82 protein-coding genes, 1 tRNA gene and 2 riboswitches (1 of these 85 cut by a window edge) are annotated in these 87,268 nt (G+C 59.7%); of the genes, 48 read left to right on the top strand and 35 right to left on the bottom strand.

The features are described 5' to 3' along the window. Window positions 1–323 precede the first annotated feature (323 nt). The 7 genes from ASG35_RS26635 to ASG35_RS26605 all read right to left on the bottom strand — a co-directional run bounded on the left by ASG35_RS26635 (window position 324) and on the right by ASG35_RS26605 (window position 9,600). The gene (locus ASG35_RS26635) at window positions 324–1,712 is read right to left on the bottom strand and encodes an L-serine ammonia-lyase (RefSeq protein ID WP_056364598.1); all 1,389 of its coding nucleotides are present in this window, start codon (window positions 1,710–1,712) and stop codon (window positions 324–326) included. Window positions 1,713–1,741: 29 nt separating this feature from the next. Then, complete coding sequence (locus ASG35_RS26630) at window positions 1,742–2,854, bottom strand: alginate lyase family protein (protein WP_056364597.1); 1,113 nt, start codon at window positions 2,852–2,854, stop codon at window positions 1,742–1,744. Between the two features lie 118 nt (window positions 2,855–2,972). Beyond that, window positions 2,973–5,900 carry an aminomethyl-transferring glycine dehydrogenase gene (gene gcvP, locus ASG35_RS26625; RefSeq protein ID WP_056364596.1) on the bottom strand — a complete coding sequence of 976 codons (2,928 nt, stop codon included), beginning with the start codon at window positions 5,898–5,900 and terminating at the stop codon, window positions 2,973–2,975. Between the two features lie 66 nt (window positions 5,901–5,966). Beyond that, window positions 5,967–6,347, bottom strand: coding sequence for a glycine cleavage system protein GcvH (gcvH, locus tag ASG35_RS26620; RefSeq protein ID WP_056364595.1), 381 nt, complete (start codon window positions 6,345–6,347; stop codon window positions 5,967–5,969). A 67-nt stretch (window positions 6,348–6,414) separates the two neighbouring features. Then, the gene (gene gcvT / locus ASG35_RS26615) at window positions 6,415–7,539 is read right to left on the bottom strand and encodes a glycine cleavage system aminomethyltransferase GcvT (RefSeq protein ID WP_056364751.1); all 1,125 of its coding nucleotides are present in this window, start codon (window positions 7,537–7,539) and stop codon (window positions 6,415–6,417) included. Window positions 7,540–7,645: 106 nt separating this feature from the next. Beyond that, window positions 7,646–7,789: riboswitch (glycine riboswitch) on the bottom strand. Between the two features lie 27 nt (window positions 7,790–7,816). Then, window positions 7,817–7,928, bottom strand: a riboswitch (glycine riboswitch). Between the two features lie 108 nt (window positions 7,929–8,036). Beyond that, window positions 8,037–8,414, bottom strand: a complete 378-nt coding sequence (locus ASG35_RS26610; RefSeq protein ID WP_056364594.1) for a hypothetical protein — start codon at window positions 8,412–8,414, stop codon at window positions 8,037–8,039. 139 nt (window positions 8,415–8,553) lie between these two features. Beyond that, window positions 8,554–9,600 (bottom strand): oxidoreductase, encoded by a 1,047-nt coding sequence (locus ASG35_RS26605; RefSeq protein ID WP_056364747.1) that lies wholly within the window; start codon window positions 9,598–9,600, stop codon window positions 8,554–8,556. Window positions 9,601–9,864: 264 nt separating this feature from the next. On the opposite strand from ASG35_RS26605, the gene ASG35_RS26600 reads away from it, so the two are divergent. Beyond that, a complete protein-coding gene (locus ASG35_RS26600) occupies window positions 9,865–11,961 on the top strand; it encodes a UvrD-helicase domain-containing protein (protein WP_056364593.1) in 2,097 nt (698 codons plus the stop codon). A gap of 73 nt (window positions 11,962–12,034) precedes the next feature. Here the strand turns inward: ASG35_RS26600 and ASG35_RS26595 are convergent, their stop codons facing one another. Then, entirely contained in the window at window positions 12,035–12,940 is a 906-nt protein-coding gene (locus ASG35_RS26595; protein ID WP_056364592.1) for a c-type cytochrome, read from the bottom strand. A gap of 323 nt (window positions 12,941–13,263) precedes the next feature. On the opposite strand from ASG35_RS26595, the gene ASG35_RS26590 reads away from it, so the two are divergent. Beyond that, a tRNA-Arg gene (locus ASG35_RS26590) sits at window positions 13,264–13,339 on the top strand. Window positions 13,340–13,366: 27 nt separating this feature from the next. Here ASG35_RS26590 and ASG35_RS26585 read toward each other — a convergent pair. The 3 genes from ASG35_RS26585 to ASG35_RS26580 all read right to left on the bottom strand — a co-directional run bounded on the left by ASG35_RS26585 (window position 13,367) and on the right by ASG35_RS26580 (window position 15,348). Beyond that, complete coding sequence (locus ASG35_RS26585; RefSeq protein WP_056364744.1) at window positions 13,367–13,789, bottom strand: type II toxin-antitoxin system HicB family antitoxin; 423 nt, start codon at window positions 13,787–13,789, stop codon at window positions 13,367–13,369. A 46-nt stretch (window positions 13,790–13,835) separates the two neighbouring features. After that, window positions 13,836–13,988 (bottom strand): type II toxin-antitoxin system HicA family toxin, encoded by a 153-nt coding sequence (locus ASG35_RS32335; RefSeq protein ID WP_327019667.1) that lies wholly within the window; start codon window positions 13,986–13,988, stop codon window positions 13,836–13,838. A gap of 136 nt (window positions 13,989–14,124) precedes the next feature. Continuing rightward, window positions 14,125–15,348, bottom strand: coding sequence for a nuclease-related domain-containing protein (locus ASG35_RS26580; protein WP_056364591.1), 1,224 nt, complete (start codon window positions 15,346–15,348; stop codon window positions 14,125–14,127). Between the two features lie 505 nt (window positions 15,349–15,853). On the opposite strand from ASG35_RS26580, the gene ASG35_RS26575 reads away from it, so the two are divergent. Further along, a complete protein-coding gene (locus tag ASG35_RS26575) occupies window positions 15,854–16,948 on the top strand; it encodes a GGDEF domain-containing protein (RefSeq protein ID WP_056364590.1) in 1,095 nt (364 codons plus the stop codon). Between the two features lie 30 nt (window positions 16,949–16,978). Here ASG35_RS26575 and ASG35_RS26570 read toward each other — a convergent pair whose 3' ends face one another. From ASG35_RS26570 to flhF, 3 genes are read right to left on the bottom strand one after another with little or no spacing between them, the layout of a single operon-like run. Then, window positions 16,979–17,710 (bottom strand): RNA polymerase sigma factor FliA, encoded by a 732-nt coding sequence (locus tag ASG35_RS26570; protein ID WP_056364589.1) that lies wholly within the window; start codon window positions 17,708–17,710, stop codon window positions 16,979–16,981. Window positions 17,711–17,740: 30 nt separating this feature from the next. Continuing rightward, window positions 17,741–18,676 carry a MinD/ParA family ATP-binding protein gene (locus ASG35_RS26565; protein ID WP_235527731.1) on the bottom strand — a complete coding sequence of 312 codons (936 nt, stop codon included), beginning with the start codon at window positions 18,674–18,676 and terminating at the stop codon, window positions 17,741–17,743. Next, window positions 18,669–20,393, bottom strand: a complete 1,725-nt coding sequence (gene flhF / locus ASG35_RS26560; protein WP_056364588.1) for a flagellar biosynthesis protein FlhF — start codon at window positions 20,391–20,393, stop codon at window positions 18,669–18,671. The genes ASG35_RS26565 and flhF overlap by 8 nt, the downstream gene beginning before the upstream one ends. A 533-nt stretch (window positions 20,394–20,926) precedes the next feature. Between flhF and ASG35_RS26555 the strand changes: the two genes are divergently transcribed. The 7 genes from ASG35_RS26555 to ASG35_RS26525 all read left to right on the top strand — a co-directional run bounded on the left by ASG35_RS26555 (window position 20,927) and on the right by ASG35_RS26525 (window position 28,308). Then, on the top strand, window positions 20,927–21,595 hold the full coding sequence (locus ASG35_RS26555) for a cysteine hydrolase family protein (protein WP_056364586.1): 669 nt from the start codon (window positions 20,927–20,929) through the stop codon (window positions 21,593–21,595). A 41-nt stretch (window positions 21,596–21,636) separates the two neighbouring features. After that, on the top strand, window positions 21,637–22,524 hold the full coding sequence (locus ASG35_RS26550; RefSeq protein ID WP_056364584.1) for a DUF2877 domain-containing protein: 888 nt from the start codon (window positions 21,637–21,639) through the stop codon (window positions 22,522–22,524). A gap of 124 nt (window positions 22,525–22,648) precedes the next feature. Next, the gene (gene fdrA, locus ASG35_RS26545; protein WP_056364582.1) at window positions 22,649–24,205 is read left to right on the top strand and encodes an acyl-CoA synthetase FdrA; all 1,557 of its coding nucleotides are present in this window, start codon (window positions 22,649–22,651) and stop codon (window positions 24,203–24,205) included. Between the two features lie 10 nt (window positions 24,206–24,215). Then, complete coding sequence (locus ASG35_RS26540; RefSeq protein WP_056364742.1) at window positions 24,216–25,619, top strand: DUF1116 domain-containing protein; 1,404 nt, start codon at window positions 24,216–24,218, stop codon at window positions 25,617–25,619. Between the two features lie 18 nt (window positions 25,620–25,637). Beyond that, window positions 25,638–26,597 carry a carbamate kinase gene (gene arcC, locus ASG35_RS26535; protein WP_056364580.1) on the top strand — a complete coding sequence of 320 codons (960 nt, stop codon included), beginning with the start codon at window positions 25,638–25,640 and terminating at the stop codon, window positions 26,595–26,597. 67 nt (window positions 26,598–26,664) lie between these two features. Next, window positions 26,665–27,054: an allophanate hydrolase-related protein gene (locus ASG35_RS26530; protein ID WP_056364578.1), complete on the top strand. Its 390-nt coding sequence runs from the start codon at window positions 26,665–26,667 to the stop codon at window positions 27,052–27,054. 27 nt (window positions 27,055–27,081) lie between these two features. Continuing rightward, complete coding sequence (locus ASG35_RS26525) at window positions 27,082–28,308, top strand: cytosine permease (protein WP_056364576.1); 1,227 nt, start codon at window positions 27,082–27,084, stop codon at window positions 28,306–28,308. Window positions 28,309–28,596: 288 nt separating this feature from the next. Here the strand turns inward: ASG35_RS26525 and ASG35_RS26520 are convergent, their stop codons facing one another. Next, window positions 28,597–29,163 carry a 5-formyltetrahydrofolate cyclo-ligase gene (locus ASG35_RS26520; RefSeq protein ID WP_156393360.1) on the bottom strand — a complete coding sequence of 189 codons (567 nt, stop codon included), beginning with the start codon at window positions 29,161–29,163 and terminating at the stop codon, window positions 28,597–28,599. 50 nt (window positions 29,164–29,213) lie between these two features. Between ASG35_RS26520 and ASG35_RS26515 the strand changes: the two genes are divergently transcribed. The 4 genes from ASG35_RS26515 (at window position 29,214) to ASG35_RS26500 (ending at window position 34,120) form a co-directional block, all read left to right on the top strand. Then, window positions 29,214–31,181 carry a lytic transglycosylase domain-containing protein gene (locus tag ASG35_RS26515; protein WP_056364574.1) on the top strand — a complete coding sequence of 656 codons (1,968 nt, stop codon included), beginning with the start codon at window positions 29,214–29,216 and terminating at the stop codon, window positions 31,179–31,181. 101 nt (window positions 31,182–31,282) lie between these two features. Further along, a complete protein-coding gene (locus ASG35_RS26510) occupies window positions 31,283–32,236 on the top strand; it encodes a complex I NDUFA9 subunit family protein (protein ID WP_056364734.1) in 954 nt (317 codons plus the stop codon). Between the two features lie 28 nt (window positions 32,237–32,264). Then, window positions 32,265–32,885: a glutathione S-transferase family protein gene (locus ASG35_RS26505; RefSeq protein ID WP_056364572.1), complete on the top strand. Its 621-nt coding sequence runs from the start codon at window positions 32,265–32,267 to the stop codon at window positions 32,883–32,885. Beyond that, on the top strand, window positions 32,882–34,120 hold the full coding sequence (locus ASG35_RS26500) for a multifunctional CCA addition/repair protein (RefSeq protein WP_056364570.1): 1,239 nt from the start codon (window positions 32,882–32,884) through the stop codon (window positions 34,118–34,120). Before ASG35_RS26505 ends, ASG35_RS26500 begins: the two co-directional genes overlap by 4 nt. Here the strand turns inward: ASG35_RS26500 and ASG35_RS26495 are convergent. Continuing rightward, on the bottom strand, window positions 34,117–34,311 hold the full coding sequence (locus ASG35_RS26495; protein WP_056364565.1) for a DUF2905 domain-containing protein: 195 nt from the start codon (window positions 34,309–34,311) through the stop codon (window positions 34,117–34,119). The two genes, ASG35_RS26500 and ASG35_RS26495, sit on opposite strands and share 4 nt — an antisense overlap. A gap of 4 nt (window positions 34,312–34,315) precedes the next feature. Next, complete coding sequence (locus tag ASG35_RS26490) at window positions 34,316–35,530, bottom strand: class I SAM-dependent methyltransferase (RefSeq protein ID WP_056364732.1); 1,215 nt, start codon at window positions 35,528–35,530, stop codon at window positions 34,316–34,318. A gap of 13 nt (window positions 35,531–35,543) precedes the next feature. Between ASG35_RS26490 and ASG35_RS26485 the strand changes: the two genes are divergently transcribed. The 7 genes from ASG35_RS26485 to ASG35_RS26455 all read left to right on the top strand — a co-directional run bounded on the left by ASG35_RS26485 (window position 35,544) and on the right by ASG35_RS26455 (window position 43,289). Next, complete coding sequence (locus ASG35_RS26485; protein ID WP_056364563.1) at window positions 35,544–36,371, top strand: SDR family oxidoreductase; 828 nt, start codon at window positions 35,544–35,546, stop codon at window positions 36,369–36,371. 27 nt (window positions 36,372–36,398) lie between these two features. Continuing rightward, the gene (locus ASG35_RS26480) at window positions 36,399–36,800 is read left to right on the top strand and encodes a dihydroneopterin aldolase (RefSeq protein WP_056364561.1); all 402 of its coding nucleotides are present in this window, start codon (window positions 36,399–36,401) and stop codon (window positions 36,798–36,800) included. Then, entirely contained in the window at window positions 36,797–37,741 is a 945-nt protein-coding gene (gene ttcA / locus ASG35_RS26475) for a tRNA 2-thiocytidine(32) synthetase TtcA (protein WP_056364559.1), read from the top strand. Before ASG35_RS26480 ends, ttcA begins: the two co-directional genes overlap by 4 nt. A 164-nt stretch (window positions 37,742–37,905) precedes the next feature. Further along, window positions 37,906–39,213, top strand: a complete 1,308-nt coding sequence (locus tag ASG35_RS26470) for a retroviral-like aspartic protease family protein (RefSeq protein WP_056364557.1) — start codon at window positions 37,906–37,908, stop codon at window positions 39,211–39,213. 146 nt (window positions 39,214–39,359) lie between these two features. Continuing rightward, complete coding sequence (gene glmU / locus ASG35_RS26465; protein ID WP_056364730.1) at window positions 39,360–40,721, top strand: bifunctional UDP-N-acetylglucosamine diphosphorylase/glucosamine-1-phosphate N-acetyltransferase GlmU; 1,362 nt, start codon at window positions 39,360–39,362, stop codon at window positions 40,719–40,721. A gap of 64 nt (window positions 40,722–40,785) precedes the next feature. After that, window positions 40,786–42,603, top strand: a complete 1,818-nt coding sequence (gene glmS / locus ASG35_RS26460; RefSeq protein ID WP_056364555.1) for a glutamine--fructose-6-phosphate transaminase (isomerizing) — start codon at window positions 40,786–40,788, stop codon at window positions 42,601–42,603. Between the two features lie 227 nt (window positions 42,604–42,830). Then, window positions 42,831–43,289 carry a DUF488 domain-containing protein gene (locus ASG35_RS26455; protein ID WP_056364553.1) on the top strand — a complete coding sequence of 153 codons (459 nt, stop codon included), beginning with the start codon at window positions 42,831–42,833 and terminating at the stop codon, window positions 43,287–43,289. Between the two features lie 320 nt (window positions 43,290–43,609). Here ASG35_RS26455 and ASG35_RS26450 read toward each other — a convergent pair whose 3' ends face one another. The 4 genes from ASG35_RS26450 to ASG35_RS26435 all read right to left on the bottom strand — a co-directional run bounded on the left by ASG35_RS26450 (window position 43,610) and on the right by ASG35_RS26435 (window position 44,958). Further along, window positions 43,610–43,858 (bottom strand): hypothetical protein, encoded by a 249-nt coding sequence (locus tag ASG35_RS26450; protein WP_056364551.1) that lies wholly within the window; start codon window positions 43,856–43,858, stop codon window positions 43,610–43,612. Window positions 43,859–43,885: 27 nt separating this feature from the next. Then, window positions 43,886–44,128, bottom strand: coding sequence for a hypothetical protein (locus ASG35_RS26445; protein ID WP_056364548.1), 243 nt, complete (start codon window positions 44,126–44,128; stop codon window positions 43,886–43,888). 114 nt (window positions 44,129–44,242) lie between these two features. Next, window positions 44,243–44,515, bottom strand: coding sequence for a hypothetical protein (locus tag ASG35_RS26440; RefSeq protein WP_056364545.1), 273 nt, complete (start codon window positions 44,513–44,515; stop codon window positions 44,243–44,245). 164 nt (window positions 44,516–44,679) lie between these two features. Beyond that, window positions 44,680–44,958: a GlsB/YeaQ/YmgE family stress response membrane protein gene (locus ASG35_RS26435; RefSeq protein WP_056364542.1), complete on the bottom strand. Its 279-nt coding sequence runs from the start codon at window positions 44,956–44,958 to the stop codon at window positions 44,680–44,682. 274 nt (window positions 44,959–45,232) lie between these two features. Between ASG35_RS26435 and ASG35_RS26430 the strand changes: the two genes are divergently transcribed. Both ASG35_RS26430 and ASG35_RS26425 read left to right on the top strand, forming a co-directional pair. After that, window positions 45,233–46,615 (top strand): sigma-54 dependent transcriptional regulator, encoded by a 1,383-nt coding sequence (locus tag ASG35_RS26430; protein WP_056364540.1) that lies wholly within the window; start codon window positions 45,233–45,235, stop codon window positions 46,613–46,615. 40 nt (window positions 46,616–46,655) lie between these two features. After that, the gene (locus ASG35_RS26425; RefSeq protein WP_156393359.1) at window positions 46,656–47,435 is read left to right on the top strand and encodes a hypothetical protein; all 780 of its coding nucleotides are present in this window, start codon (window positions 46,656–46,658) and stop codon (window positions 47,433–47,435) included. Window positions 47,436–47,448: 13 nt separating this feature from the next. On the opposite strand, the gene ASG35_RS26420 is transcribed toward ASG35_RS26425, so the two are convergent. Next, window positions 47,449–47,700 (bottom strand): hypothetical protein, encoded by a 252-nt coding sequence (locus ASG35_RS26420; protein ID WP_156393358.1) that lies wholly within the window; start codon window positions 47,698–47,700, stop codon window positions 47,449–47,451. Between the two features lie 270 nt (window positions 47,701–47,970). Between ASG35_RS26420 and ASG35_RS26415 the strand changes: the two genes are divergently transcribed. Further along, window positions 47,971–48,330, top strand: a complete 360-nt coding sequence (locus ASG35_RS26415) for a hypothetical protein (RefSeq protein ID WP_235527720.1) — start codon at window positions 47,971–47,973, stop codon at window positions 48,328–48,330. Window positions 48,331–48,345: 15 nt separating this feature from the next. Here ASG35_RS26415 and ASG35_RS26410 read toward each other — a convergent pair whose 3' ends face one another. Next, window positions 48,346–49,239, bottom strand: a complete 894-nt coding sequence (locus tag ASG35_RS26410; protein WP_056364534.1) for a LysR family transcriptional regulator ArgP — start codon at window positions 49,237–49,239, stop codon at window positions 48,346–48,348. A 108-nt stretch (window positions 49,240–49,347) separates the two neighbouring features. Here ASG35_RS26410 and ASG35_RS26405 point away from each other — a divergent pair, with 108 nt between their 5' ends. Both ASG35_RS26405 and ASG35_RS26400 read left to right on the top strand, forming a co-directional pair. Continuing rightward, the gene (locus ASG35_RS26405) at window positions 49,348–50,463 is read left to right on the top strand and encodes an aminotransferase class I/II-fold pyridoxal phosphate-dependent enzyme (protein ID WP_056364532.1); all 1,116 of its coding nucleotides are present in this window, start codon (window positions 49,348–49,350) and stop codon (window positions 50,461–50,463) included. A gap of 70 nt (window positions 50,464–50,533) precedes the next feature. Further along, a complete protein-coding gene (locus tag ASG35_RS26400; RefSeq protein WP_056364531.1) occupies window positions 50,534–50,818 on the top strand; it encodes a DUF6440 family protein in 285 nt (94 codons plus the stop codon). A gap of 12 nt (window positions 50,819–50,830) precedes the next feature. On the opposite strand, the gene ASG35_RS26395 is transcribed toward ASG35_RS26400, so the two are convergent. Further along, window positions 50,831–54,256, bottom strand: a complete 3,426-nt coding sequence (locus ASG35_RS26395; RefSeq protein WP_056364529.1) for an autotransporter outer membrane beta-barrel domain-containing protein — start codon at window positions 54,254–54,256, stop codon at window positions 50,831–50,833. A gap of 278 nt (window positions 54,257–54,534) precedes the next feature. On the opposite strand from ASG35_RS26395, the gene ASG35_RS26390 reads away from it, so the two are divergent. Continuing rightward, window positions 54,535–54,738, top strand: a complete 204-nt coding sequence (locus tag ASG35_RS26390) for a cold-shock protein (RefSeq protein WP_056364527.1) — start codon at window positions 54,535–54,537, stop codon at window positions 54,736–54,738. A gap of 94 nt (window positions 54,739–54,832) precedes the next feature. Here ASG35_RS26390 and aqpZ read toward each other — a convergent pair whose 3' ends face one another. The 4 genes from aqpZ to ASG35_RS26370 form a co-directional block, all read right to left on the bottom strand. After that, window positions 54,833–55,576, bottom strand: a complete 744-nt coding sequence (gene aqpZ, locus ASG35_RS26385; protein ID WP_056364525.1) for an aquaporin Z — start codon at window positions 55,574–55,576, stop codon at window positions 54,833–54,835. A 176-nt stretch (window positions 55,577–55,752) separates the two neighbouring features. After that, window positions 55,753–57,165 carry a DUF2252 domain-containing protein gene (locus ASG35_RS26380; RefSeq protein WP_056364523.1) on the bottom strand — a complete coding sequence of 471 codons (1,413 nt, stop codon included), beginning with the start codon at window positions 57,163–57,165 and terminating at the stop codon, window positions 55,753–55,755. A 31-nt stretch (window positions 57,166–57,196) separates the two neighbouring features. Further along, window positions 57,197–57,805: a hypothetical protein gene (locus ASG35_RS26375; RefSeq protein WP_056364521.1), complete on the bottom strand. Its 609-nt coding sequence runs from the start codon at window positions 57,803–57,805 to the stop codon at window positions 57,197–57,199. 38 nt (window positions 57,806–57,843) lie between these two features. Next, on the bottom strand, window positions 57,844–58,248 hold the full coding sequence (locus ASG35_RS26370) for a helix-turn-helix domain-containing protein (protein ID WP_056364519.1): 405 nt from the start codon (window positions 58,246–58,248) through the stop codon (window positions 57,844–57,846). Between the two features lie 715 nt (window positions 58,249–58,963). On the opposite strand from ASG35_RS26370, the gene ASG35_RS31675 reads away from it, so the two are divergent. The 5 genes from ASG35_RS31675 to ASG35_RS26350 all read left to right on the top strand — a co-directional run bounded on the left by ASG35_RS31675 (window position 58,964) and on the right by ASG35_RS26350 (window position 62,048). After that, window positions 58,964–59,299: a hypothetical protein gene (locus ASG35_RS31675; protein WP_156393357.1), complete on the top strand. Its 336-nt coding sequence runs from the start codon at window positions 58,964–58,966 to the stop codon at window positions 59,297–59,299. A 100-nt stretch (window positions 59,300–59,399) separates the two neighbouring features. Next, complete coding sequence (locus tag ASG35_RS26365; RefSeq protein WP_056364517.1) at window positions 59,400–59,858, top strand: glycine zipper domain-containing protein; 459 nt, start codon at window positions 59,400–59,402, stop codon at window positions 59,856–59,858. Window positions 59,859–59,980: 122 nt separating this feature from the next. Then, window positions 59,981–60,799 carry a DUF2092 domain-containing protein gene (locus ASG35_RS26360; protein WP_156393356.1) on the top strand — a complete coding sequence of 273 codons (819 nt, stop codon included), beginning with the start codon at window positions 59,981–59,983 and terminating at the stop codon, window positions 60,797–60,799. Beyond that, complete coding sequence (locus ASG35_RS31670; RefSeq protein WP_156393355.1) at window positions 60,796–61,536, top strand: hypothetical protein; 741 nt, start codon at window positions 60,796–60,798, stop codon at window positions 61,534–61,536. The genes ASG35_RS26360 and ASG35_RS31670 overlap by 4 nt, the downstream gene beginning before the upstream one ends. 107 nt (window positions 61,537–61,643) lie before the next feature. After that, window positions 61,644–62,048, top strand: a complete 405-nt coding sequence (locus ASG35_RS26350; protein WP_056364724.1) for a hypothetical protein — start codon at window positions 61,644–61,646, stop codon at window positions 62,046–62,048. A 36-nt stretch (window positions 62,049–62,084) separates the two neighbouring features. Here ASG35_RS26350 and ASG35_RS26345 read toward each other — a convergent pair whose 3' ends face one another. The 4 genes from ASG35_RS26345 to ASG35_RS26330 all read right to left on the bottom strand — a co-directional run bounded on the left by ASG35_RS26345 (window position 62,085) and on the right by ASG35_RS26330 (window position 68,861). Then, window positions 62,085–64,694, bottom strand: coding sequence for a fused MFS/spermidine synthase (locus ASG35_RS26345; RefSeq protein ID WP_156393354.1), 2,610 nt, complete (start codon window positions 64,692–64,694; stop codon window positions 62,085–62,087). Between the two features lie 87 nt (window positions 64,695–64,781). Then, the gene (locus ASG35_RS26340; RefSeq protein WP_082508621.1) at window positions 64,782–66,476 is read right to left on the bottom strand and encodes an arylsulfatase; all 1,695 of its coding nucleotides are present in this window, start codon (window positions 66,474–66,476) and stop codon (window positions 64,782–64,784) included. Between the two features lie 38 nt (window positions 66,477–66,514). Then, window positions 66,515–67,594: an HAD family hydrolase gene (locus ASG35_RS26335; protein ID WP_056364511.1), complete on the bottom strand. Its 1,080-nt coding sequence runs from the start codon at window positions 67,592–67,594 to the stop codon at window positions 66,515–66,517. Window positions 67,595–67,622: 28 nt separating this feature from the next. Further along, the gene (locus ASG35_RS26330; RefSeq protein ID WP_082508620.1) at window positions 67,623–68,861 is read right to left on the bottom strand and encodes a formylglycine-generating enzyme family protein; all 1,239 of its coding nucleotides are present in this window, start codon (window positions 68,859–68,861) and stop codon (window positions 67,623–67,625) included. Between the two features lie 483 nt (window positions 68,862–69,344). Here ASG35_RS26330 and ASG35_RS26325 point away from each other — a divergent pair, with 483 nt between their 5' ends. The 8 genes from ASG35_RS26325 (at window position 69,345) to ASG35_RS26290 (ending at window position 76,622) form a co-directional block, all read left to right on the top strand. After that, complete coding sequence (locus ASG35_RS26325; RefSeq protein ID WP_056364508.1) at window positions 69,345–70,304, top strand: AAA family ATPase; 960 nt, start codon at window positions 69,345–69,347, stop codon at window positions 70,302–70,304. 17 nt (window positions 70,305–70,321) lie between these two features. Further along, window positions 70,322–71,284: a DUF58 domain-containing protein gene (locus ASG35_RS26320; protein WP_056364506.1), complete on the top strand. Its 963-nt coding sequence runs from the start codon at window positions 70,322–70,324 to the stop codon at window positions 71,282–71,284. Beyond that, window positions 71,281–71,808, top strand: coding sequence for a DUF4381 domain-containing protein (locus tag ASG35_RS26315; protein WP_056364504.1), 528 nt, complete (start codon window positions 71,281–71,283; stop codon window positions 71,806–71,808). Before ASG35_RS26320 ends, ASG35_RS26315 begins: the two co-directional genes overlap by 4 nt. Beyond that, window positions 71,795–72,817, top strand: a complete 1,023-nt coding sequence (locus ASG35_RS26310; RefSeq protein WP_056364502.1) for a vWA domain-containing protein — start codon at window positions 71,795–71,797, stop codon at window positions 72,815–72,817. Before ASG35_RS26315 ends, ASG35_RS26310 begins: the two co-directional genes overlap by 14 nt. Then, the gene (locus ASG35_RS26305; protein WP_056364712.1) at window positions 72,807–74,396 is read left to right on the top strand and encodes a vWA domain-containing protein; all 1,590 of its coding nucleotides are present in this window, start codon (window positions 72,807–72,809) and stop codon (window positions 74,394–74,396) included. Before ASG35_RS26310 ends, ASG35_RS26305 begins: the two co-directional genes overlap by 11 nt. Then, entirely contained in the window at window positions 74,393–75,733 is a 1,341-nt protein-coding gene (locus tag ASG35_RS26300) for a BatD family protein (protein ID WP_082508619.1), read from the top strand. The genes ASG35_RS26305 and ASG35_RS26300 overlap by 4 nt, the downstream gene beginning before the upstream one ends. A gap of 158 nt (window positions 75,734–75,891) precedes the next feature. Next, window positions 75,892–76,176 carry a hypothetical protein gene (locus ASG35_RS26295; RefSeq protein WP_082508618.1) on the top strand — a complete coding sequence of 95 codons (285 nt, stop codon included), beginning with the start codon at window positions 75,892–75,894 and terminating at the stop codon, window positions 76,174–76,176. Window positions 76,177–76,295: 119 nt separating this feature from the next. Beyond that, entirely contained in the window at window positions 76,296–76,622 is a 327-nt protein-coding gene (locus ASG35_RS26290) for a hypothetical protein (protein WP_056364497.1), read from the top strand. Between the two features lie 92 nt (window positions 76,623–76,714). Here ASG35_RS26290 and ASG35_RS26285 read toward each other — a convergent pair whose 3' ends face one another. Further along, window positions 76,715–77,086: an H-NS histone family protein gene (locus ASG35_RS26285; RefSeq protein WP_442854866.1), complete on the bottom strand. Its 372-nt coding sequence runs from the start codon at window positions 77,084–77,086 to the stop codon at window positions 76,715–76,717. A gap of 430 nt (window positions 77,087–77,516) precedes the next feature. Between ASG35_RS26285 and ASG35_RS26280 the strand changes: the two genes are divergently transcribed. Next, window positions 77,517–77,726, top strand: a complete 210-nt coding sequence (locus ASG35_RS26280) for a hypothetical protein (RefSeq protein WP_056364494.1) — start codon at window positions 77,517–77,519, stop codon at window positions 77,724–77,726. Window positions 77,727–77,786: 60 nt separating this feature from the next. Here ASG35_RS26280 and ASG35_RS26275 read toward each other — a convergent pair whose 3' ends face one another. Beyond that, window positions 77,787–78,248: a DUF2934 domain-containing protein gene (locus ASG35_RS26275; RefSeq protein WP_056364492.1), complete on the bottom strand. Its 462-nt coding sequence runs from the start codon at window positions 78,246–78,248 to the stop codon at window positions 77,787–77,789. Between the two features lie 235 nt (window positions 78,249–78,483). Between ASG35_RS26275 and ASG35_RS26270 the strand changes: the two genes are divergently transcribed. After that, entirely contained in the window at window positions 78,484–80,496 is a 2,013-nt protein-coding gene (locus ASG35_RS26270; protein WP_056364490.1) for a bifunctional DedA family/phosphatase PAP2 family protein, read from the top strand. Window positions 80,497–80,546: 50 nt separating this feature from the next. Beyond that, the gene (locus ASG35_RS26265) at window positions 80,547–81,521 is read left to right on the top strand and encodes a VTT domain-containing protein (protein ID WP_056364487.1); all 975 of its coding nucleotides are present in this window, start codon (window positions 80,547–80,549) and stop codon (window positions 81,519–81,521) included. 257 nt (window positions 81,522–81,778) lie between these two features. Here the strand turns inward: ASG35_RS26265 and ASG35_RS26260 are convergent, their stop codons facing one another. Beyond that, window positions 81,779–82,570, bottom strand: coding sequence for an IclR family transcriptional regulator (locus ASG35_RS26260; protein WP_056364709.1), 792 nt, complete (start codon window positions 82,568–82,570; stop codon window positions 81,779–81,781). A gap of 218 nt (window positions 82,571–82,788) precedes the next feature. Between ASG35_RS26260 and ASG35_RS26255 the strand changes: the two genes are divergently transcribed. The 5 genes in view from ASG35_RS26255 to ASG35_RS26235 are tightly spaced (at most 36 nt apart) and all read left to right on the top strand, a layout consistent with a single transcriptional unit that may run on beyond the window. Continuing rightward, the gene (locus ASG35_RS26255; RefSeq protein WP_056364706.1) at window positions 82,789–83,853 is read left to right on the top strand and encodes an ABC transporter ATP-binding protein; all 1,065 of its coding nucleotides are present in this window, start codon (window positions 82,789–82,791) and stop codon (window positions 83,851–83,853) included. Between the two features lie 36 nt (window positions 83,854–83,889). Beyond that, window positions 83,890–85,221, top strand: coding sequence for an ABC transporter substrate-binding protein (locus tag ASG35_RS26250; RefSeq protein WP_056364485.1), 1,332 nt, complete (start codon window positions 83,890–83,892; stop codon window positions 85,219–85,221). A 28-nt stretch (window positions 85,222–85,249) separates the two neighbouring features. Next, window positions 85,250–86,191: a carbohydrate ABC transporter permease gene (locus tag ASG35_RS26245; RefSeq protein WP_056364483.1), complete on the top strand. Its 942-nt coding sequence runs from the start codon at window positions 85,250–85,252 to the stop codon at window positions 86,189–86,191. A gap of 13 nt (window positions 86,192–86,204) precedes the next feature. Next, window positions 86,205–87,056, top strand: a complete 852-nt coding sequence (locus ASG35_RS26240) for a carbohydrate ABC transporter permease (RefSeq protein ID WP_442854869.1) — start codon at window positions 86,205–86,207, stop codon at window positions 87,054–87,056. 36 nt (window positions 87,057–87,092) lie between these two features. Then, on the top strand, window positions 87,093–87,268 hold the 5' end (the start) of the coding sequence (locus ASG35_RS26235; protein WP_056364479.1) for a mandelate racemase/muconate lactonizing enzyme family protein. Its footprint extends 943 nt past the window's final position; only the first 176 of its 1,119 coding nucleotides appear in the window; the start codon lies at window positions 87,093–87,095; the stop codon falls past the right edge of the window.

The raw sequence follows: 87,268 nt of genomic DNA, 5'->3' as shown, positions 1-87,268 counted from the left end.
CACTATGAAAATGTGTCAGCTATGTCCCCGTACAAGTGTCAACCATGTCTCCGGTCTAAACAGCCGTTGGAAAAAGAAATGAAGTCCCGCCACGGACAGTGGCTAACAGTGATAAAGAGGTCAGCTAAGACAGAACCCGCGAAAGCCTAAGCAGCAGCAACCCGGCATCAACCCCGACCGCTACAAACAACGTCCGAGCGCCAGCGTCAAACCTCGTGAAATGAAGTCCCGCCACGGACAGTGGCTAACAGTGATGAAGAAGTCAGCTGAGACAGAACTCGCGAAGGCCTAAGCAGCAACAACCCTGCCATTGTCCCGAGCAATCAACACTCAACAATATTCACCGCCAACCCGCCCCGCGACGTCTCCTTGTACTTCGTTTTCATATCGGCGCCGGTCTGCATCATCGTTTTAATCACCGAATCGAGCGAAACATAATGGCTACCGTCCCCGCGCATCGCCATGCGCGCGGCATTGACGGCTTTCATCGAACCCATCGCATTCCGTTCGATGCACGGAATCTGCACCATCCCGCCAACCGGGTCGCATGTCAGCCCCAAGTTGTGCTCCATCCCGATTTCCGCCGCGTTCTCAACCTGCTCCGGCGTTCCACCCATGACCGCCGCCAACCCCGCCGCGGCCATCGAACAGGCCACGCCAACTTCGCCCTGACATCCAACCTCGGCGCCGGATATCGACGCATTCATCTTGTACAAGATCCCGATGGCCGCCGCCGTCAGCAAAAAGTCGATCACGCCCTGCGGACTCGCGCCCGGCATGAACCGGTCGTAGTAATGCAGCACGGCAGGGATAATTCCGGCGGCGCCGTTGGTCGGCGCCGTCACCACGCGCCCGCCCACGGCGTTTTCCTCGTTCACCGCAATGGCGTAGAGATTGATCCAGTCGATCATGGAAAGCGGATCGCGCAACGCCTGCTCAGGCTTGCCAATCAACGCCCGATACAAAACCGGCGCGCGCCGCTTGACCTGAAACGGACCGGGAAGACAACCGTCGGCATCGGGATTATCGATACCGCAACCGCGCTTCACGCACGACTGCATCACGTCCCAGATGCGCAGCAAGCCCGATCGGATTTCGTCGTCGCTGCGCCAGACGCGCTCGTTGTCCCACATCAGCTGCGCGACGGATTTGCCGGTATCGCGGCAAAGCGCGAGCAGTTCGTCGCCGGACTGGAACGCGTACGGCAATTGTTCTATGGCAGTGAGCACCTTCGCATTCGATGCCCCCGCCGTCACCACGAACCCGCCGCCCACCGATAAATACGTGGCATCGCGCAACGATGCGCCATTGGCATCGAAGGCGTGGAGTTTCATGCCGTTCGGATGCTCAGCCAGCGCTTGCCGCAAGAACGTGATGTGTTCCTTCTGCACGAACGGAATCTCGCGGCGGCCGAGCAACGACAACTTTTTGGTCGCGCGCACGGTTTCGAGACGCGGGGTGATCGTGCTGGCATCGACGGTATCAGGCGCGTCGCCCATCAAGCCGAGCATCACGCCGCGATCCGTGCCGTGACCTTTGCCCGTTGCGCCCAGCGAACCGTACAACTCGCATTTCACCGAAGCCGTGGCGTCAAGCAGACCATCGCGTTCGAGCCCTTGCACGAACATCAAGGCCGCTCGCATAGGCCCAACGGTATGCGAACTCGACGGACCGATGCCGATTTTGAAAAGGTCGAAAACGCTGACTGCCATGACTGCTCCTGCAAAGTGCCGCTAGAAAATCATCGCGCCGGCAACGGTAGACAAACCGCAAGCCAGGCGGGTGGAGTAGGTGCCAGACGCAACGCAATTGGCGTGTAGCGTCCGTCCAGTCGCGCCGAAAGATGAAACAGTTCCGCAGCGTTTTTCGGATCCCATTGCCCCGAAAATCCAGGCAGGCCAGCTTCGCGACGGGAGGCATCGAAAGGAACTTTCGAATTCACGAATTCTTCGTGCGTGCGCGTGCCGAGCGCATAAGGCGTGAGCCAGTTCAACGCGCCGGCCAGCGTCGCGCCGGATTGCGCGCGTTCGGCGAGCCAGTTGCGGTTGTGACGTCGCGCGGCGAGCGCGGCCGTGACCAAAGGCTGCAGGTCGTACGTCACGTAATGCAGCGCGTCGCGCTCGGCGAAATCGACGGTGGAACCATCCGGCGCGATGTTGTCGCCAATATGTTCCACGTACAAACGCTGCGCCGCATTGATCAGTTTGCGGTCATCGATGGTGAATGCGCCCATCGATATCAACTTGATCCGGTGACTCTGCCAGTTGTTCCGATACGTGCCGGTAAGCGGCCGTTTCTGTTTATCGATATCCGCTATGTAGCCCGTCACCATTTTCGTGATGAACGCATTCGCGGCGTTGCGCGTCTTCACGGGCAACGCGCTCGCGGTCAGGTCGTAGGCAAGAATCAGCGACTCGAAATTCGTTTCATCGATAGGATTGAAACTCGGCTGATATGTTGTCGCCCAAGCAAACAAAAACCGGTCGACAAGACGCAAATACGCTTCGTTTCCGGTCGCGCGCCAGGCGAGCGCGGCGTCGCGCATCAACGCGAGATCCTTTTCCGCTTCCTCGCTTTCGTCACGAATCCCCTGATGCGGCAACGTGCCTTCCGTATGTAACGTTGCGCGGGCTTTCGGCTGCTCGTTCAAATGCGCCTGAACCATTTTCACGAGCGCCTTCACGCCTGGATCGGCATTCGTGCGCTCGCTGTTTTGCATCGCGGGCGCGGCGCAAAAATTCATTGCAGCCGACGCGTTTTGCGCGTTCAACGCCGTTGCTGCAAGCGCCGCGATCATCGCCGGAACACGCCACGTCTTATTTAACATTCGCACCATTCGCACCTGTCGCGCCATGCAAAACTCCCTGATTGGCTTCGTTCGGGTGAGATGGTAGCTGGTGTTGCGCGAATCCGGCAAAACCGTGCGGCTTTGGGGAAAGCCGCACGGTTGAAACTATCGCGGATCTGATGCTTTATTCGCCGTACTCCGACAACGGAATGCACGAGCAGAAGAGGTTCCGGTCGCCATACGCGTTGTCCGCGCGGCCAACCGGCGGCCAATACTTGCGCGTCACCAAGGATTCGACCGGATACGCCGCCGTCTCGCGCGAATACTTGTGCGTCCATTCGTCCGCGACAACCACCGCCGCCGTGTGCGGCGCGTGCTTCAGCGGATTGTCTTCGCGATCCGACTTGCCTTCTTCGACCGCACGGATTTCGTCGCGAATAGCGATCATTGCATCGATAAACCGATCCAGCTCTTCCTTCGACTCGGATTCGGTCGGCTCGACCATCAGCGTGCCCGGAACCGGGAAACTCATGGTCGGCGCGTGGAAACCGTAGTCGATCAAACGCTTCGCCACGTCTTCCACCGAAATGCCGCTCGTCTCTTTCAGCGGCCGCAAATCGAGAATGCATTCGTGCGCGACGAGACCGCCGGCGCCGCTGTACAGCACCGGATAATGCGGCGCGAGGCGCTTGGCCACGTAGTTCGCGGCGAGAATCGCGCTTTCGGTCGCGGCCGTGAGGCCTTCCGCGCCCATCATGGCAATGTACATCCACGAGATCGGCAAGATCGCGGCCGATCCATAAGGCGCCGACGATACCGCGCCAATGCCCGAAGCATCGCGTTGATAACCGGTCGATTGCTGATTCGGCAGGAATTTCGCCAAATGCGCGCCGACCGCGACCGGACCCACGCCCGGTCCGCCGCCGCCGTGCGGAATGCAGAATGTCTTGTGCAGGTTCAAATGCGAGACGTCGCCGCCGAACTGGCCCGGCGCGGTGAGGCCGACCATTGCGTTCATGTTCGCGCCATCCACATAAACCTGGCCGCCGTGCGCATGCACGATCTCACAGATTTCGCGCACGTTCGCTTCGAACACGCCATGCGTAGACGGATACGTGATCATGATCGCGGCGAGATTGGACGCGTGCTTTTCGGCCTTCGTTTTCAGGTCGGCGATATCGACGTTGCCTTGTTCATCGCAGGCAACGACCACGACTTGCATGCCGGCCATTTGCGCCGACGCCGGATTGGTTCCATGCGCCGACGAAGGAATCAAGCAAATGTTCCGATGCCCTTCGCCGCGCGACGCGTGATACGCGTGGATGATCAGCAAGCCGGCGTATTCGCCCTGCGAGCCGGCATTCGGTTGCAGCGATACCGCCGCATAACCCGTGCACGCGACCAGCATTTGCTCGAGCTGATCGATCATGGTCCGGTAACCGACGGTTTGCTCGGCTGGCGCGAACGGATGAATCTGCGCGAATTCCGGCCACGTCACCGGCAGCATTTCCGATGTCGCGTTCAGCTTCATGGTGCAGGAACCGAGCGGGATCATGGTGCGATCGAGCGCGAGGTCTTTGTCGGCGAGACTGCGCAAATAGCGCAGCATTTCGTGCTCGGAATGATGGCGGTTGAAGACCGGATGCGTGAGGTATTCGCTCGTACGTTCCAATGCTTTCGGCAGCGACGATTTCGCGTCCGAATCCAGCGCGTCGATATCGAACGTTTCCGTCTTGCCGGCCACTTCCGCGAACAGCGCGAAGAGCTTGAGCAGATCGTCGCGCGAAGTGGTTTCGTCGACGGACACGCCTACGCGGGTTGCGTCGATGTGGCGCAAGTTCACGCGCAACGCAGATGCCGCCTGATGCAGCGCCGTGGTATTCGCGCCGCTGACGATGGTGACGGTATCGAAGAACGTCTCGTTTGCGAGCGTGTAGCCGAGCTTTTGCACGCCGGCCGCGAAGATCGTCGCCACGCGATTCACGCGCAACGCAATCGTCTTCAAACCTTGCGGCCCGTGGTACACGGCGTACATGCTCGCCATGATCGCGAGCAACGCCTGCGCGGTACATACATTCGATGTCGCCTTTTCGCGGCGAATATGCTGTTCACGTGTTTGCAGCGCGAGACGCAGCGCGTGCTTGCCTTGAGCGTCGACGGTAACGCCTACGAGACGACCCGGCATCTGGCGCTTGAAGTCATCGCGCACGGCCATGTACGCCGCGTGCGGACCGCCGAAACCAACCGGCACGCCGAAGCGCTGCGTATTGCCGATCGCCACGTCCGCGCCCCATTCGCCCGGCGGCGTGAGCAGCGTGAGCGCGAGCAGATCGGCCGCCGCGATCACAAAACCGCCGGCTGCGTGCACGGCTTCCGCCAACGCGCGGTAATCGCGCACATCGCCATTCGCGCCTGGATATTGCAGCAACACGCCGAACGCGTTGGCCGTGGCGGCGTCGGCCGCGGGCCCTACTTTCACTTCGATGCCAGCCGGTTTCGCACGCGTCTGCACGACTTCGATGGTCTGCGGCAACACGTCGTCGGCGATATAAAACAGGTTCGACTTCGGCTTGCCCACGCGCTGCAAAAGCGTCATGGCTTCGGCGGCGGCGGTGGCTTCATCGAGCAAGGACGCGTTCGACATGGCGAGACCCGTCAGGTCGATCACCATTTGCTGGAAATTCAGCAGCGCTTCCAGACGGCCTTGCGAAATTTCCGGCTGATACGGCGTGTATGCCGTGTACCACGCCGGATTTTCGAGCACGTTGCGCAGGATCACGGCCGGCGTGTGCGTGCCGTAATAACCCTGACCAATATAGTTTCGGAACACCAGGTTCTGATCCGCCAGCTTTCTCAGCGACGCCAGCGCTTCCGCCTCGCTTTTCGGCTGCGTGAACGCGCCGAGCGGCAGCGTTTCGTGGCGCCGGATAGCTTCGGGAATCACCGCGTCGATGAACGCCGCGCGCGACGCGAAACCGAGCGCGTCGAGCATGGCGTGCTGGTCGGCCGCATCCGGGCCAATGTGCCGCTGGGCGAACGCATCGTGGCATTCGAGCGCGGCGAGGGACAAGGATGAGCGGTTCATCAGACGATCCGGGTGTTCGAGCTTCATGAGAATTCCTGCAGGTGCGGCGTGTTTGTGGTGTCGCTAGGCACGCCGCACGGTCGTTGAAAAGTGTTACTCGCCGATCGACGTGCCGTAGGCGCCGGCGTCGATCAATCGGTCCGTGTTGGCGTCGGCGGCGGGCTTGATCTTGAAGAGCCAGCTTTCGTACGGCGTGCCGTTGATCTGATCGGGCGAGCCGGTCAACGCATCGTTCGCGCCGACGATTTCGCCCGAAACAGGCGCGTAGATATCGGACGCGGCTTTAACCGATTCGATCACCGCAATCGCGTCGCCCGCAGCAACGGTCTTGCCGATCGGCGGCAATTCGACGAACACCACGTCGCCGAGCGCTTCCTGCGCGTGATCCGTGATGCCGACGGTGAAGGTGCCGTCTGATTCGGTGCGCACCCATTCGTGCGATTCGGTGTATTTGAGGTCGGCCGGGATGCTCATTCGGATGCTCCAGTTTGTCTTTGAGGGTGGGACGTGCGTGGCTTTTTGCCGAGCATTCGAAAGCGGCTTAAAGCGCCGCCAGAACCTTGCCGTTGCGCACGAACGGCAGTTTTACCACGCTTGCCGGCAGTTGTTTGTCGCGGATGACGACGTGCACCAGATCGCCCGGTTTCACGCTCGCCGGCACCCGTGCGAACGCGATGGATTCCTGCATTGAAGGCGAAAAAGTGCCGCTCGTGATCTCGCCCTCGCCGTCGGCCGTGACGACCTTTTGATGAGCACGAAGTACGCCACCGGCGCGGCCGTTTTCCTTCTGCAGAATCAAGCCGACAAAGCGCGCCTTCGATCCATTTGCCTCGAGCGCCGCACGTCCAACGAACGCGCGGTTTGCATCGTTCAGATCGACGGTCCACGAAAGACCGGCGTCGAGCGGCGAGACGCTGTCGTCCATGTCCTGGCCATACAGGTTCATACCGGCTTCAAGGCGCAACGTGTCGCGCGCGCCAAGGCCCGCCGGTTTCACGCCTTGTGCGACCAGCGCATTCCAGAATTTTTCAACTTGGGTGGCCGGGACCACGATTTCGAAGCCGTCCTCGCCCGTGTAGCCGGTGCGCGCGAGCATCACGTCGCCGAATGACGAATTGGGGAATTGCACGGCGTTGAAGGGTTTGAGTTCGGCGGTCGCTTCACGCGTTTCCGGCAGCACTTGCCAGACTTTTTCGCGCGCATTCGGACCTTGCACGGCGACGATGGCGAAGTCGCGGCGCGGCGTGATCGTCAGGCCAAAACCGCCTTCCGCATTCAGATGGCCGAACCACGCGATGTCTTTTTCGGCCGTGCCCGCGTTCACGACGACGCGGAAATTGTCATCGGCAAAGTAATAGACGATCAGGTCGTCGATCACGCCGCCTTCCGGGTTCAGCAAGCACGAATAAAGCGCCTTGCCGGGAACCGTCAGCTTGTCGACGTTATTCGCAATCGCGTACTTGAAGAATTCGCGCGCTTTGTCGCCGGTGAAATCCACGACGCGCATGTGGGACACGTCGAACATGCCGGCATTGGTGCGCACCGCATGGTGTTCGTCGATCTGCGAACCGTAGTTGACGGGCATGTCCCAGCCGCCGAAATCGACCATGCGCGCATTGAGCGCGAGGTGCGTGGCGTGCAAGGGCGTGTGTTGAAGATCAGACATGGAGCGGGCCTCGGGCGTGCGCGAAAACGAAAAAAGGCCATGCGACGAACCCGCTCGGAGCCGGGCTTTTGCAAACGCAAAGCCCAAACCGCGTAGCGATCCGGTACATGACCCCTCTGTCCTCGGTACCTGAGAGATTGCACGTTGTTCAGCCGATGTTCGACTTCTTCGACTTCCAACGCGCGCCCCTTCGGTGGGCAACTGGCTGCTACTTCTTGATCAGCCGATGCCGCTCTCCAGAGTGCGATTTTCCATTCGATGTTACTCAAACGGAATTTCGACGCAGCCGGTCCTTTTGCCTGAGAGTTTGTGGGTGTGCCCCTTCGGCGGCGCTCAATTGTTGTTTCAGATGCAACAAAACAATCAGCGCTCTCTCCCGACGCGTGCGGCGAATTTACGCGACCGATATACGAATGTCAAACGAGGTTTGCTGATAGCGCCATGAGAAAGACTGATGGCTGGCGGACACCGGGAACCGTCCGCCAGCGCGATCGAATTTACTGGATTGCGTGTTGAACGCCGTCCAACTCGCCATTCAACGTGCGCTGTTCTTCGCCCGACAAACCGCCGCCGTGCTGTGAAGCCATGTCCCGCGACTCCTGCCGGATCACATCCAGACGATGATGAAACGCATCACCCTGCGGCGGCGGATAGAACCCTTGATTCACACGTTGATCGACGTGACGCCAGAGCGAGTTGATGCGCCCGTTCACCTGATCCATCCGATGCACCGCTTCCGCGTGCGGATCGGGGCGCGCGGGCGCTTCACGAACGACATCGACTTGCCGGGTTGGCTCGACAACGCACGCTGCGAGCGAGCCCGCGAGCGTCACGCCAATCAGCGCACGTGCGCAACTTTGCTTGAGCGTCAGCATTTTAGAATTTTCCCCTTCCTGGTTTTTGAGATATGACCTGAACGACCGGAGAAGAACGGTTCGCGGCCAGCGCCGGCTGACGCTGGCGCGGCCCGCAAATGTAACGCTGTGTGTTTGAAAGTCCGGCGTGGGGCGTTTGTTATGGCCGCGGCGTGAAATCCAGACGGCGTCCTTCGGCGTTGCTCTGAATGGCGGTATCGATGATCGTCATGACGTCGACTGCATCTTGCGCCGTGACGGGAAACGGCTTGCCATCGAGCACGGACGCAGCGAGCGATCGATAAAACTCCGCATAAGCGCCATCGCGCGTGGCGAATTCCTGGCGCAGGTCGTGGTCGCCGTCGACTTCGCGGAGAAGCCCGGGCGGATTCTTGCCGAATTCCGCGTTGCCCGGGCGCAAACCGGCTTTCAGCTGGTCTTCTTGTACATCAAGTCCCGTCTTTACATAACTGCCGCGCGTGCCGTGAATAGCGAAGCGCGGCGGTTCGAGCGCGGCGAGCGCGGTTGCGTGCAGCACGATTTCCTTGTCCGGATAGCCGAGCAGCAAATGGACGTAATCCGGCGCGCTGGCGTGATCGCGATGCGCCTTGACGCTCGCGAACACGGTCTGCGGCGTGCCGAAAAGCGCCAGCGCCTGATCGATGAGATGCGGCCCCAGATCGAATAATAAACCGCCTCCGCGCGATGCTTCCTCGCGCCATCGCTGCGGCACTTTCGGGCGAAACCGGTCGAAATGCGACTCGAAATGCGTCACGCGACCCAAACGGCCGCTTTCGATCAGCGCGCGCACGGTCATAAAATCGCCGTCCCATCGGCGATTGTGGAACGGCGCGAACAGCAGGCCGCGGGATTTGGCGAGGTCGGCGAGCGTTCTGGCGTCCGCGCCGGAGAGCGTGACGGGTTTATCGACGACGATGTTCTTGCCCGCTTCGAGCGCCTTTTTCGCCATGTCGAAGTGCGTGTCGTTCGGCGTCGCGATCACGATGCAATCGATGTCGTCGAGCGCAAGCAGCGCGTCGAAATCCTCGACGATTTGCGCGTTGGGATAATCGGCTTGCGCGCGCTCGGGCTTGCCGGTTGCGATGGCGGCGACCGTCGCGCGGCCGCAATGCTCGATCACCGGCGCGTGAAAAGTCTCGCCGGCAAAGCCATAGCCCATCAGGCCTACTTTAAGAAGTGCTGTCATGCAGGCATCCTGTTTGTATTGGCGACGCCGGTATTGTGGCACGCGGCAGTTTCGACCCGGAACGCCATCGGACGCGCTCATTTATCAAAGGGAAAGGGTCAGAACCAATGCCTTCGATCGACAGTTTCTTCCGTGTTAACATCGCGCTCTCGAAATCGCGCGGTCCACTCGACCGCACGAATTTCCTCGCTTCCTTGCTCACCAACGCGTAGCGCCGGCGGCTGAAACGTCCGCCCGATTTACGCATCTCAAAGTGTCCGAACGATGTCCGCAGCAGGCATGAACGCCGCGCAATCCGAAGCGGTGCGCTATCTCGATGGTCCGTGTCTCGTGCTCGCCGGCGCCGGCAGCGGCAAGACGCGCGTGATCACGCAGAAAATCGCGCATTTGATCGAAGGGAAAGGGTTCGAGCCCAAGCACATTGCCGCATTGACCTTCACGAACAAGGCCGCGCTCGAAATGCGCGAACGCACCGCCAAGCTGCTCGAAGGGAAGACGCTGACCACGCCGGGCAAGGAAGGCCGCCGCGTGCCGGTGAACCAGCTGACCATCTCGACGTTTCACTCGCTCGGCGTCCAGATCATGCGGCAGGAAGCGGAGCACGTCGGACTAAAACCGCAGTTTTCGATCATGGATTCCAGCGATTGTTTCGGCATGGTCCAGGAACAGCTTGGAACCACGGATAAAGGCTTGATCCGCAAGGTCCAGTCGATCATTTCGCTGTGGAAAAACGGCATGGTGTCGCCGGATCAGGCTTCGGCGATGGCATCGAATGAGGACGAGATGCAGGCCGCCATTGTGTTTCGGAGCTATGTGGCGACGTTGCACGCGTATCAGGCGCTGGATTTCGATGACCTGATTCTCAAGCCCGCGCAGCTTTTTGCGGAGAACGAACAGGTTCGCGAAAAGTGGCAGAACCGGCTGCGTTACTTGTTGATCGATGAATATCAGGACACGAACGCTTGCCAGTACGAGTTGCTGAAGTTGCTGGCCGGTCCGCGCGCGGCGTTCACGGCGGTGGGCGACGACGATCAGGCCATTTACGGCTGGCGCGGCGCCACGCTGGAAAATCTCGCGCAATTGGGCAAGGATTTTCCGAAGCTGCATGTGGTGAAGCTCGAACAGAATTATCGATCGACGGTTCGCATTCTGACCGCCGCGAACAACGTGATCGCGAACAATCCCAAGTTGTTCGAGAAGAAGCTCTGGTCCGAGCACGGCATGGGCGATTCCATCACCGTGACTGCATGCAACGACGAAGAACACGAGGCCGAATCAGTCGTGTTCCGGTTATCGGCGCATAAATTCGAGCGGCGCTCGTCGTTTCGCGATTACGCGATTTTGTATCGCGGGAATTTCCAGGCGCGGATTTTCGAGCAAGTCTTGCGGCGCGAGCGGATTCCGTACGTGCTTTCCGGCGGCCAATCCTTTTTCGATAAAGCCGAGATCAAGGACATCGTCGCGTATCTGCGGCTGATCGCGAATCCCGACGACGATCCCGCGTTCATCCGCGCGATCACCACGCCGCGGCGCGGTGTCGGCAATACCACGCTGGAGGCGCTCGGCGCGTTTGCGGGTCAGGCAAAGGTTTCGTTGTTCGAGGCCGTGTTCATGGGCGGGATCGAAGCCCGTTTGTCGGCGCGGCAGGTCGAGCCGTTGCGCGCGTTTTGCGACTGGATGCAGCGTTTGTCGGACCGGGCGGGGCGTGATCCGGCCACCGAAGTGCTCAACGACATGATGGAAGCCATTCACTACGAGGCGTATCTCTACGATGCCCACGACGAGCGGCAAGCCCAGTCTAAATGGCAGAACGTCCTCGAATTCTGCGAGTGGCTGAAGAAGAAGGGCACGAAGCCGGAAGTGGCGGGCGCGGAGGCAACGGGTTATGACAACGCCGACGGTTTCGGCGATGAAGGCAAGAATCTGCTCGGCCTGATCCAGACGGTCGCCTTGATGTCCATGCTCGAAGGCAAGGACGAGAATCCCGATGCGGTGCGGTTATCGACGGTGCACGCGTCGAAGGGACTCGAATATCCGCACGTGTTTCTGGTCGGCGTGGAAGAGGGAATCATGCCGCATCGTGGCAATCCGGACGCCGATGCCGACGCGCCCGTGGACACGGGGCGCATAGAGGAAGAGCGGCGGCTGATGTACGTCGCGATCACGCGTGCGCAGCGCAGTTTGCATCTGAACTGGTGCAAGAAGCGCAAGCGGGCGCGCGAGACGGTGGTGTGCGAGGCGTCGCGGTTCATCCCGGAAATGCTTCTCGACGACGCGCCGCCGCCCACTGAAGACGAAGCGCCGATGTCGCCGAAAGACCGCATGGCGAGGCTGAAAGAGTTGCTGCAGAAGCCGGCGTGATTTTGTCGCTGCATTAAAAAACCCTGCGTGTTGCGATGCGCAGGGTTTTTCGTTTTATCGAAGGGAAATCGGCCTATTTCGATGCCGCAACCATGTAATCGACGGCGGCTTTTACATCGGCATCAGATGCATTCGATCCGCCTTTTGGCGGCATCGCGCCCTTGCCGTGCAGCGCGTAACCGTAGACGGTGTCCATCGGCTCTTTCAGGCGCGCGGCCCAGGCTTCCTTATCGCCGAATTTAGGCGCTCCGAGCACGCCGGCCGCGTGACACGCCTGGCAAACCTGCGTGTATAGCGCCTTTCCGGCTTGCGATGCGTCCGCGCTTTGCGCACCTGCGGCCGGGGCCGAGCTTGCCTGCGGGACGTTCGCCAAAGCGGCGACCGCAGCTGCGGCCTGGGCATTGTCGGTCGCTCCAGCCGCTGCGCCGCTTGCCGGAACTGCCGCCGCAGCCGATGCACCCGCTGCCGCGCCCGGCGCCGGTTGCGCGGGTTCGGCGAATTTTGCGCCGCCATCGTTGGCCATATAGACGACTGCCCGGGCGATTTCGAAGTCGCTATAGTCGTCGGGACTCGTGCCGCCGCGTGCCGGCATGCCGCCTTTGCCGTTGAGCGCGTTGTGCAGCAGCGTGTCGTAGCCTTCCGCTATGCGCGGCGCCCAATCGCCTGCGTTGCCGAACTTCGGTGCGCCGGCTACGCCCGCCGTGTGACACGTCGTGCAGACCGCCTTGAAGACTTCTTCGCCGGTTTTGTAGACACGCGGGGCGTTGGCGTCGCGAATATCGACTTGCGCGACCGGGGCGATGCGCTGCGCGACGGCCTCGTCCGACAGGGAGTCGGTGCCGGCGCCGGTGCGGGTCGTGTTATTGACGTAGACGGCCAGCAGGACGATCACGACGATAGGAATGGCGAACCCGGCGACGATTGCCGCGATGAGTTGGCCGGGCGTTTTGATCGGGACTCCGTGGGGTGCTTCACTCATGCTCGTCTCGTCTCCCTTTTTATTTGTGAGTCGGTCCAGCGACAGCGTGACAGCAGGGGCAGATCTCTCGAAAGCTTTTAAACGGTTTCGCCAGCACGGTCGATTATAGACGGAACGTTTACGTGGCGGCGCACCCGCAAAGGCTTGTCGCAGCGCGTGTTAACCCGAATTTTTGGGGTTTTTGCGGAGGTTTTGGAGAGGGTAGCATTTGGCTTTAAAGGCCTTGCGATGGACGAATCAGCCGAAAACAGGTATTGTTTCGGACTCGCAGCGGTCCTGCCTCCATGATTTTGTATATGGAACGCGGAGCCCCTCGCTCATATGCGCCCGTAGCTCAATGGATAGAGTACTGCCCTCCGAAGGCAGGGGTTGCTGGTTCGATCCCAGCCGGGCGCACCAAGAATTAGCAAAAATCAAATTGCCCGGTCAGGCCGGAATCACATTCAACTCCAAACGCATGCCGAGTGCTGCCAGCGCGGACGCGATGGTGTCGATCTTCGTTGCGTGCCCGAGGTCAATTACACGGTTCACCTCCTGAGGGCGCGTGTGCATCCGTCGAGCCAGTTCGGCGGGCGTGACATGCTGCGCAAGCATCGCATTTAGCAACAGCACTTTAGCTGCGACGCTGGCGCGAAGCTCGATCAGCATCTCCCCGCGCTTTGCGTCGGAAGGCATGGGAACCGGGCGTTTGTCTTCAAAATAGAAATCCATAGCGGTTGCGAGTGCATCCGTTGCCATCGCGACCGCCTCGTCGCGAGTCGCGCCGGCCGTAATGGCTTCGGGGATGTCGCGGAACGTCACTGTGAAACCGGCTTCGTCGGCCTTGAGTCGGGCGGGGTAGCGGAACATTATGTTTTCCTGTTTTGGCACGGCGCAAAGCATGCAGGGCTTACGATCAAAAAATGCTTAGTTGTTTAAGGATCGCCTTTCGGAGCGGTTCCGATATTTCTTGGCTCGGATGCCTTGGTAGCGTGGTTTGTCGTCCGTTCAAGTAAACCTTTATGTGCCGAGTGCCATCTATAAAGTTGCGCCTTGTTTGGACAGCCATCGCTTGAACTTACTCTGCTTCACTGACTCTCCGGTCGACGTCGAACCGTCATAATAAACAAAAATGTTTATTTCTACAACACACTATCGGTGAATCTCGGTTCCACCCAGCAACAAGAGCCATCTATGTCATTCCGCTACCGCCCTGCCAAGATGCACGTTTCGCCACTCACGATAAACCCGGTAGGACAAACAGGAGCGCTCATCACGCCGACACGGCCGTTGCAGCCTAGACGATCAACGCCTGGCGGGCACGTGATCTGAGCCGGTGGAGCGGGCGCCGATAATGCCGTACTGCGTGCACTGGATGTCGCCGGTACAGAAAGCATATTTTCGGCTGACTTGCGTTGCGACTCGCGTGCTTCCGCTTTCGGGCGACGTTTAACGGGGCCTTTCGGCAAAACTTTTTGCGCTGATAGCGGCGCAGCGGTCGATACATCGGCCTTGCTAGATTTGCCCTTCGACATCCAAACGTAAGCGTAGCGGGCTGCGCAGACAGCCATGAGTGCGATCAGCATCACGCCAGCGATACGTCGCACTCGCCGCTTCCTGTATCTAACAGGATTGATAGCGTTGAAATCGACATCTACATACGGAGGCGCTGCGCGAGCGCCAAAATGCGTCGTAGCGGACAAACTCGTCGCGAAGGCGGCCTTTTCCTGGTGCGCGGCCTTCCGAACTTGCGATGCCGCCGACGGCAATCCACTTGCTTCCTCAGATCGATGGCTGGCGGCGGCAGCGTGAAATGTTGCAGCTTCTTCTTGCGCCTCCACGATTGACAGCACCCTGGCTCGCTCCCCCGCGCGTGGACCTCGGTTCGGCGTAAGGCGCAATGCCGTGGCGAGTTCTCTTAGCGACTGCAAAGACCATGGATGCTGACTTCTGTGCGCCAGCAGTTCGGTCAGCCGTTCAATGCCGCAAATGACGACACGGTCGTCGACTGGCGTAAAAAGATCGGAGCCTTCAGGAATGCCGCCTTCAAAAACGACAGCGGCTTTTGGGTACGACACGTTCACTACGCTGCCGCTCAGCAATTCCATTTGCCTCTTGATCGCGCGATACGCTTCTATGACCTGCTCGTAGCCGTTGGTATGAAGCTTGGTTTGTCCTCTTGCGTTGGTGCTGATCCATTTTCCATTTTCGCGTCCCGATACTGGATTTCGATATCCCTTGACCTCAATCACCAGCGTTGTGTTCGGAGTACCAACCAGGATATCGATCTCATTCCAGTTGATTTTTACGTTGGTATAGATGACAGCGGGGATATGGTGCAGCGAAAGCCATTCGATAATGCGCGCCAAGACGATCTTCTCTGACGAGAGGAGTTTTCTGCTGCCGTAATACAGTTCGATGTTTTGCATGCGTCGGGGGAAGTGCAGTACTGCCAAGTGCAGCGCGGTTTATTTGTATGACTAATCACAAGTATATAGTGCCGCATCACGCACTTCTATCTCGCCTTGCTGCCGAACGACGCAAAGCCAATCTGCTCATAGGGCAGCTTCAATACCAACCTCTGAATCTCGATTCGGCTATCGACATCGAAAGCAAAAACCGCTCGGCGCATCGGTTCGAGGAAAACGTGCGTAGTTAAATGGACGCGAACTCCGGGCGAACCAAAACTCGCCTCTGCGCATCGATAACGAAAGTTGCCAACTACCCTCAACCTCCGAACCCGGCCGATCCAGAAGCCACCTCCGCCATTGACCCTTTCACGCCGCCCCGATTCCCAGCCGCACCCACCATCCGCGCCCCAATTTTCCCTTTACTTACAGCGTTCTCCAACGCAGTAGGATTGCGGTTGCGCACTACGCAGGCACTGCAGAAAACGCGGATTCAAACCACCACGTCAGGAAAAGGGGACACAGAATGGGGCAGACGAACGACCCCGTGCGGCGAGCGCGCGGTTACGTGTGGTCGCCACATCGCGATCCGGAAAAGGAGCAGGCAACGCTCAGGGTCGTGCTCGGCGGACCTACGGCCGTGGCGTACGGCGCGCTGGCGTGGTTCGATCCGTCTCCGGCGGCCGCGGCCTGCTTTCATGTGATGGTGTTGTACATGGCGTATGGCATCGCGAGCCGGCTGATCATCGGATGGATGCCGCATCATTCCGATGTGCGCCTCGCCATCACCACAATCGCGGATCAAGCGCTTCTAGCGCTATTACTTGCTGCCGGCGGCGCGCTCGCGTTGCCGATGCTCTGGGCCATCTTTCTTTTCCTGATCGGCGCAGGCGGACGATACGGCAAAAGAACGCTGGCTTTGTCGGGCGTCACGGCGCTCATCGGCATAACGGCTTTATCCGTGCTGCAGCCATGGTGGAAGCTCAACTGGCCCGCAGCGCTCGGGATCGCGCTGAGCGTGCTTGCGGCATCGATTTATCTGGGCGTTCTAGTTGGACGGCTCGGCAACGCAAATCGCGATCTGGCGCTGCGAGCGGGAACCGATCCGCTCACCGGCCTCTATAACCGATACGCGCTGGAACAGACTATCGGACGGGCGGTGACGGCGGTATCGACGGGACAGGAAAACGCGACGGCTCTGCTGCTGATCGATCTCGATGGTTTCAAGGAAGTGAACGATACCTACGGTCACGAAGTCGGCGACGTCGTGCTGCGAACCTTCGCGGATTCGCTGATACGCCGCGTGCGGACCACCGATACAGTCGCGCGACTCGGCGGCGATGAATTCGTGGTCCTTGCGCGTCACGTGACGGGCAGCCACGCTGTGCACACGGTCGCGAACGGGATTCACGCGGTGCTGGCGGAAATGACGTCGGTGCAGGACCGGATGGTGAATGTATCGGCGAGCATTGGCGCATGCCTGATTTCGCCGGACCTGAAATCCATTTACACCGATAACGCCGCACTCATGCGCGCGGCGGATCGTGCAATGTATCGCGCTAAAGCGCTCGGCAAAGGCCGGACGGTCTTTGCCGAAGGCGCTGATTTTGAAGCAACCTGAAGCAACCTGAAGCGCCTGAAATCTAAAACCTCAAGCCTCCACGCCCGACCATGCCTGTTCCCGCAACTTCGCCCGCAAGCGCGCAACGGCCTGGCTGTGCAACTGGCATACGCGCGATTCGCTGACTTCCATCACCGCGCCAATTTCACGCAGGTTCAAGCCCTTCTCGTAATAAAGGCTCATCAGCAGTTTCTCGCGCTCGGGCAGTTTATCGATGGCTTCGACGAGCGCCGAACGCAAGCTGCCATCGAGCAAAGCGGAAAGCGGATCGGCTTTATCGACGCAATAACGATCGAGGAACGGCTCGTCGTCCGATGACCGGTCGAAGTCTTCGTAATAGATCAGCTGGCTGCCGTGCAAATCCTGCAGCATGGTCTGGTATTCGTCGAGCGGCATCTTGAGATGCTCGGCGACTTCCTGTTCGCTTGCCGACCGGCCAAGGTTCTGTTCGACCTTGTGCACCGCCGATTCCACCTCGCGCGAAGTCTTGCGCATGCTGCGCGGCAACCAGTCGTTGGCACGCAACTCGTCGAGCATCGCGCCACGAATCCGCTGGCTGGCGTAGGTCTCGAACTGCGCGCCCTGATCTTCCTTGTAGCGGCTGGCGGCATCGAGCAAACCAATCATGCCGGCCTGAATCAGATCGTCGAGATCCACGCTGGCCGGCATCTTGGCGACCAGTTGCAGACCCAGCCGGCGCACGAGCGGCGCGTAGCGGGTCAGGACCTCGGCTTGTGACAGTTTTCCCTGGGCGTTATACATCGCATTCACCTTTGTTCCTTCTTTGCTTCGTCACACCGACGCCGGGCTGCGCATTGCGAACTCCGGCAACGTTGTTTCGGTGCGGCGCGAGGTCGCTCCCGGGTTGATCGAACGCTCGATACTGCGTGGCGTTTCCATATGGACGGCTTGTACCGGCCATTCGAAGTGCGAACTTTCTGGCATCGGCCAATACTGCAAATCGGCCGCGATGTGACGGTAATCGCGCGCGGCGGCGGTCGTCGGAAATGCTTCGACCGCGCAGCGCGACAGTTCATGCGCCTTCGCCACACGCGGATCTTCAGCCACGCAACCGGCCGGCATCAGCTGCACGGCAAGGTAGCGGCTGGCGACGCCGGCGAGGTTATCGAAGGCGATTTGCGCATCGGCGGCGTTCTTCACGTGGTTGACCACGATCCGGAAGCGCGAGATGGCGTGCGCGTAATGCAGACGCTTGATGCAGGCATATGCCTCGGTGATCGCGGCTGGCGCCACGCGCGTCACGATCACGAAGTCATGCGCTTGTGCGGCGAGCGTGGACAGCGCGCCGCTGCGATCCGGCTGGGTATCGATGAGAACGATATCAGCGGGGCCATCGAGCAAAATACGGCAATGGGCGGCGTCGTGGCTGATGCGTTCGTCGCGCGGCGCTGCGATCATCGAAAAGCCGAACGGCGTGCGGGTGACCGCGTCCTGCAGGAAGCGCTTGCCGGTGAGCACGGCGCCGAGCGCACCCGTGGACGGCACTTTCGCCAGCCTGCTCGCCGACATCGCGTTCTGCCTTTCATCGATAACCAGAACGTCCTTGCCTTGCGCCGCGAGCGCGGCGGCGAGGTTGACGACCGTCGAAGTGTTGCCGGTTCCCGGCACTCCGCCCGGCGGCGCCCCGCACACGGCAACCACGCGCGAACTGTTGCGCGTCAGCAGACGGCGCAAGCCTTCAGCCTGATCGGACACGAACTTATCCAAAGTGAACCTCATGCAGTTCGGTGGAAGCGCGCGCGGAAAGCGCGGACAGGAGCGGCGGCACGTCGTCGTCTTGCGGCACGAACGGCGAGCCGTCGCGCGGAATGCAGAACGCGCTTTTAATCAGGAAGCGCTTGGTCGCGACGTACAGGTTTTCCGGCACTTTCTGTCCCGTCGATACGTAATGCACCGGCAATTTGTAGCGAATCACGGTATCGATCACGCCGCCCAGGTTCGTGGCTTCGTCGAGCTTGGTCAGGATGCAGCCCGCGAGCGGCGGCTGGTCCGGCGAGCTTTGATACGCCTGCACGACTTCATTCAGCGTGTCGCCGTGGCTGGTTGCGTTGAGCAGCAAGAGGCGCTGCACCGGACGGCCGGCGCCGCACAGCATGGAGATGTGATCGGCAACGGTGCGGTCGCGCTGGCTCATGCCGATGGTATCGATCAGCACGATGTGCTTGTTGCGCAGCTCGGAAAGCGCGAGTTGCAGGTCGGCTGCGTCCTTCACCGCATGCACCGATACCCCGAGGATCTTGCCGAAAATGCGCAGTTGCTCGTGCGCGCCGATCCGGTAGCTGTCGGTCGTCAAGAGCGCGACCTTGCTGGCGCCGAAGCGCATCACGCAACGCGCGGCGAGTTTTGCGGTGGTCGTCGTCTTGCCGACGCCCGTCGGGCCCATCAGCGCAAAAACGCCGCCGCGGTTCATCATCGATTCTTCGCTGTCCATGACGGGCAGGTTGTTCTCGAGGACTTGCTGGACCCATTGCATCGATGCTTCCGCGTGTTCGATCTCCGGCATGTTGTCGATCATCATGCGCACGAGCTGCGCCGAGAAACCGGCGGCGAACAGGCGCTTGGTGAGCGCGGCGTGATTCGGGCTGCGGCGCTGGCGGTCGCTCCACAACAAGCCGGCGAAGTGCTCTTCCATCATGCCGCGCATGGACGAGAGTTCGTGCATGACGGTGTCGTTGACGACCTGCTCCATGCGTGCACGGATGGCTTCAGTCACGGCAGCCGCAGCCGATGCCGGCAGACCCGCGAACGCACTTTCCTGCGTCATGCTGGCGGCGGGCGCCTGGGTTTGCGCCGGCATTGGCATTTCGGCGGCCTGGCGCTGGGCGAGCTTGTTCTCGGCGCGGCGGGCGGCGAGCTGGGCGGCTTCGCGCGTCCATTCGGGGGCATCGGCCTTGTCATGCGTGTCTTGCGGCACGACGGTAACGGGACTTCCTAGTCCCTTTGCAATTGCCGCCGATGCACTCAGCGAACGCTGTGGCGCGCCTTCAGTGACCGATTGCGCAACGCGGCGCGCGTGTTCGATCAGCCAGGGATTCGACTCGGCCATCGTGCGCGATGATTCCTGCATCTCCGGTGCGTGCGGGCGACGAACTTCGGGTTCGATATCGTCGAGCGGTTCCGGATTTGCGCCAAAGACAGACGAGAACACGTCGCCGCTTGCGTACGGATTAGCGGCCGGATTGGCTGCCAGATGAGCGGCGGGAGCGCTCGTGCTCACCGGCGTTTCTCTGAGCTTCAGTTCGCGCTGCTGCGCGGCCGCTTTCGGGGAAATTTTCGCGAGATCGCCGTCGGCCACGGCCACGATCTCGACGCTGCCGTCGTCCGTTACCCTGTTCGACAGGACTACCGCATCAGGACCCAGTGCCTCGCGCACGAGACGAAACGCGTCGCGACTCGTAGCACCGATGAATTTGCGGATGTTCATTTGACCCCCGTTGAGCTCGCGCCCACGCTGTTTTATTGCGGTTGAACGGTCGCGGTTGCTTGGGGTCTTGCGCCCGAGTGACGTGCCGTTATCCAGTGAATGAATTATTGCGTGGGCGGCTGCAACGCCATCGGGTGATAAGAGCCGGGAAAGCGGGGTAATTCGAAGGTTCGGAAGAGCGCACGTTCATGGAACGGATGCCAGCCATAAACATCAGACGAATGACCGTGAGCTGGTGAACTGCCGGTTCAATTTCGGCGTGCCATCGTATGTTTTCATGCATGCTCCGCGCCATTATGCCGCTCGCGGATTTATCCAGGCGCAATAAGAACGCTATGCATTTGTGTTAATGATTTTATTAAATTCAGGAAACGAATGGAATTAAGCTTGAAATAAAATGAATAATCTTTAAATCGATCAAAATTCATTCGTGCGGCAGAAAAAACTCCATATAATCATTCGACGGCTTATTTACATCGCAAATACTATTCGACACAAAATTTCAAACCCTGACTTAATCAAGGAAAATTGAGATGCCACAAAAACAGTTTCAAGCTGAGCCATTTCCATTACCGTTCAACGCGGAGTCGACTGCTTTGGTAATGATCGACATGCAGCGCGACTTCGTAGAGCCGGGCGGGTTCGGCGAAGCACTGGGCAACGACGTTTCATTCGTGCGCAGCGCTATTGAACCGTGCAGGAAACTGCTGAAGGCCGCGCGTGACGCCAGGCTGCTGATCATTCATACGCGCGAGGGACATCGGGCGGATCTGGCCGATTGTCCGCCAGCCAAGCTGACTCGCGGCGGCAAGCGTTTCATTGGCGAGGACGGCCCAATGGGACGCATCCTGGTGCGCGGCGAAGCGGGCCACGACATCATTCCGGAACTGTATCCGGCGCTCGGCGAGCCGATCATCGACAAACCCGGCAAGGGCGCGTTCTATCAGACCGACCTGCAGCTAATCCTGCAAAACCACGGCATCAAGACGCTTATTGTGTGCGGCGTGACCACCGAAGTCTGCGTGACGACTACCGTTCGCGAAGCCAATGACCGTGGTTATGAATGCATTATCCCGGCGGATTGCGTGGGTTCGTATTTCCCGGAATTCCAGAAATCGGCGCTTGAAATGATCAAGGCGCAGGGCGGGATTTTCGGATGGGTGAGCAACGCGGCAGAGGTCATCGACGGATTGCGCAGCTAAATAGATAGCTGACCATACAGCTGACTTCAGGCTCAGAACCCATGGCGCTCCTCACGTTCGAGGTGGCTTCGGTCGGTTATCTCGCCGAGCACGGCCCGCGCGAGGCGCTCCGATTCTGGGTGCACAGTCACTTTCAGCACGCGCTGAATCTGTCGTCCGCGAGCGGGGAATTGCTGACGTTGCTGAGTCCGCGTTATCAGAACTTGCCAACGGCCATCAGGATCGTCACGCCGCCCGGCTGGGACTGGCGCCACCAGTCGCGTCCGCGTGAGCCGGTGGCGCTCGAGGGCAATGTGTTGCGCGCGGCTCGCTGGCGCGCGGATCTGAGCGGGGCGCCGTGCTGGCGGCCCAGCGCGGAAAAAGCGCGGGAAACCTGCTCGCTCGACGCGTTCCTCGGCGTCTATCCGGCGCTTTCCAGCCAACTGATTGCGTATTGCAGGCAGCGCGAAGTACGGAGCAATTTGCAGTTGTTGCCCGGCTGGCCTCTCGACGGACGCGCACCGCTGCTGAATGTTGCCGATGAAAAGTCGGCGCTGGACGCGGCCGTGGCTGAGTTGATCGGCTTCGGTGCAGGACTTACACCCGATGGCGACGATTATCTTTTAGGTTATCTCGCGGCATTACAAGCTTGGCAACATATTGAAGTAATCGCGGCGCATTTGAAACTATTGCGTCCGGCAATAAAAGGTCAGTTGCACCGAACTACGAGTATTAGCCGGCATTATCTGGCTCTCGGGCTTCGGGGGCATTTTTCAGAACCGGTCGACCATTTGATCAGCATTTTAATTCGCGGTTCGCCGGTTCTCGATATTGCACTCGCCGCGAATAAAGTCATGGAATTCGGCGCATCTTCTGGCGTGGATTGTCTTGGAGGGTTTTTGCATGGAATCAGGTCACTTCAAACGGTAGCGCAAGAAGAAAGCCGCTGAGGCACAAATTCAGCGACCAACTGTTCATCAGTTCGATGGCATCCGGCACGGACAGCGCCGGATTCGCCAGGCCCGCATTCGGGCGCTTTTGAAGCATCGGATGTAACGATCATCGGAATTGGAAATGAGCATAAGAACGAAAGTTTTCAAAAACATGTATCAGGACTCCGTCTCCCTGATGCAGATCTCGGCCCGCATCAGCGCGTTGCCGGATATCGAGCAGGCGTCGGTGGCAATGGGCACCGAGACTAACCTGGCGCAATTGCGCGACGCGAATCTCGACGACGGCGTCAACGCTGGTCCAAACGATCTGGTCATCGCCGTTCGTGGTGGCGACGCTGCTTGCGACGCCGCGCTTGCACTGGCCGAAGAAGCGCTGAGCGCAAAGCCGCAGGAACCCGGCGGCGACGGCGTGCGCCCGCCGCCGCTGGTGAGTCTGGAAATGGCGGCGGAACTAGAGAGCGCGTCGAATCTCGCGCTGATTTCCGTGCCCGGCGACTACGCCGCGGCCGAGGCGACCAAGGCGTTGCATCTGGGTATGTCGGTCATGCTTTTCAGCGACAACGTCAGCCTCGAGCAAGAACGCGCGATCAAAACCCTCGCCCGCGATAAAAACCTGCTGGTCATGGGTCCGGATTGCGGCACGGCGATCATCAACGGCATGCCGCTCGGGTTCGCGAACGTGGTGCGGCGCGGGGGGATCGGCGTGGTCGCCGCTTCCGGGACCGGACTGCAGGAGGTGACGAGCCGTATCGATCAGTTGGGCGCGGGGATTTCTCAGGCGCTAGGAACCGGCGGTCACGACTTGCACGAAGAGATTGGCGGCATCTCCATGTTGTACGGCCTCGACGCGCTCGCGCAGGACCCGGACACAAAGGTGATCGTGCTGATTTCAAAGCCGCCGGCGCCTGCCGTCGCGGAGAAAATCCTGGCGCGCGCCCGGGCGGCGGGCAAGCCGGTTGTCGTCAATTTCCTCGGCGCGAGTGCCAGCGAAATGAATGTGCCTGGCATCACGCCGGCGCACACTTTGGCCGATGCCGCAGGCTTCGCAGTCGCGTTGCTGGCCGGCACGGCGCTACCGGAATCCGTGGCGGTCGTGGCCGCGCCGGACGCAAAGCGTCTCGATGAATACAGCCGCACCATGCCGCCCATTCGCCGTTTCGTTCGCGGCGTATTTGCAGGTGGCACGTTCTGTTACGAAAGCCAGTTGCTGCTGCGCGAACGCGGGTTTTCGGCTTCATCGAATACGCCGGTTGCACGAAACATCAAGCTCGAGGACATCTGGCACAGCTCGGGCCACACGCTCGTAGACATGGGCGACGACGATTTCACGCGCGGCCGTCCGCATCCAATGATCGATCCGACGCTGCGCAACCAGCGCGTCCTTTCCGAACTGAACGACCCACAAACCGCCGTTGTCCTGTTCGACGTCGTGCTCGGCTACGGCGCGTCGATGGACCCCGCCACCGAGTTGCTCGCGCTCATTGAGCAAGCGCGTTTGCAGGCGGCCGGCCGCGATCTTCCGGTGCTGATCTCGCACGTATGCGGCACGCAGGCCGATCCGCAAGTGCGAAGCCGCCAGGTCGATATCCTGCGCGAAGCCCGCGTGCTGGTCGCAGGTTGCAACGCGCAGGCGGCGCTCTGGGCGTGCCACGTCGCTCAAATCCAGGCGCAAAAATAACGGAACCATGATGAATACGCTATTCCAACAGCCACTGCATGTGGTCAACGCGGGGCTTGCCAGTTTCGCCGATAACCTCGCCCTCGCCGGCGGCGACGTGATCAACCTGAGCTGGCAGCCGCCCGCGCTTGGGAACGTCGAGGCAGGACTTGCGCTCGCTTCGCTGATCCGTCATCCGCTCGTCGAGCAGGCCAATGAGCAGGCGTTCCATCAATACCTCGTGGCGCAACCTGTGCTCGTGGACGTGATGACCGCGTCGAGCGCAATCAGCGCCATGTCGCAGAGCAAGCTGATCCTGCACGCGGGTCCGCCTATCGACTGGCCGAATATGTGCGGGCCGGTGAAGGGCGCGATTATCGGCGCGATCCTGTTCGAAGGATGGGCCGCGACCCATGAAGCCGCCGAAAAAATGGCGCAGGACGGCGCGATCCGCTTCGAGCCGTGTCACCACTTCGGCGCAGTCGGTCCGATGGCCGGCATCATCAGCCCGTCCATGCCGCTTTGGGTGATCGAGAACAAGACCAACGGCCGCCGCACGTTCAGCAATTTCAACGAAGGACTCGGCAAAGTGCTGCGTTTCGGCGCGAACAACGGCGAAGTGCTCGACCGTCTTCACTGGATGAAAGATGAGCTCGCGCCCGCATTGAAGGCCGCGTTGAAGGTGCTCGGCGAAGTCGAGCTCAAGCCGATAATGGCGCAAGCGCTGCACATGGGCGACGAAGTCCACAACCGCAACGCCGCCGCAACGGGCTTGCTCATCAAGCGCCTGATTCCGGCATTGCTATCGAGCGGTCTGCCAATCGACACCATTCAGCGCGTGACGGCGTTCATCGTGGGGAATGATCACTTCTTCCTGAACCTCTCCATGGCCGCGTGCAAAGCGATGATGGACGCGGCCCACAATGTTCCGTTCAGCTCCATGATCACCGTCATGGCGCGCAACGGCGTCAATTTCGGCATTCAGATGTCGGGCACGGGCGACCGATGGTTCCAGGCGCCGGCCAATCCGGTAGAAGGCCTGTTCTTCCCGGGATACGGCGTGGACGACGCGGCAGCCGACCTCGGCGACAGCGCCATTACCGAAACAGCGGGCGTGGGCGGATTCGCGATGGCGTCATCGCCGGCCATTGTCAAGTTCGTGGGAGGAACGCCCGCCGATGCCACGAACAACAGCCGTCGCATGCAGGCGATCACCCTTGGCGGAAATCCCGCGTTCACGTTGCCGGCGCTGAATTTTGCGCCGACGGCAGCGGGTATCGATGCACGCAAGGTCGTCGATCGCGGCATCTTGCCGATCATCAACACGGGCATTGCGCACAAGCAGGCGGGCGTCGGACAGATCGGCGCGGGGATAACGACAGCGCCGATGCCGGGGTTTATCGATGCAATTCGCGCGCTGGCCGAATACGTTTAATCCATACAGGGACGCACTATGACGAAGCCTCTGGCGATTGTCGCGGTTGGCGGAAATGCACTGATTCGCGACGACGAACACAATAGTATTCCTGATCAATATGAAGCCGTGGTCGAGAGCGCGGGACACATCGCGGAAATGATCGAGGCCGGCTGGGATCTGGTGCTCACGCATGGCAACGGGCCGCAGGTCGGCTTTATTTTGCGACGCTCCGAGCTTGCCGCCGACGAAGTCCGTCCCGTGCCGCTCGACTATGCAGTCGGCGACACACAGGGCGCGATTGGCTATATGTTCCAGAAGGCGTTGAGCAACGCGTTGCGCCGGCGCGGAATCAATCGGCAAGTGGCGACCGTTGTCACGCAAACCCGCGTGAGCCGCGATGATCCCGCGTTTCGCAATCCTGCCAAGCCCATCGGCGCTTTCTTCGATGAAACCACCGCCCGCAAGCGCCAGCAAGAACTCGGCTGGACCTTGATGGAAGACGCGGGACGCGGATGGCGCCGAACCGTGGCGTCGCCGCAGCCGCTCGAGATCATGGAGCGCGACGTGATTGCGTCGCTGCTGGCGCAGGGTTGCATCGTGATTGCGTGCGGCGGCGGCGGGATTCCAGTCGTGGTGGATGACAAGCAGCAGATATCGGGCGTGGAAGCGGTTATCGATAAAGACCTGGCGTCCGCGCTGCTCGCCGAGCAACTCGGCGCCGATCTGCTGCTGATTCCCACGGGCGTTGAACAGGTCGCGATCAACTTCGGCAAACCGGATCAGCGCTGGCTCGACACGTTGAGCCTTGCGGAAGCGAAAGCCCTCATTGCGCAGAATCAATTCGCCGCCGGAAGCATGTTGCCGAAGATCGAAGCAATCATGCGTTTTGTGACTTACAGCAGGGCAAATGGCGGCAATGGAAAAGGACTGATTACGAGCCCTGAAGCGATCCGTCGTGCGCTCGATCAGAAAACCGGAACGTGGATTACGCAATAAGTTTTTTATTGCGTATCGAATATTTAGCAATCCAGATTTTTAAACGATTTACAAAGGCATAACGTTTATGGAAACCACCTTGCTCGCTGTCAACGGCACGCTCATGCGCGGATTGGAGCTGAACAAGAACATGATCGCCGCGCAGGGCGTCTTCGTTCGCGAGGATCACACCGATGCGCATTATCGGATCTGGAGTATTGGCGATCGTCATCCGGGAATGATCCGCGTCGCCGATGGCGGCACGTCCGTCGCACTCGAGATATGGGCATTGCCGCTGGTTTCGTTTGCGGGTTTGTTGCTGAGTGAGCCGTCCGGATTATCGATTGGCAAGGTTACGTTGCGCGATGGAACTCAGGTTCTCGGCGTACTCGCAGAACCGTGGCTCGTTGAAAACCAGAAGGAAATAACTTCGCACGGAAGCTGGCGTGCGTACACGGGCCATTTCTACTCTGCGTAGTAATCGAGAACTGTAAGGACTATTTGCATGCGCGAAACTCGCGAACGTTTGAATACCGCACCCGGGTATCGCATTGCACTGATTTTATTGGGCATTGCGGTGACGCCGGTTCTGCTTTCATCGTCGAGTCTGGGAAGTCAGTTGTCCAGTTCGGCTTTGATCAAGGTAGTGATAATTGGCAGCATCATTTTGACCATCTTGTCGATGATCACCATATGCGTGGGTGAAAAAGCGCGGTTGCCCACTTATGGAATCGTGAAATACCCGTTTGGCGAAAAAGGCGCGATCGCTATCAACATTCTTCTCGCCGTTAGTTTGTTCGGATGGATTGCAGTCACGGCCAATATGTTTGGGCATTCGGTGCACGACCTTCTGGCGCAGCATGGGTTGAATCTGCCGGTTCCCATTCTGGTCGCCGTAGGCTGCGTAATTTTTGTCGCGGCGACTGCGTTTGGCTTTGAGTTGTTGGGGAAAGTTGCGCAGTTTGCGGTGCCCGTCATTGCATTGATGCTTGCGTATTGTCTTTATGTCGCGGCGCATGGGCAGGCCGAGATACCGGCGCGCCTTGTGGAAATGAATACTGGCGTTGCGGTATCGACGGTTGTTGGCACGATTATCGTGCTGGTCGCCACGCTGCCGGATTTCGGCAGCTTCGTGCATGACCGCAAGCATGCGGTGCTCGGCGCGGGACTGACATTTCTGATTGCTTATCCGTTGTTGTATTGGGCGGGCGCGACGCCTAGCGGAATAACCGGACAGAGTTCGTTACTCGGATCGATGGCCGTATTCGGCGCCGTTCTTCCGGCCGCGTTGCTTCTGGTTTTCGCGACGGTGACGGGTAATGCCGGGAATATGTTTCAGGGGACGCTGGTTGTATCGACGTTATTCACGCGCTTTTCCAAATGGCGGATCACTGTTGCGTTGGGCATTCTTGCGGTGATTGTAGGAAGCATGGACATCATGGGATGGTTTATTCCGTTCCTGCTGTTTCTCGGAATTGCCACACCGCCGGTGGCGGGAATTTATATCGCCGATTTTTTGCTTTACCGGCGTGGGGGATATGACGAGAAGGTGCTTGTTGCCGAGCCACAGATCAAGGTGTTGACGTTTGTTGCGTGGATTATTGGATCGTTGGTCGGGTTTATGACGGTGAAAGATGTTTTTACTTTCACGAGCATTCCATCGATTGATTCGATACTAGTCGCTTGCGCGTGTTATGCGGTTTTTAGCCGGGTTTCACGGAAGGGGCGGTAGGTTTGAATGAGGGGCGTTGAGCGTAGGATACCGGGTTGGTCGTTTATGGGGCTTCGCGCGTTCCGTGTTGGTCGACTTCTTTATCAATGTTGGCCACTGTGCGTGGCGGCACTTCATTTCATGAGGTTTGACGCTGACGCTTGGACGGTTGTTTTGTAGCGGTTGGGGTGATGCCGGGTTGCTACTGTTTAAGTCTTCGCGAGTCAGCTAAGACAGAACCCGCGAAGACCTGCGTAGCAACAACCCGGCACAAAACCCCGCCCCCCATCCGTCGAACAACCCTGACCGCTAATAAATCGAAGCCTCCGTCACAATCGCCTCCAACGGCACATCAAATTCCCCCCGCGGCAGCGCATCACACTTGGCCGATTCAAACGCCACCCCGATCGTCGCGGGTTTCTTCTCCGCGGGCCAAAACGCCAGCGTCCGGTCGTAATACCCGCCGCCATACCCCAACCGATACCGATCGGCATCGAAACCCACACACGGAATCAGCAGCAGATCCGGAACCACCACCCGTTCCTCCTGCGGCACGGCGATCCCATAACGCCCCTTCTTCATAGCGGAATCGCAACGCCAAGCATGAAACACGAGCGGTTGCCTCGGCGCAACAACCACCGGCAAAGCCGCGCTCCTCGCCGCCGATAACCCCATCCAAACCGTCAGCGCATTACGCGCATCGAACTCGCCGGCAACAGGCCAGTAAAACCCGATGCTCGATACATCCGGATGCCGCGCCACGGCCTCCATCAAACGCCGCGCGAGCGCTTCGCCACGCGCCTCGTGATCGGCCTCGCCGCCTTGTGTTTCGCGGGTTGCAAGCAAGCTCGCACGCAGCGCGCTTTTGGCTTCCATCAGAGGGTTGCATGCTATGCTCTGGATCACTTCGCGCTCCGCAAAATACGATGTCAAAACGTCTCAAACGAGTATATCTCGCAGCCGCCACGGCGCTCGCCGCGATCACGCTGATCGGGTGCAGCACGGCATCGGCAGTTCGTCCCCCAGCCGATTATTCGCTGTCGCAAGACGACCGGACTTTCATTCAGCTGCGCGAAGCCGCGCGCGCAAATGACGCCGGCCGCGCCATGCAGCTCGCCGCGCAAATCCCCAATTATCCGGCGCCGGGTTACGTCGAATATTTCACGCTCAAGCCACAGCTTTTCGACTCGCAAGGCCACGCGCGCATCGACGCGCCAGATGAACCCGTGCTGTCGTTCCTGCAGCGCTACGACGGTCAGGCTATCGCGGACCGCATGCGTAACGATTATCTGGTCGTGCTGGGCGCGCGCCACGACTGGCGCAATTTCCTCGATCAATACCAGCGCTTCGTGCTGAACGACGATACACAAGTGAAATGCTACGCGCTCGAAGCGCGGGCGTCGCGCGGGGAAAACGTGGCGGACGCCGCGCGCGCATTGCTCGTGGATCCTAAATGGTATGGCGACGGTTGCGTGGACCTGATCAACGGGCTCGCGGTATCGCAGCAATTTACCTCCGACGACGTCTGGCAACAGGTCCGCCTCGCGTACGAGCAAAACTACACGAACACCGGCAGCAAGATCGCCGACGCGCTCGGTCAACAGCGCCCGAGCCAAAACTCGTTCGACAGCGCCGCGAACACGCCGCCGCTGTATCTTGCGCGCGGCATAGGTCGTGACACGTCGTCGCATCAACTTGCGTTGCTGGCCATCACGCGCATGGCGCGCAACGACCCGGCCATGGCGGCGGCATCGTTCAGTTCGGTGGCGCCTGCCCTGACGCCGCTGGAACGCGCGACCGGCTGGGGCACGATTGCGTATCAGGCTGCGTCGAAACGCATGCCGAGCGCGGTGGATTGGTACCGGTTGTCGGTGAATGCGCAGTTGTCGAATCCAGCTTACGAATGGCGTACGCGCATGGCGTTGCTCGCTGGCGACTGGACCATGGTGCGCTGGTCGATCGAGCAAATGCCGCCCGCGCTGCGCAGCCAGCCATCGTGGATTTATTGGCACGGCCGCGCTTTGAAGCAAGCGGGAGACACTGCCACGGCGGCGCAGGAATTCATGAGCATCGCGGATCAGTTCAATTTCTACGGGCAACTGGCGTCGGAAGAATTGGGGCAGAAGATCACCGTGCCGCCGCGCACGACCGTGAGCGACGCCGAAATCGCCCAGGCCGGGACGATCCCGGGTTTCGCGTTGTCGCAGAAGTTCTACAACATGAACCTGCGGCTCGAAGGCAACCGCGAATGGAACTGGCCGCTGCGGACCATGACGGACCGTCAGTTGCTGGCCGCGGCGCAGTACGCGCGGCGTATCGAATTGTTCGATCGTACGGTGAATACCGCCGATAAAACCAAAACGGAGCACGATTTCTCGCTGCGTTATCTCGCGCCCTACAAGGACGTGGTCGACCGCGAATCGAAGAATACCGGGCTCGATATCGAGTGGGCGTACGGCCTGATTCGCCAGGAATCGCGTTTTATCATCAACGCGAAATCCGAAGTTGGGGCGGGCGGCCTGATGCAATTGATGCCCGGCACCGCGCAACTCGTGGCGAAGAAGATCGGCATGGGCCCGGTTTCGCGTGAGCAGATGAATGACATCGACACGAACATTCTGCTCGGCACGAATTATCTGGCCATGGTCTATAACCAGTTCGACGACTCCGCCGTGCTGGCAACGGCCGGCTACAACGCCGGTCCGGGACGGCCGAAACAGTGGCGTTCCACGCTGAACGGTCCGGTAGAGGGCGCGATTTTTGCTGAAACCATTCCGTTCACCGAAACCCGCGATTACGTCAAGAACGTGCTGTCGAACACCGTGTATTACGCGGCGTTGTTCGAGGGTCGTCCGCAATCGCTGAAGGCGCGGCTCGGCTACATCGCGCCGTAAGCGTATTGCTACAGGCTCGCCGCGCGTTTCGCTTATCCGGCAACGCGGCGCGCGGGAAGCCCAGCTTCCGCACGCCGCCGCTGTCACTCACAGAGGCGAATATGCGACATCAAACCATTGCGTTGATCGGCGGGTCGGGGTTTATCGGCAGTCATCTGGTCAACGCGCTTGTCGAAGTGGGCAAGAACGTGCGCATCGCTACCCGGCGGCGTGAGAATGCAGCGCATCTCACACTTTTGCCCGTGGATGTGATCGAAACCACCGTCTACGATCCCGCTCAACTCGCCGCATTCGTGTCGCAAGCCGATGCCGTGATCAACCTCGTTGGCGTGTTGCAAGGCAAACGCGGCGTGCCCTACGGGCCACAATTCGCGAAAGCCCACGTCGAGTTGCCGAACAAGATCGTGGCCGCGTGCCAGGCAAAAGGCGTGCGGCGCCTGCTTCACATGAGCGCGCTCGGCGCGGATTCGAACGGTCCGAGCATGTATCTGCGCTCGAAAGGCGATGGCGAAAAAGCCGTGCGCAACTCGAATCTCGCTACGACCATCTTTCGTCCGTCCGTGGTTTTTGGTCCCGAAGACAACTTTCTGAACCAGTTTGCGTTCCTCGAACGGATCTTTCCGGTGATCCCGCTCGCGTGCGCGCAGGCGCAGTTTCAGCCTATTTTTGTAGGCGATGTCGCCAAGGCTTTCGTCAACGCGCTCGATCTCGATGCCGCCAGCGGCCGCGCTTACGAACTCGCCGGCCCGACGGTCTATACGCTCGAAGAACTCGTGCGCTTCAGCGGCGCGGCGATCGGCAAGAATGCGCGCATCATCCGCTTGCCTGAGACGCTCGGCCGACTTCAGGCAATGTCGCTCGAACTCGCGCCCGGCGAACCCATGATGTCGCGCGATAATCTGGATTCTATGAAAGCGCCGAACATTGCCAGCGGTCCGATCGCGCCGGAACTGGGCATTGACCCGGCGAGCATCGAGGCGATCGCGCCCATGTACCTCACGGGCGCGTCCACGCGTTCGCGCTTCAATACGTTCCGGGCGTCGGCGGGGCGTTGATTCACGTATTCAACTTCAGATATTCGCGATGAAACTCGTTATCGGTGACAAGAATCAATCGTCGTGGTCCATGCGGCCGTGGCTCGTGCTCAAGCACTTCGGCATTGCATTCGACGAGGTGTTGATCCGCCTCGGCCAGCCGGATTCGACCGCGAATATCCTGGCGCATTCGCCGTCCGGCAAAGTGCCGTGTCTCGTGACCGATGCCGGCGACGCCGTCTGGGAATCGCTCGCGATCATGGAAACGCTGGCCGAGCTTTACCCGCAACACGCCCTGTGGCCGCGCGACGCCGCTTCGCGCGCGCACGCCCGCAGCATCAGCGCGGAAATGCACGCGGGTTTCAACGATCTGCGCGAACAAATGTCGATGAACATCCAGCGTCAGGCGTTCGGCCAGCCGCTGACGGCGGGCGCGTTGTCGAACGTGAAGCGCATCGACAAGATCTGGAGTTCGTGCCTGAGCGTGCATGGCGGACCTTTCCTGTTCGGCAAGGAATTTGGTATTGCCGACGCGATGTTCGCGCCCGTCGTCATGCGATTCAACTCGTACGCGCCGAAGATCAGCGACGCCGCGCGCGCCTATTGCCAGACCATCACGACCATGCCGGAAGTCGCCGAATGGATTGAAGGCGCGCGGAAAGAGCAATGAATATTTACGCCGTGGGCGGTGCGATCCGCGATGAAATGCTCGGTCTGCCCGTGCAGGACCGCGATTACGTTGTGGTCGGCGCGACGCCCGAGCAAATGACGGCGCAGGGTTTCAAGCCGGTCGGCAAGGATTTCCCCGTCTTCCTGCATCCGCAAACGCACGAGGAATATGCGTTGGCGCGGACCGAGCGCAAGACATCGGCGGGATATCACGGGTTTCAGTTTTTCTACGCGCCCGATGTCACGCTGGAAGAAGATCTGGCGCGGCGCGATCTGACCGTCAACGCAATGGCGCGCGAAGTTCGGCCGGACGGCGAACTGACCGGACCGGTGATCGATCCGTTCAATGGCCGCGCTGACATAGAAGCACGTGTTTTCCGGCATGTCGGCGATGCGTTCGTTGAAGATCCGGTGCGTATTCTTCGGATCGCGCGGTTCGCGGCGCGCTTTGCCGATTTCACCATTGCCGATGAAACCCTCGCGCTGATGAAACGCATGGTCGCCGATGGCGAAGTCGATGCCCTCGTGCCCGAGCGCGTCTGGCAGGAAGTATCGCGTGGGTTGATGGAGAAAACGCCATCGCGCATGTTCGAGGTGCTGCGTGCGTGCGGCGCGCTCGTGCGAATCTTGCCGGAGGTGGAGTCGTTGTGGGGCGTTGCGCAACGCGCCGATTATCACCCGGAAGTCGATACGGGCATTCACGTGATGATGGTCGTCGATTACGCGGCGGCGCATGGTTTTACGTTGCCGGTCCGGTTCGCCGCGCTCACGCACGATCTGGGCAAGGCAACCACGCCAGAAGATATTTTGCCGCGTCATGTCGGGCATGAAGAGCGCAGCGTCGACTTGCTGAAGCCGCTTTGCGAGCGTTTGCGCGTGCCGAACGATTGCCGCGACCTCGCATTGCTGGTCGCGCGCGAGCACGGGAATATTCATCGAGTGATGGAGTTTGGGGCGGCCGCGTTGGTCCGTTTATTCGAGCGATGCGATGCGTTGCGCAAACCCGCGCGATTTGCCGAAGCGCTGCAAGCCTGCGTTTCCGATGCCCGCGGCCGTCTTGGTTTGAGCCAGCAGCCGTATCCGCAAGCGGAGCGTTTGCGTGAAGCGCTGGTGGCGGCGCGCGCTGTTGACGCCGGCGCCGTCGCGCAGCAGTACGCGAACGAGCCGGCGAAGATCAAGGACGCGGTTCACGCCGCACGGGTCGCGGCTGTGGACGCAGCGCTTCAAAGCGCTTAAAGCGCCCGCGCAATCAGCGAAAGAATGATCGAAAGCAGGATGGTCGACATGAACGGGAACGAATACTCGCGCCCGAACAGCTTCAACGTGAAATCGCCAGGCAACCTGCCAATGCCGAGTTTTTTCATCCACGGCAAGGAAGCCGACAGAATCATCAACGCAATAAACGTGGTGAGAACCCAGCGGATCATGGCGTCATAGCGTGTGCGAGCGGTCGCCGGAAGAGAACGCGGCGATCGTTTCATTCATGCCGCGCGAGAACGCGATCACCTTGAACAACTCGCCCATTTCCGCCTCCGATAACAATTTCTGAACCGCGTTTGCCGCGGGCAAAAAACGGCGGGCATCGGTTGGATCGATGTCGGAAAGCGCGTCCGTGATCCCCGCGTTCATCAAAAACCGCGCCTGGGACGTGAAGCCGAGCAAATCCGCACCGGCATCGGTTCCCGCTTCCGCGATCCCCGAAAACTCCACGTGCGCCGTGATGTCCTGCAAACCTGGATACAAAAACGGATCGCCGTGCGCGCGATGCCGGTAATGGCACATCAGCGTGCCCTGTGCGCGCTGAGCGTGATAAAACTCGCGCCTCGGAAACCCGTAATCAATAAAAAACGCCGCGCCGCGCGTGAGCATCGTGCAGATTGTGCGCGTGAAAGCCAAAGCGGCTTCGTGCGTCTCGCTTATATATTCGATAAACGGTTCGTCGTTGACTTCATCGATGGTTGTATTAATTTCCGCGAGCAACGGATCGTCGAGCGCGGCCAGCAAGGGTTTGTCGTCGAAAGCGAAACGGTCTTGCGCCCAGATGACGCCGCGTTCCTGCCATTCGCCGAGTTTGCGCACGACCAGCCGTACGGGCATGGCGTCCAGAACCTCGTTGCCGATCACCACGCCTTCGAATTGCTCGGGCAGCGCGCTCAGCCATCGAACTTTCGATGCCAGTTCGGGCGCCTCGGCTTCGATCGTCGCGCGCTGGCGTTCCTGCAATTCGCCCGATAAATCGACAATGGAATAACTGTCGAAGGGAACGTCGAGCGCCTTGAGCGCATTCAGCAAACCCGCCGCGAGCTTGCCCGTACCGGCGCCAAATTCCATCAGATTGCGTGTGCTGCTGTCGCGCAACGCCTGGGCGACAGGCCGCGCGAGCGTCGCCGCGAACAAGGGCGACATTTCGGGCGCGGTGACGAAATCGCTGCCATCGTCGCCACGTTTGCCGAATTTCATCGCGCCGCCGCTGTAATAACCGAGGCCGGGCGCGTAAAGCGCGAGTTCCATGTATCGGCTGAACGGCATCCAGCCGCCCGCGGAGACGATTTCTTCGCGGATGCGCGCGGTCAGCCGTTCGGACTGCGCAAGCGCATCGGGACCGGGAGCGGGTAAACTGTCGGATTCGTGAGCTTTTGGATTCATTCCGGCATTGTAAATGAGCGTTTCTTCGTCCACTTCTCCTGATTCTTCCGGCCCCAAAACCCGCGTCGTGCTGATTACGGGCGCGGCGAAACGCATCGGCCGTGGCTTGGCGCTCGGCTTCGCGGCGCGCGGCTGGGACGTCGCCGTGCATTTCGGCGGTTCGGAAACGGATGCGCAGGAGGTCGTGCAATCAGTCCGCGCGCTCGGCCGCAACGCGGTGGCGCTCGGCGCGGATCTGGGCTCGGAAAACGATGTCGCGAAGCTGGTTCCGGGGTGTATCGACGCGTTGGGCGGTTTGCATTGCGTGGTGAACAACGCGTCGCGATTCACGGAAGATACGGCGCTGGATTTCAGTTACGCGCATCTGCTCGAAATGATGGCGGTCAATGTCGGCGCACCGCTGGCCCTGGCGCGCGCGTTGTACGAAGCCACGCCCGATGCCGCTATCCACGACGAAAGCCTTCGCACGTGCGTCATCAACGTGCTGGACCAGAAGCTGTACAACATGAATCCGGATTATTTGTCGTACACGTTGAGCAAGGCGGCGCTCGACAACGCGACCGTCGCGCTGGCCCAGGCGCTCGCACCGAAGCTGCGCGTGGTCGGGCTCGCGCCGGGCCTCACGTTGCCATCGGCGGATATGACGGACGCCGAGTTCGAAGCCGCGCATCGCGTGACGCCGCTTGGCCGTGCCTCGCGCGTCGAGGACGTGGTCGCGGCCGCGTGTTATCTCGCCGAAGCGCCGGGCGTGACGGGCACGACGTTGGTTGTCGATGGTGGACAGCATCTCGTGCCATCGCCGCGCGACGTCATGTTTTTGATGTCCAACCGTTCCCAGTAAGTTAATCAGTTTCATCAGGATACGACCATGCTCGCCGTACTTTCGCATCCCCGGCTCGCCGATTGCCGGCGGCTTTTTCTGCGCAATTACGAAGTGCGCATCAACATTGGCGTGCACGATTTCGAAAAGCAGGGCGAGCAACGCGTGGTGATCAACGTGGAATTGTTCGTGCCGCGGGCTTTATCGACGCCGGTCGAGGACAAATTGCGCGAAGTCGTCGATTACGATTTCATGCGCTCGACCATCGCCAAACGTGTTGGCAAAGGGCATATCCACTTGCAGGAAACGCTGTGCGACGACGTCGCCGCCGCGCTGCTCGACCATCCGAATGTGCGGGCGGTGGTGGTGTCGACGGAAAAGCCCGACGTGTATCCCGATTGTGACGCCGTGGGCGTCGAAGTCTTTCGCATCAAAGAGGTGGCAGCATGAGTTCGATTATCGAGCCAGTTTCGGTTCCTAAAATGCGCGAGCCGATGACGCGCCACGAGCAAAAACAGGCGTACGAGAACAACAAGTTGTTCAAGCGCCTTGCGCGGCAGGTTGGCGAAGCGGTTGTCGATTACAAGATGATCGAGGACGGCGATAAGGTGATGGTGTGCCTGTCGGGCGGCAAGGATTCGTACGCAATGCTCGAATTGCTGATGCGCTTGCGGGAACGCGCGCCGATCGACTTCGACATCGTGGCGGTCAATCTCGATCAGAAGCAGCCCGGTTTTCCCGATCACGTGTTACCCGAATATTTGAGCAAACTCGATATCCCGTTTCACATCGAAAATCAGGATACGTACAGCATCGTCAAGCGGCTCGTGCCGGAAGGCAAGACCACGTGTTCGCTGTGTTCCAGACTGCGTCGCGGCATTTTGTATCGCGTGGCGGGAGAATTGGGCGCGACGAAAATCGCGCTTGGCCATCATCGCGATGACATTTTGCAAACGCTGTTTTTGAATATGTTCTACGGCGGAAAGTTGAAAGGCATGCCGCCGAAACTTCAATCCGATGACGGCAAGAATGTGGTGATCCGGCCGCTCGCGTACATCAAGGAAAAAGACCTGGAGAAGTTCGCGGAGTTGCGCGAATTTCCGATCATTCCGTGTAATTTGTGCGGCAGCCAGCCGAATCTGAAGCGCGCTGAAATGAAGGCGCTGATCCGCGATTGGGAAAAGCGTTTTCCGGGACGCGTGGAGAACATGTTCAACGCGCTATCGAACGTGGTGCCGTCGCATTTGATGGATCACACGCTTTTCCCGTTCGGCGGCTTGCGCGCGACGGGCGTGGCTGATCCGGCGGGGGATATCGCGTTCGATGAAGATCCATGTTCCACGGAATCGCCATCGCAAACTATCTCGATTGTTCAATTCGATGATATTTGAAAGTATTTGAGCAGGGTCGAGATCAATGAGCGCGCCAGTCGAGCGCGCTTTTTTGTTGCGAATTACGCTGAATTGTGAACCTTAGTTCGCAATCCTGTTTAATGAGACAGACGCGGTGTTAGTTTTATCAGCTCTTCGGCATTTCGCCGAGAAAAGAGTGACGAATGTCGAAAGCTGATGTGCTCAACCAAAGCAAGAAGCTCGCAATCACCGCACTCGGCGTCCTTTCCTTTGGCGCCCTGTTGTTCCCAACGAATAGTGTGGCCCAGCTCACGCCTATTCCAATGTATTTGCCTGGCGGCGTGGTGCGCGTATATCCGCGGCTGCAATCACGTTTTCGAAGGCCACCTTCGCCCGAACTGCCTCTGCCGGTTTTTCCCGGGGACACTCCGCCTTTGCCAATGCCCCTTCCTGGTCAATCGCCCCCGTGGCATTGGCAAACCCCGGAAGATCTGGCGAATCAAGTGGTATCGCACCGCGTTTTGACGCCCCAATCCGCGCCGCCGAACACATGCCAGCTCAAGCTCGAGGCGACGGTCGCGATGACACCCACTGCGTCGGGCGACTACACCGTGCCCGTGAATATTGGCGGGAATTTATATCCGATGATTGTCGACTCCGGCGCAGAAAGCACATCGCTTGTCCCGGACGTTGCCGACGCCTGGCATCTGGCTGTCGATACGACCAGAGCCTCGGAAACTACAGGCGCAGGCGGGAGTATTAGCGACGACTATCCGCGAATCCTCCCGTCGCTCAAATTCGGTACGTCGGAATGGATCGACCTGCACGTGCAAACGTTCGCAGTCGCGGCGCCGGCTTCAGTTCCGCAAAGCTCGCCTCCCATCGGAATCCTCGGCGCGAACGTGCTGAGCCGTTATGACGCGGAGTTCGATTTTCCGGGACGGACGTTATCGCTTTACACCGCGACCGGATGCCTGGGTCAGTTTGTGCCGTGGCACGGCGCCTACGAGGCGTATCCCGCCGATAAAATGGGCCGGAACCGGTTTATCGCCGATGTTTCACTCAACGGACATGCCGTGCGGGCAATCGTGGATACCGGCGCGGATGCGTCGCTTGTGACCTCCAGCGCGGCCGAAGACGCAGGTGTCGATGCCGTCGCGCTTGCCCACGATCCGCAATTGACGGGCTCGGGCGCTGGCGGCGTGCCGGTCATTTCTCATCGGCACACGTTCACAATGATCCTCGGCAAAAGGATCTACCGCAACGCGCCGTTACTCGTTGCGAACGAGCATTTTCGGGATAACGACATGCTGCTTGGCATGGATTTCATGCGAAGCCGGCGGGTCTGGTTGTCGTATTCGAGTGGCTGGGTGTTCATGCAAACCGCTAAAGAAGAGGAGCAGGCGCCAAGCGGGACGAGCGACACGCATCTATCGTTCAAACATGCGTTCCACGGAGCCGCTGGCACGATGCACGAGCATACCGATCCGAAGAGCGCGCCGCCGCTCTAGAAATTCTCGTTCCCGGCACCGTCCTGCTGTCGCAATAATACGTGCTGAAGACCGTCGAATCGTTGCTCAGCAAGGCGGCACGGGAAATCAAGCGCCGAGCCGCGTGCTATATTGACGGCTCCAACACTTCCAAAAAAGCTGACGCCATGAATATCGTTATTTTGGCGGCAGGCACCGGCAAGCGCATGCGTTCCGCCTTGCCGAAAGTCCTTCATCCCCTGGCTGGCCGGCCTCTTTTGTCCCATGTGCTCGACGTCGCGCGCACGCTCGATCCCGCGCGGCTCGTGGTGGTCGTCGGGCACGGCGCCGATCAAGTGCAAAAAGCCGTCGGCGCGCCCGATGTCCAGTTCGCGATCCAGGAGCAGCAACTCGGCACCGGCCACGCGGTCTTGCAGGCGCTGCCGCTGCTCGATCCCACTGTTCCCACGCTGATTCTCTACGGCGACGTGCCGCTCACGCGCGCAAGCACGCTAAAGCGCCTCGCCGATACCGCCGGTCAGCACTACGGCGTTCTGACCGTGACGCTCGATGACCCCACGGGCTACGGCCGTATCGTGCGTGACGCAATGGGCAAGGTTCAGCGCATCGTCGAACAGAAGGATGCCAACGCCGATCAGCAGAGGATCACCGAGATCAATACGGGCATTGTCATTACGCCGACGGCGCAGCTGGGCGAATGGCTGGCATCGCTGAAAAACGACAACGTGCAGGGCGAGTTTTACCTCACCGATGTCGTCGAGCGCGCGCTCGAAGCAGGTATCGACGTGGTGACGTCCCAGCCCGACGAAGAATGGGAAACGCTCGGCGTGAACAGCAAGCAGCAACTCGCCGAACTTGAGCGGATTCATCAGGGCAACGTCGCGGACGCATTGCTGGTCGCGGGCGTGACGCTGATGGACCCGGCGCGTATCGACGTGCGCGGCACGCTGACGTGCGGGCGCGATGTTTCCATCGACGTGAATTGCGTCTTCGAAGGCACCGTGACGCTGGCGGATAACGTGACGATCGGCCCGAATTGCGTGATCCGCGACGCCACCATTGGCGCCGGCACGCGCGTTGATGCGTTCACGCATATTGAAGGCGGCACGACCGGCGCGAACGTCGTGCTGGGACCGTACGCCCGTTTGCGGCCGGGCGCCGTGCTCGGCGACGAAGCGCATGTCGGCAACTTCGTGGAAGTGAAAAACGCGGTGTTCGGACGTGGATCGAAGGCGAATCATTTGAGTTATATCGGCGATTCGGACGTGGGCGCGCGCGTGAATATTGGCGCGGGCACGATCACCTGTAATTACGATGGCGCGAACAAATTCCGCACGGTGATCGAGGACGATGTGTTTGTCGGATCGGATACGCAGCTCGTCGCGCCCGTGCGGGTGGCGCGCGGCACGTCGATCGCGGCGGGAACGACGATCTGGAAGGATATCGTCGAAGAAAATCAGCTCGTGATGAACGAGAAAACGCAGATCAGCAAAAGCGGTTACGTGCGGCCGGTGAAGAAGAAAGCCTGAAGCTCCACGATGCTCGCCGTCGGGCGAACGCGGCGCGATTCAAAAACAACTTGAAGGAAAGATCATGTGCGGAATTGTTGGCGCGGTCGCGCAACGTAACATCGTCTCGGTGCTGGTCGAAGGTTTGCGGCGGCTCGAATACCGCGGCTACGATTCGTGCGGCGTCGCGGTCATTGCCGATGGCGAAACCAAACGCGCGCGCAGCGTTGCGCGCGTCGCCGATCTCGCCGAGCAGGTCCGCGCGGGTCATCTGGACGGCGTGACCGGCATCTCGCACACGCGATGGGCCACGCACGGCGCGCCCGTCACCGACAACGCGCATCCCATCTTCTCGCGCAACGAGTTAGCGCTGGTGCATAACGGCATCATCGAGAATTACGAAAGCCTGCGCGCCACGTTGCGGGAAAAGGGCTACGAGTTTGTATCGCAGACCGACACCGAGGTCATCGCGCATCTGATTCACAGCATGTATCGCGGTGACTTGTTCCAGACCGTGCGCGAGGCCGTGAAGCTGTTGCACGGCGCCTATGCCATCGCCGTGATTCACAAGGATCAGCCGAACACGGTGGTCGGCGCGCGCGCGGGTTCGCCGCTGGTCGTTGGCGTGGGCGATGGCGAGAACTTCCTGGCGTCGGACGCGCTCGCGCTCGCGGGCAGCACGGACCGTTTTGCGTATCTGGATGAAGGCGATGTGGTCGAGATCACGCTCGATGGCGTGAAGATCGTCGATCGCGATGGCTTGCCGGCAGAGCGTGAAGTGCGTGTGGTCGCGGCGTATGGCGGCGCGGTCGAACTCGGGCCGTATCGGCATTTCATGCAGAAGGAAATCTTCGAGCAACCGCGCGCGATCACCGACACCATTCCGCAAGCCGAACGTTTCACGCCCGAATTGTTCGGCGCGAATGCGGCGGAGGCTTTCGCGGATATCGACAGCGTCCTGATCCTCGCGTGCGGCACCAGTTCGTATGCCGGCATGACGGCGAAATATTGGCTTGAGTCCATCGCCAGGATTCCTACGCAGGTTGAAGTGGCGAGTGAGTATCGATACCGCGAGTCGGTGCCGAATCCGCGGGCGCTGGTCGTGGTGATATCGCAGTCGGGCGAAACCGCCGATACGCTCGCCGCGTTGAAGCATGCGCAATCGCTTGGGCACAAGCACACGCTGGCCGTGTGCAACGTAGGTTCGAGCGCAATGGTGCGACTGACCGAGCTGACGTTCCTGACGCACGCGGGCACCGAGATTGGCGTGGCTTCCACGAAGGCTTTCACCACGCAGCTTGTCGGCATGTTCGTGCTGGCGGTGACGTTGGGCGCGATGCGTGGACATGTGAGCGCGAAGCAGGAAACAGCGTATCTCGCGCAGTTGCGGCATTTGCCGGCGGCGCTCAACAGCGTGCTGGCGCTGGAGCCGCAGATCATCGCGTGGGCGGAAGAATTCTCGCGCAAGGAAAACGCTTTGTTCCTCGGGCGCGGGTTGCATTATCCGATTGCGCTTGAAGGCGCGTTGAAGCTGAAGGAGATCTCGTATATCCACGCTGAGGCGTATCCGGCGGGCGAGTTGAAGCATGGGCCGCTGGCGCTGGTCACGGAGGCGATGCCGGTGGTGACGATCGCTCCTAACGACGCGTTGTTGGAGAAGCTCAAGTCGAATATGCAGGAGGTGAAGGCGCGCGGCGGCGAGTTGTATGTTTTCGCCGATGCGGATACGCGCATTGTCAGCGAAGCCGGCATTCATGTGATCCGGATGCCGGAGCATTATGGTTTGCTATCGCCGATCTTGCACACGGTGCCGCTGCAATTGCTGGCTTATCACACGGCTTGTGCAAGAGGGACCGATGTGGATAAGCCAAGGAATCTGGCTAAGAGTGTGACGGTGGAGTGAGGGGGATTGGTCGGCCGTCAAAAGCCACGAAAATCCGCATTGAATCGTAAAACGCCGCGTTGATGCTCGTCATCATCGCGGCGCTTGCGTTTTAAAGGTCTTGGACAACTTAAGCAGGCGCTGGACGGGGCGGAAGGCTTTCGCTGGTCCCACGGGGCCAAGAAACGCTACGGACATGAACAGCGGGCCGGAAATGGCCACAATGACGCCATGCCCAACGCGGAATCATGACGATGCCCCAACTCATGCAAGTCACCACCATCGGCTTCACGCAAAAATCTGCCGAACGCTTCTTCACGCTGCTAAAAGAAGCTGACGTCAAAACCGTCCTCGATGTCCGCCTGAACAACACCTCGCAACTCGCGGGCTTTTCGAAAAAGCCCGACCTCGAGTTTTTCCTCTCCAGCATGTTCGATATCAACTACATCGACCTTCGCGAGCTCACGCCCGAACGCGATCATCTCAAGCGATATCAATCCGGCGATATGTCATGGGACGACTACGCGTCGGCGTATATCGAGGTACTGGCGAAACGCCGGGTAGAAAGCAACCTCGACATCACCGTGTTCAACGGCGCGTGCCTCCTCTGCAGCGAACACACGCCCGACCGATGCCACAGAAGACTCGCCCTTGAATACCTGAACTCACGATGGTCCAACCGCTTGACCATCCGACATTTGCTATGACGCGTGCCCGTGCTCACTTTATAAGCGCCGCCACCAACCGTCTTGCCTCGCGCCTTAATGTTTTTATCGTGAGTGATATGTATACGTAGTAATAGTTAACAAGCATCGCTCGTATCTGTGGACAAGCATTGAAAGCTTCACTAGATCAACGCTCTACAGAACAGATAACCGCAAGCACGCTTGGCGGACAACGCAAACAACCGAAGGATAACTTCGGCGTCGCCACGCACGTGCTCATACTTATCAAGAATCGACGCACATCAATCCATGTTGTTATGCCGAAGTTATCCAGAAGCGCCAGCGAATAACTTGCATAGATATCAGCCGATGTTCATCAGCGTCATCTGGCTCACGAGCAACGCGCGAAGCTCGCTCAAGTCCGGCCGCGTGCCCCAGTTGCGCGCGCCCGCAACGGACGCGATCGCCATCCACGAGTTGGGCGGAAACCATTCACGCAGCGCGACTTCGTCCTGGAGGATCCGAAGCCGGCCGGTTTCCTCGCAGTAATCGGCGCACATTTGCGTGCCGGCCGCTTGCGTTGTCACTCGAAGACTCCGGGGTCGCAGCATGCGTGCTCCTCCTGTTCGATAAACCGTTCAAGAAGGCGTCGCGGCGCCGTGCTGATTCGCTTCCATAGCGCGTTCTTTCGCTTTTTCCTTCGCCATGTGATGCCCGACAATGCAACCGCCGACAGCGCCCACGACCGCATGATGTCCGGCGACATGGCCGGCAACGCCACCCACGACCGCGCCTTTAAGACATCCAGCCGCGTTGGCCGTGCCGGCTGCTGCAAAGAGCGCCAGCGACGATAAAGCTGCAATCGAAATTCGTTTGTTCATTCGTGATCCTTGGAGGCGTCGGGTGACATCGATATGAATGTCATCCGGTGATCGAAGTCTATGTGCAGTCTCCGCTCGCAAGTGAAACCGGTTTGCGAGTTTGGTAACGCGCAGTTACCGCACGCCAGATGCGCGCGTGCTTTCTGTAACCGCCAACCCATGCTTGGATTGCGTAATAGCTTTCAGTCCGCTGAGGGGATCGGCGATGGGTGTATCGATGAAAAGAGAAGCGTTCCCAATAACAGGAATCGGTTTCGATGCCGGAACAGCGCCGGTCAAAGCCAAAACGCCAATACCGCTCACCAGGATCACCGCAATGCCCGTGGCAACGATCAGAGCACGGATACGGCGACGTTGCTGCTCATGGAGATTCAAGCTGACGTTCACGACAAACCTCGCGGATGGATGCGTCCTGCTACAACGCGCTCGCCGCGACTCGCGTGCACCATCCACGCCTGAGATTTGTAAGTAGATGTGCGACTTACGATCAAATTGCATCGCGCAAACAAAAACCCCGTGCAACGCACGGGGTTTCGGATCGTACAAAGCCTTTATACAGTTGGCCCGGCTCGTCCACGGCTAAAGAGCCGCACGATGAGAAGCAGGATTACCGCGCCGATTACCGCCGTAATCAACGAGCCGATAATGCCGCCACCCAGATGAATTCCGAGCGCGCCGCCCAGCCATCCGCCTATGAAAGCGCCAACGATCCCGACAATGATGTCCACCACAATCCCAAAGCCGCCGCCATCGACAATCCGCCCGGCGAGCGCGCCGGCAATCGCGCCGATGATGAGCCAGAAGATGATTCCGTGCGAAACAGGTTCCATAGCGTTCTCCGTTGGATAGTTCCGCGTGTTGAGTAAAACGCAAGCCCGACGCGGCGTCTCATCCAGTGCAAACCACGTGCCCGGAATCGCGTAAAGAGTGCCGGTTACATCTCGCGATCTTTTTCATTCATGGATACGCAAACTAACTTTTGGTTTCACCTGAAGCGAGGGTGCATCGATAGGATGGGTCACCCGGAAAGTTGCGCCCGTCGCGACTGGCCAAGCTGTTCCATTCAGGTGTAAAGAAAGTCTTACCAGAGAATCTTTTATAACCATGGATCGCGTGCATCGGACGCTTGTTTATATAGGCGACAAGCCTGACGAAGAGCTTCTAAAAAATCTCGGCAATGCCGGCTGGAAGTTGGTGCACGCAATCAGCGCAAACGCTTCAACCGATTTACCCGATACACCCATGCCCGCCTTGCTCGATCTCACGGCGGGCGTGAACAAGGCGCACATTGAACGGGTCGAACAGCTTTCGCGCTCAGCACCGGTGGCGTGGGTCGCGCTGGTATCGCGTGAATCGCGGGATTTGCAGGACGTGCGCGATGCGATCGCCACGCATTGCTTCGACTTTGTCACAGTGCCCACGCCGTACGAGCGCATTCTGAACGTGTTGTCGCAAGCGGTCGGTATGGAAGCGTTGCGCTTCAACGAAGACGCAATGCCCGCCAGCGACGCTTTGGCGAGCACCATGATCGGTTCGTCGGAAGTAATGCGGGCGCTTCATCGCGCGATCGGAAAAGTTGCTTCGACAGAAGCAACCGTTTTTATATCAGGCGAATCGGGCACGGGAAAGGAATTGACCGCGCAAATGATTCACGCTCGGTCCGCGCGGCGCGACATGCCGTTTATTGCGGTAAATTGCGGCGCGGTTCCGCATGAACTCCTGCATTCGGAATTGTTTGGCTATGAACGCGGCGCATTTACGGGCGCCACGCAACGGAAAACTGGCCGCGTGGAAGAGGCCAATGGCGGCACATTGTTCCTCGATGAAATCGGCGACCTGCCATCGCAGAGTCAGGCCGCATTATTGCGCTTCATCCAGGAACGGAAAATCGAACGACTGGGCGGTATTGAAAGCATCGATGTGGATGTGCGTGTGATAACCGCAACACATGTCGATATGCAGGCGGCCGTCGACGAAGGACGCTTCCGGGCGGACCTGTTTTTTCGCCTTTGCGTGCTGGAAATCAAGGAGCCGCCGCTGCGGATTCGCGGCAAGGATATTACCGAGCTGGCGCTGTACGCGCTCGAACGTCTCAGGGACGAGCGCGTACGCCGCATTCATGGTTTTGCGCCGGACGCCATCGTCGCCTTGCATAATTACGGCTGGCCCGGCAACGTGCGCGAACTTATTAATCGCGTGCGTCGCGCAATAATTTTATCCGAGGGAAAATACATCACTGCTGAGGATCTCGAACTATCCGATCACGCCGCGAATGCACCGGATTCGCTCCGGGAAGCACGCGCGGCCGCGGATCGGCGCGCCATAGAAATGGCGCTCTTCATACATAAGGGCCGTGTAATAGATGCGGCCCGCGGCCTTGGAATTTCCAGGGTTCACTTACATCGGCTGATGCAGGAATTTGGAATGCCTACGCGCGCCTCGGGCGAAGATTTGCACGAGAGCGGCGACCCGGCCCAAGCCCTGTGATTTCACCGGTACCCACTTAAACATGGAGACTTTTATGCGCATGCTGGAGTCTATCGGTCACGCAGCGTGGACGACATGCGAAGAGTGCGGAAATGACTTTCCTGCAGGCACTTACCGATGCGGGCGATGCGGCCACGTGCCGAATTTCCTGAGTCGCGCATCGAGTTTTGTCGACGCTGCATTTCAGACGAATACCATCAAGCGTCCCCGGCGTTCGAAAGGCGCGTATCCGGGACTTGCCGAAAGCGCGCTCAAGTTTTATCAGGCGCGCAAGAAACGCGCGGAGCCGCTGATATGGATCGGTTTGTTTGCTGGCGCCGTGCTGATAGTGTGGGCTTTGCACGGCTCACATTCGTCCGACATGGATCTGAAGCCGCAAGCAATTACTTCCCATACGTTTGCGAGCGGAGCGATCGTTCGGAATCAGGCGGCAAGCGCTGGCGCGAGCCGGGCGCAAACGCCAACCCCAGCGCCGACCCCGAGCGCGGCTCCAATTCAACCGCCCGCAGCCGTTTCGACCATTCCCGGTGCTGCCGAGTTTTATCGAGCGTTGCAAAGCCGGAATCTGTTCGTGGCGCATCGGCGTCTTGCTGCCATGCCGGACAACGGCGACGCGAATGGTCCGTTGCAACAAATGCGCTCGCAGCTGGAAGCGCAGGAGCATTTGCGCGATGGCCTTCTGAAGCGCGCGCGGCAGTGTCGAATGATCGGGGACTGGCAGTGCGTAGTGGAGAATGCAGGGCAAGCTTCAGGCGTGGATGCGTCGAGCGTATCTGCGCGGCGTCTCGTTTCGGAGGCCGCTCAGGCGAGCAGCAAGTGATGGATCAGGCTATCTACGAAGGCATTGCGCCGCGGATCTTCGAGTGAGTGGTGTCGCTCGATGCAGACATGCAAAGCAGCGCCTTGACGCGCTTTGCCTGCTCGGCGACGAGATCAAAATGATCCTGCACGAATGTCAGCCGTGCCGTCCAGTACGCACCGTTGAAATGCGGAACGGGGCCTTGCGTGCGCGACAGACGCAGCATTTTTTCCAGATGATCGATTTCTCGCTCTGCTAGTAGTGATCGGAATTTGGGCGATGCCATGTGGTCCCTCGTTGCATATTTTTGTGAATCGAGGGACACAGCAAACGATGTGCCCAAAACGAAAAGCTCGGCATTCGCTGCCCACTTTTTTATTGCCAACATTTTTGAACGAGTAACTTACAGTTCAAGGCTCAACGACTTTCGCGCCGCAAGCAAGCTTTCTCGCTCGGGCGCTAATATTTTATTCAGGCGTGGGCTTTTGTTTCCTTCGATTCCATCCGCGAGCGTGATACGGCCGCAGCCGAATGACGCCATCACGAGGTGCTTCCAGTGAAAGCCTCAATCCATATCAAGCACGGCCGTTTGATACCGGCCGCGATCCTCTCCGCTACGTTTTTCGCAACCGATGTTCTCGCCGATGACGCGTGCCCGCAGCTCGTGGAATCGCGCGCGGGCAGCGTGTTCAATATGTCTGCGTTTATAAAGGACAAGGGTTCGCCGGAAGCTGCGCTGAATGCCGCGCGCGAAGCGGTGACCAAGGTCAATCGCGGCGGCGGTTGCCGTGTGCTGAGCGACGTGCCCGCTTGCGAAGAGACGCTCAAGCTGGCGAGCGTTGCCATTGAAGCGCTGCAGACTTGCGCTGCATCGCGGGTGCATCGGCCAATGAATAATAGCCAGGCAAACGGTTAAACGTATTGCTGCAAGCTAGTCGAGAAACGCCTTCGCGCGTTTTTGCAGCATGGTCCTGAAATCGTCGAGCCAGCCGATGGAAAGCCGCCAGGTCTGCCAGTAAAGATCCACATCCATATGCGCGCCCGGCACGACCTGCACGAGTTCCCCCGACTCGATCAGCGGCCGGATCATGCGCTCGGGACACATGCCCCAGCCCATTCCGGACGCGCAGCCGCGCACGAAACCCGCCACGTGCGGAATCAAATGGCGCGGCGGATCGAGATCCGCGCGCGTGATGCGGCGAATGAAACGCCGCTGCATCTGGTCCTTCGAGTTGAACTCGACGCGCGGCGCTTGACGCAGCGCGTCGCGTGTCAGGCCGGCCGCGAAATATCGATGAAAAAACGCCGGCGAGCATACCGGCAGATATCGCATGCGTCCGAGCTTGGTCGACCGGCATCCCTGCACGGCTTCCGCTTGCGTGGTCACGGCGCCTTGCACGCTGCCGTCGCGTAATTGCTGGGCCGTGTGGTCCTGATCGTCGATCACGAGATCCAACAGCATTTCACGCTCGACACAGAAGCCGGATACCGCGTCGATAAACCACGTCCCCACGCTGTCGTCGTTGACCGCTACGCGAAACGAGGGCCACGCTTCGGCAAGCATGCCGGGCAGCGTGGGCATCTGGCTGCCGAGTTCGGTTTCGAGTCGCCGCACGCGCTCGATATGACGGCACAGCAAGGCGCCCGGCGGCGTGGCAATGCATGGCTGGCCGCGTTTTACCAGCACGCTTCCCACGCGCTCTTCCAGCAGCTTCACGCGTTGCGATACCGCCGACGGCGTCACGTTCAGTTCGCGTGCCGCGCGGTCGAACGAACCATGGCGCACGACGGCGCCGAGTGCATCGAGGAGAGCGTAGTCGAGCATTAGCGTTTCTTAAGTGGGATTAGGAGAGTTAGCTTCGTTTATGGGCTTACGAGCGGCAGACTACGCGTATCGATAAAACCCGTCACGCTTCTTCTCTTCGGACCCGCCATGCAACCCGCGCCATTTGCACTCGAACGATACTTCGCCGTTCACGAATTCACTGCACGCTATTTGATGTGCAGTTCCGACCCGGAATCCATGTCGATAGCCGATCTCCTGGCGCTCGAACCCGGTTCCGCCGATGCCTTCAACACCACGTGGCTCGGCTATACGGAATACCCAGGCGCGCCCGAACTTCGACGCGAACTTGCGACCTTGTACGAATCGATCGGAACGGAAGAATTGATCGTGCATACCGGCGCGCAGGAAGCGATCTTCTCGTTCATGAACACCATGCTCAAGGCCGGCGATCACATGATCGTGCATATGCCCGGCTATCAGTCGCATTACTCCGTGGCGCAGGCGTTGGGCGTGCACATTTCGCCGTGGATGGCGCGTGAATCCGATGGCTGGTCGCTCGATCCGGACGAGCTCGAAACCATGCTGCGTCCGGAAACGAAGGCCGTGCTCATCTGCGCGCCGCACAATCCGACGGGGTATTTGCCGGACCGCGAACGCTTCGATGCAATCGTCGGTTTTGCGCGCAAGCACGGGCTCTGGCTTTTCAGCGATGAGGTTTATCGTGGACTCGAACACGATCCCGCGCATCGGTTGCCGGCCGCGTGCGATGTCTACGAGAAGGCGATCTCGCTCGGCGCGTTATCGAAGTCGCACGGTCTCGCGGGCTTGCGCGTGGGCTGGGTCGCGACCCGCGATCGCGATGTGCTTGCCGCCATGAGCACGTTCAAGGATTACCTGACCATCTGCAATAGCGCGCCGAGCGAATATCTGGCGGCAATAGCGGTGCGCAATACGAGCGCGCTGATCGAGCGAAACACGGCAATCGTGCGAAGCAATCTGACTTTGCTCGATCCGTTTTTTGCGCGGCATCGCGAGATATTGGAATGGCATCGGCCATTGGCGGGGACGGTTGCTTTTCCGCGATTGACGCACGGCGGCGCGGAGCGTTTCTGCGCGGACGTGCTCGAACGCACCGGCGTGCTGCTGCTTCCCGGCACGTTGCTCGATCATGGCGATACACATATTCGTATCGGACTGGGACGCCGGAATCTGCCCGATGTCCTCGGCATCCTCGACAACTATTTGCGCGAGCAATACCGGTAGTTGAACCTCGTGCGCGGGATTTCATCGAACGGAATGCGTGTCTTTGCGCACAACGTCACGAGGAACGCACATGAAAAGGTTGTTGGTATTGCTGGCGGTTAGCGCGTCGTTTGCGGCGCAGGCACAGAACGTTCCGAACGCCGAGCCAAAACCCGAATCGAAGCCCGCTTCGAGGCCCATCCCGCATGCGGGCTCTTCCCGATTCACGCGCGAAACCACCGAGGACATCAATCTTCAGATGGAGACCGATCACGAAACCGGTTGCCGATATCTGATCGCCGAAGGACAAGGCATCACGCCGCTGCTCAAAAGCAACGGCACGCCCGATTGCAGCGCACCGAAGTTCGGCGGGTAGGGCGCGCGGGTCTTACCATTTCCATCGGACGCCGGCGTTGCCGCCTATCGTCCGTTGATGCGAGCCGCCAAGGTTGGTGAGGTAGCTTGCCGTCACGAACGCGCTGCCCGATCGCGTCACCTGGGCAACAAGTCCCACGTTCAATTGCCCCGATGTCTGCCCGATACCGCCCGGAATGACGGTGGTTCCGCCGAACGTCGTGCTGTCGCCTTCGCCGAACGCGCGCAGCACGCTCACGCGCGCGTAGGGTTGCCATTTCACGCCGGCGCCGCTGAAGGTCTGTTGCAGCCGCACGCCGAGGCGCCCGATGTACGTGTTGCCGTTGTTGAACGACACGGACGAAACGCCGTCGTTGAAGTCGTTGAGCGACAGGTTTTGCCACATGATCTGCGCTTGCGGCTCGACTACCAACGCGTTGCCGAGCGCGATCGGGAAACCGCCTTCCACGGAACCGGTCACGGCCGTGCCGTGCGTGCCCGCGCCGGTTCCCTGACTGGACAACGGGTCCACGGTTATCGATGAACCCATCAGCACGGCGTCCGTGTACCAGCCGGTTGGGCCGACGTGCGTCCAGTATCCGCCGAGACTGTAGGCGTTCATCGATAAATGGCCGACGTCGACGTTCGGGAAACCGAGGGCGAAACCATCGACGTCGCCAGTCGCGCGCGCGAAGCCGATGAACAGGCCGTAGTGGTTCTTGTGGCCGCTCGGGGATGAATCGGCGTAGATGTCGTGGCCGGCCTGCGCGCCGAAAACGGAGCCATCGAATTCCGGATTGGCCGCGCCGTCCTGACTTTGCACGGAATGCGCGCCCCAGACGCGGCCCCACGCGGCGGGTAACGCGCCGGTTTCGTTGAGCAAGGACTGATCGCCCTGGCGGTCGTGGAAGTTATCGATCTGCTGGAAGCCGAGTTCGCGCGCGACCATCGGGATGGCGGCGTATAGCGCGACTTCGGGCCGGTACAGCGGAATGGGCGCGGAGCCGGCGGCCGGCGCTGCGGGAAGCGGCGGCGTGCCAGGCGCGGCTATCGGGCCGGGGCCCGGTGCGGATTCCGACGGCGGCGTGGTGCCGGAAGGTGTGCCAGGCGTTCCCGGAGTTGTGGGCTCGGACGGCGTCCCGGGCGTGGTTGGCGTCGTTGGTGTTCCCGGTGACGTAGGCGTTCCCGGTGTTCCCGGCGGCGTGATCGGCGGAATCGGCGTGATCGGCGGCGCGGCGGCAGCCACGGTATTGCGCAGATACCAGCTTTCGCTCGTGCCCGCCGTGACGCCGCCCTTCGCGAGGTAATAGGTGTAAGCGCCCGCCTTGATGGACGCCGGCAGCGAAAACGCGCCCGCAGCCGATGTCGCGCCGTTCGTCGCCTGAACTACCTGAATGCCATCGGCGGCAGTCGCGGCGCCCGTTCCACCGACGTTGTTGATCAGCAACGTGCTGGATCCGCTCGCGCTGCCGCCGCTGACGACCAGTTTGTCCGATGCCGAGTTGTCCAGCCCAACCACCGTATTGAGCGCGATGCGAGCGTTCTGTCCGATGTAATTCCCCGTCACCACGAGCTGATTGCCGACGCCCGGCCCGGCAATCTGCGCGAGGCCGTTGTTCGTGAGCTGTCCGCGCACGTTCAACGCGCCCGTTCCCGCCGATGCAAACGCAGGCAGCGCGTTTGCCGCGAAGATCGTGCCGTTGTTGGTGACATCGCCGGAAATGGTCCCGTAGCCGCCCAGATTCGTCCCTGCCGCAATGGAAACCGGGCCGCCGCCGCCGAGCGACGCGCCCGCGTGCGAACTGTCGCCCACGGCGAGCGTGCCGGCGACGAGCGTGGTGCCGCCGGTGAATGTCGTCGGCGCCTGCAGCAGGAGTTGCCCCGCGCCGAGCTTGGTGAGCGACCCCGCGCCTGAAATGTTCTGCTCGATGGTGGTATCGAAGTTCTGGGTATCGATAACACCGCCCGCCGCGCCAAGCACGATGGGCCGCGTCGCCGCCAGATCCAGCGCGTTGTTCAGCCGGAGCGTGCCGCCGTCGAGCGTGAGGCCGCCAGTCGGGGCGCCCAGCGCGTTATCGGCGCCAATGGCGAGCGAGCCGCCGAGAACCGCCGTGCCGCCCGAATACGTGTTGCCGCCGGCCGCCGCGGGAGTCAGCGTCAAAACGCCCGCACCGGTTTTATTGACGGCACCCGTACCCGAGATCGTGCCGCTGTACGTGCCGTCGATGTCCTGCGCCAAGCGAACGAGGCCGTTGTCGGTGACGTTGGTCGGCAAGTTTTGCGCGGTGGCTTGCAGCGTGCCGGGTGCATCGACCAGAGCGACGGTGGTCGGCGCGAACTGGCCGGTCAGATTCAGCGTGCCGGCCTGCACTTCGGCGAGGTTGAAGTCGCCAGTGCCGCTGAATGTCCAGGCGTCACCGGCCATTCTCAAGGTCTGGAAGCGCGTGAATGCATTCGATGCCTCACCGCGTCCCTGCAGGATTACCGTGCTCGCGCCCGGTCCGCCGCCGCCGTCCGCCCCGCCGATGATCTGCGAGCCCGTCTGCAGGATCAGCGTGTTGACGCCGTTGCCCATCGCGATCGCCAGAGGGCCGCCGGATTGCAGCAAGCCGGCGTTGGTGACCGTGGACGCGCCGTTCAGCGTTCTGACCGCCGCCGCGCTCTGGCTGAAAATTTTACCGCCCGCACGATTTTCGATCGTCGCGGCAAAACTCGATCCTGCGGTATTCGAAAAGACAGCATCGGAGTCGGCGCCTGTCGCGGTGATGGTGCCGGTGTTGACGAGCGAATCGTTGTTGCCCTGGAGATACGCCGTGGGGCTGTTTGCGCCCGAAGTTGTGAGCGTTCCGCTGTTGTTGATCGTCCCGCTGCCGCCAACAATCGATGCCGCGCGCGCGTTGCTGCCGCTCGTTGTTATCGTGCCGGCGTTCGTCAGCGTGTTGTTGGCCTGACCAACATTTGTCTGCCCCCAGGCGGCCGACATGCCGTACGCATTCGGCCCAGCAGTCGATATGGAACCGTTGTTCACAAGCGAATTGCCGCTGCCGTTGGCGGCCATGCCGTCGTTGTACGCGCCCGTCGTGACGATCTTCCCGGACAACGCATTGGTAATGCGATTGGTATCGCCGGTTCCCAGCAAAACCGCGCCACGATTGGTCCCCGAACCGCCGCCGCCAGTCAGCGTGAGTGCGCCGCTGCTGGTGATCGTGCTCGATCGCGCGACGTTGAACGACACCGGCGAACTCGCGCGCGTCAGGGCGGCCGCCACGGTTGAATCGATAGTTATATTGACGCCCGTCGACCCGGTCAGCGCAGCCACCGGAACGATGCCAGTTCCGCTGCAGACCACGCTCGCACCGGTTGCCGGCGCGGTTGAAGTGCACGCGGCGTTCGCCGTCCCCGTAAATGCTCCCGAAAAAACAACAGCGCTGCAAATGCCCAAATCGACTGCTTTCTTCATTGTCTCGGTCTCTTAGAACGGCCAATGAATGATAAAAATAGACTTATTTCTTTGCCTTACCAAATGTTTTAATTATTATTCGCATGTCCGCTCGGATGAACGGCAAGCGTCTCCGCACTATGTACACGCGCTTTTTGGACATCATTTCTGGGAACATCGGGGAGAATCCAATTGCAGAGTGACATTTTCGCGTGGTAAAAGGAGGCAGCAACGCTTTGCCGTTTGACGGCGGGTGGCGCTACCAAACGGAATTACGTCTCTTCTAGGAAAATCAGCAAATGGCAACAGGTATTGTGAAGTGGTTTAACGATGCGAAGGGTTTTGGCTTCATCACGCCGGACGGCGGCGGTGACGACCTGTTCGCACACTTCTCGGAAATCCGCACGGAAGGCTTCAAGACCCTCCAGGAAAACCAGAAAGTGAGCTACGAAGCGAAGCAAGGCCCGAAGGGTCTGCAAGCATCGAACATCCAGCCGCTGTAATTCGACGCTTCAAATCGATACAGCTAGCTTGATCGCATGAATGAATGGCCCGCTTCGGCGGGCCATTTTTTATTGCGCGCGGCGTTTGCCGGGCTCAAGGCGCGGTATCGATAGCAAGCGGCGCCGGCGCGATCGCCGTAATTTTTTCCGGGAAGAGCCGCGGATAAAGCGCGCCCGCGATAAACGCCCCGATGATCGGCGCCACCCAAAAAAGCCAGAGCTGCCCCAGCGCCGCGCCGCCCGCAAAGAGCGCGGGCCCGGTTGAGCGCGCCGGATTGACCGACGTATTCGTCACCGGAATGGATATCAGGTGGATCAGCGTCAGGCACAGCCCGATGGCAAGCGGCGCAAATCCGGAGATGGCGCGGCCGTCCGTTGTGCCGAGAATGACGAGCACGAAGAAGAACGTCATCACGACTTCGCAGATGAGGGCCGCGGTCATCGAAAAGCCGCCGGGCGAGCGTGCTCCGTAACCGTTGGTGGCGAAGCCGCTGGCGGCGGCATCGAACCCCGGCAAGCCCGACGCAATCAGGTAAAGCACGAACGCGCCGAGCGTGGCGCCGATCACCTGCGCGACGATGTACGGCACGAGTTCCTTCGGTGGAAAGCGGCCGGCGACTGCCAGGCCGACACTGACCGCCGGATTCAGATGAGCGCCCGATATATGGCCGAGTGCATAAGCCATTGTCAGAACGGTTAATCCGAATGCCAGCGATACCCCGACAAAGCCAATTCCCGTGCCGGGAAACTTGGCGGCGAGAACCGCACTTCCGCATCCGCCAATTACTAGCCAGAAGGTGCCAAACAATTCCGCAATAAGACGCTGTTGTAATCGCATGATGTGCCATCCATTAGGTCTAACGGTTTGCGATAGAAGTCGGCAAGACTGTTGTAAATGGTTTTAGTCATCCTGACTATTCGTCTGCTGAGTGACGCGATGCATGAATGCGCAATACCGGTCACGCAATTAGTGTAGGTCAGGGATTTTAAAAATCGACCCTATCAGTGTGTCTTTCAAACGTGAAAGTCCGCGGCCATATCTTCGTCTGTGCGAGCGAGCAGACGGCCGCTTCTGCAAGCCTGAGTAAAGCGATCGAAGTCACGTTCGACCTGATCCGCGTAGTCCTTCGAATAAGACACCAGCGCTTCGGCCATCTGGCTGCCTTGTCCGAGATATCCACTGATTTCGATTGCCTTGCCGCTCGCCTTCGCATGAGCCCGCGCGAGAATCCAGCCACAGAGACGCGCGTAGCCTTCGAGTACATCGAGATCGAACATTTCGATATTCGCCGACAGTTTCATGTCACGCAATTGACGGAAATAAAAATGACGCCCGGAAGGTCCCGTGGCCCAGCCAAGGAAGATATCGCTTGCGGCTTGCATCACGCGCTGACCGCGCACCACGCGTTCGCCGGCGTGTTCAAGCGTCTCGGCTTCAAAATGCTGTTCGATAACCGACCGGCGCGCCTCCTTGATCTGCAGGAACATCGGCTTGCCGAGTTCGTCCATCATCAGCAGGACGAGGCAGCGAGTTCCCACGCTACCCACGCCCACCACCTTGAACGCGAGATCCTGCGCGGTGAAGTGGCGCAGCAACGCGCGTCGATCGTGCGTGAGCGTTTTCATGTATTGCGGGAACATGCCCTTGATCACCGCTTGCCAGCCGCTGAGTGCAGCCCAGTCATCGTCTGCGTCGAACAAGGTGTTCGTGCCGTGGATATGGAACATGCCCGGCGGCATGTCGCGCAGCGTCCAGTTCTCGCCATCGAATTGCGCGACTTTCTCGAGCATGCTGTCGTGCGTGCGGCTCGCGGCTTTTTCCATGCCCTTGCGCAACACGCGCCTGCGTTCCGGGCTGACGGCCGTCTCGATCATGCGCTCGAACGTGATGCGCTCGTACCAGAGTTCCAGCGCGCTGAATTGCGCGTATTCACGCATTCGGGTCTGATATTGCGAGGCCACCGTTTCCACGAGTTTCTCGGCGGTCAGGCGGCTCAGGCGCATGTGGCGCGCGGCCACCATGAAGCTCGCGGCGAGCCGTTTCAGATCCCATTCCCATGGGCCGAGGGCGACTTCATCGAAATCGTTCAGGTCGAAAATAAGCTGGCGTTCGGGCGTCGCAAAACCCCCGAAGTTCATCAGATGCGCATCGCCGCAAATGGGCATGACCAAACCCGTGTTGGCGGTTTGAGCAAGGTCGTTGGCCTGAAGGATTGCGCTGCCCCTGAAGAACGAAAACGGCGATGCCATCATGCGGCCGTATCGAAGGGGAACAAGACGGCTCACGCGGCCTTCGCTGCTTTGTTCAAGCAGCTCGACAGGATCGCGATCGATCTTGCCGAGCTTCGCATGCGCCGAGCGGGCCACGTTTTCCCGATACGCCCGGCCCTCGGCAGCGCGCTTCGCCGTCTTGCTTTCACCCGCCATGGAAACCCCTATTCTTTTGTTCGATGGCCGTTTATTTGATCGGAGCGCCGTCGCGTGTCACGAGTACGGCGGTCGCTTCGACGAATTCGGCGCGCACGCTGTCGCCCGCCTTGATGTCCTTCAGCGATACATCCGCGCCAACGTGCAGCGTGTCCGTTTTGTACGGACCCCGAATCGTTATGGTGCGGTTCTTCTGATCGATCTTCTGGACCGTGGCAATCACTTGCACGCGTCTCGCCGATGCAGTCGATCCGTTGGCTTCGGGAACGGCGGCGGTTTCATCGATTCGTTCGCGGATGCCGTTCGACTTCACTTTGTTCACGCGCACGAGCAACGCGTTTTCGTAGCGGATATTGACCATGTCGCCGAGCTTCAGCTTGCCGACATCGGCAACATCCGGATTGACCGCGACGTTCACGATCCTGCCGCTTTCGCCCTGCAGCGCGACGCTGTTCGACGCGATATCGATACCCACGACCCGCGCTTTTGTCTCCGCGGTAGCCGCCGCGGCGACGCCGTCCGGCCCGACGCTCGATGCCGCCGTTTGCGCCATGACGGGCGCCGCGATCAGGGCCGAGATGACGATGGCGGTTCGTACAACCTGCATGCTGAGTTTCGATGAAGCGCGGTGACGGATCATGTGCAGTTCCTGTGCAAAGAGTGGAGGGTTGATGTTTCTTATCGGCGAGATTTCGAGAGCAGATGACCGAGGCCGAGATTCGTGGCGATCTGCCAGATATAGACGCGCGAATAACGCACGCCGAACTGCGTTTCGATGAGTGAGCGCAACCGCGCGTTGGTCCACGCGTCGCTGTCAAATCCATGTGTCCGTGCCGAGCCTTGCAACGCCGCCGATATCCATTCGAGCGCGCGTTGATCGAGTATCGAAGTTCGACCGCCTACGCCCAGCTGCCGCAATGCATCGAGCCCGCCGGCGTCGACAAGTGTTTTGTAGCGCCTGACCGTCGCAAGGGACAAATGAAGCTCTTCGGCCACCTGGTCGACCGAGGCGCCGTCGAGCAACATTTGCCCCGCCGTCATCCGGCGCATGACGCTAGGCAGGTTTTCGGGCTGAGAAAGCATCTGTGCATGTGTCCTTGTATTCAGGAATGCACGGCAGTCCGTTGCCGCTTGTTTGTTGTCCCGGTTTGAGTCGCTGTCCGGATCATCTCGAATTGAAATGATCCGGCGATACGTTTCATTCGAAACGAGATCAACGCAAGGGACACCTTTTGATTTGATAATTCAGAAAATCATTAATAAGCTTTGCCACAACCATTGAATCAGAACCAATGGAAGCCACTGTTTGAACCAATATCCGTTTTTTGCCGATTTGGGGCGATCTCGCCAAACTTTTTTTACTTGATATCCGCTCTCTAATTGTCTATCGCGCGATGCCGGGATCGCTCATGCCGAATGTTTGCTAACGTTTTTGCAACGCATTGATCGTTTAGATTAAACCTTCGAATCGTTACAAATTAAGTTTGGCAAACCGGAAAACGTTTGCTAGCATCCGCTACAAATGAAGGACAAAGGCGCGCTGCTTAAGGCGCGCACAAAAGCTGGACACATCCACGACTGTCTTGGCTCTGAGAGGATTCATGATGGCCATTGCCTGCATCAGGCGCATTCCCTGAATCACTTTGCCGCTCATTGCCGAGCGGCAATGACTTATCGAATCATTTTCTATTCCTCTGCAGAGTTGGAGAGGCATATTCGCGCGGAGAAACTGAAGCGTTATTCAATTAGCGCCATGGTGAAGCCGCGCGTTTAAAAAATTGCTACATAGAGAAATCAGATGAAAATTCTAAAGGCGCGCGTTGTCCGGATATTCTGTGCGAGCTTAATTGTCGCGTTATTTTCGCGCGAAGCATTTGCTCGGAATGCGTCCGAAGAAGCCAGTAAAAGCGATAAACGGCTGAATCTGACTGTGAAGTTAAATATCCGGAATTACTGTACGCCGAGCGTATTTGGGAGAAGTGCGCATACACACCGTTATCTTCCTCGGCCGATTATTCCTATTTTACCGAATGGTGGTTTGACTTTCGCCATCTTCAATGTGCCGGGCGGATGGTTCGTGGATTCGACTGGCACCCGGACGGCATACCGCAGTTCACGTCATCTGCAGGTCTGAACCCGACTTCTAATAATTTGGGAATCCGAAACAATGTGCGGTTGATTGCGTTGGGCATGCAGGGGCGCTCCCTTTGCCCCAATTGTTTTTTGAGGTTGTCATGAAAGCATCTTATTTAGCAGCAGTTGCGGCGCTTGCCGTGACGAGTTACGCGGCGTTTGCCCAGAAACCTGCCGTTTATCCGGCGCATGGACAAAGCGCGACCAAGCAGTCGCAGGACGACGGCGCGTGCTACGCGTGGGCTAAGCAGAACACCGGTATCGATCCTGCGGTGGTCGCGGGAACGCCTCCACCGCCACAAGGACCGACCGGCGCGCGCGCACGCGGCGCGGCGCGAGGTGCAGCGGCTGGCGCGATTGTCGGCGATGTAAATCACAACGATGCCGGCCACGGCGCAGCAGTCGGCGCGACTGCGGGCGCGGTGGCAGGCGGCGTTCGCAGCCGCCGCCAGCATGCGGCGCAGGCGCAGAACGCACAGGCCAGCGAGCAAGCAGAAATGAGCACGTATTGGCGTGCGTATTCGGCGTGCATGCAAGGGCGCGGCTACACGGTCCAGTAGCACGGCGATGTGCCTATGCGGGCATCGTCCGCCCCGGGTCAACGAATTCGAATTGCTCAACCGGCCGAACGGAACCGCCGTCGAGCTCTTTGCCAGCGCTACTTTCCAGTCAGGAGGACGATGTGCCAAGCCGCATGTTTCAACCCGCGCGCGTTGCGCTTGCCGTTGCGTGTTTTGCGTACGGCATGAGCGCGACAAGCGCGGCCGCGCAGTCCAGTCCGGCGCCGGCCAGCGACACGGCAACGACTGCGCAGCCCGAGCGTCAGCCAAAAGCGCTCGATGCGTTGGGCGCAATGTCGCAATACCTGCGTTCGCTGAGCCGCTTCGAAGTTTCGGCATCGACTGCAACCGATGCCGTTCTCGACAGCGGCCAGACCGTCGCGTTTCTTCACGAAACCGATGTCAAGGTACAACGCCCGAACCGCATGAGGGCCGACATCACCGGAAGCCGCGGTGCGAAAGGTCTGATCTACGACGGCCGCCATTTCACGATCTTCGATACATCCAACGGCTATTACTCGACGAATCCCGCGCCTCCATCGAACGATGAACTCGTGCGGGAATTATCGACGACCTACAACATCGATACCCCGCTCGCCGACCTGTTCTACTGGGGCGACGGCAAGGTCGACGACGCCACGTTGACCTCGGCATTGTTCATCGGGCTGGAACGGGTCGATACGCGCTGGTGCAACCACTACGCGTACCAGCAAAACGGCGCCGACTGGGAAATCTGGATTCAGAGCGGCTCGCGGCCGTTGCCGTGCCGCATGGCGATCGTCGATACATCGCAGAGCGCGCATCCCCGGCATGTCGTGACGTATCACTGGAAGATCAATCCGGAATTCCCGGCATCGACTTTTACTTTCCGGCCGGCGGCAAACGCGAAGGCTATTGAACTCAAGCCTGCTGTACGCACGCCGTTTGAGGGGAGTGAATGATGTTTCGCACCAGACAAATTGCGGTTGCCGGCATTGCCGGCGTTTTCCTTGCGACATCGATGAGCGTGCACGCATTCGGCATCCGTGGCGGCGCACGCACGAGCGTTCATGCGCCGCCAGGCGGCGGTTTTAACGGCGGCGGCGGATTCCATGGCGGCGGCGCGCCACGAGGCGGCATGCCTCAAGGCGGCATGCCCCAGGGCGGACATCCAGGCGGCGGCGCGGGGCATGGCGTGGGTGATAGCCACAGTGGCGGTGGCGGCGGCCATAACAACGGCGGCGGCAACAGCGGCGGTGGCGGCGGCCATAACAACGGCGGCGGCAACAGCGGTGGTGGCAGCCACAACAACGGCGGCGGAGGTGACCACAATAGCGGCGGCGGTCACAACAATGGCGGCAACGACGGCCACCACGACGACGGCCACCACGACGATGGTCACCACGACGACGGTCACCACGACGACGATCACCACGACGACGACCACCACGACGACGACCACCACCATCACGATGACGATCATTACCACGACGGCTGGTACGTCGATCCGGTCGCTGTCGGCGTGGCGGTGGGCGTGACAACGGCGGTCGTCGTCGGCGCAACCGTGGCTGCGCTGCCGCCGAGCTGCTCCAGCGTAATCGTCAACGGCCTCGCGTATCAGCATTGCGGACCGAACTGGTATCAGCCGCAGCACTACGGGACGCAAGTTCAGTACGTAGTCGTCACCGCTCCCCGATAACCCGTTTTATCGTGCGGCTGGTTTTCTTTCTAAGAGCCAGCCGAATTTCCCTGCGTCAATTGCGTCGAGTACGCGTGACGATGAATGTCGATCAACCGGAGATAGGTATGGACACGAATCCGCTGGCTCTTGTCATCCGGGCTCTCGAAAGGGCCGCGTTGCAAAGTACGGTAGTGCCGTACAAGCGCTTTCATGTGCTGTTCCCACGCACGGTTCCTTTAACGCGTCGCTATGAAGTACTCGACGCCGCCTTGCGTTCTCTCAACGACGCGCCCGATATCGACTATGGCGTGTTGCTCGCGTGCGACAACGGTTTGCCCGGCCCCGAGTTTTTCCGCCGATACCAAAAGCAGCGATGGGACACCTACGTTGCCGCGATGGGCGACCCGCGCTTCAAGAGCGCGACGCTCAAGGGCAAGCGCGAACTGGTGGCGGCAGAGCGCCAGCGCGTGCATCAACATGCGCTGCGGGCGCGCGAGCATGAACGTGAGCGCGAACAGCAGTGTGCGTGAACGCGTTGCCATGAAGAGCTTGCTGCGCAAGTCCTCTTAACTTCCGTTCTGCACGAACCACCGGTAATACGGATTGTCCGCATCGTCGTGCATGACGCTGCGGATATTCGCTTGCCACGCGTCGCGATTTCCCCGGTATGCATTAAGCCCGGCATCGTAGAAAGTTTGCAGCGTGTGGTACTCCGATTGCACTTCATTCTTGAAGGTTTCATCCGCGTCCTTCAACGGTGGATCGGCTCGCATTGCCAGCAAATGCGTCAGCACATTGGGAAAGTCCGCGGAACGCACCCACGCAGCATATTCGATGGCAGGACGATCATCGGTCACGGGCGCGATATCGGCGGCGTAATACTCGAGGCCTGCGCGATCCGTGATCCATGTGGCAAGCAACGCTGCCGGAGAAGCAATGCCGACTTCGCGCAATGCGGCTGCGACCGTCGGCTGATTGAAGCGTGACGCGATGCGCGGGACGTCGAGTTCAATGGGTTGCATCGAACCGATCAGCATCATCTCGTGCAGCTCGGTGGTCCAAAGCGTTGCGTATGGAAATACAGCTACAAAGCTCTTGATCAGCGCGCGCGTGTCGTCTTCATTTTGCGTTGGCAGCGGCAGCCATTGCGCAACGAGACCGCCATCCTGCAAACGCGACGCGGCAAGTTCATAAAAATCCGACGAGTACAAATTGACCACGCCGGACGCGGAAGGCGGCGGCGGTTCCAGCGTAATGACGTCGTAGCGCTGCGTGTTGCGCAGAAGTTCGCGACGGCCATCGTGAAGACGAATGTCGATGCGCGGATCCGTGCTCATGCCGTAATTGCCCTTGAATTGCGGCGCGGCTCGTACGACCGCCGGCAGCAATTCGGCCACGACGCGTTGTTCGAGTCCCGGGTAGGGCAGCAATGCGCCGCCCGTGATACCCGTACCCAATCCAATGACCAGCGCCGAACGCGGTTCGCCTCGATGAATAAGCAGCGGCAGCATCGCCTGGAGGCGCATGTAGCGCAGCGACGTCATGGCATCGCCGGAATTGGAAACGCCTTGTATGTACAGACGTTTGAAGCGGTTGCCAGCGGACTTTTGCGCGATGACCGCAACCGTTCCGCCTTCGCTTTCCGCGTAGAACGCGAGATCGCCGCCGCGCGCTTGTGCAAGCATGGACGCAAGACGGTCGGACGGTGTGAAGAGCGCGGCGCCCAGCGCGACGAGGGCGAGTGCGGGCACGCTCCATCGGATCTTCGATCGCGCGGCCGATCCGCATGTCACGGCGATCACCCCGACCACGCTCGCGGCAACGGCGAGTGCGGCAAGCGCGTGAACGAGGCCGAGCAAAGGCACGAGCACGAAGCCCGCGAGCAAAGTTCCTGCAATGCCGCCGGCAGTGTTCATCGCGATGATCGTGCCGACGTCGCGGCCGACTTTGCGGACATCGACACCAAGACGCAACGCAAACGGAAACGCGGCGCCGAGCAGCAACGTTGGGACGAACACGATGCAAAAACCTGCAAGCGCAAAGCGCGCGCACATGGCCGCGAGCGCGCTGCCGGTCGCGCCGAACACAATGCTCGATACACGCGCCTGGCCTTGCAGCAACCATTCGCCGAGGAACGCGATTTCGAGCAGCGCGACGAGGCCCGCGGCTACGATCAACAACGCGAACACGCTCCACGGATCGCGCGCGCGGTCGGCATGACGCGACACGATCGCGCTGCCGGCCACGAGTCCGCAAAGGTAGGTCGCGAGCACGATGGAAAACGCGAAGCTGCGCGTGCTGATGAACTGGACGATGGCCTGCGACCAGATCACTTCGTAGCCGAGCGCGATGCCGCCGGCGATGGCGTACAAAACGAGCGCGAGCCGGGCGCGGTTTCGGCTTTCGGCGGGTTCCGCTGTTGTCATTGGTGCGGAAACAGGTGCCGAAGCGTGTGCCGAAGCGGGTACCCGCCCCGCAAGAACGATCGCCACAATCGATGCCGCAGCGTTCAGCGCACCAGCAGCGACGGCGCTGCCTTGCACGCCGAGCGCCGGAATGAGAATGAACGGAGCCGCGAGTGTCCCCGCAATTGCGCCTGCAGTGTTCGCGGCATACAAGCGTCCGCCAGAACGTCCGATGGTTCCGGCCAACGGCGCCAACGAGCGCACCAACACGGGAAGCGTGCCGCCCATCAGCATGGCGGGAATGCCGACCAATGCAAACGGAAGCGCCCAAGCAAGCGCGCCGATTTGATCTTGCATCGCGGCGAAAGGGCGCGCGGAATAGGCGAGCGCGAAGGTCGCGCCAACGGCCAGGATCATTGCCGATAACTCGATCCACGCATACGCGCGAAGCGGTTTTTCCATACGATCGGCAAGGCGTCCGAACAGCCATCCGCCCAACGCGAGACCCGCGAAAAATGCGCTGACGCCCGTTGTCACCGCCTGCACTTCGGCGCCGACGACGAGCGTCAACTGCTTGACCCAAAGCACCTGGTAAATCAGCGACGCCGCGCCAGAAGCAAACAGCAGCGACGCGGGCCACGCGATATGTATCGTCGGGGCGGCTGACGTGATCGCCTCGACGGAAGATTCCTGACGACGTGGCGCGTGATCGCGTTTATCGCGTTTATCGCGATGTTGCGCCCTGGCACGCGTGGCAAGCGTTTGTGTCATGAATGATTCAGCAAATGAGCCGCGTCCAGCGGCTTTAAAAACCGGTGGACGCGGCGGGTGATATTGCGCGGCGCAATACCTGAACGTCTATTCCAGGCCGCGCTTCTTGAACGACTCGTCGATCTTTTTATCGACTTGCCTGCGAACGCCGTCAACGCTGAAGCTTGCCGGCCGCTGGCTAGGCGGATAAGCGACGAAGGTCTGCAGGAACGTGGACGCCTTCAACGTTGCGATGCCCGTCAGGTAAGCGTTTTTCACGACCCAGTCGTTGTACTGATCCGACGTGACGTCCGCACGCTCGTAAGGGTCCATTCGCAGATTGAAAATCTTCGGCAAACGCAAGCATACAAGCGGGTCCTGCCAGATGTTCAGATTGCCCTTTGCACGCTGTTCGCAGAACACCGCCTTCCACGCGTTGCCTTCCGAGTCCCAGCGCATTGCGACAAGCTGACCGTCGTCATCGAAATAATAGAACTCGGTGCGCGCTCCCTTGGGCGACTTGCCGGTGATGTACGGCAACTGGTTGAAGCCGTCGAGGTGGTTCTTGAAACTGGCGCCGCCGGCCTTTGGCGACCATCCTTTCAGGAGCCGGTCCTTCACGCCGCCATCGCCTGCTGCCGCGAGCAAGGTCGGGAACCAGTCGAGCCCGGAGAACATGTCGTTTGCCACTTCGCCCGGCTTGATGACGCCCGGCCATCGGACCATTGCTGGAACGCGGAACGCGCCTTCCCAGTTGGAATCTTTCTCGCTACGGAACGGCGTGGTCGCGGCGTCCGGCCAGGAGAACTGGTTCGGCCCGTTATCCGTTGTGTAGATCACGATGGTGTTCTTCGCGATCTGCAGATCGTCCAGCAGTTTGAGCAGTTTGCCGACGTCCTGATCGTGCTCCCACATGCCGTCCGCATATTCGTTTCCGCGCATGCCGCTCTTGCCCTTGAATTCCGGGCGCACATGAGTGAACACGTGCATGCGCGTGAAGTTCATCCACACGAAGAACGGCGTGCCCGCCTTGGCTTGTTTCGTGATGAAGTCGGCGGCTTTCTGGCCGGTTTCATCGTCGATGGTTTCCATCCGCTTTTCATTGAGCGGACCGGTATCTTCCACCTTGCCGTCAGCCGTGCTGTGAATCACGCCGCGCGGGGAAAAGTTCTTTACGTAGGGATCGTTCTTGTCCGTCGGCCAGTACTCGCGGTCCGGTTCTTCCTCGGCGTTCAGGTGATAAAGATTGCCGTAGAACTCGTCGAAGCCGTGGTTGGTCGGCAGGTATTCGTTCTTGTCGCCAAGATGGTTCTTGCCGAATTGCCCGGTCGCGTAACCCAGCGGCTTGAGCGCCTGCGCGATCGTCATGTCGCCTTTTTGCAGCCCGACGGGCGCGCCCGGTGCGCCGACTTTCGATAACCCCGTGCGCAACGGACTTTGCCCCGTAATGAACGACGAACGTCCCGCAGTACAACTGTTCTCGGCGTAGTAGTCCGTGAACATCATGCCTTCGGCCGCAATCCGGTCGATGTTCGGCGTCTTGTATCCCACTACGCCATGCGAGTACGCGCTGATGTTCGTCTGGCCGACGTCATCGCCGAAAATAACGAGAATGTTTGGTTTCGCCGATGAACCCTGGTTGGCCGGTTTGGCGGTGCTCGTTGCAGCGGGCGCGGCCGGTTTGACGGCTCCCTGCGTTTGCGCGGTGAGTCTGGTGGGCTGCACCACCAGGGCGACAATTGCAGCGAGGGCAACCAGCGATACCCCCAAGGCATAGCGCCCTTTTCGATAGAACGGTCTCATCGTGTTGCTCCATGACGTCGTTATTGCTATTGCTATATCTATTGCTTCGTGCCGGGGTAAATCGTCTGCCAGTCGTCTTTCATGCTCACCACGGTCCAGCCGTCGGTGACGGCTTCGTCCCAGGCTTTATCGAGCTTTCCTATCTTCGATTGACGGTCGTATGCGAACTCGCGCGCGGCGTCGTCGTGATGCACCAGCAACGCGAGATGCGGACGCGTGCCCGCCGCCGTGTACTGCAGCATCTGGAGATCGCCGTCCGAATTGCCGAACGCGAGAATCGGCTTGCGCCCGATATTTCGATAAATCCCGATCGGCTTGCCCGGACCGTCATCGACAAAATCAAGCTTCGGCATGCGGATGAGCGTGGGTTTGCCGTCGCGCAATTCATACTTCACGACCTGGCTCGATCCAATCACCTGTTCCGGCGGAATGCCATAAACCTTCTCGGCCCAGGGACGCATGAAGTCGATCGTTCCGCCCGACACAATGAACGTCTTGAATCCGTTTGCGCGCAGGTAGCCCAGCAATTCCAGTTGCGGCTGATACACGAGCTCGGTGTAAGGGCGCTTGAATTTCGGATGCTGCGCCGTTGCGAGCCAGTCGCGAATGGTCTTGTCGTAGTCATCGACACTCATGCCGCTATTTGCAACCGCGATCAGTTGCATCAACTCTTTTTGTTGGCTCGCGAGCGCGCCGTAGTCCTTTGCAACCAGCGCCTTGAACGCGGGATTGCTTTTCCATTCGGGATGACTCGGCGCCGCCGCCTTCACGCGATCCAGCATGAACACAAACTGGAAGTACAACGGCTGTTCGCTCCACAAGGTGCCGTCGTTATCGAATACCGCGATGCGCTCGTCCGGCGGAACGAAAGTCGGCGATCCTTCCTGCGTGACATCCGCGACGAACTTGCGGATGGTCTGCTTGGCCGCGCCTTCTCTCCACGAAGGCAACGAGTCGGTCGCGATTGCAGCGGGGCTTACGGCGGGGCTTGCAATCGACGCAGCTGCCGTGCTCGATGCGCCTTGTCCCGCGCAGCCGGCCAGGCAAAGGGAAACGACTGCTGCTGCGGCGCTTATCGATAAACAGGTCAGCCACCGACGTCGGGTGTGAAGCTGCATCAAATGTGTCCGTCCGGAGTAATGCGATTTAATGGGCGGGCACGTCGGCGTGCGCCACTTGCTGGCGTTTGTGCAGATCGGCCCATGTGCTTTCATCCATGACGAGGCGGAAGCCGAGGTGCGACATGCTGTTGTACGGGTCGGTGCCGCGCCGCGCGCTTGGCCGGTAACTCAGGCAATAGTCTTCGTTGCACAGAAACGATCCGCCGCGCGTCACGCGCTTGGGCGCTTCAACGGGAACGCCTGCATCGGCGGGATCCCAGGAATTCGATGGACCCACGGGGTTTTCAACAACGCTCGCACTGGTCGCCTCGCGCCTGAACTGATCCGCCCTGTACCAGTCGGCAACCCATTGCCAGGCGTTGCCGGTCATGTCCGAGAGGCCGTAGCCATTGGCCGGGAAAGTGCCCACCGGACTCGTTCCCACAGCGCCGCCGGCCTTGGGATTGACCACGGGAAACGACTGCGGCTGCTGTCCTTGCCACACGTTGGCCATTTGCTTGCCGCCCGGCGCGAACTGATTGCCCCACGCGTAGGTGGCCTGCTCGAGACCGCCGCGCGCCGCGAACTCCCATTCCGCTTCGGTAGGCAGACGTTTGCCGGCCCACGTTGCGTAGGCCTGGGCGTCTTCGTACGAGACCTGCACGACCGGATGATCGTCTTTGCCCGCAATACTGCTGTCCGGTCCCGTTGGATGACGCCAGTCCGCGCCGGGCACATAGCGCCACCAGCGCGAATAATCTTCCAGCGGGACGGGCTGGCCTGTGCCGACGAACACCATCGCACCCGCCACCAATGCGCTGTCAGGCGGACGCGGCGTGCCCGGCGGAAGCTGGACTCTCAACGATTCCCAGTCGGGCTTCTTTTCTGCTGTCGTGACGTAGCCGGTCGCTTTCACGAACGCTGCGAACTGCGCGTTGGTCACGTGATGACGATCCATCCAGAAGCCATGCACGCGTACTTTGTGCGCCGGCCGTTCATTCGCCTGCGCCTGCTTCGAGTCACTTCCCATCTCGAACTGGCCGCCCGGGACCCACGCCATTTCCATCGGGCCGCGCGATCCATCGCCGAAAACGATTTGCGGATGGGGTGTCTCATGCGACTTCACGGCCAGGCTGACGGCTGCGCCCACGACTGCCGGCGCGAGGACCAGCAACACGCCCCAAAGAATCAACTTACGGTACGACTTCGTTAAGCGAGCCGATCCTTGAACACCGCTTTCAACAGTTGATCCTGATTTCGCCGATACCGGTTTGCGTACGCTCATGATGTGTCCCCTCACGCGGTTCCGGCGTGTCGCGCCGATCGACGCACGACTTCCGTCGAATTTCGAAGAGTTGCATAGACGAAATTACAGTTTCGCATCGCGACCGATTAACTTAGTATTTCTAACAGTCAGAATTTCTGCGCATGAAATTCAGACGATATTCGTGACAGCAATTCCCGCGACCAGATATCTTTCAAACAGAAAATTGGAATGGACGAAATGAGCGCGAGCTTCGCCAGACACACGTTTGAAGGGCCGCTTCGAGCGATGCCAATTCCATCTTCAAAGTACTGATGTCACCGTCACCTGTAGCCACCAATCTCATATTTGCCGGAAGCAGGCAACAACTTTTCCATGGCATTTGGCGGATTTTTTAGCGGCCGCTGAATCTTTGACGAACAAGCTCGCGTGCATTAACTTCCGTGAAGACAAGCGGTATTCGGCCCGGCTTCCGGGAGTGAAACGGTCAGGGGATTCAGAGCCATGCGTGAAACGATCCTGCGCTTCGAAGCGAGTGTTTGCGAGGCGATAGTCGGTCAGGAAGCCGTCGTCCGCCAGGTCCTGATCGCGCTCCTGGCCGACGGTCATGTCCTGCTCGAAAGCCTGCCCGGTCTCGCGAAAACGCGCACGGTAAAAGCTATCGCAACGCGCCTCGCCGCGAGCATGAGCCGCATCCAGTTCACGCCTGATTTGCTGCCATCCGACATCACCGGCGCGGAGACTTTGCTGCAATCCGGCACCGAACGAACGTTGCGGTTTCAGCCCGGCCCCTTGTTCGGCAACCTGATTCTCGCCGATGAAATCAATCGTGCGCCCGCCAAGGTTCAGTCCGCGTTGCTCGAAGCCATGGAGGAGCGGCAGATATCCGTCGCGGGAAAAACGCACGTCATGCCCGAGTTGTTTCTCGTGATGGCAACGCAAAATCCGATCGAACAAGAGGGAACGTATCCGCTGCCCGAAGCGCAGATGGACCGGTTTTTGTTCAAGGTGCTGATCACGTATCCACTGCCGGAAAGCGAGCGCGAGATGTTGCGTTTGCTCAGGCGCGAAAGCAACGATGCGCCTCAAGCCGCCGAAACGCTCGCGCAGGATGTGATCTTCGACGTGCGCCGGGCCGTGCGGCAAATCGCGGTTGCGCCGACTATCGATGAATACATCGTCTCGCTCGTGAACGCGACGCGGCATGGCGGCGAACTCGATCCGGATCTCGGCAACTGGATCGAGATCGGCGCAAGTCCGCGCGGCGCGATCGGGCTCGATCGTGCGAGCCGCGTGCATGCGTGGCTTGAAGATCGTACGTATGTCACGCCCGACGACGTGCGCGCGGTCATTCATCCCGTGCTCCGTCACAGGCTGATTCTTTCCTACGATGCCAACGCCGACAACATCAGCGCGGACAGCGTGATCGATCGTCTTATCGAAAAAGTCGCCGTGCCGGCGTGAGATGCGGGAGGACCATCATGGTCGTGGCATCCGAGTCTGATATTGGCCGCGTGTATGTGGACGCGGCGCATCTCGCCAGGCTCGAGTTTCGCGCGCGTGCCTTGAGCTTCATCGCGCCCGCGCCGGTGTCGAGCATCTTGTCGGGAAGCCATGCGTCGCGTTTGCGCGGACGCGGTCTGAACTTCGAAGAAATCCGCGGCTATCTTCCTGGCGACGATATTCGTCACATTGACTGGAAGGTGTCGTTGCGTCTGGGAAAACCGCAGATTCGTGCTTATACGGAAGAGCGCGATCGCCCGCTGCTGGTTGTCGTCGATCAGCGCATGAGCATGTTTTTCGGATCGAACCGCGCGTTCAAATCGGTCGTGGCCGCGGAGGTCGCGGCGCTTGCCGTGTGGATGGGATTTGCATCGGGAGATCGCGTGGGCGGCGTGATCTTCGACGACAGCAACGTGGTTCGCATCCGGCCATTGCGCAGCCGCAACCGCATCAAGGTGCTGTTCGGCGCCATCGCGCGGATGAATCAGGCGCTGCATGCCGAGAGCGCTGCAAGAACAAACTACGATCAACTCGATGCCGCGCTTCAAGGCGTGTTGCAACTTGCGGGACATGATTATCTGATCTGCATCGTGAGCGATTTTGCGGGCGCGACCGAGCGCACGCGCAAGCTCTTGCGCCAGCTTTCCCGGCATAACGATGTCGTCGCCGCGATGGTCTTCGATCCCCTTTGGCAACGCATGCCGGAGCATCGCGCGCTGGTTGTCAGCGAAGGGCGTCTGCAAGTGGAATTGCGTATTGAACAGGAGAAAGTACGCGCGCCGCTTGCAGAGTTGTTCAAGGATCGCACCGCCGAAGTCGCCACGCTGTTGCGATCGAGCGGCGTGCCGCTGATGGCGTTATCGACGGATGAACCCGTAGCGGATCAAGTGCGCCGGCTGTTCGGCGAACGCATGCGGCCAACGCTTGCGAGCGGTGTATGAGCGACCTGCAAAACGCTTCGCTGAGTCCCGCCGATACACCGTCTGCGCTCACCGCATTGCAGGAATTGCCGCTGCCCGAACCGGTTTCTTGGGCGCCGCAAACGGTCGGGTGGCTGGCGGTTGCAGCCGTGTTGTTATTGGCGGCGCTTTGGGCTGCATGGGCCGGATGGCGCCGTCATAAGAAGGCGCTTTATCGAAAGGTCGCCTTAGCAGAACTTGGCCGGATCGAGACGGCTTTGCACGACGAAACGCAACGCACGAATGCGCTCACGGCCATCCCTGCGCTCATCAAGCGGACGTCGCTTGCGGCACATCCGAACGAGCACGTTGCCGCGCTAAGCGGTGACGAATGGCTCGCGTTTCTCAAGCGCACGAATGGTCGCTTCGATGATCGCAGCGGCGCACTTCTCACCTTGATCAGCTACGCACCCGCCGACCACATCGCGGCGCTCCCGAAGAGCGAAGTCGATACGTTGCTGCTCGCCACGCGTGACTGGATCCAGCGCCATCATGTGGAAATTTGACTTCCCGTGGTTGTTCCTGCTGCTGCCCGTACCGTTGATCGTATGGTGGCTCGCGCCGGCGTGGCGCACCACGACACCGGCCATACGCATGCCGTTTTTTCACGAGATGGCGCAAGCCGCGGGAGAAGAACCTGCACCCGGCGGCGTGCGCTTGCGACGCAACATCTTGCAGCGCCTGATGACGCCGCTTCTCTGGGCGCTGGTTGTCACGGCCGCGGCAAAACCGGTGTTCGTCGAGCCGCCTGTTACCCACGACGAACCCGCGCGCGACCTAATGCTTGCAATCGACCTGTCGCAGTCGATGAGCACGCGCGATTTCATCGACCCCGCGACGGGCGAACGCATGGACCGGCTGATGGCGGTCAAGGGCGTCGTGAAGGACTTCGTGGCGAAGCGCAAGGGGGATCGTATCGGCGTGGTCGTGTTCGGCGAGGCCGCGTATCCGCAAGCGCCGTTGACGCTCGATCACGCCAGCGTGCTGTTGCTTCTCGACCAGATGCAGATCGGGATGGCGGGTCCACGCACGGCGATTGGCGATGCAATCGGCCTGACGGTCAAGCTGATGGACGAGTCGCCGGCGCCGGAGAAAGTGCTGATCCTGCTAACCGATGGCAACGATACAAGCAGCGCCATTCCTCCTGAACGCGCGGCTGATATTGCGAAGAATCACAAGCTGATCATTCATACCATCGGGATTGGCGATCCGAGCGCGACAGGCGAAGACAAAGTCGATCTCGATGCCCTGAAGCAGATCTCGGACATCACAGGCGGCGAGTCTTTTCGCGCGCTCGGCAATCCGCAGGAACTCGCAGATGTGTACACCACGCTCGACAAGATGACACCCGAAAAAGTGAAGCGTGAGACGTATCGGCCGCAACGCGATTTTTTCTGGATACCGCTTGCACTCGGGCTTTTGATGCTCACGCTTTATCACGCGCTTGCGTTGCTGATTGCCGTGCTGCGCGCGCCGCGCCACGAACCGGTCAAAGGTGCGGCGCATGGAAATTGACCTCACCGCGTTTCATTTTCTGCGACCTTACTGGTTATGGTTGCTGGTTCCCGCCGTGCTGTTGCCGCTGGCCTGGCATCGGAGAAACAGTGTGCATGCGCGTTGGCGCGCCATCATTTCTCCGTTGCTGCTGGAACATTTGATTGTCGGCGACGCGGCGCATCGAAGGATCAAACCGGTTCATACGCTGGGCTTGTTTATAGGCGTGGCTGCCATAGCGGTTGCCGGTCCGACGTGGCAGCAAGAACGCCCGCCGTTCAATCAGGACAAGGCAACCCTAGTAATCGTCCTTGAACTCGCGCATTCGATGGACGCAACCGACGTTGCGCCGACGCGTCTTGAACGCGCAAAGCAAAAAGTGTTGGATCTCGCGAGCGCGCGTAAGGGCGCGCGCACGGGACTGGTGGTGTTTGCATCGACTGCGCATCTCGTGGTTCCGCCTACCGAAGACCCGGCCATGCTCGAGTTGTATTTGCCTGCGCTCACGCCAGCCGTCATGCCGCGCGATGGCAAGAACGCGAGCGCGGGGCTCGATATCGCGGAGCAGCTTTTGGCGAAGGATCCGGTAGCGGGAACGATCGTTTTTATCAGCGATGGTTTCGATTCCGATCACGCCGATGCGTTCGTCGCGAAGGCCAGGCAATCGCATCATCAGCTTCTGTGGCTCGCGGTCGGAACGCCGGATGGCGGCGCGATTCGAAACGCGAATGGCGCGCTTACGCTGGGCGCCGATGGTCTTCCGGTAATGGGAACGTTCGACGCCGAGGGCATCCGAAAGGTTGCGCACGATGCCGGCATTCCGTTAGCGAGCGTGCGTGCGGACGGCGATGACGTTGCGTGGGTCGAGCGGCGTGCGCAGACCTACCTGGCCGAGGTCGATGAATCCAAACGCACGCCGCGCTGGAAAGAGACCGGATATTGGCTCGTGTTGCCATTGCTCGTGCTTGGAGCGCTAGGTTTTCGACGCGGCTGGACGGTGAAATGGCTGCCGGTCGTGTTGATCGCGCTGACCTTTAGCGCAATGCCGCGCGATGCGCAAGCGGCATCGTGGAACTGGGTGGACTTGTTCGCCACGCACGATCAACAAGGCCGCTGGTATTTCGAACATGCAGATTTCAAAGCGGCGGCGCAACGCTTCGATGACCCTTTGTGGAAGGGACGCGCGTTGTATCTTGCTGGCGACTACACCGGCGCACTCGAGTCCTTCTCGAAGCTGCAAACCGCGCAGTCGTATTTCTACATTGGCAATACGCTCGCGCATCTGGACGATTATCCATCGGCTATCAAAGCTTTCGATAAAGCAGTGACGCTCAAACCCGACATGCGCGAAGCGGCGTTCAATCGCGACTTGTTGAAGAAGCTTTTAGAAAAGCCCAAGCAAGATCCGCAAAAAGATGAAGAGGACGAGGAATCCGACGACATAAAAATAGAAAAGAAAAAGGGCAAGGTCGAGCAAAGCACGCTCATTGCCGTTCCCGCAGAAGACGTGTGGATGCGCAATCTGAATACATCGCCGGCGGCATTTTTGCATCGAAGATTCGAGCAGGAATCCGATGCCGATTCAAAGAGCGCGCCATGACCTCACGATGGATCTTGCGAATGTGTCTGGTCGTGATGCTGCTGATTTCTGCGTCCGCCTTTGCACAAGACGCGCCTCAGCTCAAGGTTCGTGCGCATCTCGAACCTTCGGGGACCGTGGTCGCGGATTCCGAAGTCAAGCTGGTCGTCGATTGCCTGACCACGACGTTTTTCACCGAGGCGCCCGACTGGCCGCTGTTCAACGTGTCGGGCGCGCTCGTCGTTCTCCCCGATGAACAAGCGGAGAATCTGCACGAGACCATCGACGGAGTCGCTTGGTACGGCGTGAGCCGCGCTTACCGGATCGTGCCGCAGGCGGCCGGCGTGCTCACCATTCCCGCGTTCTCGATCTCCGTTCATCCGGGCGGCGTGACGACGCCTGCCATCTTGACCACGCGGGAATTGAAGATTGCAGCGACAGTTCCCGCCGGCGCTGAAGGCATGCGCGTGTTTTTTCCGACGCAAAAGCTGAGTGCTACGCAAACAATCACGCCGACGTTGCACGATCTGAAGGCCGGGGGATCGCTTACGCGGAGCATCACGCAGGTCGCTGCCGGAACGGAATCGATGCTGATTCCACCAGTTAATTTCGTCGAAGTCGATGGACTCAAGCGATACGCAAAACCTTCACTGACGAAGAACGTCATTCAGGATCGCGCCGGGCTGGTCGCAGGTGAACGCACGGATTCGGTGACGTATGTCATCGATCACAGTGGAAGATTCAAGCTGCCTCCGGTGACTATCGAGTGGTGGAATACAGCGACGCAAAAAAGGGAATCGATTGTTTTACCGGCGATAAGTTTCTCGGCGTCGGCCGCCAGGGAACGACCGCTTTTCGACATTCCCGCCGACGCATTATCCAAAGGCGGCGCGCATCGAATCCTTGTCATCGCTCGATGGCAAGCAATGTTGGCGGCTATGTTTTTAGTGCTGGCGCTGGTTTCGATCTGGGCTTATCCGCGGCTTGCGGCGCGTTTCAAGCGGTTAAGGCAAGCTTTGCACGATGCACGAAAACGCCATGCAGATGGTGACGGACCCGCTTGGCGCGCTTTGCGTATTGCCGCACGCAACGGACCTTTGAAGGCCACTATACCTTTGCTTTATCGATGGATGGATCGAAGTCGTGATCTCAAGCATCCCGCGATGATCGACGAATTGAAATCCTCAGCGGAGCTTCGTCTTGATGAATTGGTGAGCGCTGTCCATGCACACTATTCCGGTCAGCCTCAAGCCGAGTTGAATTCACGCGAATCAATAAAAGCACTTGGCCGTGCCGTTAAGCACACGCGCAAATCACGTAAGGCTAAATCTCCGCTGCCTCCGCTTAATAAATACTAAGCCTTGAAAAGCAAGCGGCCTTGGTAGACGACGCAATCCGAAGAGTCGAAACTAGCAATAAACCGCTCGAATCTCCTCGATGCATCCAGCGCCCAGGATGCCACGTATATAGCTCTGACGCGACGCAATTTCGCACTCGCGCCTTAAGGAGAACATCCATGAAAAAGGCAATGCTGAAAGTTGTGGTGGCGGGCGTTTCGGTCGCTTCGCTGTGTGCGTCGGCGGTTGTTTTTGCACAAGGCGGCGGCAATGGGCAGGGCGGCACGGGCGGCGGAAACGCACATAGCGCGGCCACTGCCGGCATGACGCATTGGGGCGATCCGGTATCGGGTTCGAATAGCCTCACGTCCAGCACCACACAAAATCCGCGCATGGACAAAACCACCAGCATGGACGCCATGGCGCCTAACGACACAATGGCCGGATCCAAGACAGTGCAGTAATAAAGGCATCTGATAATCACCGATCGGCATCAAAGTGGCACCGTAATCCAAGGACACAATTGCGCTTGAACTAAGCAACGCTATTCGGTTCCTACTTAAGAAGCACGGGAGACGATCAAATGCTCAAGTCAATTGTTTTAGTGGCAAGCCTGGCCATGCTAGGCGGCTGCGTAGCCGTACCGGGTTACGGCTACGGTTATGGTCAGCCTTACGATCCTGGCTACGCAGCGCCGGCTTACTATGGTTATGCGCCCGGATACAGCAGCGTTTATATCGGCGGCGGCTGGGGCGGTGGCGGCCGATACTACGATCATGGTCACGGCGGTTACTGGAATGGCCACGATCACGGCGGCGGATACGGCCACGGTGGCGGTCACGGCGGCCAATGGTCCGGTGGTGGACACGGAGGCGGCGGCGGTGGTCATGGTGGCGGCGGACATCGATAGAAACGGAAGTCAGTCTGACCAACCTTCAGATATCGAAATCGCCGCTCCTTTGTTCGCTAAGAACGCGGCTAGACCTGGTCAGGCTGCAAGCATCAAGCAGCCGACAATTCCGCAGAACTATCATTGGACGTCGGATTAATCACACCGTTTGCTTTTGCAACCGATGATTTCCGCGACACCCTCTTTGTCATTGCACGCTTGCCTTTAGCGCTTTTAACGCTGGCATGAACGATCTTCAACGCAGAGCTTTTGCGCGACGCATCCATGGTCGTGCCACTCTCGGCGCTGCCATCGATCAAGAATTTCGAGCGATCCTTGACGTCTTTGATCCACATTGGCGGGCGGGCCCATCCGCTCCACGTAGCGCCCGTTTTCGGATCACGATACTTCGCAGGCAGCTTTCCGTTGCTGACAGTTTTCTTTTTGCCGGATTGTCCAGCCTTCGGTTTTGCCGATGAACCCACGGGACGTCCCCGCCGTTTAACCGGCGTCGCGTTATGCGCTTTCAAGTCGGCAGTCGTAAGACCGTGCGTTTCCATCAGCTTGCGAATTTGATTGAGAATCGATTGATTGCGCTTTGCGATCAGCGTTTCTTCCTGTGCCTGAAGCTTCTTTAGCTTGGCCTGAATTTGTTCGAGTGTCGGCATTTTGGGTTCCTTAACAAGTAATTTTCCGCACTATGCCACGCACCAGGTCATTGCGGAAGTAACCCAAACTGTCTTGATAATAAATGCCGTTTTATCCGCTTATTTGTTTCAATTATTTGCAGATACACGATGCTTCACATACGCGGATCGATCGCCCGCGCGTTGCTGAAACGAATACTATTTTTTGAATTCAACGATGGCGACACAGCAGCGATCCTCTCTCAGAGAGATCGCTGCTAATTGCTAATTGCTCAATGCCGATGTGCTGGCGGCCGATGATGCGGCGGCGGCCGATGATGGTGATGTCGTGGCGGCGGCACGGGCCGGCAACGCCGCACGTAATGTCCGTGAACCCAAACGCGGCGGCATTCCTGGCGAGGCCGCGCGCTTGCTTCGGTTGGCACAATCGCACTTGCAGCCGCGATTAACAAAACTGCAGCTAAAACCCTACGCATGAATTCTCCATAAAGCGCACCGAACTTATCGCCGATAAACATTCCGGCTTGAATGTTGTTGTTTATTTCTTGGGCGCTTTCGCCGCGACTTTGGCAGTCTTGGACGCCGCTTTCGGTGCCGCTGGATCAGAAGGTTTTGCGTCAGAAGCGGGCTTGGCTTTCGCCGCGCTTTTCTTTGCGGGTTTAGCCGCCAATTCAGCTACTGCTTTCGGTTTCTTTTCGGCGGCGTCCGAATCCGAAGCCTTGGACTTGGCCGCTTTCCTGGCCACCGGTTTGCTTGCTGCCTTCTTAGGCTTAGCCTTTGAAACCTCGGCCTCAGCCGTGTCAGCCGCCGTTGCCTTCGATTTGGATCGCGTCGTCTTTTTGGCTGGCTTGTCGCTTGAACCTTCTGCCGACGTCTCGCGTTCCAGGAGCTCGCGCGCTTTTTGCCAATATTCGTCCGAGCGTCCGTGCGGACGGCCATCTGCTTCCCACAGATGATATGCGTGCAGACGAAGCCGTTCTTCCAGGGATTTGTTTTCCATTCAATTAACCGTGACGGATTATTCGTGCGTTTATGTTACAGGAGCGGCATTTCGCTTGCGTGATGTTTCGCTTGAGCAAAGGCCATTCCATGCAAGGACATTTTTTCTGGGTCGTCGCAAATGGCCGCTTATTTAATGTCAGAGTTACCGCGTGGCGTCGATCAAATCGATACACAACGCCCGCAAACCCGAACAGCCGTAGAATCCGACAAAACCGAGGGGTCCGGAGACGCAGATGGAGCATGCCTATTTCAAGTTGCTGCATGTCCTTGCAGGCCATCCGGGCTGGGCGCTGACCGTTGTCGTCCTCGCATCGTTTTTCGAATCGATAGCGTTCATTGGAACCTTCATTCCCGGCAGCACCGCGATGTTCGTGGCCGGCGCGCTGGTCGGCACGGGCGTGCTCAACCTGGGCTGGGTCTTCGCGTGCGCCATCGCGGGTGCGGTTGCGGGAGACGCCGCCAGCTACTGGTTCGGATGCCGCTACAAGGACAGCATCGCGCAGTTGCGGCCGTTTCGAACGCATCCGGGCATGCTCGCGGCCGGCCAGCGCTACTTCGAAAAACACGGCGCAAAAAGCGTGATCTTCGCGAGGTTCATCGCGCCATTGCGAGCGGTCGTGCCCGTGGTCGCGGGCATGCTCGGCATGCCGTCAACGCGCTTTCTCGCAATCAACATTCTCTCGGCGCTGATCTGGGCGCCTTTGCATATTCTGCCGGGCGTTGTTTTTGGGGCATCGGTGGAACTCGCCGGCGCCGTGTCGTTCCGGCTCGTCGTCCTGCTCGCGATCGCGGTCGCGGTGACGTGGCTCACGTTCAAGCTCACCACGCTGCTCGTGTCTCACGCGCGCGCCTGGACGGACGCGTCGCGGCGCAACGTGCTGGCCTGGGCGCGTCGCCATGACCGTGGTTTCGCGGGACGCGTGGTCCTCGGCGTGCTGGATCCGAAGCATCAGGCGGCAGCGCTCATCGCTGTGATCTCGGTGTTGCTGCTGGTATCGGCGAGCGTGTTTTTTTCCACCTTGCACGATGTATCGCACGGCGATCCGCTGGTCCAGGTCGATGTATCCGTGTACCGGTTCTTGCAGGCGTTCCGGTCGTCATGGGGCGACGCCGTGCTTGCCGTGTTCGCGACGCTGGGAAGCGTCCCCACGCTCGGCGCACTGACCGTTCTCGTGGTCGTCTGGATGGCGATCGAAAACCGATGGCGCACCGTGGCGTACTGGCTGAGCGCCGTCGCGTTTTCGCAGTTGCTGATCCTCGCCATCCAGATTACGACCGCGCGTCCGCTGCCAGGCGGATTCGCGTCCGGGCTGCGCGCGTTTCCGAGCAATCACGTGGCGGCGAGCGTGGTCATCTATGGATTCCTCTCGTTCCTGATCGCGCGTCGCGTGGGAATGGTGGCGCGAATCCTGACCGCGATGACCACGCTCGCCATCCTGTTTTCGGTTGCGTTCGCCGGCGTGTATTTCGGCCACTTCACGTTCTCCGATGCCGTAGGCGGCGCCGCGCTGGCCGCAACGTGGGTCTTCCTGATCGCGCTGACCGCTGTCTGGCGATATCCCGCGAAACCTCCGGCGCGCCCGGCAATGCCTGTTGTCGTCCTGGCGCTGGTTGGCGTGAGCGTCGTGCTGCAATCCGGTGCAAGCATTCAGGCGACGGCGCACGAGTCCGGTCCCGCGCCAACGAAGGTCACGGCAATGCAATGGACCGATACCGTGTGGCGGACCTTTTCTTGCTATCGATCCAGCATGGACGGCGACCGTCGTGAACCGATCACCATTCAGTGGAGCGCAACGGCCGCGCAGATCAGCGCGCAGTTGAAGGGTCGTGGCTGGACGGAGGGCACGCATTTATCGGCGCGCAGCGTGTTGTCGCTGGTGTCGCCAAACGCAACGGCAACCGAGTTGCCCGTGCTGCCGCGATTGAACAACGGCGAACCGTCGGCGCTGGTTTTCACGCGGGCGCATATGAGCGCCGACGAGCGCGATGTCCTGCGGTTCTGGCCGACGAACTTCGTGGTCGAGCATCGCGCGGGACAGGCGCCTACGCCGATCTGGCTCGGTGCGCTGGTTCACGAGCGGCTCGTGCGTCCAACGTGGCCGTTCAATGTGTTGCGGCCGGACAAGAGCGTTGCATCGATGATCTCGACGCACGGCGACGGATCACCGTGGCAAGACCTCGAAGTTGCGAGAAGCGCCGGTTGCGGAGGCATTCCGGTGACGCTGGTTGCATCGGATGGACGTTGAACGCGCTCTTGACGGGCGTGCCGTGTAATTGAGGTTTCGGAGGCGGGCACTTGATCCAGATTCCACCGTCGGCAATAAGCACCTGGGGCAGTGCGGTCGTCTTCGTCAATGTGCTTGTGACGCGGCTCGGCGTGCCGTTGCCGATCATCCCCGTCCTGCTGTTCGCGGGCTCGGCGATCGCGGCCGGTCTTCTCGTGTTCTCGCATGTGCTGCTCGCAGCCGTGGTGGCAGCGCTGATTGGCGACTTCGCGTGGTTTTCGGCGGGACGAATTTATGGCGTGCGTCTCACGGACTTTTTCTCGCGCCGCTCGCTTTCCGCCGATGCCAGCATCCGCACCACGCGCAACCTGTTCGAACGCTTCGGCATCGGTATTGTGGCGGTGGCGAAGTTCGTTCCGGGCCTCGCGCTCATCACGCCGCCGTTGATGGGAACCACGATGATTTCGCCTGCCAAGTTCGTTGCGTGGGACGCGGCCGGTACGCTCGTGTGGGCGTCGTTCTGGTTGCTGGGCGGTGCGCTTTTCGAGCAACAACTGGCCATGCTGCTGACGATCGTGCGGCCATACGGGGCGTCCATTCTCGACGTGCTTGCCGCAGCCGCTCTGGTCTACCTGATCTATCGATACGTATTGCGCTTGCGTATCAGGCGATGGCTGCGCCGCCGGGTCGTCACGGCACGAAAGCTCAACATCATGATGAGATCGGGCTCGCCGCCATTGATTATCGATGCACGCAAGCAGGCCGATCGCAACGCGCAGAGCGTCCGGATTCCGGGCGCGAGATTGCTGGATCCTGACTCGCCGGGAAGCGTTGATACGTCGCTTCGGTCGAGCGTGATTGTTGTCTATTGTTCCCGTTCCAACGATGCCACCGCGCGAAGAGTCTGCCGCCGGCTGCGCGCGAAAGGCTTCGTGAATGTCCGGGCGCTGTATGGCGGCCTCGACGAATGGATTAAACGCGGTTATGCCGTCGAACCGTTGCCGCCTGATTTCGAAGCGATGGATTTGCTGATGGCGCGGTCTTGATCGAGCGACTACCACCCTCTCTATCCATACCTATGCGGGGATGCGCCGGGAGTTCGACCGTGGCTAAATAAGCTCAACGATGCACGGGGACAAACTGACATCAGCTCGGTCAGCGTCGGAGTATCGGGGAGTAGTAAGTCCGAGGGGAGAGGTGGCGTGTGCCGGCGGTTGGACGTGGCGAGACGTCCGGTCGTCGGCGGCGCTGCACGCGTATTCAGTTCCGTCACGGCGCTTCCCCACCAAGCCATGTAAAAAAATCAACTACCGCTTGCGCCCGGTTCCCAGTACACGTTCAAGCCCATCAATTCGGTCAGCGTCTGCGCTGCGGCTTTCATCCGTTCGCCGACTTCGTTCATGGCGGGCACGGGCGCATTGTCGATGCGTTCTATGAACGGCGTCGTCAGCGTGGCGATTGCGTGGCCGGTGCGTCCATACACCGGGTAAGCAAGATTCTTCACACCCCTGACTTGCCGGCTCGGCATGCGCGCATGTCCACGTTCGCGGATCCGCGCAAGGTCGGCGGCGAGCTGCTTTGCATCGACGGGAAGTTCGCCATCTACCGGAACGTGAAGCTTCAGCATGCGCTTGCGTTCGAGTTCCTCCTGGAACGCCATCAGGACCTGGCCGGACGCGGTATCGGTCATGCCGATCAACGTACCCACTTTCAACGAAAATCCGAAACGCTCCGGGCTTTCCACGCCCGCGACAATCAGCACGCGGCCATCCTGATACACGCATAGATGGAACGACTGCCGCACGTCGTTGGCGAGTTGCGTCATTAACGGCAGCGCGGTCGTCACGAGCGATCGAACCGGTTGATGTTTGTGCGCAAGCTGGAACAGCAACAGCGACAACACGTATCGATCGCCCGTTGCCAGAAGATATCCGCGCGTTTCCAGCGTCACGACCATGCGAAAAATTTCCGCTGTCGTGCGTCCGAGCGTCTTGCCGAGATCAGCCAGCGACAAACCCTCCGGATGACCCGCCAGCAACTCGATGATGTCCAGCCCCTTCTCGAGCGCCGGCGCCGAATATCGCGTGTTATCCAAAATTCCTCCCGTGTTTTTGCGTACTTGCGTGGCGTGATTGTAGACCTCCCAAAGCGCCATCTCCGGCCGGAAAAGCGTGCATTCGATCCCCGGGAAAACACCAACATAAATTCATCTATGAAAGACCGTTTTATCTTTAAAATGATTTGCATCAGTGGAAAGTGGTCCGCGAGAACGCAGGATTTGCCTGCGCCGCTCGTCAAAACGAGGTGAAGCCGATGGCTGAAGTGGCATTCAAGCAGGTGCAGAAATCGTTCGGCGCCGTGCAGGTGTTGAAGCAGATCGACCTGACGGTAAAGGACGGCGAGTTCCTCGTGCTCGTGGGGCCGAGCGGCTGCGGCAAGTCGACATTGCTACGCGCGCTCGCCGGACTGGAAGGCGTGACGCAAGGCCGGATTTTGATCGATGGCCGCGTGGTCAACGACCTGCCGCCGAAGGATCGGGACATTGCAATGGTGTTCCAGAACTACGCGCTTTATCCGCATATGAGCGTGCTCGAGAACCTCACGTTCGCGCTGAAGTTGCGCGATCTGAAGCCGGACGAAATCGCGGCGCGCGCCAATCAGGCGGCGACCATTCTCGGGCTTCAGGATTTGCTTGGACGTTATCCGCGGCATTTGTCGGGCGGTCAGCGGCAACGCGTGGCAATGGGCCGCGCGATCGTGCGCGACCCGAAGGTGTTTCTCTTCGATGAACCCTTGTCCAATCTCGACGCCAAGCTGCGCGTGCAGATGCGCGCCGAGATCAAGGCGCTGCATCAACGGCTTCGCGCAACCACGGTGTACGTGACGCACGACCAGATTGAAGCCATGACCATGGCGGATCGAATTGTCGTGCTCAACGGCGGCGTGATCGAGCAGATCGGCGCGCCGCTCGAACTCTACGACGACCCGGACAACCTGTTCGTAGCGAGTTTTATTGGCTCGCCTTCAATGAATTTCTTTAAAGGCAAATACGAATTGCAAACCGGCGGCGCGCGTGTGCGTATCGGCGATTTCGCTTTGCAAGTGCCCGTGGTCAACGCTCGCGAAGGACAGGATGTCACGGTCGGCGTGCGCCCCGAACATCTTCTTGTTGCAGACCACGGCGGCCTTCCGTTCAACGTTGACGTCGTGGAACCGACGGGTGCATCGACTGAATTATTCGGCTCGGTCGCGGGCCAACGTTGCTGCGTGATCGTGAACGGACGCTTGCCGCTTCAGCCCGCACAAAACGTCCGGCTCGCCGCGGAACTGGACAACACCCTGATCTTCGATACCGACACCAGCCGCAGGCTGCGTTGAGATCCAAGCGAAGACATATAACAAAGGAGATGCATCATGCGCCACGATTCGATAAAAACCGCAGTGAAGGTCGCGGTATCCATGCTCGCGCTGGCGGGTTTGGTCGCGACGACCGGAGCACGCGCCGATAACGAATACAAAGGCTATACGCTGCGCGTGAAGCTGATTGGCGGCGTGCAATACGAAGCACTTTATACGCGCATTCCGCTATGGGAAAAGGAGACCGGCGCGAAGGTGGAAATCATCTCGCGCAAGAGTCACTTCGAGCTGGATCGTGAGTTGAAGCAGGACATTGCTTCGCAGCATATCGACTATTGCGTGTCGTCGAATCATACGAATTTCTCGGCGCAATATCCGATCTTCCGCGATCTCAAGGGTTTGTTCCCGGCGACGTATCTTTCGGCATTCGCGCCTGCGTTGTTGAAGCAATCCGAGGTCAAAGGTCAGCTCGTTCAGATTCCGCGATCAACGGACATAGAAGCGCTTTATTACAACAAGACCGCTTACGCCGATCCCGCGAATCGCGATGCTTACAAGAAGAAATTCGGACAGGATCTTGCGCCGCCGAAAAACTTCGCCGAGTTCACGCAACAGGCCACGTTCTTTACCAAGGCGCCGAACTTCTACGGCACGCAATTCCCCGGCAAGGACGAAGCGCTGACGGGCACGTTCTATTCGCTGCTGGTGGCAAACGGCGGCCAGTTACTCGACGCAAAAATGAAGCCGACATTCAACTCGCCGGCCGGCGTGAAGACGCTCGATTGGTTCGTGAATCTCTACAAAACAGGCGTGGTTCCGAAGGGCGTTCCGAGCTACGTCTGGGATGATCTCGGCAACAACTTCGCGTCGGGCAAGGTCGCGCTCGATCTCGACTGGCCAGGGTTTGCATCGTTTTATAACGACCCGAAAACGTCCAAGCTCGCAGGAAACGTAGGCGTGGTTCGCGCACCGCTGGGCGCGGCCAACAAGCGGCCGGGCTGGTCGGGTTCGCATAGCTTTTCGATCACCAAGGTGTGCGCACGTCCCGAAGTCGCCGCGAGCTTTATCCAGTTTTTGACGAGCAAGGATTCGCAACTCGTTGAAGCGCGGCTCGGCTCCATTCCTTCGCGCGTGGATGCACAGCAGGCCATCGTGCAGGAGTTCAAGACCAAGGACGATCACTTCATGGCGGACGCGGTCGCAACGTTCAGCCAGGCCGCGAAGGAAGATTCGTTCACGCCGCCGCGCATCGCGCAATGGAACGAAATCTCCAATGCGTTGTGGCCGGAATTGCAGAAGGCGATCATCGGCGACGAAACCTCGCAGCAAGCACTCGACAAAGCCGCGAAGAAAGTCACCGACATCATGCAGGACGCAGCCGACCAGTAACGCTCGACCAAACATCATCAGGCTTTCGATGCAATCCAACACGCCTTATTCGATCGGCGGCGAGCCCGCTCTTGCAACACCGCGCTGGCGCATTCCGCTGCCGATCAAATTGCTTTTGCCCGCGTTCCTCGCGGTGGGTCTGGTGGTCGTGCTGCCGCTGTTGTTCTCGTTCTATACGAGCTTCACGGCTTATCGTCTGACCGATCCCGACACGCTTTCGCACTGGATCGGCTGGCGCAACTACGAGCGCGCGTTTGCGAACGGAGACTTCTGGGCGGCATTCGGCCGCACCATTCTGTTCCTCACGGTCGCGCTGAATCTCGAATTGTTGCTCGGTCTCGGCGTTGCGCTGCTGCTGAATCAAGTAACGAAAGGGCAACGCGCGTTGCGCACGGTGATGATGTTTCCAATGATGTTCTCGCCCGTGCTCGTCGGCTTTCAGTTCAAGTTCATGCTCAACGACAGCACCGGCATTGTGAACAACCTGATGCAGACGTTGTTCGGCGCGAAGTCCGCATTCCCTTTTCTTGTCGATGCCAACTCCGCGCTTGCGTCGCTGATCGCGGCGGAGGTCTGGAACTCCACGCCGATCTTCGCGGTAATCCTGCTCGCAGGTTTGATGGCGTTGCCGAAGGACCCAATAGAAGCATCGAAAGTCGATGGCTGCACGTCCTGGCAAACCTTCCGCTTCGTCACGCTGCCGTACCTGATGCCGTTCATTTATATATCGATGACGATTCGTTCACTCGATGTCGGCCGCGCTTACGACATCGTGCGCATCATGACGAACGGCGGTCCGGGCGGACGCACCGAATTGCTCTGGACGATGGTCGGACGCATTGCCTACGACGATTCACGCATGGGTTATGCAAACGCGATTGCGTATGTCTCGGTGCTCGTCTCGATCCTCTTCACGCTGTACTTTTTCCGCAAGCTGAGCGGCGCGCGGAAACACATGGGGCCTGCCTGACATCATGAGCGATATGGCAATCAAGGGCGCATTCATGCGCAAGTCGGCGATGTGGTTTGGCGTGTTCATTGTCATGGCGATCATTTGCCTGCCCGGGCTTTGGGTCGTGCTCAATGCGTTCAGGTCGAACGTCGCGATCCTCTCGAATCAATCGCCGCTGGTGGGTTCGAGCTACACACTCGATAACTTCAAGAGCATGTTCGGCTACGGGCAAATGGCGTCTTTGCCCATCAGCCAGTACTTCGTCAATTCCGTGATCATCTCGTGCGTCAGCACGGTCGCCGCGCTCGCTGTAGGCGTGCTCGGCGGCTACGCCTTCGCGCGTTTCGACTTCAAGCACAAGAAGATCATGTTCGTCACGCTGATGCTGACGCGCGCCATTCCGGGCATTGCGTTGTCGTTGCCTATCTTCATGCTCTGGGCCTGGACCGGTCTGCTCGATACTCGCATTGGCGTGATCCTGGTTTATCTGGCAATGAACGTGCCGTTCACCGTCTGGCTGATCGATGGCTTTTTCCGCGAAGTGCCAATCGAATTGTCGCAAGCCGCGCAAATCGATGGATGCAACCGCTGGCAAGCGTTCTGGCGCATTGAGTTGCCGTTGGCGAAAAGCGGGATTGCATCGGCGGGAATCTTCGCGTTCCTGACAAGCTGGAACGAGTTCGCGCTCGCCACGCAATTGTGCCGAAGCCCCGATACCAAAACGCTGCCGGTCGGCCTGATGGACTTCACCGCGCAGTTTTCCGTGGACTGGGCCGGCATGTGTGCAATGGCCGTGATCATCATCATTCCGGCGATCGTGCTCACGTTCATCGTGCAGAAACACTTGATCGCGGGACTGACGCTCGGCGGCGTGAAGGGTTGAACGAATCGGTTGAATCAAGCTTTAAAGGAACAGGAAATGGCAACTATCGATACCGTCGACATCCGTCAGGTCGATCTTCAACCCAAGGTCAAACGCACGGACGCGATCCAGTCGTTTGTCGTGCAGGAAACGGTGCTCGTCACGCTTCATTGCAGCGATGGCAGCACGGGCACGGGTTACACGTACACCATCGGCACGGGCGGGTCGTCGAT

The sequence above is a fragment of the Burkholderia sp. Leaf177 genome (assembly GCF_001424345.1).
Lineage (GTDB): Bacteria > Pseudomonadota > Gammaproteobacteria > Burkholderiales > Burkholderiaceae > Caballeronia.
Note: the sequence above shows the minus strand (reverse complement) of the source record. Positions and strands in the feature narration are given on the sequence as shown.

Excerpts from the sequence above, each read along its gene's own strand:
- ASG35_RS26635 (WP_056364598.1), bottom strand. The coding sequence starts at position 1,712 with ATGGCAGTCAGCGTTTTCGACCTTTTCAAAATCGGCATCGGTCCGTCG.
- ASG35_RS26630 (WP_056364597.1), bottom strand. The coding sequence starts at position 2,854 with ATGGCGCGACAGGTGCGAATGGTGCGAATGTTAAATAAGACGTGGCGT.
- gcvP (WP_056364596.1), bottom strand. The coding sequence starts at position 5,900 with ATGAAGCTCGAACACCCGGATCGTCTGATGAACCGCTCATCCTTGTCC.
- gcvH (WP_056364595.1), bottom strand. The coding sequence starts at position 6,347 with ATGAGCATCCCGGCCGACCTCAAATACACCGAATCGCACGAATGGGTG.
- gcvT (WP_056364751.1), bottom strand. The coding sequence starts at position 7,539 with ATGTCTGATCTTCAACACACGCCCTTGCACGCCACGCACCTCGCGCTC.
- ASG35_RS26610 (WP_056364594.1), bottom strand. The coding sequence starts at position 8,414 with ATGCTGACGCTCAAGCAAAGTTGCGCACGTGCGCTGATTGGCGTGACG.
- ASG35_RS26605 (WP_056364747.1), bottom strand. The coding sequence starts at position 9,600 with ATGACAGCACTTCTTAAAGTAGGCCTGATGGGCTATGGCTTTGCCGGC.
- ASG35_RS26600 (WP_056364593.1), top strand. The coding sequence starts at position 9,865 with ATGTCCGCAGCAGGCATGAACGCCGCGCAATCCGAAGCGGTGCGCTAT.
- ASG35_RS26595 (WP_056364592.1), bottom strand. The coding sequence starts at position 12,940 with ATGAGTGAAGCACCCCACGGAGTCCCGATCAAAACGCCCGGCCAACTC.
- ASG35_RS26585 (WP_056364744.1), bottom strand. The coding sequence starts at position 13,789 with ATGTTCCGCTACCCCGCCCGACTCAAGGCCGACGAAGCCGGTTTCACA.
- ASG35_RS32335 (WP_327019667.1), bottom strand. The coding sequence starts at position 13,988 with ATGGCTGTCCAAACAAGGCGCAACTTTATAGATGGCACTCGGCACATA.
- ASG35_RS26580 (WP_056364591.1), bottom strand. The coding sequence starts at position 15,348 with ATGCAAAACATCGAACTGTATTACGGCAGCAGAAAACTCCTCTCGTCA.
- ASG35_RS26575 (WP_056364590.1), top strand. The coding sequence starts at position 15,854 with ATGGGGCAGACGAACGACCCCGTGCGGCGAGCGCGCGGTTACGTGTGG.
- ASG35_RS26570 (WP_056364589.1), bottom strand. The coding sequence starts at position 17,710 with ATGTATAACGCCCAGGGAAAACTGTCACAAGCCGAGGTCCTGACCCGC.
- flhF (WP_056364588.1), bottom strand. The coding sequence starts at position 20,393 with ATGAACATCCGCAAATTCATCGGTGCTACGAGTCGCGACGCGTTTCGT.
- ASG35_RS26555 (WP_056364586.1), top strand. The coding sequence starts at position 20,927 with ATGCCACAAAAACAGTTTCAAGCTGAGCCATTTCCATTACCGTTCAAC.
- ASG35_RS26550 (WP_056364584.1), top strand. The coding sequence starts at position 21,637 with ATGGCGCTCCTCACGTTCGAGGTGGCTTCGGTCGGTTATCTCGCCGAG.
- fdrA (WP_056364582.1), top strand. The coding sequence starts at position 22,649 with ATGAGCATAAGAACGAAAGTTTTCAAAAACATGTATCAGGACTCCGTC.
- ASG35_RS26540 (WP_056364742.1), top strand. The coding sequence starts at position 24,216 with ATGAATACGCTATTCCAACAGCCACTGCATGTGGTCAACGCGGGGCTT.
- arcC (WP_056364580.1), top strand. The coding sequence starts at position 25,638 with ATGACGAAGCCTCTGGCGATTGTCGCGGTTGGCGGAAATGCACTGATT.
- ASG35_RS26530 (WP_056364578.1), top strand. The coding sequence starts at position 26,665 with ATGGAAACCACCTTGCTCGCTGTCAACGGCACGCTCATGCGCGGATTG.
- ASG35_RS26525 (WP_056364576.1), top strand. The coding sequence starts at position 27,082 with ATGCGCGAAACTCGCGAACGTTTGAATACCGCACCCGGGTATCGCATT.
- ASG35_RS26520 (WP_156393360.1), bottom strand. The coding sequence starts at position 29,163 with ATGGAAGCCAAAAGCGCGCTGCGTGCGAGCTTGCTTGCAACCCGCGAA.
- ASG35_RS26515 (WP_056364574.1), top strand. The coding sequence starts at position 29,214 with ATGTCAAAACGTCTCAAACGAGTATATCTCGCAGCCGCCACGGCGCTC.
- ASG35_RS26510 (WP_056364734.1), top strand. The coding sequence starts at position 31,283 with ATGCGACATCAAACCATTGCGTTGATCGGCGGGTCGGGGTTTATCGGC.
- ASG35_RS26505 (WP_056364572.1), top strand. The coding sequence starts at position 32,265 with ATGAAACTCGTTATCGGTGACAAGAATCAATCGTCGTGGTCCATGCGG.
- ASG35_RS26500 (WP_056364570.1), top strand. The coding sequence starts at position 32,882 with ATGAATATTTACGCCGTGGGCGGTGCGATCCGCGATGAAATGCTCGGT.
- ASG35_RS26495 (WP_056364565.1), bottom strand. The coding sequence starts at position 34,311 with ATGATCCGCTGGGTTCTCACCACGTTTATTGCGTTGATGATTCTGTCG.
- ASG35_RS26490 (WP_056364732.1), bottom strand. The coding sequence starts at position 35,530 with ATGAATCCAAAAGCTCACGAATCCGACAGTTTACCCGCTCCCGGTCCC.
- ASG35_RS26485 (WP_056364563.1), top strand. The coding sequence starts at position 35,544 with ATGAGCGTTTCTTCGTCCACTTCTCCTGATTCTTCCGGCCCCAAAACC.
- ASG35_RS26480 (WP_056364561.1), top strand. The coding sequence starts at position 36,399 with ATGCTCGCCGTACTTTCGCATCCCCGGCTCGCCGATTGCCGGCGGCTT.
- ttcA (WP_056364559.1), top strand. The coding sequence starts at position 36,797 with ATGAGTTCGATTATCGAGCCAGTTTCGGTTCCTAAAATGCGCGAGCCG.
- ASG35_RS26470 (WP_056364557.1), top strand. The coding sequence starts at position 37,906 with ATGTCGAAAGCTGATGTGCTCAACCAAAGCAAGAAGCTCGCAATCACC.
- glmU (WP_056364730.1), top strand. The coding sequence starts at position 39,360 with ATGAATATCGTTATTTTGGCGGCAGGCACCGGCAAGCGCATGCGTTCC.
- glmS (WP_056364555.1), top strand. The coding sequence starts at position 40,786 with ATGTGCGGAATTGTTGGCGCGGTCGCGCAACGTAACATCGTCTCGGTG.
- ASG35_RS26455 (WP_056364553.1), top strand. The coding sequence starts at position 42,831 with ATGACGATGCCCCAACTCATGCAAGTCACCACCATCGGCTTCACGCAA.
- ASG35_RS26450 (WP_056364551.1), bottom strand. The coding sequence starts at position 43,858 with ATGCTGCGACCCCGGAGTCTTCGAGTGACAACGCAAGCGGCCGGCACG.
- ASG35_RS26445 (WP_056364548.1), bottom strand. The coding sequence starts at position 44,128 with ATGAACAAACGAATTTCGATTGCAGCTTTATCGTCGCTGGCGCTCTTT.
- ASG35_RS26435 (WP_056364542.1), bottom strand. The coding sequence starts at position 44,958 with ATGGAACCTGTTTCGCACGGAATCATCTTCTGGCTCATCATCGGCGCG.
- ASG35_RS26430 (WP_056364540.1), top strand. The coding sequence starts at position 45,233 with ATGGATCGCGTGCATCGGACGCTTGTTTATATAGGCGACAAGCCTGAC.
- ASG35_RS26425 (WP_156393359.1), top strand. The coding sequence starts at position 46,656 with ATGCTGGAGTCTATCGGTCACGCAGCGTGGACGACATGCGAAGAGTGC.
- ASG35_RS26420 (WP_156393358.1), bottom strand. The coding sequence starts at position 47,700 with ATGGCATCGCCCAAATTCCGATCACTACTAGCAGAGCGAGAAATCGAT.
- ASG35_RS26410 (WP_056364534.1), bottom strand. The coding sequence starts at position 49,239 with ATGCTCGACTACGCTCTCCTCGATGCACTCGGCGCCGTCGTGCGCCAT.
- ASG35_RS26405 (WP_056364532.1), top strand. The coding sequence starts at position 49,348 with ATGCAACCCGCGCCATTTGCACTCGAACGATACTTCGCCGTTCACGAA.
- ASG35_RS26400 (WP_056364531.1), top strand. The coding sequence starts at position 50,534 with ATGAAAAGGTTGTTGGTATTGCTGGCGGTTAGCGCGTCGTTTGCGGCG.
- ASG35_RS26395 (WP_056364529.1), bottom strand. The coding sequence starts at position 54,256 with ATGAAGAAAGCAGTCGATTTGGGCATTTGCAGCGCTGTTGTTTTTTCG.
- ASG35_RS26390 (WP_056364527.1), top strand. The coding sequence starts at position 54,535 with ATGGCAACAGGTATTGTGAAGTGGTTTAACGATGCGAAGGGTTTTGGC.
- aqpZ (WP_056364525.1), bottom strand. The coding sequence starts at position 55,576 with ATGCGATTACAACAGCGTCTTATTGCGGAATTGTTTGGCACCTTCTGG.
- ASG35_RS26380 (WP_056364523.1), bottom strand. The coding sequence starts at position 57,165 with ATGGCGGGTGAAAGCAAGACGGCGAAGCGCGCTGCCGAGGGCCGGGCG.
- ASG35_RS26375 (WP_056364521.1), bottom strand. The coding sequence starts at position 57,805 with ATGATCCGTCACCGCGCTTCATCGAAACTCAGCATGCAGGTTGTACGA.
- ASG35_RS26370 (WP_056364519.1), bottom strand. The coding sequence starts at position 58,248 with ATGCTTTCTCAGCCCGAAAACCTGCCTAGCGTCATGCGCCGGATGACG.
- ASG35_RS31675 (WP_156393357.1), top strand. The coding sequence starts at position 58,964 with ATGAAAATTCTAAAGGCGCGCGTTGTCCGGATATTCTGTGCGAGCTTA.
- ASG35_RS26365 (WP_056364517.1), top strand. The coding sequence starts at position 59,400 with ATGAAAGCATCTTATTTAGCAGCAGTTGCGGCGCTTGCCGTGACGAGT.
- ASG35_RS31670 (WP_156393355.1), top strand. The coding sequence starts at position 60,796 with ATGATGTTTCGCACCAGACAAATTGCGGTTGCCGGCATTGCCGGCGTT.
- ASG35_RS26350 (WP_056364724.1), top strand. The coding sequence starts at position 61,644 with ATGGACACGAATCCGCTGGCTCTTGTCATCCGGGCTCTCGAAAGGGCC.
- ASG35_RS26345 (WP_156393354.1), bottom strand. The coding sequence starts at position 64,694 with ATGACACAAACGCTTGCCACGCGTGCCAGGGCGCAACATCGCGATAAA.
- ASG35_RS26340 (WP_082508621.1), bottom strand. The coding sequence starts at position 66,476 with ATGAGACCGTTCTATCGAAAAGGGCGCTATGCCTTGGGGGTATCGCTG.
- ASG35_RS26335 (WP_056364511.1), bottom strand. The coding sequence starts at position 67,594 with ATGCAGCTTCACACCCGACGTCGGTGGCTGACCTGTTTATCGATAAGC.
- ASG35_RS26330 (WP_082508620.1), bottom strand. The coding sequence starts at position 68,861 with ATGAGCGTACGCAAACCGGTATCGGCGAAATCAGGATCAACTGTTGAA.
- ASG35_RS26325 (WP_056364508.1), top strand. The coding sequence starts at position 69,345 with ATGCGTGAAACGATCCTGCGCTTCGAAGCGAGTGTTTGCGAGGCGATA.
- ASG35_RS26320 (WP_056364506.1), top strand. The coding sequence starts at position 70,322 with ATGGTCGTGGCATCCGAGTCTGATATTGGCCGCGTGTATGTGGACGCG.
- ASG35_RS26315 (WP_056364504.1), top strand. The coding sequence starts at position 71,281 with ATGAGCGACCTGCAAAACGCTTCGCTGAGTCCCGCCGATACACCGTCT.
- ASG35_RS26310 (WP_056364502.1), top strand. The coding sequence starts at position 71,795 with ATGTGGAAATTTGACTTCCCGTGGTTGTTCCTGCTGCTGCCCGTACCG.
- ASG35_RS26305 (WP_056364712.1), top strand. The coding sequence starts at position 72,807 with ATGGAAATTGACCTCACCGCGTTTCATTTTCTGCGACCTTACTGGTTA.
- ASG35_RS26300 (WP_082508619.1), top strand. The coding sequence starts at position 74,393 with ATGACCTCACGATGGATCTTGCGAATGTGTCTGGTCGTGATGCTGCTG.
- ASG35_RS26295 (WP_082508618.1), top strand. The coding sequence starts at position 75,892 with ATGAAAAAGGCAATGCTGAAAGTTGTGGTGGCGGGCGTTTCGGTCGCT.
- ASG35_RS26290 (WP_056364497.1), top strand. The coding sequence starts at position 76,296 with ATGCTCAAGTCAATTGTTTTAGTGGCAAGCCTGGCCATGCTAGGCGGC.
- ASG35_RS26275 (WP_056364492.1), bottom strand. The coding sequence starts at position 78,248 with ATGGAAAACAAATCCCTGGAAGAACGGCTTCGTCTGCACGCATATCAT.
- ASG35_RS26270 (WP_056364490.1), top strand. The coding sequence starts at position 78,484 with ATGGAGCATGCCTATTTCAAGTTGCTGCATGTCCTTGCAGGCCATCCG.
- ASG35_RS26255 (WP_056364706.1), top strand. The coding sequence starts at position 82,789 with ATGGCTGAAGTGGCATTCAAGCAGGTGCAGAAATCGTTCGGCGCCGTG.
- ASG35_RS26250 (WP_056364485.1), top strand. The coding sequence starts at position 83,890 with ATGCGCCACGATTCGATAAAAACCGCAGTGAAGGTCGCGGTATCCATG.
- ASG35_RS26245 (WP_056364483.1), top strand. The coding sequence starts at position 85,250 with ATGCAATCCAACACGCCTTATTCGATCGGCGGCGAGCCCGCTCTTGCA.
- ASG35_RS26240 (WP_442854869.1), top strand. The coding sequence starts at position 86,205 with ATGGCAATCAAGGGCGCATTCATGCGCAAGTCGGCGATGTGGTTTGGC.